The following is a 110,331-nucleotide window of genomic DNA, read 5'->3' as shown; positions in this document are numbered from 1 at the left end:
TGCGTTCTGGGCTTGGACTTCCAAGCCGAAGTTCTGCGTCAACCACATCCATGAAGAGGGACTCCAACCATGACTGGGACACACCTGACCAAGATCAGCATCGTTCTCGCCGCGCTTGTCGCGCTCAGCGCCTGCGGCAATACCATTCGCGGCATGGGCAAGGATACCGCCAATGCGGTGGATGCGACGCAGGATGCCGGCAGGAGCGTCGAAAAGGCCGCGAACTAAACGTCGTGAAGAAACGGCGCCGATTCAAGACCGGCGCCGTCGATTTCCCTATCAGCCGGCAAGCATGTTGTGCTTGCGCTTCATGAATTCCTTGGCGGTTTCCACCGCTACGGCCGCGTCGCGGCAGTAGGCGTCGGCACCGACGGCCTTGCCGAATTCCTCGTTGAGCGGCGCGCCGCCGACGAGAACGACGTAGTCGTCGCGCAGGCCCTTTTCCTTCATCGTGTCGATGACGACCTTCATGTAGGGCATGGTGGTCGTGAGCAGGGCGGACATGCCGAGAATGTCGGGCTGTTCGCGCTCGATGGCTTCCAGGTAGTTTTCGACCGGATTGTTGATGCCGAGGTCGATGACGTCGAAGCCCGCACCTTCCATCATCATGCCGACGAGGTTCTTGCCGATGTCGTGGATGTCGCCCTTGACGGTGCCGATGACCATCTTGCCCTGCTTTGGCGCGCCGGTGGCGGCGAGAAGCGGACGCAGGATCGACATGCCGGCCTTCATGGCGTTGGCCGAAAGCAGGACTTCCGGAACGAAGAGAATGCCGTCGCGGAAGTCGACGCCGACAATGCGCATGCCTTCGACGAGCGCCTGCGTCAGCACGTCATAGGGAGCCCAGCCGCGCTCGAGCAGGATATTGGTGCCCTCTTCGATCTCCTCCTTGAGGCCGTCGTAGAGGTCGTCGTGCATCTGCTGCACAAGCTCTTCGTCGGAGAGATCGGCGAGAATGATTTCGTCGTCAGACATGTTGGTTCCTCGTCTCCAGTGGCGCTGCGGCGGCAGGCTCTCACCACAAGGAATATCCTTCCTCTTGCGCGAACCTGATTTTGAAAGCGACGTCGCATATGGCGAAAAGCGACCCGCCTTCCGCTTCTTCCATGCATAGCCCGTAAAGCCGTGAATTGACAGTGCAAACACGTGAATGCTGTTATGATGTCCGTCGCAATCCCGCTATAGTCTTCGCCGGATCGGTGTCCAGCGTGCGCCATCGCTTGGCGCATTGAGACCCGCCCCGCCTTCGCGGCTTGCTAGCATAGAAAAAGAGGCGCGGTTCGGGCGCCGGAACAAAAGCGATAAGGTGCCTTCCGGCACCGGAATAACAAGGAAAGACGGATCATGAGCGACGATATTCAGCAGGTGGCAGGCGAGGGCGCCAGCGAAGGCGGTGGTCGCCGTTCGCGTGAGGGTCGGGGTGCCGCTGCACGGCGCGCATCGCGCACGGGCGGTGGTCCGGGTCCGTCGCTGCCCTACATCACCCGCAAGATCAAGGAATACGAAGTCCTCGATGAAGAGGGCCTGCAGCTCATCGAAAACAATGCCGACCGCGTGCTCGAGGAAATCGGCATCGAATTCCGCGACGACGCTGAAGCGCTCCAGCTCTGGCGCGAAGCCGGCGCCGATGTGCGCGGCGAGCGCGTGCATTTCCCCAAAGGGCTCTGCCGCGAGCTGCTGAAGACCGCGCCGTCGAACTTCACCTGGCATGCCCGCAATCCCGAGCGCAGCGTGCATATCGGCGGCAAGGCCACCGTGTTCGTGCCGGTCTACGGCCCGCCCTTTGTGCGTGACCTGGAAGGTAACCGCCGTTATGCAACAATCGAGGACTTCCGCAATTTCGTGAAGCTCGCCTATATGGCGCCGTCCATGCATTCGTCGGGCGGCACGGTCTGCGAGCCCGTGGACATTCCGGTGAACAAGCGTCACCTGGACATGGTCTATACGCACCTGAAATATTCCGACAAGCCTTTCATGGGCTCCGTCACCGCGCCGGAACGCGCGGAAGATTCGATCGCCATGGCCAAGCTCGTCTTCGGCGACGAGTTCGTCGAAAACAACACCGTCATGATGAACCTCATCAACGCCAACTCGCCGATGGTCTTCGACGAGACCATGGTGGGCGCGCTGAAGGTCTATGCTCGTCATAACCAGGCCTGCGTCGTCTCGCCGTTCATCCTGTCGGGTGCCATGAGCCCGGTCACGGTCGCCGGCACGCTGACGCAGATCCTCGCCGAAGTTCTCGCCGGCGCCTCCTTCACCCAGCTCATCCGCAAGGGTGCGCCGGTGCTGTTCGGCACGTTTGCCGCCTCGATCTCCATGCAGTCGGGCGCGCCGACCTTCGGTTCGCCGGAGCCGTCGCTCGTCTCCTACGGCGCGGCGCAGCTCGCCCGTCGCCTCGGCATTCCGTTCCGTACGGGCGGTTCGCTCTGCGGCTCGAAGATCCCGGACGCACAGGCTGCCCATGAATCGGCCAACACGCTGAACATGACGCTGCTTGCCGGCACCAACTTCGTGCTGCACGCCGCCGGCTGGCTCGAAGGCGGGCTCGTTGCGTCCTACGAAAAGTTCATGATCGACCAGGACCAGCTCGGCATGCAGCAGAAGTTCGCCGAGGGTATCGACCTCTCGGAGAACGCGCAGGCACTCGATGCCATCCGCGAAGTCGGTCCGGGCAGCCACTATCTCGGCTGCGCCCATACCCAGGCCAACTTCCAGACCGCCTTCTACCGCTCGCCGCTCGCTGACAACAATTCGTTCGAGCAGTGGGAAATCGAGGGGCAGAAGCGCATCGAAGACCGCGCCAACGCACTTTGCCGTGTCTGGCTGGAAAACTACGAGGCACCCTATCTCGATCCGGCCATCGACGACGCGCTGCTCGCCTATATCAAGGCGCGCAAGGACTCGATGCCGGACGCCTTCACCTGAAAGGGTCCCGATCGCGCCAGGGAGCAAGGCGGAGCAACACGGGTGGCGGACATGATCCAGAAGGAAGTCTGGCGTCCCCACTACGAACTCAAAGGGGACGTGACCAAGTGAGGCCGCGTCCTCCCGATCTCGAAACGATCCGTGCGGCTCTTCAGCCGCACGGTCTTTTTTTGCGCGGTTTTGTGAGTTTCGCGGAATGCGAGGCGGCTCCGCATCTGGCGGGCGGCGGCTCGGCGAGAAGCGTCGCCCTCATCGGCAACATCGGCAGTTCCCTGTGGCCCGCCTTTTCCCACTGGCGGGAAACCGAGGCGGATCGCGGCGGCAGCGATCCACTCGACACCTGGTCGAAAGCTGTCATCCGCCCCATCGCCGCCTTGGCAGATGCGACGGCGTGGTTTCCCTCCGATCCGCCCTGGCAGCCCTTCCAGCAATGGGCGATGCGCGCCGAGGGCCTAAAAGCCTCGCCGCTTGGCATCCTCATCCACCCCGTCTATGGTCTGTGGCATGGCTACCGCGGCGCTCTCGGCTTTGCGGAGCCGATCGTCGACGTACCGGCAGCGCATGCCGCGCATCCCTGTGACCACTGTCCGGACAAGCCCTGCCTCACGACCTGTCCCGCGGGTGCTGTGCATCTGGAAACATTCGATGTGCCCGCCTGCCGTTCGCATTTGCGCACGCCGGAGGGGCAAGGCGGCTGCATGGCCGGTGGATGTCTCGCCCGTGCAGCCTGTCCTGCCGGCCGCGACTTTCGCTACAACGAGGCGCAACTTCGTTTCCACATGGCGGCGCTGTCTCTTTGATCACGGTCCGTCGCTAAATTCGCCGCATTGCCCCCTGAGCCAAGAGAGATGCGCGCGCTCCTGTTCTTTTCCGTCCTGACCGTCACACTCGCCTTTCGGAGCCTTGCCATGGCCGAACCGCCCCATTGCGCCGAGATCGAGCATCTCTCCGGCCGCTACACGGTCTGCACCTTCGATCCCGCCAAGGATACGATCCGTCTCTTCGGTGCCGGGACGCTGGAGACGCGGGGCGCGACCTATGACCAGCTCAACACGCATCTGCTGCGCAACGGCCAGCACATGAGCTTCGCCATGAATGGCGGCATGTATCATCCGGATTATGGGCCGGTGGGACTGCTGATCGAGCAGGGGCGGGAGACGGGCGCTCTCAATCAGGCCGATGCCTTCGGCAATTTTTTCATGAAGCCGAACGGCGTGTTCTGGGTGGCGGACGGCAAGGCCGGCGTGATGGAGACCGAAGCCTTCGCAAAGGCCGGTATTTCTCCGCGCGAGGCGACGCAGTCGGGGCCGATGCTGGTGATTGACGGACAGATCCATCCGCGTTTCCTGCCGGATGCGACGAGCCTGCAGATCCGCAACGGCGTCGGCATCCTGCCCGACGGACACGTCGCCTTTGCGATTTCCAACGATCCGGTGCGCTTCCATGATTTCGCGACGCTGTTTCGAGATCGGCTTCAGAGCAAGAATGCGCTGTTCCTCGATGGCAGCATTTCCAGCCTCTATGCCCCGGAAATCCGGCGGCGTGACCGGGATGCGGTGATGGGCACGATCATCGCGGTCGTAAAAAATCTGCCCTGGTGAGATTTTTTTCGCGGAAGCACCCAAGGATCGCCCTGTGAGGCACGTCTGAAGGGATAGTGCACGCAATCGGGATGGACCCGTGGAAACAGAACTCGTCGAAAAGGCGGCTTTGGGAGACAGGCAGGCCTTCGCCGCCCTGATCGAAAGCCGCTATGATTTCATTCATGCCGTTGCCTGGCGATGGTGCGGCGACCGGCAGGATGCCGAGGACGTGGCGCAGGAGGTGTGCATACGCCTCGCCAATGCCATCCGCGGCTTCAAGGGCACGAGCCGCTTCGGTACCTGGCTCTATACGGTGACGCTGAATGCCGCGCGTGACCAGATGCGCAAGCGTCGCCGCGCCGAATGGCGCGATGCGGCCTATCTGCGCGAGCAGGCGGTGCTGGACGGTGGTCCGCCGGAAGAGGGCAGCGAGGACCTGTGGCAGGCCGTGCGGCAACTGCCGGACAAGCAGCGCGACGCCGTGTTGCTTATCTATGGCGAGGGCCTGAGCCACGCTGCGGCGGCCGATGTGCTCGGCTGCGCCGAAACGACGATTTCCTGGCATGTGCACGAAGCCCGCAAGCGCCTGAAGGTGCTTTTGCGCGATGCCGCCGCGTGACGGAAGGACCTGTTATGACCGATCTCGACCTCGAAAAACTCGCCCGCCGTACGCCCCCGGCCGCCGATGCCTCGGCGCGCACGGCCGCACTCGCCGCCGCCATGCAGGCTTTCGACGATGCGGAAAAAAATGCCGGTGCCCCCCAAGGATCGACTGCGGGCGGACGTCAAACCTCCATCTTCAACCGGATATGGAGCCCCATCATGAACCGCAAATTTCTGGCCGGCTCGGCCCTGGCCACCCTGCTCGTCGTGCCCGTCGCAGGCCTCGTCACCTATGAAATCGTGCGCAACGGCACAGTGCCGTTGACGACGGAGACGGAGATCGCCGCAAAGCCTGTGGAGGGCGATTTTCGTGCACGCGTAGATAAAAAGAAGGCGGAAGACTTTGACGCTAAGGAGATTCAGGATCTTTTACGCGCCGAGCAGGCTTCTAGTGGTGCCGCAAAGCGCTCGAAGTCCGATGCGAATGGAGAGGTGATTGCCTCGGAACCCGCGCCGCTTGCCGAAAGCCGTGACGAGGAAATGGCTGAGTCCATGCCTGAAGCGCTTGCCGTCGGTGGGGCGGCCGATATGCAGGCGCTCAGCCGCACGGTGACGCAGCCCTTGGCCGCCGCCGATTCCATCGCCATGCCGATGCCGGAAGAGAACCGAGAGCGCTTCGCGTCCGCTGATCCCAACCCGGTCAAGAGCGTCGCCACCGATCCGGTCTCGACCTTCTCGGCGGATGTCGATACGGCCTCCTATTCCTATATGCGCCGCGAACTGCTTGGAGGCAGCCTGCCGGAGCCGGATTCGGTGCGTGTCGAGGAACTGGTGAACTACTTCCCCTATGACTGGAAGGGGCCGGAGACGGCGGAGAAGCCGTTCAATGCCACCGTCACCGTCATGCCGACGCCGTGGAACAAGGACACCGAGCTCCTGCATATCGGCATCAAGGGTTTCGAGACCGTGGCGACGGAACAACCCTCGGCCAACCTCGTCTTCCTGATCGATGTCTCCGGCTCGATGGACGAGGACGACAAGCTGCCGCTCCTGAAAAGCGCCTTCCGCCTGCTGGTCGGCAAGCTGAAGGAGACGGATACGGTGTCGATCGTCACCTATGCCGGCGATGCCGGCGTGGTGCTGGAGCCGACGGCGGCCAAGGATCGTCAGAAGATTCTCGACGCCATCGACAATCTCCAGCCCGGTGGTTCGACGGCGGGTGCTCAGGGCATCGAGGCGGCCTACAAGCTGGCGGAAAAGGCGTTCAAGAAGGATGGTGTCAACCGCGTCATGCTGGCGACGGACGGCGACTTCAATGTCGGCCCGGCAAGCGACGAGGACCTGAAGCGTATCATCGAGGAGCGCCGCAAATCCGGCATCTTCCTTTCCGTGCTCGGCTTCGGCCGCGGCAACTACAATGACGGCATGATGCAGACGCTGGCCCAGAACGGCAACGGCACGGCCGCCTATATCGACACGCTGGCCGAGGCGCAGAAGACGCTGGTGGAGGAGGCGGGATCCTCGCTGTTCCCCATTGCCAAGGATGTAAAATTCCAGATCGAGTTCAATCCGGAGCGCGTCGCCGAATATCGCCTGATCGGCTACGAGACCCGCATTCTCAACCGCGAGGATTTCAACAATGACAAGGTCGATGCCGGCGATATCGGCTCCGGCCACCGGGTGACCGCGATCTACGAGGTGACGCCGAAGGGCAGCCCCGCCGTGCTGAACGATCCCCTGCGCTACGGCAAGGCGGATGCCGCGACGACAGCGGCCGCAGGTAGCAGCGAACTCGCCTTCCTGAAGATGCGGTGGAAGAAGCCGGATGGCGACAAGAGCGAGCTTGTGACGATGCCGGTAACGGATGCCAATGCTGTGGCCGACGTGAACGCCGCTTCGACCGATATCCGCTTCTCCGTCGCGGTCGCGGCTTTCGGTCAGAAGCTCAAGGGCGTTTCCGCCCTGCAGGACTATGCCTACGGCTCGATCCTCGGCCTCGCCGAAGCTGCCAAGGGCAACGATCCCTTCGGCTACAGGGCGGAGTTCGTGAAGCTGGTGCAGCTGGCACAGGGCCTTTCCGGCGGAAAGTGAGGCGGCTAAGCGGCAGGCCGGTTGCTTGAAGAAGTCGCGCCATCCGTCTCATTCCGCCTTCGGGCGGCAGGGACGGGCAGGCGGATGAGGGGCGCTGTCCAGCGCCTCTCTTTCGCTTGTGGCAACGGTTCGCAGCCCAGCCGGCTTCCTTCGACCAGATCGAGGCCCGCATCCCGCAACAGGCGCCGGTCGCCGCGCGCGATGAGCAAACGCAAGGCTTCCCGCTCCGTCCGCTTCCGGCGGTGATGCACCCAGATCAACCGTAATGTTTCGAAAATACCCATGCTCTGCGCCTTTCCTTCTGCGCAGAGCCAAGCAAACCCGTAGACATTTCACAAACGAATAGCGATGATGGCTGACATCAGAAAAAGCGATGGCGCCATGTATCCACCTCTCGAAAGCGACCTGCTCAGGATTTTTGTCGCCGTCGCCCAGGCGGGCAATGTCACCCATGCCGCCGACAAGCTCGCGCGCACGCAATCGGCGATCAGCATGCAGGTGCGCAAGCTGGAGGAATCCGTCGGGGCGAAACTGTTCGAGCGGGGGCCACGTGGTGTCGGCTTGACGATGGAGGGGCAGCGGCTGCTGCCTTACGCCAAGCGCATCGTCGGGCTGGTCGACGAGACGACGGCGGCAATGCGCACCCTGCCGCTGGATGGGCCAGTGCGGGTCGGCATCCCCGAGGAATACAATCAGACCGTCCTGCCCAATGCGCTGGCTGGTTTTGCGGAGGCCCATCCGGGTACTGAGGTGACGGTGTTCTGCGGCTATACGGCCCAGCAGATGGAGGCGCTGGAGGCGGACGAGCTCGATCTGGCCGTCATCTTCGAATGGGACGGCGGCATTTCCGGTGAGCTTCTGGCGATCGATCCGACGGTCTGGGTAGCGTCGGTCGCCCATAACCTGCATCTGGAGCGCCCCGTGCCGGTCGCCTTCTATCGGCGATCGGTCTGGTGCCGGGAGTTCGCGCAGCGCTCGCTAGAGCGCCATTCGGTGCCCTATCGCGTCTCCTTTACCAGCGACACGAGCGGCGGCCTGCGCTCTGCCGTGGAAAGCGGGCTCGCCATCGCTCCGCTGGCGCGCAGCAATATTCCGCCGGGTGCGCGGGAACTCACGTCCGCGGAGGGGTTTCCGGTGGTGGATTCCTCGCGTGTCGTGTTGAAGCGCAATCCGCGGCGCGGCGGGCCCGCCATCGACAGCATGGCGAACCTCATCCGCAAATCCTTCGCGCCGCTGGCGGCGAATAGCGATCAGGCTTTCGGATAGGCTTTTTCAAGGCCGCCGGAGCGGGTCAGGCCGGCGCGGAACGCGGCATAGGCGGCGTGCTGGCTTGAGCGTGCGGTTTCCGTCAGGCGCATCTGTAAGCGAACAGGCGCGGTTTCGCCCAGCCATTGTCCGAGCTTTTCCAGCTTCAGTGAGTTGAGGAAGGGGGCGGCCGCCGCGCGGTTGAGGCAGACGTTCAAGCCTTCCAGCAGGTTCTCGTCCTGCTGGGCGTTTTCCATGAGAAGGCGCAGATAGGCTTTCTCGCCGTCACCAAGGGCGGAAAGCTTGTCGGCCACGGTGTCGCGGTCGGGAAAAGCGGCAAGGTCGGCGCTCATGGTCATCCCCTCAGAATCGTCCTTCGCTTGGATAGGACGCGGCCAAAGCCCCCGCAAGCGGGTGAAATAAATTTGGACGTAAAATCCAATATTGACAATATTTCCATTTTTGGATCTTGTGTCGCCATGTTCGATTCCTCAAATGCCGATATGCTGCTTCGCCAGCACGCCGCGACGGCTGCGGCCATCTCGACGCTTCTCTATCCCCATGCCGAGGTCGTGCTGCACGACCTCGAAACGGGTCTGATCGCTGGCATTTGGAATGCCTTTTCCGGCCGCAAGCCGGGCATGGAATCGCTCGTCGGCGAGACGCTTTCGGAGGTAGGCGAGGACGGGATTTACGGCCCCTATGAAAAGACCGGCGAGGATGGCCGGCGTCTGAAGTCCGTGACGTCGGTGCTGAAGGACGAGTATGGGCAGGCCCTAGGCCTGCTCTGCATCAATATGGATGTCTCGTATTTCGAGGCGGCGGCGAAGCTGCTCGCCGCCTTTTCGGGTGCCGCCGCGCCGCGCCCGCCGTCGCTGTTCGCCGGTGACTGGCGAGAGGAAATTAATACGACACTGCACGACTGGCTGCGAGGCCATGGTCTCGCGCTCTCCGCCCTCAGGAAGGGCGACCGCGTGGCGCTGGTCGCCGCTCTCGATGCGCGCGGCCTTTTCCAGACCCGCAACGCCGTCGATCATCTCGCCGGCCTCATCGGCGCCTCGCGCGCCTCGATCTACAACTATCTCGCCGATGCGCGGCGCCAGAACCCGAAGGACATGACGTCATGACCACCTTGCCGGATTTCCGTCTCGAAACCCATTTTTCGCGCTGGGAGTTCAAGGCGCGCCACCATATGACGGCAAGCGATGCCGAGACCATGACGATGTCCGACCTCCTGGCGCTTGCAGGTCCTGAGGATCGCGAGGCCTGGGAGCGCGTCTCCCTCGGCTATACCGAGACCTGGGGCGCGCCGGCTCTGCGTGAAACGATCGCCTCGACCTATGAAACGCTCTCGGGCGCCGACATTCTTACCTTCGCCGGCGCGGAGGAGGGGCTTTATTGCGCCATGCTCGCCCTGCTCGGGCCCGATGACCACGCCATCGTCACCGTGCCGAACTATCAGTCGATGGAGACCATGCCGGTCACTATTGCCGGCAAGGTGACGGGCATCGCGCTACGGCCGGAAAATCGCTGGCAGCTCGATCTCGATGACGTGCGCGCGGCCCTTCGCCCGGAAACCAAGCTCATTGCCGTCAATTTCCCGAACAACCCGACCGGCACGATCGCCGATCAGGCGATTTTCCGGGATCTCGTCGCGCTCTGCGCCGAGCGCGGCATCCATCTCTTCTCTGACGAGGTCTATCGCGGCCTGGAACTCGATGCCGGCAAGCGCCTGCCGCAGGCGGCCGATCTCTTCGACAAGGGCATTTCGCTCAATGTCATGTCCAAGGCCTACGGCCTGCCGGGCCTACGCATCGGCTGGATCGCCTGCCGGGATCATGCGCCTCTCGAGCGCATGGAGAAGATGAAACACTATCTTTCGATCTGCAATGCACGCCCCTCCGAGGTGCTGGCCGGCATCGCGATCAAGGCTCGTGAGACCATTTTCGCCCGCAACCGGGCACTCTGCGCGGAGAATATCGCCAAGATCGGTGCCTTCTTCGCCGATTACCCGGATCTCTATGAATGGGTCGCACCTGACGGCGGCTGCGTCGCCTTCACGCGCTATCTCGGCAAGGACGGCGTGGAAGAGCATTGCCGCCGGCTGGTCGAGGAGAAGGGCGTCTTGCTGCTCCCCTCGAGTCTCTTCGTCTCCGATCTTCTGCCCGTACCAACGGATCGTTTCCGGGTGGGTGTCGGGCGCAGCAACATCGAGGCCGGCCTTGCAGCCTGGCGGGAATTCCTGTCGGAAGCCTGAGCGTCAGGCAGCCTCGCGGGCGAGCTTTTCCCGCACGTCTTCGAGGCTCTCGACTAACCAGATCGCGCGCCCCTTATTCGTCTCGCGCACGAAATCCCGCAAGGCCTTGCTGGCGTCGAGTTCGGCGGAAATATCGCCGACGATCGCGCAGCGCAGATGGTAGTTGACGAATTTCTGAAGGATGGTGCCGGCAAGGCGCGTTTCGAGCCGAAGGAAATCCGGCCCGAGACGCTCCACCGGGATGACGATGAACTGCGCATCCGCCGAAAAGGCCTCGCCGATCACGTCATTGCCGTCGGCTTCCACCGCAATCAGCGGGCCGTCTGCGGGCAGGAGCAGGGCCTTCGTGCCCGCGATATCCATGGTCTTCATCGGTTTCGTCCTTCGTTATGCCGCTATCCTTGCGCAGGATATCGGTGGCTTTGTGGCCGTCCTCGACGCCATCGATCAGCAAGACATCGCCATCGGAATTGCGGGTGCGCAGCGGCAGGATGGCCTGATAGGCCGGCGACGCGTACCATTCTTCCGCCGCCTTGCGGTCCGGAAAGGACAGCATGATGATATCGTCGGCAAAGGCGCCCTCCAGCACATGTCTGTTGCCGTCGCCATGCAGCACGAACGTCCCACCATAGGGCGTCATTGTAGCGTCGATGCCTTCGAGATAGGCGATGATCTCGGGGCCGAAGGCAACGTTGCGAAGGTGGGCGATTGCGTAGGTGGTCATCGGGCTCTCCTGTGAAACTGTTTCGGTGAGAGGACCCTAGGCGGTGCCATGCGGCGGATCGATTACCTTGCAGGTAATGGCCATGGCTACGTGCACGAAAAAGCCGCCTGCGGCGAAAGCCGAGGCGGCTGATCTTGGACCGAAAGGGAGCGGTCTTAGCCGCGGCGGCGACCGCCGCGTTCGCGGCCGGGAGCGGCAGCACTTTCGTCTGCGGTCTTGTTGCGCAACGGGCCGATCTTCTCGACGATCGTCTCAAGCGTCGGGCGTTCGCGCTTCTCGTGTGCATCGAGCGCCACGCGCATGGCGGCGAGGTGCTCGCAGGAGGTGCCGCAGCAGCCGCCGATGATGCGCGCGCCGGCATCACGGGCGAGGCGGGCATATTCGGCCATCAGCGGCGGCGTGCCGGAATAGTAGATTTCCGAGCCGCGGAATTCGGGGATGCCGCAATTGCCCTTGACGACGACGGTCGCCGAGGGATCGGCACCGGTCATGTCGAGCAGCGAGGACAGGATGTCGGAGGCGCCGACGCCGCAATTGGCGCCGACGGCGAGCGGGCCGGCACCGATATCGCCGGCAACGCCGTGGATATCGCGCGGATGCAGGCCCATCATCGTCTTGCCGGCGGTATCGAAGGAGCCGGTATAGACGAAGGGCATGCCGACCTTGGTGGCGGCTTCCGCGGCGGCGCGGATTTCTTCCGGCGAGGACATGGTCTCGATCCAGGCCACATCGGCGCCACCGGCCTTCAAGCCCTCGATCTGCTCGACGAAGGCCGACACGGCATCGTCATAGGTCATCGCGCCGAGCGGCACGAGCAGTTCGCCTGTCGGGCCGACGGAGCCGGCGACGATCACCTTGCGCGGCGCCTTGTCGGCGACGGCGCGGGCAATTTCGGCGGCTTTCCTGTTGAGTTCGTGGACGCGGTCCTGCGCGTGGTGCAGCTTAAGGCGATGGCGCGTGCCGCCGAAGGTGTTGGTAAGGATGATATCGGCGCCGGCATCGACGAAGTCCTGGTGCAGCTTCGTGATGTTCTCAGGCTTCGCCTCGTTCCACAGTTCCGGCGCTTCACCGGCTTCCAGGCCCATGGCGAACAGCGAGGTGCCCGTTGCACCATCGGCGAGCAGGAATGGCTTTTCGGCGAGCAGGGCGGCAAGCGGGTTCGTGGCGGTCATGGAGCGATCCTTCTGTTTGTCGCATCATATAAAGATTTCTTTATGTGATTGCAACGATGCATTGCCTGCAAAAGAAAGGGCGCCCCGAAGGACGCCCAGAAAGATGCAGATGAAGGATCGGCTCAGGCCGCTTTCGCCTCGTGGCTCGTCGGTGTCACCATTGAGGATATGATCGCGCTGAGGCTGATGGCGCCGACCGGGCGGTTGTTCTCGTCCACCACGTGGGCGAGTGTCTGGTTGGCTGATGTCATGGCGCGGGCGGCCATTTCCAACACCGTGCCCTTGGCAATGGGCATGCCCTCGGGGTTGCCCGAGAGCGGCGCCATGATGGTCTCGACATTGACCACGCGGCCGCGGTTCACTTCCTTGACGAAGGCCGTGATGTACTCGTCCGCCGGGTTGAGCACGATTTCCTGGCCGGTGCCCTGCTGCACGACCATGCCGTCGCGCAGGATGGCGATCTTGTCGCCGAGGCGTAGCGCCTCGTCGAGATCGTGCGTGATGAAGACCACGGTCTTCTTCAGTTCCTTTTGGAGATCGAGAAGCACGGTCTGCATGTCGACGCGGATGAGCGGGTCGAGCGCCGAATAGGCTTCGTCCATCAGAAGGATGTCGGCATCGTTGGTGAGTGCACGAGCGAGGCCCACGCGCTGCTGCATGCCGCCGGAAAGCTGGTTCGGATAGTGGTTCTCGAAGCCGGACAGGCCGACGCGGGCGATCCACTGCGTTGCCCGCTTCTCGCGTTCCGCCTGTCCCACACCTTGGATTTCCAGGCCATAAACGGTGTTTTCGAGAACCGTGCGATGCGGCAAGAGCGCGAACTTCTGGAACACCATCGCCGTTTTGTGGCGGCGGAATTCGCGAAGGTCGTTCTCGCTCATCTTGCAGACATCGACGCCGTCATACAGCACTTCGCCGGCTGTCGGGTCGATCAACCGGTTGATGTGGCGGATCAGCGTCGACTTGCCGGAGCCCGAAAGCCCCATCACCACCATGATACCGCCGGCGGGCATGGAGATGTTGATATCGCGCAGGCCGAGAACATGGCCGTATTTCTGGTTGAGTTCGGCTTTGCCGAGACCGTTTTTCACGGCATCGACATAGTCGCCGCCACGGGGCCCGAAGATCTTGTAGAGATTGCGGACCTCGATTGCATGACTAACCATGAATTACCTCCGAATGCTTCTGCAGCCGCTTGCCATAGGCCTGGCTTGTGCGGTCGAAAATGATGGCGATGGCCACGAGCGCGAATCCGTTGAGGAACCCGACCGTGAAGAACTGGTTGTTGATGGCCTGAAGCACGTTCTTGCCGAGACCGCCGACGCCGACCATGGAGGCGACGACGACCATGGCGAGTGACATCATGATGGTCTGATTGATGCCGGCCATGATGGTGGGCAGCGCCAGCGGCATCTGCACGTTCTTCAGCTTCTGCCAGCCGGAGGAGCCGAAGGCGTCGGCCGCTTCCAAAACTTCCTTGTCGACGAGCCGGATGCCGAGATTGGTGAGCCGGATCATCGGCGGGACGGCGTAGATGACGACGGCGATCAGGCCCGGCACCTTGCCGATGCCGAAGATCATGACGACAGGGATGAGATAGACGAAGCTCGGCATCGTCTGCATCACGTCGAGGATCGGGTTGACGATACCCTGCACCCGGTCGGACCGGGCCATGAGAATGCCGATCGGAATGCCCACCAGGATGGCGATCAACGTACAGACCGTCACCATGGCGAGCGTCACCATCGTGTCGTTCCAAAGACCCAGCAAGCCGATGGCAAGCATCGAGAGGGCGGTCCCAATGGTGATCTTGATGTTGCGGCTGCCGAAATAAACGATCGCCAGCATGATCAGAAGGATGATCGGCCAGGGCGAACTCACGAAGAGCCGCTCGAGATAGTTCAGAAACCATTGCAGCGGCTGCACCATCGCGTCGATGGCGTTGACATAGCTTCGAACGAGGGCCTTGAAGCCATCGTCGACACTTTTTCGGACTGCACGGATGCTGACGTCACTGAAGGCCGGAAATTTACAAAGAAAGTCTGGCAACGATTCGCATAGACCTGCCATTCCTGTCCCCTCTCTACCGGAAGTTATTGTCTCGTGTCGCAATGTAATTTTGTTGCAACTGCGAACGAGACGGTGCGCACAGGGATATTCTTGTTCTGGTTCCCGGCTTGCAGTTCGTCATGACACGAACCACTGCATGATACTGTGCTGTTTGCGACCTCTGCAGTTTCTTGATGCGCGGCGTTACGAATGCCGCTCGTTCAGGTCGCGGAAGTAGCCGGCAGCCCGGGAAGGGCTGCCGGCTATCGGCTTAGAGAGCGGCCTTGACCTTCTCGGCGACCTCGGGGGAAACCCACTTGGTCCACATGTCGGGATAGTTTTCGAGGAAGTACTTGGCGGCATCCTCGTTCGTGCCCTGGTTGGCGTCCATCCAGGCCAGAACCTTGCCGACCGTGCCGTTATCCCATTGGCGGGTCTTCATGTAGTCCATGGCAACGCCGGCCTTTTCGGAAAAGGCCTTGGTCACGACGGTAAAGACGTCGGAGGTCGGATAGGAGTTGACCTTGGGGTTCGGGCAATCCGGCACGGCAGTGCAGGCATCCCAGTCGGCCTTATCGTGGTCGACGCCGAAGGAGAGCTTGGTCATCTCGTACTTGCCCAGAATGGCCGTCGGCGCCCAATAATAACCGAGCCAGCCGGTCTTCTTTTCGAAGGCGTTGGCAATCGAGCCGTCGAGGCCGGCAGCCGAGCCCGTATCGACGAGCGTGAAGCCATCCTTGTCGGCATCGAGCGCGCGGTAAAGGTTGTCGGTCGAGACCTGGCAGTTCCAGCCCGACGGGCAATTGTGCACGGCGCCCTTGGACGGGTCTTCCGGTGCCGGGAACAGTTCCGGATGCTTCAGCGCATCCTGAACGGTCTTGATGTCGGGATGCTCGTCGGCGAGGAATTTCGGGATCCACCAGCCTTCCACGCCACCTTCCGAGAGAAGGGGCGCGAGCTGGATGAGGCGGCCTTCCTTAATGGCGGCGTCGAGCGGCGTGCGCACGGCGTTCACCCACATTTCGGGCGCGACGTCCGGCTCGCCCTTTTCGTTCATGGAGGTGAAGGTCGGCATGGTGTCACCGGTGACCAGCGTCACGGTGCAGCCATAGCCGCTTTCGAGAATGATCTTATCGACATGCGCGGCGACGCCGGCCGACGCCCAGTTCATTTCGGCCATGGAAACTTCGCCGCATTCTGCCGCCTGGGCAGAACCGGCAAAGCCATAAAGGCCGGCGGCAATGATAGTGGAAGCAAGGAGCTTCTTCATTAGGTTAAGACCTCCCAGTCTTGGATGCAGCAATCAACCCGGAAGGCAGCGCAGGCTACTGCGTTGTCCTGTCTGCCCGAAAGTCTAGCGACAGCCACGGAGGTTCGATGCCAGTGAGGCGAGCCAATCCCCCTGCTGAAAAGCGCCGATCCCTGTTTTTTGTTCACCGGCGGAACCCTGTCGCCGGAGACATCTTATCGTGCGCTACAGGGGTAGCCTACGGGTTCTTATTGAGAAATCAACCTCCTGCGCGCCGCCTGGTGGCGCGGACAGACCCGTCGGCCCGCCGCGATGCTGGAAATCCGGCAACCGCACGGTGGAAAATTTGGGCGTTTGCTCGCATTCGGGCAAATGTTCGAGGAGTGCTTTAACGGGTGGTGCGGGATGGTCGTTGAATGCGGACATATCCTGTCTTGTCTGCGCCGTTTTGCCGTCCAAAAAAATTTTCCGGAATTTTTCAAAAAAACTCGCGATTCATCTTTGCTTAAGCTCCCGATAACGGTCCGGTAAGAATGTGCCGCTATTGGTTTCCTCACGGCGGGGGACACCGCCGCTTGCTCCGGAAAGGTATTGCGTACCGGGGTGACTGGGCTTCGACGTGTGTTTGTCGAAAGCCGCCATGCGTATTTTGGCAAGCCGTGCATCACCGAAAGGGATGCACGGCTTTCGCCGTTTCAGGGCGCCGTTTTCCGATTGCAGACAAAGAAAAACGCCGCCTCCCGGAGAGAGGCGACGTCATATGCGAGCGGACCTGACGTCGCGCTCGAAGGATCAGCCGACGTTGCGCGTGCGGATGAAGCCGAGCGGGCCGAACGGCGCATCCATGACGACGTTGCGCACGCGGGACTGGCTCTTGGGGGCGACGCCGTTCCAGGCGATCTGTACGAAGTTCGGCTTGCTGAAGATGAACAGCATGGTCTTTGTCCTAAAAATCCGAAGCCACGCGCCTCGGCTGTCTGATGGTGGTGATATAGGTGCGATCAGCCCGAAAGTCACGATCGTTCACGGCGCAAAATGTCGCAAACGGATCAGCAGGTCAGCCATGCCTGTTTTGCATGGCGGTCTGTTGCGGAAATACATCGGAGCGCAGCCGCCAATTGCGGCAAGATTGCGGTAAATCAGGGCTTTTCGGCGGCGGAGCCGAATGCTAGGAGGGCGTCATGGTGAGAACGATCATGCTTCAGGGCACCGGCTCGGATGTCGGAAAAACGGTATTGGTGGCAGGGCTCTGCCGCATCGCCGCCAATCGCGGGCTGAAGGTGCGCCCCTTCAAGCCGCAGAACATGTCCAACAACGCCGCCGTTTCGGCCGATGGCGGCGAGATCGGCCGGGCGCAATGGTTGCAATCGCTCGCCGCCCGCGTGCCGTCCTCCGTGCACATGAACCCTGTGCTATTGAAGCCGCAGTCGGATGTCGGCAGCCAGATTATCCTGCAAGGCCATGTGTTCGGGCAGGCCAAGGGGCGCGACTATCAGGCGCTGAAGCCGAAGCTTATGGGCGCGGTGATGGAAAGTTTCGGGATCGTCAGCGACGGTGCCGATCTCGTCGTCGTGGAAGGGGCGGGATCGCCGGCGGAAATAAACCTGCGTGCCGGCGATATCGCCAATATGGGCTTTGCGACGCGGGCGAATGTGCCGGTCGTGCTGGTCGGCGATATCGATCGCGGCGGCGTCATCGCCTCGCTGGTCGGCATCCATGCCATCCTGCCGGAGGAAGACCGGCGCATGGTGACGGGATATCTCATCAACAAGTTCCGTGGTGACGTCACTCTGTTCGACAGCGGCATTTCCGAGATCGCCCGCTTTACCGGCTGGCCCTGTTTCGGCGTCGTGCCGTGGCTGAAGCAGGCGGCCCATCTGCCGGCGGAGGATTCCGTCGTGCTGGAGCGGCTCGCCAAGGGCGGGGCAGGGGCATTGAAGGTCGCCGTACCCGTTCTGCCGCGCATCGCCAATTTCGACGATCTGGACCCGCTCAAGGCCGAGCCGCAGGTCGATCTCGTCTTCGTGCGGCCGGGCGAGCGGCTTCCGGCCGATGCCGGGCTCGTCGTGCTGCCGGGCTCGAAATCCACCATTTCCGACCTGCGCGATTTCCGCGCTGCCGGCTGGGACAGGGACCTTCAGCTTCATATGCGCCGCGGCGGCCGTGTCATCGGCATTTGCGGCGGCTACCAGATGCTCGGGCAGCGCGTCACCGATCCGCTCGGCATCGAGGGAAGCGAGCGCGAAGTCGAGGGGCTGGGGCTGCTCGCCGTTGAAACCGAGATGGCGCCGGAAAAGACCGTCCGCAACAGCAGCGCCCGCTCGCTGCAATATGACGTGCCGCTGGAAGGCTACGAGATCCATCTCGGCCGCACCACCGGTCCGGATGTGCTTCGTCCCTCCGTCAGCATCGATGGGCGGCCGGATGGCGCGGTCTCCGCTGATGGGCGGGTCATGGGCACCTATCTGCACGGGCTCCTGTCCAGCGACGCGTATCGCGCCCGGCTTCTCGCCGATTTCGGCATCGAGGGCGGTGGCTTCGACTATCGCGCAAGCGTCGATGCCGCGCTCGATGGCGTGGCGGCGGAGCTGGAATCGGTTCTCGATCCCGCCTGGCTCGATGGTCTCCTGCAACCGGCCTGATTAAATCAGCACGCTCAAACGTACAGCCATCAGGTTCCCCACAGCCGCTCTGCCGCACCAAAGTTGCGCCAGAATTCGGTGCGAGGAGTGATGGAAATCCGCCCGGACGACCGGGCGCAGGCGCCCCGCGCGATCCAAAAGGGTGAGATATATGGGTTCTGGACCTCTCGCACGCTCCGTTCTGGCCGGCCTTCTCGGGCTCTCGCTGGCCGGCACGCCCGCCGTTGCCTTCGCGCAGGCCGCCACCGGCAAGGAAGCCGGCAGCGCTGGCAAGCGCTGGGAGGAGGAGTTTTCGCTCTGGCAGAAGGTTTCTTCCGGCAGCGATGTCGCCCAGTATGAGGGCTATCTGAAGCAATATCCCAACGGCACCTTCGCCTCCATGGCCCGTCTGCGCATCGCCGAATTGCAGGCAGCCGCCAAGGAGAAGCCCGCCAAGAGCGTGACCGCCGAGGCGGAAGCCAAGGCAAAGGCCGAGGAAGCCGCCGCTGCCGAGAAGGCGAAGGCGGACGAAGAGGCGAAGAAGGCGGCCGAGGCCAAGCAGGCGGAAGAGGCGCAGAAAGCCGCTGAGGCTGAAAAGACCAAGGCTGAAGAGGAGACCCGCAAAGCCGCCGAAGCGAAGAAGGCCGCAGACGAAGCCCAGAAGGCGGCCGAAGCCAAGAAAGCCGAAGAGGAGGCCCTGAAGGCGGCCGAGGCGAAGAAGGCTGCGGAAGAGGCGCAGAAGGCTGCCGAGGCGGAAAAGGCCAAGGCCGAGCAGGAGGCCGCGCGCCTGAAGGCGGAAGCCGAGGCCAAGCAGGCCGAGGAAGCCGCCGCCGCCCGCAAGCTCGCCGAAGAAAAGGCTGCGGCGGAAGAAAAGGCCAAGGTTGAAGCCGCTGCGGCGGAAAAGGCAAAGGCTGAAGAGGCTGCCCGCCTGAAGGCTGAAGCCGAGCAGAAGGAAGCGGAAGCCCGTGCGGTTGCCGAAAAGCAGGCGGCCGACGCCGAGCGCCTGAAGGCGGAAGCGGATGCCGCTGCCGAGAAGGCCAAGGCTGAAGAGGCCGCACGCTTGAAGGCCGAGGCGGATCGCCAGAAGGCCGAAGAGGCTGCTGCGGCTGAGAAGGCCCGTGCCGAAGAGGAAGCGGCTGCCCGTCAGGAGGCCGAGGCCAAGCGCATCGAGGCGGAAAAGGTTGCCGCCGCCGAGAAGGCCAAGATCGAGGAGGAGGCAGCCGCTGCCCGCAAGCTCGCCGAAGAGAAGACTGCGGAAGTCGAACGCCTGAAGGCCGAGGCTGCCAAGGCGGCGGCCGATGCCGAAGCCAAGGCCGCGGAAGCCGCGCGTCTTGCCGATGAGGCAGAGAAGCGCGCCGAAGAGGCCGCCGCTGCCCAGAAGCCCGCGGATAGCCAGGAACCGGCCGATAGCGCGGATGATGCGACGGCTGCGCGTGAAAACGCGCCGCAGGACGCCGACAACGACAATGGCGCGCGCGCCGTCGAAGAGGCGGAGGCCGCGAAACGTGCGGAAGACAAGACATTCCAGGGCGCTGTCGCCGATGGTTCGGAGAAGGCTTACAAGGACTATCTCTACCAGTATCCCCAGGGTCGCTATGTCGATGACGCCCGCAAGCGCATCGCCGCCCTGAGCGCCAAGCCTGAAACGCAGATGGACGAGGATACGGCAACCGCGGAAACCACGCGCAAGGCTGAGCCGGTCGTCGATCCGCGCGAGACCTATATGGATCGCTCCGTTCGTGCCCAGGCCCAGCGCTACCTGAGCCTGCTCGGCTACAACACTTATGGTGCCGACGGCGTCTTCGGCCCGCGCTCTCGCGCGGCGATCGCCGCCTGGCAGGGCGCGTCCGGCTATCGCGCGGACGGCTACCTGCCGCGCCAGCAGTTCCGCGCGTTGCGCGAAGCCGCACAATATGCCGAGACGCGGCAGGCCCGACAGAATCGCCAGCGTCGCTACCAGCAGCGCGACTACGACGTGCTTGAAGGCCCCGTCGATGGCTACTATGACGGCCCCTACTATCGCGACGACGGCTATTACAACGATGGCGGCGGCGTGGTGATCATCCCCGGCTATTGAGTTTGCGACGGCCGGACGGCGGTTTTGGCACAGGCCATGCCGCTGCCGGTCGATTGACTTCCCGGGGCGGGAAGCATAATCATCAGCGATATTGGATGGTTCCTTGGTCCGGAAACGGACCGGGGAGTAAATGGGAATGTGACGCGGTGGACCCAATCAGGGCGCTGCAATCACGGCCGACCCCGCGACTGTAGAGTAGCGAGGAACGCCCATCCGGACGGGAGAATTTTTGCGGCCAAGGGCAATGGTGCCTGAAATCGCGAAAGGATGACCAGCCGGAAAAGCCACTGGGTGGCATCACGATAGCCGGGGTTGGACGCCTCTTTTTCTACGAATCGTCCGCCTCTCGTGATTGCCGGAAAACCTGGGAAGGCGAGGGCGGACCGAAGGCGCTTATGCGCCGGACGCTGCGAGCCAGGAGACCTGCCAGACAATGAGGGCATATCGCCCGCCCAGGGGAATTTTCCCCGCTGCCTGCACGGAGGTTGTCATGGCTGTTTCTACCACGTCTTCTGTTGTCCTTTCCGCAAACGATCGTCTCGTTGCCGGCGTTTTCGCCCTGCTGCTCGGCGCCTTCCTCGTCTTGGGCGCGGGCCTTGCGAATTCGGCCGTGCTGCACGACACGGCGCACGACACGCGTCACTCCTACGGCTTTCCCTGCCACTAAGGAGTTTCCGACATGATCGTTCGTTATCTCCTGGCCGCTCTGGTGGCCGGGCTGTTCTCCGGCGTGCTCATGACGGCCGCCCAGGAGGCCAGAGTCGTGCCGTTGATTCTGCACGCCGAAGAGTTCGAGGGTGAAGCCGCCCCGGCCGGTGAGGGCACCACGCCCGCGACATCAGATGGCGCTGCCACGACGCAGGAACACTCCTCGCTCGGCGCTGTGATCTTCGACGTCGCCTCGGCGCTCTCGCCGATCTCGGTTGCCTATGCCCATGAGGGCGAGGACCACGAGGACGGCGGCATCATGTTCGGCATGAGCCGCTTCTCCGGCACACTTCTGGCAAACCTCGTCACGGGCACCGGCTTTGCCCTGCTGCTCGCCGGCTTCAGCCTCGTTTCGGGCAATCCCATCACCGTTGCCAATGGTGCGCTGTGGGGTGCTGCCGGCTGGCTTGCCGTGCATATGCTGCCGGCCATCGGCCTGCCGCCGGAGCTTCCGGGCTTCCCGGCTGCCGATCTGACCCAGCGCCAGATCTGGTGGGTTGCGACGGTCGCCCTTTCGGCGGCGGGTCTTTACCTGCTGTTCCTGAAGCCGGGCATCCTCGCCAAGATCGTCGGTGTCGTGCTTCTCGCCGCACCGCAGGTCTATGGTGCGCCGCAGCCCTCCGACATCTCCAGCAACGTTCCGGCCGTTCTCGGCGCGGAGTTCGCCGTCGCAGCACTTGCCACGACGCTGTTCTTCTGGATCGTGCTCGGCCTCTCGCTCGGCTTTGCCAACGAGAAGATCGCCAAGGCAGCCTGATATGAAACAGACATCGCCCGGAGCCGTCCTGGTTCTGGGCGGTGCGCGTTCCGGAAAATCCGCTTTTGCCGAAAGGCTGGTCGCCGAGACCGGCCTTTCGCGTCATTATATTGCCACCGGCCGCGCCTGGGACGACGAGATGCGTGAGCGCATCGCCAAACACCGGGAAGATCGCGGAAAAGGCTGGGAAACGCACGAGGAACCGCTTGCACTCGCGGCCTGCATCAAGGATGTGGCGCGCGAGGACCGAGCGGTCCTCATCGATTGCCTGACGCTCTGGCTGACCAATCTGATGCTGGACGAGCGGGATATCGCACAGGAATTCGCCGGCCTATTGTCGGCTATCGAGGACGCGCCGGGCCGCCTGGTCTTCGTATCGAACGAAGTCGGCCTGGGCATCGTGCCTGAAAACCGCATGGCGCGCGATTTTCGCGACCATGCCGGGCGGCTCCACCAGCAGGTGGCGGCGCTCGTACCGGAAGTGTATTTCGTTGCGGCCGGACTGCCGCTGAAAATGAAGGGTTGAGCCATGCTGCAACAGAAGATCCCCGCCACCGTCATCACCGGCTTTCTCGGCGCGGGCAAGACCACGATGATCCGCAACCTCCTGCAGAATGCCGGCGGCAAGCGCATCGCGCTGATCATCAACGAATTCGGCGATCTCGGCGTCGACGGCGACGTGCTGAAAGGCTGCGGCGCGGAAGCCTGCACGGAAGACGACATCATCGAGCTGACCAACGGCTGCATCTGCTGCACCGTCGCCGATGACTTCATCCCCACCATGTCGAAGCTGCTCGAGCGGGAAAACCGCCCCGACCATATCGTCATCGAAACCTCGGGTCTCGCTTTGCCGCAGCCGCTGATCGCCGCCTTCAACTGGCCGGAAATCAAGACGCAGGTTACGGTCGATGGCGTCATCACTGTTGTCGACAGCGCCGCCGTCGCCGCCGGTCGTTTTGCCGATGACCACGACAAGGTCGATGCTCTGCGCGTCGAGGACGACAACCTCGACCACGAAAGCCCGCTGGAGGAACTTTTCGAAGACCAGCTCACTGCCGCCGACCTGATCGTCCTCAACAAGACGGATCTTCTCGACGCTGCCGGTGTGCTTGCCGTGCGCGACGAAGTCGCCTCGCGCATCGCCCGCAAGCCCTCGATGATCGAGGCGAAGAACGGCGAGGTCGCCGCTGCCGTCCTGCTCGGCCTCGGCGTCGGTACGGAGGACGACATTGCGAACCGCAAGTCGCATCACGAACTGGAACACGAGAACGGCGAGGAGCACGATCACGACGAGTTCGACAGCTTTGTCGTCGAGCTTCCGGCGATCGCCGAACCCGCCGCCTTCATCGAGCGCCTCAAGGGCGTGATCGCCGAACATGACGTACTGCGCGTCAAGGGCTTTGCCGATGTGCCCGGCAAGCCGCTGCGCCTGCTCATCCAGGCCGTCGGCAGCCGCATCGACAACTACTTCGAGCGCGCTTGGGCAGCCGGCGAGACCCGCGGCACCCGTCTCGTCGTCATCGGCCTGCACGACATGGACGAGCAAGCCGTGCGCGCCGCCATCGCCGCGGCGGTGTGATTTTCGGCATGAGCGTGCAGCAGTCCCTCTCGTCCTCGTTTCCGGTGCGGCCCGGCCGATACCGGCCTGCCGCGCCGGTGGATCCTCGGGTCAAGCCCGAGGATGACGGTGGCGAGGAAGGGCTGCCGGCCCACAATGAACCGCTCCACATGCGACGTGGCAACCAACGGTGGTTCCTGGGGGCAAACGCGCGTACGGAACAAGAGAGGCCCTCCGTTCCGCCTTCGCGAGTGCGCTCAGGGCGATCGTTTGGGGTAGACCCGCTCCTCCCCACTTCGTCATCCTCGGGCTTGACCCGAGGATCCACCCGCATGGCACAGCCTAAGACGGGAGGCACGGCATGCATCTCCTGCTAGCCCAGAAGGGCACCATCGCCGACGGCAAGGAGGCCATCGACCTCGGCCAGACGCCGGGCGATATCCTCTTCCTCACTGCCGCCGATACCGAACTCGCCGCCATCGCTGCCGCGCACCGCGCGCGTGGCGGCGACACGCGCCTACGCCTTGCAAGCCTCGCGACGCTGTCACATCCGATGTCGGTCGATACCTATGTCGAGCGCACGGCCCGCCATGCGAAGCTGATCGTCATCCGCGCCCTCGGCGGCGCCAGCTATTTCCGCTATGTGCTGGAAGCCCTGCTGGCGACGGCTGTCGCCAACGGTATCAAGCTCGTGGCCTTGCCCGGCGATGACAGGGTCGACGAAGGCCTCATCCCCTTTAACCGCATCGACGATGCCGATCGCCAAAACCTCTGGGCCTATCTCAACGAGGGTGGTGCCGACAATGCGGACAGTTTCCTCGCTTACGCGGATGCCGTCGCCTTCGGAGGCGACAGGCCCGAGCCCGCGACGCCGCTGGAAAAGGCCGGCATCTGGTGGCCGGGGCGGGGCGTCGTGGACGTCGAGACGTGGCGAGAGACCACAAAGGTTGCAGGCCCGGCGGGTCATGAACCTCCGACTGCTGCCATCTCCTTCTACCGCGCCTATGTCCAGAGCGGCGAAACCCGCCCGGTAGAAATGCTGATCGAGGCGCTGGCGGCCGAGGGTATCCGCGCATTGCCGCTCTTCGTCTCCAGTCTCAAGGAACCGGTTTCCATCGAAACGGTTCGCGCCGCCTTTGCCGAAATCCAGCCGGAGGTCGTGCTGAACGCGACGAGCTTCGCCGTCTCCGCGCCGGGCGCCGGCCGCAAGCCGACCGTGCTGGACGAGACCGGCGCACCCGTGTTGCAGGTCGTCTTCTCCGGCTCCTCGCGTGAGGCGTGGGAGGCCTCGGGACAGGGGCTGACGGCGCGCGATCTCGGCATGAATGTCTCACTGCCGGAGGTCGATGGCCGCGTGCTCTCCCGCGCTGTTTCCTTCAAGGCCGCCGCGCGTTACGATGAGCGCGTCGAAACCAACATCGTCAGCCTCGATCCCGTCGAAGACCGCATTCGCTTCGTGGCGAAACTCGCCGCCGGCTGGGCAAAACTCCGTCGGGCGAAGCCGGCCGAGCGCCGCGTCGCTCTGGTCATGGCGAATTATCCCAACCGTGACGGCCGCCTCGGCAACGGTGTCGGTCTCGATACGCCCGCCGGCACCATGGAAGTGCTGCGCGCCATGGCGGCGGAAGGTTATGCCGTCGCTGGTCTGCCCGAAGATGGCGATGCGCTGATTGCCCATCTGATGGCCGGCCCGACCAATGCGGCGAGCGATGGCCGTGAAATTCGCGAAACGCTTTCGCTGAATCATTACAAGGCGTTCTTCGCGTCACTTCCGAAATCGATTCGGGACGAAATGACCGCTTGCTGGGGTGCGCCGGAAGACGATCCCTTCGTGATGGGCGACGTCTTCGCCCTGCCGCTCGCCCGTTTCGGCGAGACGCTGGTCGGCATCCAGCCGGCGCGCGGTTACAATATCGATCCGAAGGACACCTACCACTCGCCGGACCTCGTGCCGCCGCACGGCTATCTCGCGTTCTACGCCTTCCTGCGTCTGCACTACGGCGCGCATGCCATCGTGCATATGGGCAAACACGGCAATCTCGAATGGCTACCCGGCAAGGCGCTGGCGCTGTCGGAGGCGTGCTATCCCGAGGCCGTGCTCGGCCCGATACCGCACCTCTATCCCTTCATCGTCAACGATCCCGGCGAGGGTACCCAGGCCAAGCGCCGTTCCGCCGCCGTCATCATCGACCACCTGACGCCGCCCTTGACCCGCGCCGAGACTTACGGCCCGCTGAAGGACCTCGAGGCGCTGGTCGACGAATATTACGATGCCTCCGGCGGCGATCCGCGCCGCATCAAGCTCCTGACGAAGCAAATCCTCGATCTCGTGCGCGATATCGGCCTCGACAGCGATGCCGGCATCGCCAAGTCCGATGGCGAGGAGACGGCGCTGCAAAAGCTCGACGCCTATCTCTGCGACCTCAAGGAAATGCAGATCCGCGACGGCCTGCACGTCTTCGGCGTCTCGCCGCAGGGCCGGCTGCTCACCGACCTGACGCTGGCGCTCGCCCGCGTGCCGCGTGGTCTTGGTGAAGGTGGTGAAGCGAGCTTGCAGCGGGCGATCGCGGCGGATGCCCTGGGCGACATAGCCTTTGACCCGCTCGACTGCATCAGTTCCGATCCATGGAGTGGACCGCACCCCGCTGTGCTGGCCGAACAGATCGACGCGCCTTGGCGCAGCAATGGCGACACTGTCGAGCGCATCGAGCTTCTGGCGGCAAAGCTGGTGGAGGGCACGCTGGACTGCCCGGATACATGGCTCGCCACTCGCATCGTGCTCGACACGATCGAGACTTCCATCCGCCCGGCCATCGCCGCCTGCGGCCCCGCCGAAATCTCGGCACTCATGCGCGGTCTCGACGGACGTTTCATCGAACCCGGCCCCTCCGGCGCGCCGACGCGCGGCCGGCCGGATGTGCTGCCGACGGGGCGCAACTTCTACTCCGTCGACAGCCGCGCCGTGCCGACGCCGGCTGCCTGGGAACTCGGCAAGAAATCCGCCGAACTCATCGTCACCCGCTATGCGCAGGATCACGGCGAATGGCCGACCTCCTTCGGCATCACCGCCTGGGGCACCTCCAACATGCGCACCGGCGGCGATGATATCGCGCAGGCCATGGCGCTGATTGGCGTCAAGCCAACCTGGGATATGGCGTCCCGCCGCGTCACCGGCTTCGAGATCATCCCACCCGCCGTGCTGCGTCATCCGCGCGTCGACGTGACGCTGCGCATCTCTGGCTTCTTCCGTGATGCCTTCCCCGAGCAGATCGCGCTTTTCGACCGCGCCGTGCGCGCCGTGGGCGCCCTCGACGAGGACGATGCGGACAATCCGATTGCCGCCCGCATGCGGGCAGAAGCGGCCGTGCTTTCCGCCCAAGGGACATCCGATGCGGACGCCGCCAAGCAAGCCGGTTTCCGCATTTTCGGTGCGAAGACCGGCGGCTATGGCGCCGGCCTGCAAACCATGATGGACGAGGGGCTGTGGACGGATCGCGGCGACCTCGCCGAAGCCTGGCTCGAATGGGGCGCGCATGCCTATGACGGCGAGGGCGACAGCGTGCCGATGCGCGAGCGACTTGAAGCGCGCATGAAGAGCCTGCAAGCCGTCATCCAGAACCAGGACAGCCGTGAGCATGATCTGCTCGACAGCGACGAGTATTACCAGTTCGAAGGCGGCATGGCGGCGGCGGTGCAGCATCTCTCCGGCCACCAGCCCGTGATCTACCACAATGACCTGTCGCGCCCGGAAAAGCCCGTCGTGCGCACGCTGGAAGACGAGATCGGCCGCGTCGTGCGCGCCCGCGTCGTCAATCCGAAATGGATCGATGGCGTGATGCGCCATGGCTACAAGGGGGCCTTCGAGATCGCTGCGACGGTGGATTTCATGTTCGCCTTCGCCGCCACGACGGGGGCGGTGAAGGATCATCATTTCGAGGCCGCCTATCAGGCCTATGTGCTGGACGAGCGCGTGCGTGATTTCCTGATGCAGAAGAACCCGGCCGCTCTTGCCGAAATGGCGGCGCGCTTCGCAGAGGCGATCGACCGGGGGCTGTGGACGCCGCGCTCCAATTCCGCGCGTTTCGAACTGGATATGCTGGGCGCGCGCAAGGCGTCCTGAAAGGGAAAAAGATGACCGAGAACCACGACGAAACCGCCGGCATGACCGAGGCCGAACTCGCCCGCCACTCCGAGAAGATGGCGAAGAAGAAACAGGCCCGCGAAAAGATCATGGCGACGAAGACCGATGAGAAGGGCCTCATCGTCGTGCATACCGGCAAGGGCAAGGGTAAGTCGACGGCCGGCTTCGGCATGATCTTCCGCCACATCGCCCACAAGATGCCCTGCGCCGTCGTGCAGTTCATCAAGGGCGCCATGGTGACGGGCGAACGAGAGCTGATCGAGACGCATTTCTCCGACATCTGCCAGTTCTATACGCTGGGCGAAGGTTTTACCTGGGAAACGCAGGACCGCGCCCGCGACGTCGCAATGGCGGAAAAGGCCTGGGAGAAGGCCAAGGAACTGATCCGCGACGAGCGCAATTCCATGGTGCTGCTCGACGAGATCAACATCGCGCTGCGCTACGACTATCTCGACGTCAACGCGGTCATCGACTTCCTGAAGACCGAAAAGCCCTACATGACCCATGTCGTGCTGACGGGCCGCAATGCCAAGGAAGAGCTGATCGAGATCGCCGATCTCGCGACCGAGATGGAACTGCTCAAGCACCCGTTCCGCTCCGGCATCAAGGCCCAGCAGGGCGTCGAGTTCTGACGCCTCTTACCAGCCGAGCCAGACGCGTAGCGGATGGCTCGGATCAGCCATCAGGCGGATGGCGAGCGCAATCGAGGTCACGACAAGCAGCGGCTTGATGATCTTCGCGCCGCTTTTCATCGCGACGCGCGAACCGGCCTGTGCGCCCAGGAATTGTCCCGCGCCCATCACGAGCCCGACCTTCCACAGGATGACACCGTAAAACAGGAAGACGGCGAAGGCGCCGACATTCGAGCCGAAATTCAGGAGCTTGGTGTGCGCCGTCGCCTTCAGCACGCCGAAGCCGGCCAGCGTGACGAAGGCCAGCATGAAGAACGAGCCGGTGCCGGGTCCGAACACGCCGTCATAGAAACCGATGGCCGGCACGATGGTCACGGTGAAGAGGAAGACGCTCATGCGGCGGTGCTGGTCGACATCGCCGATATTCGGCTTCAGCCCGAAATAGACGGCGATCGCCACCAGCAGGAAGGGCAGGACTGCTTTCAGCACATCACCGGGCACGATGGTGGCGAGTATCGCACCGAAGACGGCGCCGAGTGCGGACAGCGCCGCCATCGGCAATTGCTCCGACAGCCGCACATGGCCCGCGCACGCATAAGCAAGGGTCGCCGAGCCCGAGCCGAACAGCGATTGCAGCTTGTTGGTACCCAGCGTTTCCAGCGGCGGGATGCCGGCGATCAGCATGGCGGGAATGGTGATCATGCCGCCGCCTCCGGCGATGGAATCGATGAAGCCCGCAAGGAAGGCCGCTAATAACAGGAAGACGAGGACGTGGAGGGCAATATCGGCCAAGGCGGGACTCGAAGGGATCTGCGGAAGATGTTTTCTGACTTCTGTCAGACTGCCGGGGTAAAAGCAAAGCCCGCCTGCCTCAATAGCCTTGTGTCGGACGCGCAACGCAGATCAAACGGAAGGCGAGCTGCATTGTAGGGTTGATCCTCCAACAAAGAGGTGAGGCGATGGTGGAAACGCAATGGACGACGGGTGCGGCGGAGGCGGCGGGCTTCGATGTCAGCCTTGAACGCAAACTGCTCGCCGGCATCGAATCGGGCCTGATCCGCGACGTGCATGCGGTGCTGATCAACCGTGGCGACACGCTGGTGCTGGAGCATTATCGCGCCGCGCCGGACGAGAGCTGGGGTCGTTCGCTCGGCACCGTCGCCTTTGATGCGCAGACGCTGCACGACCTCCGCTCGGTGACGAAGAGCGTCACCAGCCTGCTGTATGGCATTGCGCTCGACCGTGGCCTGGTCCCTCAGCCCGAGGCACCGCTTCTGGCGCAGTTTCCGGACTATGCCGATCTCGCCACGGATCCGGCCCGGGCCGGCCAGACGATCGGCCATGCGCTGTCCATGACGCTTGGCCTCGCCTGGGACGAGTACCGCTCCTATGCAGATCCGCTGAACAGCGAGATCGCGATGGAGAACGCGCCGGATCGCTACCGTTTCGCGCTCGAGCAGGCGGTGGTGCAGCCACCCGGCACGCACTGGACCTATTCGGGTGGAGCGACCGCACTTGTCGGCGCGATCATCGAGCGCGGCACGGGGCAGAGGATCGACGATTTCGCCCGCGAGGCGCTGTTTGCACCGCTCGGTATTGCGCATTTCGAGTGGCTGAGCGGGGCGGATGGTGTGGCGTCGCCGGCATCGGGCCTGCGCCTCACGGCCCGTGACCTGCTGCGCATCGGCCGCCTCGTGCTGGATGGCGGGCGCATCAGCGAGCGGCCGATCGTGTCGCGCGCGTGGATCGAGGCGTCGCTAGCGCCCGAAGCCGCGACGGATGACGGCCTCGGCTACGGTTATTTCTGGTTCCTCGGCGAGGCGCCGGTTCTTGGCGTACCAAAACCCTGGATGGCCGGTTTCGGCAATGGCGGCCAGCGGCTCTGGCTGATGCCGGAGGCGGATATCGCCTGCGTCATCTTCTCCGGCAATTACAATGCGCCGGATGCCTGGGTGTCGCCGACGCGTGTTTGGCGCGAGATCATCCTCGCCAATCTTACGAACCTCTAGCACATGCCGCTTCCGGCGCGCCGGATGCCGCAATCCGGTTTGACCGGCCTGCCGCCCTCCGTTACTAAGAACGGTGCGACGGTGCCCGCTGGGCGGGCCGAGCGGTGTCCGGTGCGGCCGACCCAGACGGGGCCAGAACCGGAACTGTCGGAAGACGGCGAAGCCGGGCTCTTTCGCGTGGAATTTTGCGAGAGACCGCCATGCGCGCTGAGGCCCCACACCCCGGAACCGGACGTTTTCTCGTCCTCGGCCTCGGCTGCGAACGCGGCACCCTGCCATCGGAACTTCTCGACCTTTCGCTTGTGGCGCTCGCGCGCCTTGGCGCCGCCCCGGAAACGGTCGCCTTCGTCGCCACGCTGGATGTGCGCGCGGAGGAGCCGGCCATGCACGCGGTCGCCCGGTATTTTTCCGTGCCGCTGGTGACGTTCCCTGCAGCGCGCCTTGAGGCCGAGACGCCGCGTCTCGCCAACCCGTCCGATATCGTCTTTGCCCATACCGGTTGCCACGGTGTTGCCGAGGCGGCCGCCCTTGCGCAGGCGGGACAGGGCGGGCGGCTCGTTGCGGAAAAGACCAAGTCGGCGCATGCGACCGTCGCAATCGCCGAATCGTTTCAACCGCTTGCCGCCGTTTCCTCGTTGAGGGATTCCGCTCCTTCGCATACTGATTCAAGCCGGGAGCGTGCGTGATGCAGACCCTCTTCTCCGCCCTCCCGTCGATGGAAAAAGGCAGCGTCTGGCTCGTCGGCGCCGGCCCCGGCGATCCAGGTCTCTTGACGCTGCATGCGGCCAATGCCCTGCAACAGGCGGATGTCATCGTGCATGATGCGCTGGTCAATGCCGACTGCCTGTCGCTCGCGCGCCCCGGCGTGCTCCTGGAATTTGCCGGAAAGCGCGGCGGCAAACCCTCGCACAAGCAGCGCGATATTTCGCTTCGGCTGGTCGAACTGGCCCGTGCCGGTCATCGCGTGCTGCGCCTAAAGGGCGGGGATCCCTTCGTTTTCGGGCGCGGCGGCGAGGAAGCCCTGACCTTGATCGAGCACGGCATTCCTTTCCGCATCGTGCCGGGCATCACCGCCGGTATTGGGGGCCTCGCCTATGCCGGCATCCCGGTGACCCATCGCGAGGTGAATCACGCCGTCACTTTCCTCACCGGCCACGATTCGTCCGGTGTGGTGCCTGACCGGATTAACTGGGAGGGCATCGCCAAGGGCTCTCCTGTTATCGTCATGTATATGGCCATGAAGCATATCGGCCAGATCGCCCAAAACCTCATCGCCGGCGGGCGCTCGGCGGATGAGCCTGTCGCCTTCGTCTGCAATGCCGCAACGCCCGAACAGCGGGTGCTGGAAACCACGCTCGGTCGCGCCGAGGCCGATGTGGAGGCCGCGGGCATCGAGCCGCCGGCCATTGTCGTCGTAGGCGAGGTGGTGCGGCTGCGCGCCTCGCTCGATTGGCTGGGCGCGCTCACCGAGGGCCGCAAGCTTGCGCCGGATCCCTTCGGTTCACGCGAATTCAAGGACCAGGCATGAGCGGTCTGCTCATCGCAGCGCCCGCGTCCGGCTCCGGCAAGACGACGGTAACGCTCGGGCTGGCGCGGGCGCTGGCCGATGCCGGCGTGCCGCTCGTCTCCGGCAAGGCCGGACCTGACTATATCGATCCCGCCTTCCATGCCGCCGCCAGCCGCCGCGCCTGTCTTAACTACGATCCCTGGGCCATGCGCCCCGAACTCATCCGCGCCAATGCCGCCATGCAGGCGGGGGCGGGCGATTTCCTGCTGGTCGAGGCGATGATGGGCCTGTTCGACGGTGCTGCCGACGGCACCGGCTCGCCGGCCGATCTTGCCGCCACGCTCGGCTTGCCGGTCGTTCTGGTCGTCGATTGCAGCCGCCTGTCGCAGTCGGTCGCCGCCATGGTAAAGGGCTATACCGATTTCCGCAGCGATATCCGCGTGGCGGGCGTCATCCTCAACAAGGTCGGCAGCCCGAAACACGAAATGATGCTGCGCGGCGCGCTGGATGCCAGTGGCATCGAGATTTTCGGCGTGCTGGAGCGCGATGCCGGGCTTGCTTTGCCGGAACGCCATCTCGGCCTCGTGCAGGCTGCCGAACATGGCGGTCTGGAGGCGTTTATCGCCCGCGCGGCGGAGGCTGTTGCGGCGCGCTGCAATATCGACCGCCTCCTCGCCGTTGCCGCGCGCCATGCCTTGCCGCCCATGCCGGCCATTTCCCTCCTGCCGCCGCTCGGTCAGCGCATCGCCATCGCGCGCGACACGGCCTTCACCTTCGCCTACGAGCATCTGCTGCTCGGCTGGCGCGCGGCGGGTGCGAGCCTTTCCTTCTTCTCGCCGCTGGCCGACGAGGCGCCGGCGGCAGAGGCCGATGCCATCTATTTGCCAGGCGGCTACCCCGAGCTTCATGCTGAGACCCTTGCCAATGCCGGCCGTTTCCGCCTAGGCATGCAGGAAGCGGCGCGCCGGAACGCGCGCATCTATGGCGAATGCGGGGGCTACATGACTTTGGGGGAAGGATTGGTAGCCGCCGACGGCTCGCGCCACGGCATGCTCGGCCTTCTGCCGCTGGTGACGAGTTTTGCCGAACGCCGCCGCCATCTCGGCTATCGCCGCGTCGCCCCGCTCGCCGGCTCCGGTTTTTCCCAGTCCATGACGGCGCATGAATTCCATTATTCGAAGGTGGCGCATGAGGGAGAGGCGGACCGCCTCTTCACCGTCACCGATGCGATGGGTGAAGACCTCGGCACCGCCGGCCTTCGCCGCGGCGCCGTCAGCGGCTCCTATATGCATCTTATAGACCTTGCGGCGGAGGCGGCATGACCGCGCCGCGCATCGTCCATGGCGGCGGCATTGCCGCAGCCGCCGCACGCTTCGGCGGCCGCCCCGAAGACTGGCTGGATCTCTCCACAGGCATCAATCCGAACCCCGTCGCGCTTCCCGAAATCGACAGAGCCGCCTGGCATCGCCTGCCGGATCGTCATCGGCAGGATGAGGCCCGCGCCGCCGCCGCCCGCTATTACGGCACGCCGAACGCCTTGCCGCTGCCCGTGCCCGGCACGCAATCGGTCATTCAACTCCTGCCGCGCCTCGTGCCCGCCGGTCGCCGCGCCGCCGTGCTCGTCCCCACCTATGGCGAATATGCCCGCGTGCTCGCCAATGCCGGTGTCGCCGTGGACCGCATCGACAATCTCGATGCCGTCACTGAAGCCCATGGTCTCGTCGTCGTCGTCAATCCGAACAATCCAACCGGCCGCCTGTTCGATCGGGAGACGCTGCTTGCGCTCCATGCGCGGGTCTCCGCCAGGGGTGGCTTGCTGATTGTGGACGAGGCCTTCGGCGACATGCGTCCCGAAACCTGCATCGCGCCGCTTGCCGGAGACGGAACGCCCGGCCTTCTCGTCTTCCGCTCCTTCGGCAAATTCTTCGGCCTTGCCGGTCTGCGCCTCGGTTTCGTTATCGGCGAAAGCGCTGTGCTTGAAAGCGTCGAGGACGGGCTTGGCCCCTGGGCGGTCTCGGGGCCGGCGCTGACCATCGCGACGAAGCTGATGGCATCTGACACCCGCGCTATCCACGAAGCGATCGCAGCGCGTAAGGCAGCGCTTGATGCCGCGCTGGCCGACGGCGGCCTTGAAGTCATCGGTGGCACCGGCCTGTTCTCGCTGGTCGCGCACCCGGATGCGGCGGCCATCCACCACCGTCTCTGCCGTCATCACATCCTCGTGCGCCCCTTCGATTACAATCCGCACTGGTTGCGCTTCGGCATCGCGCCCGACAGCGCCGGCGACGGGCGTCTTGCCGAGGCGCTTGTGGACAGGGCAGGGTAGGCGATGACCGCGACACTGCTCATCCTCTTTCTTGCGCTGATTCTCGACCGCCTCGTCGGCGATCCGGACAAACTGTGGCGGCGCGTGCCGCATCCGGTCGTGCTGTTCGGCCGGGCGATCGGCCTCGTCGACAAGCTGTTCAATGGCAAGCGTCTCTCGGCCGATACGAAACGCTTCAACGGCGCGGCCGGCATTGCTGGGCTGTTGGCGGCGAGCCTGTTTTTTGGGCTCATTCTGCATGCGCTGCTGGGGCGGCTCGGCCCGCTCGGTTTCGCGCTGGAGGTCATTATCGTCGCGATCTTCCTTGCCCAGAAGAGCCTTCACGATCACGTGCGCGCCGTCTCCCGGGGCCTCAAGCGCGGTGGCCTCGATGGCGGACGCCAGGCGGTGTCGATGATCGTCGGGCGTGATCCGGCGACGCTCGACGAACCGGCCATTTGCCGGGCCGGTATCGAAAGTCTTGCTGAAAATTTTTCCGACGGCGTCGTTGCGCCCGCGCTGTGGTATGCGCTGCTCGGCCTGCCCGGCCTCTTCGCCTACAAGATGCTGAACACCGCCGATTCCATGATCGGCCACAAGAATGCGAAATATCTCGATTTCGGCTGGGCCTCCGCCCGGCTCGACGATCTGGCTAACTGGCCGGCAGCGCGCCTGTCCATCGTCTTCATCGCGGCCGGCGCCTGGCTCCATAAAAGCAAGGCGGCGGCGCGGGCGGCTGTCGGCACGGCTTTGCGTGACGCGGGCCTGCACCGTTCACCGAACTCCGGCTGGCCCGAAGCGGCCATGGCGGGCGCCCTCGGCGTCGGCCTTGCCGGCCCACGCATCTATGGCGGCGTGCGCGTCGATGAGCCCATGATGAATGCCAGCGGCCGCACCGTCGCAACCGTCGCCGATATCGATCTCTCCTTGCGGATATTCTACGGCGCCTGCGCCGGACTTGCCGTTTTCGTATTGGCTCTAGCACTGCTGACGGCTTTTCTTTGAAAGCGCGGCGACGCGATCGATAAAATTTTACGCCTTAACTTCGTTTTCTTTTCCCCACCTCCGTCAATATTGCGGAAGGTTGAAACGTTTATATTCTGTCTCGTCGTGAGACATGGTTTCAAAGCCATGCAAAAACGTTTTGAGGGGAAGTCATGCGTACCTTGTTTGCGACCGCGGTCGCGTTCCTTCTTGTTTTATTCCAAACCGAAGTTGCCCTTTCCGCCAATCTCGTGGCGCAGGTCAGTCTTTCTTCACAAACCATGGTCGTTACTCAGAACGGCATGGTAAAATATCGCTGGCGCGTTTCCACCGGCCGCAAGGGCTATGGCACGCCGACCGGCACCTGGTCGGCGAAATGGGCCTCGCGCAACCACCGTTCGCGCAAATACAATATGGCGCCGATGCCGTTCGCGGTGTTCTTCAAGGGTGGCTATGCGGTGCACGCGACCTATGAGACGAAGCGCCTGGGTCGCCCGGCCTCGCATGGCTGCGTTCGCCTGCATCCGGACAATGCGGCGACCTTCTTCCAGATGGCCAACCGCAACGGGCTGTCCAACACGAAGATTGTTATTACGCGTTGAGACCCAATCAATCGTTGCCGGCGTAGCGCATCAGGCGGTCCATGTCGGGAACGGTGACATGCCGATTGTTCTCGATGCGGATGACGTTTTCCTTGCGCAGCTTGGTGAACTGGCGGCTGACCGTTTCGATGGTCAGCCCGAGGAAATCGGCGATATCGGCGCGCGAGAGCGGCAGGTCGAAGGCCGACATGTCGACGCTTTCGGGGTCGATATGGGTGGCGATCAGGTAGAGGAAGCTTGCGACCTTTTCCTGTGCCGTCTTGCGGCCGAGCGTCAGCATCCAATCGCGCGCCTCGTCCAGTTCCTTCAGCGCCTGCTGGTGCAGCATATGCTCCAGCTCCGGCGTCCGTTTGACGAGCCGGTCGAGCACGTTGCGCGGGAAGTTGCAGACTTCGCTGTCGGTGGCGGCTTCCGCCGTGATGGCGCTTTCGGTGAGGAAGGGGCGGCCTAGGAAATCGGGCGCGAATTGCAGGCCGACGATCTGCTGGCGGCCGTCCGCCATCACCTTGGTCAGCTTCACCACGCCGCGCATGATGTTGGAATAGTTCACGACCGTCTCGCCCTGGCCGATCACTTCGGCGCCGGTCTCCAGCCGATGGCGGGAGGAGTGCTTGTTGAGCTCGGTCAGCTGCTCGGCCGTCAGCGCGCCGCAGACGCCGCCGTGACGTGCCTCGCAGGCGCGGCAGACGACGGGAATGTCGGAATTGTGGATATCCCGGCGGCGAACTTCCATGGCGGTTTTCCTTCTCGCCCGGCGGCTAAGCGGCGCAACATTGCCGTGCTACCGCACGCAGCCGTGAACATAAAGCGTGCCGTCTCGCGGCAAAATAGCGCTTCCTGACTATTGTCAAATGCTAGCGCAACCAATCCGCTTTGCACTTGATCAAAATCAAATGGCGTGCGGGTTCTTCGGGTTATTTCCTGCGCAAGCAGGAGAGACCCATGCAGGATACCCTCGTCGAACGCCTTTCATCACCGGTTCCGCGCTATACAAGCTATCCGACCGCCCCGCACTTCAACGAAAGTATCGGGCCGGAGGTCTATGCCGACTGGCTGTCGACGCTGACGCCGGCGAATCGCCTCTCGCTCTATGTGCACATCCCCTATTGCGACCGGCTTTGCTGGTTCTGTGCCTGTCACACCAAGCAGACGCTGCGCTACGAACCGGTCGAGGCCTATCTCAAGGGGCTTCACGCCGAGATCGCGGCCATCGGCGGCCGTGTGGATCGTGCCGCGCCGGTCACGGCGCTGCATTTCGGCGGTGGTTCTCCCACGCTGCTGCGGCCTGATGACCTGCGGGCATTGAAAGCCTGTCTGAAGGAGAATTTCAGCTTTGCCGGCGGTGCCGAGATTTCCGTCGAGATGGATCCGAACGATCTTGATGAGGAACGGCACGATGCGCTCGCCGAAATCGGCATGACGCGCGCCAGCCTCGGCATCCAGGATTTCGATCCCCGGGTGCAGACGGCGATCAACCGCATCCAGACCTTCGAGCAGACGCGCGGCGTGGTGGAGGCGGCGCGGGCGCGAGGCGTGCGCTCGGTCAATTGCGACATTCTTTACGGGCTGCCGTTCCAGACCATGGAGACTCTTGCGGAGACCGTCCGCGCCGTCACGTCGCTTTCGCCCGATCGGGTTGCACTCTTCGGCTATGCACATGTGCCATGGATGAAGAAGCATCAGACGATGATCGACGAGACCGCTTTACCCAGCATTCGGGCGCGATTCGAGCAGATGCGGATGGCGGGGGAAATGCTGATCGCGGCAGGATACGAGGCCGTCGGCATCGACCATTTCGCTCTACCCAACGACCGTTTGGCGATGGCCGCTCGCAATGGTACGCTACGCCGCAATTTTCAGGGCTATACCGATGATCAGGCCGATGCCCTGATCGGGCTTGGTGCATCGGCCATCGGCCAACTGCCGCAGGGTTATATCCAGAACATGCCGGCGACGGGCGAATATCTTCGCCGGGCGGAGGAGGGCGGTCTTGCCGCCGTGCGTGGCTATTCGCTGACCGAAGAGGACCGCGCCCGCGCTTATGTCATTGAACGTGTCATGTGCGATTTCGGCTTTTCCTTCGCGGATGTCGCCGACCGGTTTACGGCATTTGCCGGCGTCCTCCGGGCAGAGGCGAAGGCCTTTGCCGCGTCCGACAGGGATGGTCTCTGCCGCATCGAAGAGGGAGGCTTCCGGCTGACACTGGCGGGGCAGCCCTTTGCCCGCATCGTTGCTGCGGTCTTCGACGCGCATCTGGCAAGCGGCCGTGGGCGGCATTCCGTCGCCGTTTGACGCTCCGGGCGGCCATGTTGTTTGCGCAACACAGCCGTGTGCACTACGCTGGTCCCTCATCAAACCCATTGGCAATCGCGTCTGTTTTCCCTATAGGATCGGCCAACTATAGATTCATGAGGTACGGGCGTGACTGCTACATTCGATAAGGTTGCCGATATCATTGCTGAGACGAGCGAGATCGATCGCGAGACAATCACGCCCGAGAGTCACACCATCGACGATCTCGGCATTGACAGCCTCGACTTCCTCGACATTGTTTTCGCAATCGACAAGGAATTCGGCATCAAGATTCCGCTGGAAAAGTGGACGCAGGATGTCAACGAAGGCAAGGTCGCGACGGAAGAGTATTTCGTGCTGAAGAACCTCTGCGCGAAGATCGACGAACTGCGGGCCGCCAAGGCCTGAGGCGAGACCGTCCGGCTGCGTTTCGCGGCTCTGTTCCGGACGATCCCGGTGCACAGGACCTATGGCCTGCCGTCTTCGGCAGGCCTTTCGATTTCCGGACCCCGCCAGGGACGATAATCCGATGCTGCTTGAATATTTCCAGATGATCGATCGCGTGGAGGCTGTTGACGGCGCGCGCCGCGTGCTCACCGCCCGCTCGGTCGTTCCGTCCAAAAGCCCTGTCTTCGAGGGGCATTTTCCCGGCATGCCGCTCGTTCCGGGTGTGCTGCTCATCGAGACGATGGCGCAGGCCTCCGGTTTCCTCGTGTTGGCCGCTACCGATTTCGCGGCCATGCCATTCCTGATGAGCGTCGACGGCGCCAAGATGCGTACCTTCGTCGAGCCGGATGCGGTGCTCGACATCGAGGCCGTGCTCGAGCATGACGGTTCGGGCTATGCCGTGACCAAGACGCGGATTACATCCGCCGGCAAGAAGGTTTGCGATGCGCAGCTGAAATTGCGCACCATGCCCTTTGCCGAAGTGCCGCTGGCGGACATCGTGCGCAAGCGTGCGGGCGAGGTGGGTTTGTTCGAGGCGCTCGCGGCGTCTGCTGAGGGGAACTGATATGGCCAACAACGATGTGGTGATCACCGGCGTCGGCATCGTCACCTGTCAGGGTGTCGGGGCCGAGGCGCATGTGGCGATCCTCGGTGGCGCGGCGGCGCCGGAGACCAAGATCGATACGGAGCGTTTCGCCCCCTATCCGGTGCATCCGATGCCGGAAATCGACTGGAACCAGCAGATCGCCAAGCGCGGCGACCAGCGCCAGATGGAAAATTGGCAGCGCCTCGGCGTCTTCACCGCGGGCCTTGCGCTCGACGATGCCGGCTTCAAGGACGATGCCGAAGCCTGCGGCACCATGGACATGATCGTGGCGGCAGGTGGTGGCGAGCGCGACATCGCGGTCGACTCGCTGATCGTAGACGAGGGCCTGAAGCGCAACGACCGCGAACGCCTGCTCAACGAGAAGCTGACGACGGAACTCAGGCCTACACTCTTCCTGGCCCAGCTCTCCAACCTGCTCGCCGGCAACATTTCCATCGTGCACAAGGTCACCGGCTCCTCGCGCACCTTCATGGGTGAGGAAGCCGCCGGTATCAGCGCCGTCGAGACCGCTTTCCACCGCATTCGCGCCGGCCAGTCGACGCATACGCTTGTCGGCAGCGCGCTGGTGGCCGAGCGGCAGGATGTCATTCTGCTTTATGAAGCCATCGGCGCCCATGCGACCGGTGGCTGGACGCCGCTCTGGTCGCGTGACGAAAAGGCCGGCGGTGGCATCATTACGGGGTCGGCCTCGGCCTTCCTCATCCTTGAATCCCGCGAACATGCGCAAGCCCGCGGCGCGCGCATCTATGCGACGATCGACGCCATCGGCGGCGACCGTGGCTCGCGCGACGAAGGCCGTCTGGAAGCCCGCCTAGATCGTCTCGCCGAGAGTGCGGATGCTGAGGGAACCGTCGTGTTCTCCGGCGCCTCGGGCGCGCATGAGACGACGGCGCGTGAAAAGGCATGGCTCGGTCAGCGTTTTGCCGGCAGTGCGGTGCGCGGCTATAGTGCCGTGACGGGGCAGGCGCTCGAAGCGCAGTTCCCGCTGGGCCTTGCGCTAGCCGCGCTGACGCTGGGTGCCGGCGTTAAAGTCGCCCCGTTCGATGCGACGGCCGAGACTGCCATGGCGGCAGCCGCCAGGAAGGCGGTCGTCACGACGGTCGGCCATTCGCGCGGCGAGGGCGTCGCAATTCTTAGCGCAGAGAAGTGAGGGTCCGGCCATGACGAACGCCGCTTACAGGGATCATCTGGGTCGCCCCATCGTCGCCGTCACCGGCATGGGCGTCGTCACCTCGCTCGGGCAGGGTCTCAAGGACAACTGGACCGCGCTGACGGGCGGCGTCTCCGGCATCCACGGCATCACCCGCTTCCCGGTCGATGGGCTGAACACGCGCATTTCCGGCACGGTCGATTTCATCACCGTTCCCACCGAAAATCCGGTCGAACGCTCCTACGCCTATGCGCGCGAGACGACGGACGAGGCGCTGGCGCAGGCCGGTCTCTCCGGCGACTTCGGCGGCCCGCTGTTTCTTGCCGCCCCGCCGATCGAGCCTGACTGGCGCGAGCGTTTCGAACTCGCTGATCGCGCGCCGCCGTCGCAGCGTCCGGGCGATGCCTATGACCGCTTCCTCGCCGTTCTGCGCGACAAGCCGGAACCAGCGCTGCACGAAGCCTGGGCCTTCGGCTCGATCTCCGAGCGCCTTTCCGACCGCTATGGCACGCGCGGCCTGCCGGTCACGCTGTCGACCGCCTGCGCCTCGGGCGCGACGGCCATCCAGCTCGGCGTTGAGGCGATCCGCCAGGGTCGGACCGATCGCGCGCTGACCGTCGGCACCGACGGTTCGGTGACGGCCGAAGCGCTCATCCGCTTTGCGCTGCTCTCCGCACTCTCCACCCAGAACGACCCGCCGACCAAGGCCTCCAAGCCGTTCAGCAAGGACCGCGACGGCTTCGTCATTGCCGAGGGTGCCGCGACGCTCGTGCTGGAATCGCTGGAATCGGCCATTGCCCGCGGCGCCAAGGTGCTCGGCATCCTCAAGGGCTGCGGCGAGAAGGCCGACCATTTCCACCGCACGCGCTCCTCGCCGGATGGCGGCCCGGCCATCGCGACGATCCGCGCGGCGCTGGAAGATGCCGGCATCGACGAGAGCAGCATCGGCTACATCAATGCCCACGGAACTTCGACGCCGGAGAACGACAAGATGGAGTATCTCTCCATGTCGACCGTCTTCGGCGACAAGCTCGCCAGCATTGCAGTCTCGTCCAACAAGTCGATGATCGGCCATACGCTGACGGCGGCCGGCGCGGTCGAGGCGGTATTCTCGATCCAGACCATGCTGACCGGGACGCTTCCGCCGACGATCAACTACACGAACCCCGACCCGACGATCCAGCTGGACGTCGTACCGAACGTGAAGCGCGACAAGCAGGTTTCGGCGGTTCTCTCCAACTCCTTCGGCTTCGGCGGCCAGAACGCCAGCCTCGTGATGACGGCCGAGCCGGCCTGATAGGAATAAGACAATGCGTGCCCTCCAGCTTCTCGACGACCGCAAGCTCGAACTGACCGATATCCCGGAACCCGAGGCCCCCGGCCCGGGTGAAGTGACATTGCGCGTCAAGGCCGTCGCCCTCAACCATATCGACGTCTGGGGCTGGCGCGGCATGGCGTTCGCCAAGCGCAAGATGCCGCTGGTCATCGGTGCGGAAGCCGCCGGCGTCGTCGAAACACTCGGTCCGGGCGTCTGCAGCGTGCTGCCCGGCCAACTCGTCTCGATCTACGGCGCGCGGACCTGCGGTCTCTGCAAGCCCTGCCGCGAGAAGCGCGACAATCTCTGCGAACATGTCGGCGGCGTGCATGGCTTCCATCTCGATGGCTTCGCGCAGGAGAAGGTGAACCTTCCTGCCCGCCTGCTCGTCCCGGCACCGCCCGGCGTCGATGCGGTCGGCGCGGCGCTTGCGCCCGTCACCTTCGGCACAGTCGAACATATGCTGTTCGACAACGCCAAGCTTCAGCCGGGCGAGACGATCCTTGTCCATGCCGGTGGTTCGGGCATCGGCACGGCAGCGATCCAGCTTGCCAAGAAGATCGGCTGCACTGTCATCACCACCGTCGGTTCGAATGACAAGATCGAGAAGGCCAAGGCGCTGGGTGCCGACCACGTCATCAACTACCGCGAAGACCGCTTTGAAGGCGTCGTGCGCAAGCTGACCAAGAAAAAGGGCGTGGACGTCGTCTTCGAACATGTCGGCAAGGACACCTGGGCGGGCTCCATGCTCTGCATGAAGCGCGGGGGCCGCCTCGTCACCTGCGGCTCCACCTCGGGCGTTTCCACCGACATGAACCTGATGATGCTGTTCCAGCAGCAGCTCAAGCTGCTTGGCTCCTTCGGCTGCCGTATGGAGAACATGGCGGATGCCATGCAGAAGATGGCGCAGGGCCTCGTGCATCCGGTCATCGATACGGAAGTGACTTTCGACGGCATCGCAACCGCACTCGAGCGCATGGAATCGCGCCAGATCTTCGGCAAGATCGTCCTCAGACTGGATTGATCCGATGAAGATGCTCGTCACACGCCTCGTCCTGGCGCTGCGCAACACCAAGGACTGGCTGGTGGCGCAGTTCGCCTTCGGCCTGCTCAATCTTCTCAAACTGTTTCCCGCGGACGGAGCGATTAACTTCGCCGACCGCCTCGTGCGCTGGATCGGCCCGAAGACGAGCCGGCACAAGCTGACGCTGACCAATCTGCGCAATGCCTTCCCGGAAAAATCCGAGGCCGAGATCGAGGCGATCGCGCTCGACGCCTGGGGCAATATGGGCCGGCTGGCCGCCGAATATGTCTTCCTCGACAAGTTGTTCGACTTCGATCCGGAAAGGACGACGCCGGGCCGCATCGAGGTGTCCGGCATCCCGCTTTTCGTGGATCTGCGCGACAATCCGCGCCCCTTCATCGTCTTCACCGCCCATAGCGGCAATTTCGAGCTGCTGCCGGTGGCCGGCGCGGCCTTCGGGCTGGATGTGACGGTGCTGTTCCGCCCACCGAACAATCCTTATGTCGCCGACAAGGTTTTCGAATTTCGCCGGGCCCGCATGGGGCATCTCGTGCCGTCGCATGCCGGATCCTCCTTCACGCTGGCGCGCAAGCTCGATGCCGGTGGGCCGGTGGGCGTGCTTGTCGACCAGAAATTCACCAAGGGCCTGCCGACGAAATTCTTCGGGCGCGACGTGCAGACCAATCCGCTGCTGGCCAAGCTGGTGCGTCAGTTCAATTGCGAGGTCTATCCGGCGCGCTGTATCCGCCTGCCGGGCAATCGCTATCGGCTGGAGCTGGAACCGGCAATGGACATCCCGCGCAAGGAAAACGGCGCCGTAGATGTCGAGGCGACCGCGCAGATGCTGAATGACAAGGTCGAGCAGTGGGTGCGTGAATATCCAGGCCAGTGGCTCTGGTATCATGACCGCTGGAACATCAAGCGCACCCTTATTACTTGAGTGCTTATGATTTTTTTCTTTGCACTCATTTTTGAACGTGTTCATTATTTGCGAAACACGTAATTTTATCAAATATGGGTTTGACATCCTCCCCCGCGCTGTTACCATTTCGCTAATGTAAGCGCTTTGGACAGCGGGATTCAGAGGGGTGACGATCAAAATCGTATCTTATTTCCGGACAGATTGAATAATGTAAGTGATCAAATTGCTGTAGATTTCAGCAATTCAGGGAGCATGAATTGAAAGCTCTTGTAGAGTTGTTCTGGTTTAAGTATTCGCAACTCCAGCATGCAATAAAGACTGGGAATGAGAGACTCATTTCCATGCTGGACAGGGAAATCGAACCGGCTCTGGCAGCCGTACTGCACAAGGAGGCGACAGACGCTTCCGAGCTCAAGATCCAGTTCCAGTTCGTGGTGGATCTTCTTCGCGAAGAGGCGGAGGACAAGGCCTGCGTGCTCCGGCAGGCACACAATTTCAAAATTCTGCTGGATCGCTATTTCGGCACTGAAGAGGCCGCGCGACCTTTTCGCGTGGAATTGCCCGACACCGGCCGCCCCGTCATGTCGCCGCGCGTGATGGAGGATGGCCTCATCAACGAGGCGATCCTCGACAGTCTGCCCGACCGCGTGGCGGTCATCACGACAGATTACCGTTACCTCTACTCTAACCCGCTGAATGCGAGCAGTTTCAGTGAGAAACCGATCGATCTCGTCGGCCGCCACGTCGTAGAATTTATCGGCATTCAGCGCTTCGAGGGGCGCGTGAAGCGACATCTAGACCGCTGCTTTGCCGGCGAGATTGTCGAATACGATTATCTGTCGCCGCGAAGGGGTTCGGCGATCACGCGCTGCCGCATGACGCCGTGCATGTCGGCCGCCGGAAACGTGCTGGGTGCCATCCTCGTCTTGCAGGACGTGCTTGAAACACGAGGGCCAATCGCGGCGTGAGCACTATGACGCCAGCCGGTCTGCGCGCAGCATGAACTGCTGTTCGAAGGCGATGTGACGCCGGATCGATTCGAAGAAGCCGCGGAGCATATAGCCCGCGGCTTCTGCGTTTACCGTGCCGTCGCCGCTGCCGAGCCGTGTCAGCGTGTCGGTCAGCTCTTCCGCAAAACATTCATCCTCGACATGCTCGAACTTCAGCCGGGCGATGGAGGAGGCGAGCTCATTGTTGTCGGATGCTTGCCGTTCCAGCAACGGAAAGACGGTTTCCTCTTCATAGCGATGCACGCCGTTTACCAGCGGAATCAGTGACTTGGCGGCATACATGCATTTCTGCCGGTTGATGTTGGCCGGCAGGCTGTCGGCGATCTCCTCGAGCGCCGCGCAGAGCGTCAATTGCGCGTCATGGGCTTTTTTCAGCCAGTCGAGCGAAGCGGCATCCGTCGGGCGATCCGAAAGCAGCCGGGCAATACCGTTGTAATCCGTCATCTTGTTTTCCCTCGTTGGGGGAGGGCCGCGGCCTTTCGACGACGCGCGGCTGCGTCAACCTGTCCTTTGATGCCGCCGGCTTCCTTCCTCCGCCTTGATCCACATCAAGGATGCTTCCGCGCGCATCTGCGAAGGCTCAACCGAGCGCAAAGGCCGATTCCGCTCGGGAGCCGGCCGACGCGGGACCTTGACGAGTTGGGGGATGCCAACGTGAAATACATGACAGAAACGATTGTCCTGGCGGTCGGCGCGTTCCTTGCGCTGCTCGGCGCGGCCTTTGCGCAGGACAAGCTCTTCGAGGCCCATATGTGGGTCCTCTTCTTCGTGCTGCTGGCCAGCACGCTCGTGATGGTGCGGCGCGTTTCCTTCGCGCCCGCCGTCGCCGTCGCATCATCCTCCGGGGACGAAGGCTATTTCGACGACGTCATCAAATACGGCGTCATCGCCACGGTGTTCTGGGGCGTCGTCGGCTTTCTGGTCGGCGTGGTCATCGCGCTCCAGCTGGCTTTTCCCGATCTCAACATCGAGCCCTGGCTGAATTTCGGCCGCACGCGGCCGCTGCACACCTCGGCGGTCATCTTCGCCTTCGGCGGCAATGCGCTGATTGCCACCTCGTTCTATGTCGTGCAGCGCACCTCGCGCGCCCGCCTGTTCGGCGGCAATCTCGGCTGGTTCGTGTTCTGGGGCTACCAGCTCTTCATCGTCATGGCCGCCACCGGCTATCTGCTCGGCATTACGCAGGGCAGGGAATATGCCGAGCCCGAATGGTATGTCGACCTGTGGCTTACCGTCGTGTGGGTCGCCTATCTCATCGCCTTCCTTGGCACGATCATGACCCGCAAGGAACCGCACATCTATGTGGCGAACTGGTTCTTCCTGTCGTTCATCGTGACGGTGGCCATGCTGCACATCGTCAACAACCTGGCCGTCCCGGTCTCGTTCCTCGGCGTCAAAAGCTACTCGGCCTTCTCGGGCGTCCAGGATGCGCTGACCCAATGGTGGTACGGCCACAATGCCGTGGGCTTCTTCCTGACGGCTGGCTTCCTGGGCATGATGTACTATTTCGTGCCCAAGCAGGTGAACCGCCCGGTCTATTCCTACCGCCTGTCGATCATCCACTTCTGGGCGCTGATCTTCATGTATATCTGGGCCGGCCCGCACCACCTGCACTACACGGCGCTGCCCGACTGGGCGCAGACGCTCGGCATGGTTTTCTCGATCATGCTCTGGATGCCCTCGTGGGGTGGAATGATCAACGGCCTGATGACGCTCTCGGGCGCCTGGGACAAGATCCGCACCGATCCGATCGTGCGCATGATGGTCATGGCCATCGCCTTCTACGGCATGGCGACCTTCGAAGGACCGATGATGTCGATCAAGTCGGTCAATTCGCTCAGCCACTATACGGACTGGACCATCGGCCACGTTCACTCGGGTGCCCTTGGCTGGAACGGCCTCATCACCTTCGGCGCGATCTACTTCCTCGTTCCGAAGCTCTGGAAACGCGAGCGGCTCTACTCGATCCGCATGGTCAACTGGCACTTCTGGCTCGCGACCCTCGGTATCGTCGTCTATGCGGCCGTCATGTGGGTCGCCGGCATCCAGCAGGGTCTGATGTGGCGTGAATACGACGAGCAGGGCTTCCTGGTCTATTCGTTCGCCGAAACCGTCGCTGCGATGTTCCCCTATTACGTACTGCGTGCCGTCGGCGGCGGGCTGTTCCTCTTGGGGGCGCTCATCATGGCCTACAACGTGACCATGACAATCCTCGGCTACCAGCGTGACGAAGCCCCGATCCCGGGTGCCGCACCCGCGCTCCAGCCGGCCGAATAGGAGGGGACACCATGTCCATTCTTGACAAACACGCGATCCTCGAACGCAACGCGACGCTTCTCCTCGTCGGCTCGCTTCTGGTCGTCACCATCGGCGGCATCGTCGAGATCGCCCCGCTGTTCTACCTCGAAAATACCATCGAGAAGGTGGAGGGTATGCGGCCTTATTCGCCACTCGAACTGGCGGGCCGCGACATCTATGTCCGCGAGGGCTGCTACGTCTGTCATAGCCAGATGATCCGGCCGTTCCGCGACGAGGTGGAGCGCTACGGGCATTATTCGCTGGCGGCGGAGTCGATGTACGACCATCCGTTCCAGTGGGGTTCGAAGCGCACGGGGCCGGATCTCGCCCGCGTCGGCGACCGCTACTCGAACGAGTGGCATGTCCAACACCTGGTCGAGCCGCGCTCGGTCGTGCCGGAATCGGTGATGCCGAGCTACGCCTTTCTCAAGGAGACGCCGCTCGAGGTGAAGAACGTCTCGATGCATCTGTCGGCCAACCGCGCCGTCGGTGTGCCCTATACCGACGAGATGCTCGAAAACGCCGAGGCCGACATGAAGGCGCAGGCCGATCCGAATGCCGATACGTCAGGTATCGAGGGCCGTTACCCGAAGGCCAAGCTCGGCGATTTCGACGGCGACCCGACGAAGCTCACCGAAATGGACGCGCTCGTCGCCTACCTGCAAATGCTCGGCACGCTTGTGGACTTCTCCACCTATGACGATGCCGCCGGTTATCGCTGAGGAGGCCGCTCATGGAAACCTATACCGCCATGCGCCACTTTGCCGACAGCTGGGGCCTTCTCGGCATGACGCTGTTTTTCCTCGCCGTCGTCGTCTTCACCCTTCGCCCCGGTGGCCGCAAGGCCGCCGAACGGGCCGCTGAAATCCCCCTCAAGGAGGACTGATCATGGCCGAGAAACACATTGACGAAATCTCGGGCGTCGAAACCACCGGCCACGAATGGGACGGCATCCGCGAACTGAACAACCCGATGCCGCGCTGGTGGGTCTGGACGTTCTACATGACGATCCTCTGGGCCATCGGCTACACCATCGCCTTTCCGGCCTGGCCGCTGATCTCGGACACCACGAAGGGCATGCTCGGCTGGTCGAGTCGTGCCGATATCGCGACGGAACTCGCCGAGGCCAAGCAGGCGCAGTCGGCCTTCACCGACCGCATCGCAAAATCCTCGTTGCAGGAGATCCTGGCCGATCCTCAGCTCTCGCAGTTCGCCGTCTCGGGCGGGGCCTCGGCCTTCAAGGTCAACTGTGCGCAGTGCCATGGCTCGGGCGCGGCGGGCGGTCCGGGTTTCCCGAACCTCAACGACGACGACTGGGTCTGGGGCGGCACGGTGGAGGATATCTACCAGACCATCGCCCACGGCATCCGCCATCCTGGCGATGATGAGACCCGCACCTCGGAAATGCCGGCCTTCGGCGAAATCCTCGAGCCTGACCAGATCAAGCGGGTCGCCGCCTATGTCGTCAGCCTGACCGGTAAGCCGTCGGATGTCGCCCTCGTCGAGCCCGGCAAACAGGTCTTCGCCGACAATTGCGCCGCCTGCCATGGCGAGGATGCCAAGGGCAACCGCGAGATGGGCGCGCCCGATCTTGCCGATGCCATCTGGCTGAAGGGCGAGGGCGAAGCGGCCATCGCCGCGCAGGTCCGTTCGCCCAAACACGGCGTCATGCCTGCCTGGCTTCCCCGCCTCGGTGACCCCGCCGTCAAACAGCTCGCGGTCTTTGTCCATTCGCTGGGTGGCGGCGAGTAATCTGCCGGAGGAGTGCAAACAGGAAGGCCGCGGTTTCCGCGGCCTTTTTCATGCGACCACCATATTCCTGCCCGCCGATTTCGCGCGGTAGAGATTGCGGTCGGAGGCGGCGAGGGCTTCTGCCGGATTGAAGCGGGGCGCGCAGTGGAAGGCGCCGATGCTTATGCCCAGCGGGATGCGCTGGCCGGAGGGCGAGAAGAGGTCGATGGCTTCGACCGCCTCCCGCACCGTCTGGGAATGGTCGAGCATGCGGTCAGGTGAGGCGGCATGCAGGAAGATCGCAAATTCCTCGCCGCCAAGCCGCCCGACGATATCGCCGTCCTGGGCAAGTCCCGAGAGCAGGGCGCCGACAAGAGCGAGCGCCTCGTCACCCGTCGCGTGGCCGAACCGGTCGTTGACCGACTTGAAATGATCGACGTCGAGGAACAGCAGGCCTCCATGCGTACCGGCCTGGCTCAGCGCTTCCAGTTCGCCCATGAAGGTCGCGCGGTTGAGCAGTCCGGTGAGCGCATCGCGCCGTGCCTGATGTTGCAGGCGGGCATAGGCTTCGGCCAGTTCGTCGCGGGCAGCCGCGAGCGCCGTATTGGCCGAACGCAGTTTGGCGCCGAGGTAAAAATGCGCGAAGGAGGCGGGGATGGAGATGACGATCGGGCAGACGATCGTCATGACGAGCCCGGCGCCAGCGACCTGGCCGCCCATGAGCGGCACGAAGGCGAAGCTGATGAGAAGCGACGCCAGTGTGGAGAGCACGGCGACCGCCAAGGTCTTGCCGATGATTGTGTACATGAAACAGGCCCGCGTGCGGTTGATCGCAGGCCTGCCATAGGAGCGTCCGATTGAAAAAGCCTGAATTCCTTCGTTAAAAGGCGTCAGGGCGATCACATTGACGTAAGGAAGGCGATTTACCGATCGGACCAGACCGCGAGTTCGTAGCCGTCGGGGTCGGCGAAGTGGAAACGCCGGCCGCCGGGGAAGGAGAAGATCGGCTTTTCGATCGTCCCGCCGGCCTGTTCGACGCGGCTGAGTGCGTCTTCCAGATCATCGGCAAACAGGATGACGAGCGGTCCGCCCTTGGCGGAGACGGGCGCGAGCGTGGTGAAGCCGCCGGTGAGGCGGCCGTCCTGGAATTCGCAATATTCGGGGCCGTAATCGGTGAAGGTCCAGCCGAAGGCGCCGCTGTAGAAGGCTTTGCTCTTCGCGATATCGGCGACGTTGAATTCGATATAGTCGATCTTGCGATCGGCACCCTTGCCACTCATCGCGGGCTCTCCTTGTCTTCCATCAGTCTTTTCAGCGTCTCGAGGTCGCGGGCGATATGCGCCGCATCCGACTCGAAGGCTGTATCGTCCATATCCGGCTGGCGCAGCAGCGTGAACATCACTTCCGCCCCGTCGCCGTTCGGCACGACGCGCAGCGCGTTGTCGACCACGAGGCCATCAGGCAGCGTCACCCGGTGATCGATGACGCCGAAATCGTTTTCCGGCGCAAACCGCACGCGCACATTGCCGATCGGGCCACCATCGGCGATCCAGTCCTCGCCGTCGCGCGTCAGGCCGGCAGCAAGGCCGGAGGCCCAGAGCGGCATGTTCTCCGGCCGGGCGGCGAAGGCATAGACCGCGCGCCAGTCGCGCTGGATAGTCCGGTGGATGATACGGGCGGTTGTGGTGGGCATCGATTGTCTCCTGTTGGCGCGATCCTACGCGATCGGGAGCCGATGTCTTGAACGAAACGGACAATCAACTACGCATCTGCCGCAGAATTTCGCTGGGCGTCAGGCTGGTCAGGGAGAGCACGTCTCGGTTCATATGGGCCTGATCGGCAAAGCCGGTTTCGGCCGCAAGATCGGCAAGCGCGATCTTGTGCTCGCCGATCCGGCCAAGCACTTTTTGAAGCCGCAGGATGCGCGCCAGCGTCTTGGGGCCATAGCCGAATTCGGCGGTGCTGATGCGCCGCAGGGTGCGCTCCGTCACGCCGAGGGCTGTGGCAAGGCCTTCCGCCGGCAGGCGCGTGCAGAGCGCTTCCAGCGCGGCGGCATCGTGGCGCATCGCCGGCAGATCGCCCATCTCCGCGGCGAAAATGTCTCGCAGCAGCCGAAGCCGCTTCATCGCACCGTCAGCGGCCAGCAGGCGGTCATGATGGGCGTTGAAGCCACCCCGCCGCAGATCGTCGAAGGCCACGACCTTGCCGGTGAGGGCATCGAGATCGCAGCGCAGCAGATGGCGCGCAATGCCCGGCTTGAAGCGCAGGCCGAGGATCGTCGCGCCGGGGTGCAGCGGTGGAAAAGCGGCCGTGCGGTCCGGCCCGGCGATCATGAAGCCATTTTCCGTCCACAGCAGATCGACGCAGCCATCCGGCACCACGGCGACGCGTGCAGCAACGCCATCGACCGGCGCGCTGTGCAGCCAGGCGCAGCGAACGGCGCCGGAAAGGGCACCGCCGACCGCGAATTCGCGGTAGTCGCCATAGCGTTTGGCCAGCATCGTGCCTGTCATTCCTGTCCTTCCGTGCGGCAACCCGCCACGCCGCTCCCTGCTCAAAACTTGACGTAGATCAACGATAGCGCGGGCCGTTGGCGTCATTGTGGTGGCACAACGACAGGTGCGGCCGAGTCCCATGCAGAAAAATACCACCACGATCTACAATTCCATCGAACGCCACGATGCGGAGCCCGTCAACTCGGCAAAGGTGCGCAAGCCGCTTTACGAGAAGCGCAAGAAGATTTTTCCCAAGCGCGCGGAGGGCCGTTTCCGGCAGTTCAAGTGGCTGGTGATGCTGATTACGCTCGGCATCTACTATCTCACGCCGTGGATCCGCTGGGATCGTGGCCCGCATGCGCCGGATCAGGCCGTTCTGGTCGATCTCGCCGGCCGGCGTTTCTATTTCTTCTTCATCGAGATCTGGCCGCAGGAATTCTTCTTCGTCGCGGGCCTGCTCGTCATGGCGGGTTTCGGGCTGTTTCTCGTCACCTCGGCGGTCGGCCGTGCCTGGTGCGGTTATGCCTGTCCGCAGACCGTCTGGGTCGATCTCTTTCTCGTCGTCGAGCGCGCCATCGAGGGGGATCGCAATGCCCGCATCAAGCTCGATACCGGCCCCTGGACCTTCGACAAGCTCTGGAAGCGGGTCAGCAAACACGCCACCTGGCTGGTCATCGCGGTCGCGACCGGCGGCGCGTGGATCTTCTATTTCGCCGATGCCCCAACGCTGCTCGTCGATTTCGTGACCCTCAAGGCGCCGCCCGTCGCCTATATCACCGTCGCCATCCTGACCGCTACGACCTATGTGCTCGGCGGCCTGATGCGCGAGCAGGTCTGCACCTATATGTGCCCCTGGCCGCGCATCCAGGCGGCGATGCTGGATGAAAGCTCGCTTGTCGTGACCTATAACGACTGGCGCGGCGAACCGCGCACCCGCCACGCCAAGAAGGCCGTGGCATCAGGCGAAAGCGTCGGCGATTGCGTGGATTGCAATGCCTGCGTCGTCGTCTGTCCCATGGGCATCGACATCAGGGACGGCCAGCAGATGGAATGTATCACCTGCGCGCTCTGCATCGATGCCTGCGACAATGTCATGGACAAGATCGGCAAGGAGCGCGGCCTGATCGCCTATGCGACCCTGTCGGATTATGCCGCCAATATGGCGCTGGCGACAGCAGGCGGCAGCGAGCCGATCGATCCCAAGCGCGTGCGTGATGCTGACGGTCAATTCGATGGCAAGATCAAGCACTTCGACTGGCGCATCATCTTCCGCCCCCGCACGCTCCTCTATTTCGGCATCTGGTCGCTGGCCGGTCTGGCGCTGCTCTTCGCGCTCCTGTCGCGGGATCGGCTGGATCTCAACGTCATCCACGACCGCAATCCGCAATTCGTCGTCGAATCGGATGGCTCGATCCGCAACGGCTATGCCGTGAAGCTGCTCAACATGATCCCCGAGCCGCGCGTCATCACCGTCTCGATCGAAGGCATGCCCGGCGCGACGATGAAGATTGCCGGTCATGACGGCGCTGACAATCGCAGCGTCGATGTGCCCGTCGATCCGGACAAGGTGACGGCGCTGCGCGTCTTCGTCACCCTGCCGAAGGAGAAGCTTGCCGAGGCCGCCGAAGGGTTCCAGATCATCGCCGAGGACCGGCAGGGCCACGAGCGCGACGTCTATTCCGCCAATTTCAACACGCCGGGAGCAAAGTGATGGCCACGCAGCAGAAACAACAGCAGGGCTTCGTCTTCACCGGCTGGCACATGCTCGGCGTCATGGTGCTGTTCTTCGGAACGATCATCACCGTGAACCTCATCATGGCCTGGAACGCCTCGCACAGCTGGAGCGGCCTTGTCGTGCAGAACACCTATGTCGCCAGCCAGCAGTTCAACGGCAAGGTCGCCGAGGCCAAGGCTTTTGCCGCAAGCGGCATTGAGGGCAATCTGGTGATCGAGGGCGGGCGCATCACCTACCACGTCGTCGATGCCAAAGGCGAACCCGTCATCGCCAACGACATCGCCGCGACCTTCAAGCGCCCGGTCGATGAGCGTGAGGACTTTACGCTGGCGCTCACGCCGAAGGGGCCGGGGCTGTTCGTCGCCGAGCGCGACATCATGGCCGGCCAGTGGATCGTCGATATCAGCACGAAGCGCGACGGCACGAAGGTCTTTCACCAGACGGTGCGCACCGTCGTTGCGGGAGGCGTGAAATGAGCTGCTGCGCGCCCGGCACGGAAGGCATTCTGGATGCGGAGCGCGCCAATCATGCGCTGCCGTCGTCCGAGGAACTGATGCTGGCCAGCCGCCCACTTGGCGAGGGGCTGCGCCAGAGCGATCTCAGTGTGCCCGGCGTGCATTGCGGCACCTGCATCACGACCGTCGAAGGCGCGGTGAGTGCGTTGCCGGAAGTGGTGCGCGCCCGCGTCAATCTCTCGACCCGCCGCGTCTCGGTAGTCTGGAAGGAAGAGGTTGCGGGGCGCCGCACCGATCCGCAGGCCATTGCCGCCGCCATCGCCGCGACGGGCTATGACGCACATCTCTTCGCGCTGGGCGCGGAAGGCGACGACCGCCTGCGGAACCAGCTGATCCGTGCCGTCGCCGTCGCCGGTTTCGCGGCGACCAATATCATGCTGCTCTCGGTCTCCGTCTGGTCGGGCGCCGAGGATGCGACGCGCGATCTCTTCCATTGGATTTCCGCCTTCATTGCCGGCCCGACGCTGATCTATTCCGGCCGCTTCTTCTACCAGTCCGCCTGGAATGCGCTGCGCCATGGCCGCACCAATATGGATGTGCCGATCGCGCTTGCCATCACGCTGTCCTATGCCGTGTCGCTCTGGGAAACGTTGCACAGCGCCGAGCATGCCTGGTTCGATGCCACCGTCAGCCTGCTGTTCTTCTTGCTCATCGGCCGCACGCTCGATCATGTGATGCGCGACCGCGCCCGCTCGGCCATAACGGGCCTTGCCCGTCTTTCGCCGCGGGGTGCCATGGTCGTGCGTCCGGATGGCAGCCGCGACTATCGCCCAGTCGACGAGATCGCCGTCGGCGAACATCTCTCCATCGCTGCGGGCGAGCGCATCCCCGTCGATTGCCGCGTGCTCTCAGGGCTAAGCGATGTCGATCGCTCCATCGTCAACGGGGAGAGTGATCCGCTTGCCGCGCAGCCCGGCACACAGCTCGAGGCCGGGGCGATGAACCTAACCGGCTCGCTGCTGGTGGAGGCGGTTGCGACCGCACGCAATTCCTTCCTGTCGGAAGTCATCGGCCTGATGGAGGCTGCCGAAGGGGGCAGGGCGCGCTACCGCCGCATTGCCGACCGCGCCGCGCAGATCTATTCGCCGGCCGTGCATCTCCTGGCGCTCGTCTCGTTCCTCGGCTGGGGCTTTTATGACGGTGACTGGAAACATGCCATGCTGGTCGCCATCGCGGTCCTGATCATCACCTGTCCTTGCGCGCTCGGCCTTGCCGTGCCCGTCGTGCAGGTCGTGGCGGCCGGTCGGCTGTTTGCCGGTGGCGTGATGGTCAAGGACGGCTCCGCCATGGAGCGCCTTGCCGAAATCGACACCGCCGTCTTCGACAAGACCGGCACGCTGACGCTCGGCAAGCCGCGCCTCGTCGATCGCGACAAGGTCAATCGCGCCAACCTCGCGCTGGCCGCCGCTCTTGCCGCCCATTCGCGCCACCCGCTCTCGCTTGCTTTGGCCGGTGCCGTCAGCGGCCCGATGCCGGTCGTCGACGCCGTCAGGGAAGTCGCCGGCGGCGGCCTTGAGGCGGAAACCCCGCAGGGCCTGCTGCGCCTCGGCAACCGTGCCTTCACCACCGGAAAGGCCGTGGACGGCGAGGCGGGGCATGGGCTTTCGGAAGTCGTGCTGTCGCGCAATGGCGAGGTACTGGAAACCTTCCGCTTCGAGGATGCCGTGCGCACCGGAGCCGACGAGACGATCCGTACCCTCAAGCAGGAAGGCATCGCCATGGCGATCCTGTCGGGCGACCGAGCGCCGGCCGTCGGACGCATTGCCGATGCGCTTGGCATCAGCCGCTGGCGCGCTGCGCTCTCGCCGCGTGAAAAAACCGAGGCTGTCGCTGAGCGCGCCGCTAGCGGCCATCGCGTGCTGATGGTCGGCGATGGCATCAATGATGCGCCGGCACTCGCCGCCGCCCATGTCTCGATGGCACCTGCGACCGCGGCGGATGTCGGCCGCCAGGCTGCCGATTTCGTTTTCCTGCATGAAAGCCTTGAGGCCGTGCCCTTCGCCTATGAGACCGCGCGCCGCGCCGGCCATCTCATCCGCCAGAATTTCGCGCTCGCCATCGGCTACAATGTCATCGCGGTGCCGATCGCCATTCTCGGCCATGCCACGCCGCTGATCGCCGCCATCGCCATGTCGACGTCGTCAATCATCGTGGTGGTCAATTCGCTTCGCCTGCGCGGCCGGCTTCCGGCCTTCGCGGCGCGCGGGGCGAACGAGGCCCGCCCGGCCCGACCCCTGGTGCAAGCCGCATGAACACGCTGATTTTCCTCATCCCAATCGCGCTCTTCCTCGGCGCACTCGGCCTCGGAGCCTTCCTCTGGTCGCTGAAGAGTGGCCAGTATGACGATGTCGAGGGGGCCGCCTGGCGCGTGCTCGACGATGGCGACGACCGGCCGGCGCGGTGATTTCAAACCATTCTAAAAACGCTGTTTCACCAAACATTTGCTTGTCGTAAATCGATTTGAATGCCAAAACACCAGCGCTGGAGCACAGCTCCTGAATGCTCTTTTCGCGCGGCGTTTTCGGCATCGAGCCGGAAGACTTCCCCCGCCGCGCCATCCTACGGAGGTATGAACGTGGCACAGGCGGAAATCGGGCTTATCGGTCTCGGTGTTATGGGATCGAACCTTGCGCTCAACATTGCCGAGAAAGGCAACAAGATCGCGGTCTTCAACCGCACGGTCGCGCGCACCAAGGAATTCTACGAGGAGGCCGGCGACCTCAAGGGCCAGATCGTGCCCTGCGAAACGATCGAAGAGTTCGTCGCCGCCATCCGTCCGCCGCGTCCGATCATCATCATGATCCAGGCCGGTGCGGCCGTGGACCAGCAGATGGAACTGCTGCGGCCCTATCTCGAAAACAACGACATCATGATCGATGCCGGCAATGCCAACTTCCGCGACACGATGCGCCGCTTCGATGCGCTGAAGGATTCCGGCCTGACCTTCATCGGCATGGGGGTTTCCGGCGGTGAAGAGGGCGCGCGCCACGGCCCGTCCATCATGGTCGGCGGCACGGAAGCCTCCTGGAAGCGCGTCGAAAAGGTGCTGACCTCGATCTCCGCCAAGTACAATGACGACCCGTGCGTCGCCTGGCTCGGCGAAAACGGTGCCGGCCATTTCGTCAAGACCATCCACAACGGCATCGAATATGCCGACATGCAGATGATCGCCGAAATCTACGGCATCCTGCGTGACGGCCTGAAGATGGGCGCGTCGGAGATTGCCGACGTCTTTGCCGAGTGGAACAAGGGCCGCCTCGAATCCTACCTCATCGAGATTTCTGCAAAGGTGCTGGCCGCCACGGACCCGATCGCCGGTGGTCCGATGGTCGATATGATCCTCGACAAGGCCGGCCAGAAGGGCACCGGAAAATGGTCCGCCATCGAGGCCCAGAACATGGGCGTGCCGGCAACCGGCATAGAGGCCGCCGTTGCTGCCCGCTCCATCTCCTCCTTCAAGAGCGAGCGTGAAGCGGCCGAGAAGATCCTCGGCCTGCCGGATGTGCCCGCCCTTCAGGTCGCCGATAAGGCTGCTTTCATCAAGGACCTCGAAAGCGCGCTTCTCGCTGGCAAGATCGGCGCCTATGCGCAGGGCTTCGCCGTGATGGCCGCCGCCTCGAAGGAATATAACTGGAACCTGCCGATGCCGACGATTGCCAAAATCTGGCGCGCCGGCTGCATCATCCGCTCGCAGTTCCTCGACGAGATCACCAGCGCCTTCACCAAAGCGCCGGATGCAGCAAATCTCATCGTTACCCCGGCCTTCGCCACGATGGTCAAGGACACGGACGCGGCGCTCCGTCGCGTCGTCTCCGCCGCCGCCCTGCATGGTCTGCCGGTTCCAGCGCTCGCCTCGGCCCTCGGCTATTTCGACAGCTATCGCCGCGGCCGCGGCACGGCCAACATCATCCAGGCCCAGCGCGACTTCTTCGGCGCCCACGGCTTCGACCGCCTCGACGGTGCCGACAGCCATCACGGCCCGTGGGGTTCGGGGCTTAACGCCTGATAATGAAAAGGCCCGGTCGCGAGACCGGGCCTTTTGCTTTTCAGATATGTTCCGTCGGGATTGGATAGCTCAATGTCTGAAGCTCTTCCGGCGGAATGCCCTCGATGCGGGCGATGACGGCCTTGGCGAGTTCCCGGCCGGCGAGGCGGATGTCCTCGCGCATGGTCGACACCTCCGGCCGCAGCCATTGCAGGAACATGTGCGGTTCCTTGGAGACCATGTCGATGTCATGGCCGAGCTTCCTGCCGGTTGCCTCCAGCGCCGCGATGAGCGCCACCGCGCCTCCGCCGCTGCCGGCGACGATGCCGTCAGGGGCATCCGGGCCGCTGAACAGGGTTTCTGCGGCCTTGCGGATATCGACGAGATTGTTGTCGAGATTGACGGTATTGAACGGAATCGCCGTCGCACCGAAATCGCGAACACCGCGTTCGAAACCGCCGTGCATGTGCAGATAGAAGGTCAGATAGGGCGGCGGCTGCAGCAGCACCAGGCGCTTGCGGCCCATTTCGGTGAGCTTGCGCACGGCCTCATAGGCAAAGCGCTCGTTGTCGAAGTCGTGATAGGGGTGCACGAGCCCCATTTCCGTGCGGCCATGCGTCACGAAGGGGAAGTTGCGTTCCATCATCAACGTGACGCGCGGGTCCTTCGGCTCAGTGCGGGAGATGATGACGCCGTCGGCGGCCCCGGTCTCCAGGACGTAGCGCACGGGATCGAGCGCGTTGCCCTGGGTCCGGTATGGCGTCACGACCAGATGATACTGCGTCGAGGCCAGGATCTCCGAGATGCCGATCACCATCGGGCTTGTCAGGCCCATGATCTCTTCCTCGAGGCTGAGGATCAGGCTGATGACATTGGTCTTGCCGGTGCGAAGGCGTACGCCGGCGCGGTTCGGCTGATAGCCGATCTGCCGCGCGACGAGGCGCACGCGCTCCTTCGTCTCGGCGCTGATGTCGGAAGCGTCTTTCAGGGCGCGGGAGACGGTGGTGATGCCGAGGCCGGTCATGAAGGCGATCGTCTTCAGCGTCGGCCGTTCATTGGGGGGCGGAAGCGCTGCCGCCTGGCCCTCGCTCTTCTTGTTGTCCATCCCCTGCCTGCACCTCTCCATATGAGCGGCCGGTTATACATCTTTTAACCCCGGCCGCTACTCCCTCCAGAAGATGGCTATAAATCTGTAACGATACAGGTTGTTTGTCGAGGTGAAATTTCCTGAAATTTGTAGATGCCGTTATTTGGGCAGTGTATTGCGCCGCAAATCGATAATTTATGCACTTGCGAAGGCCGCGTCATGCGTTTGATCGCAGAATTTTAGATTTATTGTTTATATTCAATTATTTATATATATTCCTATGTTCTTTCAGAGGTCGAGTTTTGTGCGATAAGTTGCCGCTAAAACAAGCGTTTGAAAGAAATCTCGCATTAATTCTCCATGCCCTGTTGCGCGATTAAATCGATTGGACTAGGTTTTTCCGGCAACGTTTCAGTGAGGGAGGAGAACTCATGAAAATTCGCTCTATGGCTGCTATATTGGCAGCGACCGTGGTCCTGCCGTTCGCCGCAGCCAATGCGACCGATCTGGAAGTGACCCATTGGTGGACGTCCGGCGGGGAGGCCGCGGCGGTCGCCGAACTGGCAAAGGCATTCGACGCGACGGGCAACAAGTGGGTGGACGGCGCGATCGCCGGCTCCGGCGGCACGGCGCGTCCGATCATGGTCAGCCGTATCACCGGCGGCGACCCTATGGGCGCAACGCAGTTCAATCACGGCCGCCAGGCTGAGGAGCTGGTCGAAGCCGGCCTGATGCGCGACCTGACCGATGTCGCGACCAAGGAGAAATGGAAAGAGATCATCAAGCCGGCGAGCCTGCTCGACAGCTGCACGATCGACGGCAAGATTTATTGCGCGCCGGTCAATATCCATTCCTGGCAGTGGCTCTGGCTGTCCAACGCCGCCTTTGAGAAGGCGGGCGTGGCGGTTCCGAAGAACTGGGATGAGTTCGTTGCGGCTGGTCCGGCGCTGGAAAAGGCCGGCATCGTTCCGCTCGCCGTCGGTGGTCAGCCCTGGCAGGCAGCCGGCGCGTTTGACGTGCTGATGGTCGCCATTGCTGGCAAGGACACCTACTACAAGGTGTTTAAGGACAAGGACGAGGACGTCGCTGCCGGTGCCGAGATCGCCAAGGTCTTCAAGGCCGCTGACGATGCCCGTCGAATGTCCAAGGGCACCAATGTGCAGGACTGGAATCAGGCGACCAACATGGTCATCACCGGTAAGGCCGGCGGCCAGATCATGGGCGACTGGGCGCAGGGCGAATTCGCGCTGGCCGGCCAGACCGCCGGCAAGGACTATACCTGCCTTCCGGGGCTGGGCGTGAACGAGGTCATCTCGACGGGCGGCGACGCCTTCTATTTCCCGCTGCTCAAGGATGAAGAGAAGTCCAAGGCGCAGGAAGTGCTGGCCTCGACACTCTTGGCGCCGGCCACCCAGGTCGCCTTCAATCTGAAGAAGGGCTCGCTGCCGGTGCGCGGCGACGTCGACCTCGCCGCCGCCAATGACTGCATGAAGAAGGGCCTCGACATCCTTGCCAAGGGCAATGTGATCGAAGGCACCGACCAGCTGCTTTCGGCCGACAGCCAGAAGCAGAAGGAAGACCTCTTCTCCGAATTCTTTGCCAACCCGTCCATGACGCCGGAGGACGCCCAGAAGCGTTTCGCCGACATCATCGCTTCGGCGGAGTGATCAGACCTTAGTGACATCGGCCGGCAGTTCTCTGCCGGCCGGTTCCGGCGCCCGATGAGGAGGGGCGCCGATCATCTCTGATCGAGACCAAGGAGGAGTGACCCATGACGGGCCAGGCACACACCGGTCGCCCCAGTAAATTGCTGCGCAATCTCAGTTCCAAGATTGCTTCCATTCCCATGATGCTTACCGCCGTCGTCATCTTTCTCGGCGGCACGGTCTGGACGGTCGTCTATTCGTTCACCAATTCCAAGCTGCTGCCTCGGGCGAAGTTCGTTGGGCTCGACCAGTACGAACGCTTGTGGGATGCGCCGCGCTGGATCGTATCGATCCAGAATCTGGCGATCTACGGCATCTTTACCCTGATTTTCAGCCTCGTCATCGGCTTCCTTTTGGCGGCGCTGATGGACCAGAAGATCCGCTTCGAAAACACCTTTCGCACGATCTTCCTCTATCCCTTCGCGCTGTCCTTCATCGTGACCGGCCTCGTCTGGCAATGGATCCTCAATCCAGAATTTGGCGTGCAGTCCGTCGTGCGCTCGCTTGGCTGGGAAAGCTTCACCTTCGATCCGCTCTACAATTCCGACATCGTCATCTACGGCGTGCTGATCGCCGGGCTCTGGCAGGGCACGGGGCTCGTCATGTGCCTGCTGCTCGCCGGCCTTCGCGGCATCGATGAGGACATCTGGAAGGCGGCGCGCGTCGACGGCATCCCGATGTGGAAGACCTATCTCTTCATCGTCATTCCCATGATGCGCCCGGTCTTCATAACGACGCTGGTGATCATCGCGAGCGGCATCGTCAAGGTCTACGACCTCGTGGTGGCGCAGACGAGCGGCGGTCCGGGCATCTCGTCGGAAGTGCCGGCGAAATATGTCTATGACTACATGTTCCAGGCCCAGAACCTCGGACAGGGCTTCGCTGCCTCCACCATGATGCTCGTGACCGTCGCCATCATCATCGTGCCCTGGGCCTATCTCGAATTTGGAGGACGCAAGCGTGGCTGATACCGTCTCCATCAAGCCCGGCCCGGCGCTTGCCGCCGCGACGAAAGCCGGCATCGAGCCCCGTGGCGCCAAACCGCGCCGCACACTCTCCGGCCGCAACATCATGCTGTACGGCACGCTCGCCGTTGCAGCACTCTACTACCTGCTGCCGCTCTACGTGATGGTCGTGACCTCCCTGAAGGGCATGCCCGAAATCCGGCTCGGCAACATCTTCTCGCCGCCGCTGGAAGTGACCTTCGAGCCTTGGGCCAAAGCGTGGGCCACCGCCTGCACCGGCCTCAACTGCGATGGGTTGTCGCGCGGCTTCTGGAATTCGGTGCGTATCACCGTGCCTTCGACGCTGATCTCGATCCTCGTCGCCTCGGTCAACGGCTATGCGCTCGCCAACTGGAAGTTCAAGGGGGCCGACCTGTTCTTCACGATCCTCATCGTCGGTGCCTTCATTCCCTATCAGGTGATGATCTACCCGATCGTCATCGTGCTCCGGGAAATGGGCATCTACGGCACACTGACCGGCCTCATCATCGTGCACACGATCTTCGGCATGCCGATCCTGACGCTGCTCTTCCGCAACTACTTCTCGTCTTTGCCGGAAGAATTGTTCAAGGCGGCGCGCATCGATGGCGCCGGTTTCTGGCAGATCTATTTCCGCATCATGCTGCCCATGTCGCTGCCGATCTTCGTCGTCGCCATGATCCTGCAGATCACCGGCATCTGGAACGACTTCCTGTTCGGCGTCGTGTTCACGCGGCCGGAATATTACCCGATGACCGTGCAGCTCAACAACATCGTCAACTCCGTCCAGGGGGTGAAGGAATACAACGTCAACATGGCCGCGACTCTGCTTACCGGCGCGGTTCCGCTCTTCGTTTATTTCGTGTCGGGACGCCTGTTCGTCCGCGGCATCGCCGCCGGCGCAGTCAAGGGTTAAGCCATGCAGAAATCCGTCTCCATCAAGGACCTTTCGTTGAGCTTCGGTGCGGTCAACGTGCTGGAAAACCTCAATCTCGATATCGGGGAGGGCGAGTTCCTCGTGCTTCTCGGCTCGTCCGGCTGCGGCAAGTCGACCCTTCTCAACTGCATCGCCGGCTTGCTCGAGCCGACCGGCGGGCAGATCTTCATCAAGAACAAGAACGTTACCTGGGAGGAGCCCAAGGACCGCGGCATCGGCATGGTGTTCCAGTCCTACGCGCTCTATCCGCAGATGACGGTGGAGAAGAACCTCTCCTTCGGCCTGCAGGTCGCCAAGATGCCAAAGCCGGAGATCGACAAGCGCGTCGCCCGTGCCGCTGAAATACTGCAGATCGGCCCGCTCCTGAAGCGCAAGCCCTCGGAACTGTCCGGCGGCCAGCGTCAGCGCGTGGCGATCGGCCGGGCGCTGGTGCGCGACGTCGATGTCTTCCTGTTCGACGAGCCGCTCTCCAACCTTGACGCCAAGCTGCGCTCGGAGCTGCGCGTGGAAATCAAGCGGCTGCACCAGTCGCTGAAGAACACGATGATCTATGTCACGCATGACCAGATCGAGGCCCTGACGCTGGCCGACCGCATTGCCATCATGAAGAGCGGCGTCATCCAGCAGCTCGCCGATCCCAACACCATCTACAACGCGCCGAAGAACATGTTCGTCGCCGGCTTCATCGGCTCGCCGTCCATGAACTTCTTGCGCGGCGAGATCGTCGAGAAGGGTGGCAAACCGGTCGTCGTCACCAACGGCGTGGATTTCGCGCTGGATGGCTATGCCGCCGGTGAGGCGCTCCAGGCCGGCCGCAAGGTCGTGCTCGGCGTGCGTCCGGAGCATGTGAAGGTCAATGAGGATATCCCCGGTGCCGACCATCACCAGGCAACCGTCGATATCGAGGAGCCGATGGGCGCCGACAACCTGCTATGGCTCAAACATGCCGGCCACACCATGTCCGTCCGCGTCGCCGGTGCCCGGCGCTTCAAGCCCGGGACGGCGGTGAAGCTCTCCTTCGATATGGGCCTGGCCTCGCTGTTCGATGCGGCTACGGAGGAGCGGATCTAACGCTGCCCTTTGCAAGCAACCCTCTGGCCGTGTGGCCGGAGGGACATACCTTCCTGCGGCAAGAGAAACCGCCGAGAGACTGCCATGACCCACACATCCGACATCACCTCCATCGACCTTTCCGGCCTCTGGACCGTCACCAGCACCGATGCGGAGAAGACCGCGCTGATGCGCGTGCCCGGCGACGTGCACAGCGCGCTTCTGGCCGCCGGCCTCATTCCCGATCCCTACGCCGGCCGCAATGAGCGCGATATCCAATGGGTGGCGGAGAAGAACTGGGCGATCGAGCGGACGTTCGAGATCGCGCCGGAAATGCTGGAGGGGGACTGGTATCTCGATATCGGCAGCGTCGACACGGTCGCCTCGGTCTATGTCAACGGCGTGCTGGTGCTCGACACGGACAATTGCTTCCGCCGGTACCGGCCTGACGTCACCGATGCGCTGAAGGTCGGCGAGAACACGCTGAAGGTGCTGATCCATTCGAGCGTGACGGCCGGTGCGCTGCGGCAGGCGGAGCAGCCGTTCTTCATTCCGTGGTCGACCGGCAATTCGCCGATCCCGAACGGCAATATGCTGCGCAAGCCGCAGTGCCATTTCGGCTGGGACTGGAACATCGCGATCGCGCCGCTCGGCATCTATGGCGAGATCGTCCTGCGCAAGCTGGAGGCCGCGCGCATCGAGCATGTCACGACGCGGCAGTTCCACCATGCGGATGGCGCCGTCGATCTCTATGTCACCGCCACCTTCCATGCCGAACAGCCGGGCATCCTGCCGGTGCATTTCGCGCTGGGCGAGGAGCGGGTGCGGCTCGATATCGGGGTTAATGCCGGCGAGACGCAGCTCACCCACATGTTCCGCATCGAGAAGCCGGCGCTCTGGTGGCCGAAGGGCCATGGCGAGCAGGCGATCTATGCCGTGCGCGTCGAGACGCCGACGGAGACGGTGGTGCGCCGCATCGGCCTGCGCCAGGTCGAGCTTCTGATCGACAAGGACGAGCCGGGCAGCCGCTTTGCGCTCAAGGTCAACGGCCGCGAAATCTTCTGCCGTGGCGCCAACTGGATCCCCGCCGACGCGCTGCCGTCGCGCATCAATCCCGTTGCGGTGCGCGACCTGCTGCAATCGGCTGTCGATGCCAACATGAACATGCTGCGCGTCTGGGGCGGCGGCTTCTACGAGCCGGACTGGTTCTACGACCTCTGCGACGAGCTTGGCCTGATGGTCTGGCAGGACTTCATGTTCGCCTGCAACCTCTATCCCTCGACGGTCGATTTCCTCGACAATGTCGCCGCCGAGGTTGAGTACCAGGTCAAGCGCCTTGCCTCGCATCCCTCGATCGTTCTGTGGTGCGGTGATAATGAACTGGTCGGCGCGCTCACCTGGTTCGATGTCAGCCGCGAGAACCGCGACCGTTATCTCGTCTCCTACGATCGCCTCAACCGCACCATCGAAGTGGCGATGAAGAAGGCAGCACCCGGTGCGATCTGGTGGCCGTCGAGCCCCGCTTCCGGTTATCTCGACTTCGGCGATGCCTGGCATGCGGACGGTTCCGGCGACATGCACTATTGGTCCGTCTGGCACGAGAACAAGTCCTTCGACAATTACCGCACCGTGCGCCCGCGCTTCTGCTCGGAATTCGGCTTCCAGTCCTACACGTCCATGCCGGTCATGAAGACCTTCGCCGATGCTAGGGACATGAACATCGCCTCGCCGGTGATGGAGAGCCACCAGAAGAACGCCGGCGGCAACGAGCGCATTGCCGGGACCATGTTCCGCTATTTCCGCTTCCCCAAGGATTTCCCGAGCTTCGTCTATCTCAGCCAGATCCAGCAGGGCCTCGCCATCCGCACCGCCGTCGAATACTGGCGCTCGCTGAAGCCGCATTGCATGGGCACGCTCTACTGGCAGCTCAACGACACCTGGCCGGTCGCCTCCTGGTCGAGCCTCGATTACGGCGGCAGCTGGAAGGCCATGCACTATATGGTGCGCCGTTTCTTCCAGCCCGTCGCCGTCGCCGCCATTCCGTCGAAGGACGGCGAGACCATCGGCTTCTCCGTCGTCAACGACACGGCCGAGGCCGTCACGGTGAAGCTCGACACCTGGCTCGTCTCGCTCAGCGGCGAGCGCCGTCCGCATCGCAGCGTCGAGGGGGCCTGCGGGCCTGACAAGGCGGAAATGCTGTTCTCCGTCTTCGCCGCCGATCTTCCCGAGGATACGCTGCTGTTCTGGTCCTTCGAAGCCTCGAACGGCATGACGGGCGAGGGGCACCATGTCTCCGGCACCTACAAGGCGCTCGATCTCGAAGCCTCCGGCCTGACGCTCGACGTCGCGCCACTTGAGGACGGCGCCTTTGCCGTCACCGCCTCGGCAACGGGCCTTGCGCTGCATGTCATGCTGGAGGCCGACATCCCCGGCCGCTGGTCCGACAACGCCTTCGACCTCACCGCCGGAGAGCGGAAAACCGTGATTTTCACGCCCGCCGAAAGGGGCGCGACCCCGCACTTCCACTGGCTCGATCTTCATTCCTGCCAGACTTCCCAAGAGTAATACGAGGAGACAACAATGCAGACCGTCAGTTTCCAGCTTTACAGCGCCCGCAATTTCCAGCCCTTCGCCGAAGTGTTCCGCATCCTCGCCGATGCCGGCTACAAGGAAGTCGAGGGCTACGGCGCGCTTTATGCATCGCTCGACGATGCTGCCATCCAGCAGGTGAAGGTCGATCTCGACAGGAACGGCCTCACCATGCCGACCGCCCATTTCGGCCTCGATATGATCGAGGGCGAGCCGGACCGCGTCATCGAGATTTGCCGCACGCTCGGCATTGAGGCGGTCTATTGCCCCTATCTGCTGCCCGAACACCGTCCGACGGACGCCGCCGGCTGGCACGCTTTTGGCGCACGCCTGCAGAAGGCCGGCGAGCCGCTGCGCAAGGCGGGTCTCGTCTTCGGCTGGCACAACCACGATTTCGAGTTCTTCGCGCTGCCGGATGGCTCCGTACCGCAGGACCATATCTTCGCCGGCGGTCCGGATCTCACCTGGGAAGCGGATATTGCCTGGGTCATCCGCGGCGGGGCCGATCCCTTCGCGTGGATCCAGAAATACGGCAGCCGCATCACTGCCGTGCACGTCAAGGACATCGCGCCGAAGGGCGAGGCCACGGATGAGGACGGCTGGGCGGATGTCGGTTACGGCACCGTTGCCTGGGGCGACCTCGCCAAGGCGCTCGCCGGCACGCCTGCAAAACACTTCATCGTCGAGCATGACAATCCCAAGGACATCACCCGTCTTGCCACCCGCTCGATCAAGACCATCAAGGCATTCTGAGGACTGACCACCATGAGCAAGGAATACGGAGTCGGCATTATCGGCTGCGGCAACATTTCGGGCGCTTATTTCAAGCTGATCCCGATGTTCAGGAACCTGAAGCTTGTCGCCTGCGCCGATATCAACCCCGCAGCCTCCAAGGCACGCTCGGAAGAGTTCGGCGTCGCGGCGCAGGAGATCGACGCGCTGCTCGCCAATCCGGCGGTCGACGTCGTCGTCAACCTGACGATCCCGGAGGCGCACTACCCCGTCTCGAAGGCGGCGCTGGAGGCGGGCAAACACGTCTATTCGGAAAAGCCCTTCGTTCTCTCCATCGAACAGGGCGAGGACCTGCGCCGCATCGCCGACGCCAAGGGTCTCAAGGTCGGTTCGGCGCCGGATACCTATCTCGGCGGCTCGCACCAGTTCGCCCGCCATCTCATCGACAGCGGCAAGGTCGGCAAGATCATGTCGGGCACGGCGCATGTGCTCTCGCCCGGTATGGAGAGCTGGCATCCGAACCCGGACTTCTTCTTCGCGCCGGGCGGCGGACCGATCCTCGATCTCGGTCCCTACTACGTCAACAACCTCGTCAACCTTGTCGGCCCGGTGAAGCGCGTCGTGGCGCTGGCCAACAAGGCGCGCGAGGAGCGCATCATCGGCAACGGTCCACGGCTTGGCCAGGCCGTGCCGGTCATCGTCGCCACCAACATCCACGCCATCCTCGAATTCGAGAACGGCGCGCAGATCGCGCTGATGGCGAGCTGGGACGTCTGGGCCCATCGCCACCAGAACATGGAGCTTTACGGCACCGATGGCGCCGTCTTCGTGCCGGATCCGAACTTCTTCGGCGGGAAGGTGGAGGTGGCCGGCAACGACCGCGAGCCGAAGGAGGTGGAGGTCTGGGATCACCCGCTGACGGCGCAGAACTACCAGTTCGACTGGGGCACGCAGGCCAACTACCGCGGTATCGGCCTTGCCGACATGATGGAGGCGGTGACGACCGGCCGCGACTATCGCTGCTCGCTCGACCGCTCGCTGCACACGATCGACGTCCTGACGTCGATCCTGCGTTCGGCGGAAGAGGGCAAGGCCGTCGATATCGTGACGACCTGCACCCAGCCGGAAGCGCTCGGCATCGAGGAAGCGCGCGCACTCCTGCGCTAGCCTGCGAACAATCGGCCGGCGAGGGCGGATGTCCCTTGCCGGCTGGCATATCCGGGCTGTACGAAACACGTCCCGATTCAAATGAAGGAATTTTACAATGGCCTGGCAGCCGGCGGACAACCGTTACGACAAGATGATCTACAACCGCGTTGGGCGCTCCGGCCTGAAGCTGCCGGCGGTGTCGCTCGGCCTGTGGCACAATTTCGGCGGCGACACGCCGCATGACCGCAAGGTCGACATGTGCCGCACGGCCTTTGACCTCGGCATCACCCATTTCGATCTCGCCAACAATTACGGCCCGCCGCCCGGTTCGGCCGAAACCGCCTTCGGCGAAATCCTGCGCACCGATTTCAAGCACCTGCGCGACGAACTGATCGTCTCCTCCAAGGCCGGCTATGACATGTGGCCGGGCCCGTATGGCGAGTGGGGCAGCCGCAAGTACCTGATCGCTTCCTGCGACCAGAGCCTGAAGCGCATGGGCCTCGACTATGTCGATATCTTCTATTCGCACCGCTTCGATCCGGATACGCCGCTGGAAGAGACCTGCGGCGCGCTCGACCACATCGTGCGCTCCGGCCGTGCGCTCTATGTCGGCATCTCCTCCTACAATTCGCAGCGTACCCGCGAGGCCGCCGCTATCCTGAAGGACCTCGGCACGCCCTGCATCATCCACCAGCCGAGCTATTCCATGCTCAACCGCTGGATCGAGGAGGACGGTCTCGTCGATACGCTTGACGAACTCGGCATGGGCTCCATCGTCTTCACACCGCTGGCGCAAGGCCTGCTGACGGCAAAGTATCTCGGCGGCATTCCGAGCGACAGCCGCGCGGCGCTGAACCACTTCCTGAAGGCGGATTCCATCCGCCCTGAGATCCTCGACAACATCCGCAAGCTCAACACCATTGCCGAGAAGCGCGGCCAGACGCTGGCGCAGATGGCGATCGCCTGGGTGCTGCGCGGCGGGCGCATCACCTCGGCGCTGATCGGCGCGAGCCGCTCGTCGCAGATCGTCGATTGCGTCAAGGCTCTGGACAATCTCGACTTCTCGGCCGCCGAATTGGCCGAGATCGAGACCCTTTCCAACGGCGCGGACGTCAATCTCTGGAAGAGCTCCGCCGAGATCGACTGATTTTTCGGGCCGCCCGGGAAAACCGAGCGGCCTTTTTCGCGCATGATCTGACGTACGTGCATCATTTTGGAGGAAACGATGATCCGCAACCCGATCTTGCCGGGCTTCAACCCGGACCCCTCGATCTGCCGGGTGGGGCAGGACTATTATATCGCAACCTCCACCTTCGAATGGTATCCGGGCGTGCAGATTCATCATTCGCGCGATCTGGTGAACTGGACGCTGGTCAAGCGGCCGCTGGAGCGCAGGAGCCAGCTCGACATGCGCGGCAATCCCGACAGCTGCGGTGTTTGGGCGCCGTGCCTCTCCCATGCCGACGGGTTGTTCTGGTTGGTCTATACGGACGTCAAACGTTTCGACGGCAGCTTCAAGGATGCGCACAACTACATCGTTACGGCCGCGTCGGTCGAGGGGGAGTGGTCCGATCCGGTTTACGTCAATTCCTCCGGCTTCGACCCCTCGCTGTTCCATGACGAGGACGGGCGGAAATGGTTCGTCAACATGCAGTGGAACCACCGGCCGGAAAACCATACGGGGGCTGCGCACAATGCCTTCGACGGCATCCTGCTTCAGGAATGGGATGCCGGGACGAAGCGTCTGGTCGGGCCGGTGAAGAACATCTTTCCCGGCACAAAGCAGGGCCTGGTGGAGGCGCCGCATCTCTTCCGCCGCAACGGCTGGTACTATCTCACGACGGCGGAAGGCGGCACGGGTTACAACCACACCGTCACCATGGCGCGGTCCCGGACGATCGACGGCCCCTATGAAGCGCATCCGGATCTCTACCTGATCACGGCCAAGGATCATCCTGATGCGCCGCTTCAGCGGGCAGGGCATGGCCAATATGTCGAGACGCCCGATGGGGAGGCCTATCACACGCATCTCTGCGGCCGGCCGCTGGAACCCTTGCGCCGCTGCACGCTGGGCCGGGAGACGGCGCTGCAGAAGTGCGTGTGGCGCGACGACGATTGGCTCTATCTGGAGCGTGGTTCGCCGGTGCCGGCCGTCGAGGTCGAGGCACCGCCTGGCGCCGTGCCCATCGAGAAGCCGGTGAGTATGGCCTATGATTTTTCCGAAGGCACGCTGCCCGCGGATTTCCAGTGGCTGCGCACGCCGGAGCCCGAGCGGATTTTCTCGCTCTCGGTGCGACCGGGGCATCTGCGGCTGTTCGGGCGCGAAAGCATCGGCAGCTGGTTCGAGCAGGCGCTGGTGGCGCGCCGGCAGGAACATCACGATTTTCGCGTCGAGACGGTGATCGAGGCGGAGCCGGAGGTCTATCAGCAGGTCGCGGGCCTCACGCACTACTATAACCGCTACAAGTTCCATGCGCTGGGGCTGACCCGGCACGAGGTGCTGGGCCGCGCGCTGACGATCCTGTCCTGCCCGGGGGATTATCCGGATGGAAACCTGACATTTCCGGCCGGTAGCGGCGTCGCAGTGGGCGAGGGGCCACTGGATCTGGCGGCGGAAGTGCACGGCAACGATCTCCAGTTCTTCTGGCGGCCTGCCGGCGCCGATGCCTGGCGGGCGATCGGCCCGGTGCTGGATGCCGGCGTCGTGTCCGACGAGGGCGGGCGGGGCGAGCATGGCTCGTTCACCGGCGCCTTCATTGGTCTGTTCGCCTTCGATATTACCGGAAGCGGGCGTGGCGGGGATTTTGCGAACTTCCGCTACACCGCGCTCTCCTGATCAGCCGGCCTGCCGGACCCAGAGCGGGAACGGATCCGGGAAGTTCGCCCAGCGGGCGGGGTCGAAGCTTTCCGCCTCGACGAGGCAGGCGTCCAGTCGGCGGCGGAGGTCGGCTTCATCCATCGGATCCGCGCCGATGAAGACGAGTTCCTGCCGCCGGTCACCCCAGACGGGATCGGTGTATGTCGCGATCGCCTCGAGCGCCGCCTTGTCCTCAGGCCAATGCTGGCGCGGTACGGCGGCCCACCAAAGGCCGAGCCGGCCACTTCTGACCAGCGCGCCCGCCTGGCTCATCTCGCCGACATGGTGCGGCCGCGTCGCCAGCCAGAAAAAGCCCTTGGCACGGATGACGCCGGGCCAGCTCTCATCGAGAAACGCCTTGAATCGCGCCGGGTGGAACGGCCTTTTGGCTCGGTAGACGAAGGAGCGGATGCCGTATTCCTCGGTTTCCGGCACATGGTCGTTGAAGCCGTGCAACTCCTTGAACCACAGCGGATGTTCGCTCGCCTTGGCAAAATCGAAAAGGCCGGTACCGAGGATATCGGTGAGCGCCACCCGGCCGAAATCCGTCTCGATGATGCGGGCGGCAGCATTGAGACCGCCGACGATCTGGCGGGCGGCGATAAGGTCAGTGGGGCTCGCTGCACCCGTCTTGTTGAGCACGACGACGTCGGCGAATTCGATCTGTTCGACGAGCAGTTCCACCAGAGTGCGCGTATCGCCTTCGCCGGCCGTCTCGCCGCGCTGCGCCAGGAAATCCTGGGAGCCGTAGTCTTTCAGGAGGTTTGCGGCATCGACCACCGTCACCATCGTATCGAGCCGGGCGATATCCGACAGGCTCCAGCCGTGTTCATCGCGGAAATCGAAGGTGGTGGCGACGGGCAGGGGTTCAGAAATGCCGCTCGATTCGATCAAAAGGTAGTCGAAGCGGTTCATCTCCGCGAGCCGCCGGACCTCCGCCAGCAGGTCGTCGCGCAGCGTGCAACAGATGCAGCCATTGGTCATCTCCACCAACTGTTCGTCCGTGCGGGAAAAATCGGCCCCGCCTTCACGGATAAGGGCGGCGTCGATATTCACCTCGCTCATGTCGTTGACGATGACCGCAACGCGCAGGCCGCTGCGGTTGTTCAGGACATGGTTGAGCAGCGTCGTCTTGCCGGCGCCCAAGAAGCCGGAGAGCACGGTAACGGGGAGGCGTTTGTCCATCGTTCTTGCCTTTAATGTTATATAATTACATCATTTGGGCTGAAAAAGGCGGGATGACCCCGCCGTTTGTCCGTTCAGGCCCGCCGCACCTTCCGTCGTCCCGCTCACAGGACCGGGAGACGGAGGGGAGCGCAAGGCGCTTTCCAGAACCTAGCGCGGCTACCCCAGGCAATCGCGCAGCGACGTGGCGATGCTCCGCATCAGCGTGAAGTACAGTTCTGGCCCCGGCTCCAGCGTGGCGGCTTCCGGGTCGAGCACGCCTGACTTGGCAGACGTTCCCTCGATCACCACGTTGACCAGCTTCGGCTCGAATTGCGGTTCGGCGAAGACGCAGGTGGCGCCGAGGGTTTTGACCTTGTCGCGGATCTGCGTCAGGCGCTCGGCGCCCGGCAGGGTTTCCGGACTGACGGTGATGGAGCCGGCGGCGTGCACGCCGTAGTGATGCTCGAAATACTGATAGGCATCGTGGAAGACGATGAAGGGCTTTTCCTTCACGGGGGCGATGGTCTCGGTGATTTCGGTGTTAAGTGCGGCGAGCTTGTCGTTCAGGGCCGCGAGGTTCTTGTTGTAGGTTTCGGCATTGGCCGGGTCCTTTTCCGAGAGCACGCGGGCGGCTTCTGTGGCGATGGCGCGGGCATTGTCGGGGCTCAGCCACAGATGCATGTCGAATTCGCCATGCTCCTCATGCTGATGACCGGCTTCCCCTTCGTGGTCGTGGCCAGCGTCTGCCGCCTTGGCTTGGTCGTGACCCTCTTCCTCATGCGCATGATCGTGCCCTTCCTCGCCCTCATGCGTATGCGCCTCGAAAGGGCCGCCTTCGCGGAATTGCAGCTTCTCCATGCCGGGCGCGTCGTCGAGCTCGACGATGGTCGCCTTGCCGCCGAGCGATTCCAGCGGCTTTTCCAAGAATGCTTCCAGCCCGTGGCCGACCCAGAAGACGAGGTCCGCATCCTGGAGGGCGGCGGCATTGGATGGCTTCAGCGAATAGGTATGTGGGGAGGCCGCGCCTTCGACGATCAGCTTCGGCTCGCCCACCCCCTGCATGACGGCGGCGACGAGCGAGTGGATCGGCTTGATCGACACCACCACATCCGGCGCCTCGGCGCGTGCGGCAAGCGTGCCGGCGGCAAGGACGACAGTGGAGAGAAGGAGGGTGCGCACGGTCTTTTGCATGGGATACTCCGCTTGAATTGAAATGTAATGTTATTACATCAATTGCGTTATGCTATAACGTGTGCCATATCCTCATGCAACAGGCATTTTGGAAAAATCATGCTGCAGACCCCAACCAAGACCGTCCAGCCGCTCGTCTCGCTTTCCGGCGTCGGCGTGCGCCGCCAGGGCCGCTGGCTCGTGCGCGGCGTGGAGTTTTCCATCGCACCCGGCGAGATCGTCACGCTGATCGGCCCCAATGGTTCCGGCAAATCGACGACCGCCAAGACGGCGATCGGTGTCTTGAAGGCCGATGAGGGCAGGGTGGAGCGCAAGGCCGGCCTCAAGGTCGGCTATGTGCCGCAGAAGCTGGCGGTCGACTGGACGATGCCGCTCACCGTCGACCGGCTGATGACGCTGACCTCCTCGCTCAAGGGCGCGGAAATCGATGCCGCACTGGAAGCGACCGGCATCCGCCATCTTGCCCGCGCCGAGGTGCAGCATCTCTCGGGCGGCGAGTTCCAGCGTGCGCTGCTCGCCCGCGCCATTGCCCGCAAGCCGGACCTGCTGGTGCTCGACGAGCCGGTGCAGGGCGTCGATTTCTCCGGCGAGATCGCGCTCTATGATCTCATCAAGACCATCCGCAACACGACCGGCTGCGGCATCCTGTTGATTTCGCACGACCTGCATGTCGTGATGGCCGAGACGGACACCGTCATCTGCCTCAACGGCCATGTCTGCTGCCGCGGCACGCCCGATATCGTCAGCCAGAGCCCGGAATACCAGCGCCTGTTCGGCGCGCGCGGCGGCCAGACGCTGGCCTTCTACAACCATAACCACGACCATACGCATCTGCCCGACGGCCGCGTGCTGCATGCCGATGGCTCGATCACCGACGACTGCCGGCCGAACGACGGGCATCACGGCGATATCCTGCCGACCGGCGGCCGCGCCGGGCCGATGCGCCTCGGGCTGGGCAGCGGACACGTTCACGGGCCGAATTGCGGCTGTGGCCACGACGCCGCACCCCGCTCGGAAGACAGCAAGGGGGCGCGCCGCGATGCTTGATGACTTTTTCATGCGCGCGCTCGTCGCCGGTGTGGGGCTCGCGCTCACCGCCGGGCCGCTCGGCTGTTTCGTCGTCTGGCGGCGCATGGCGTATTTCGGCGATACGATGGCCCATTCGGCTTTGCTCGGCGTTGCGCTGTCGCTTCTGATGGGTTTCAACCTGCTCCTCAGCGTCTTCATCGTCGCCGCGACCGTCTCGATCCTGCTGCTTCTCCTCCAGAAGCGCGGCACGCTCTCCACTGATGCGCTGCTCGGTATCCTCTCGCATGCCACGCTGGCGATCGGCCTCGTCATGGTCTCCTTCATGACCTGGGTACGCATCGATCTCGTCGGGTTCCTGTTCGGCGATATCCTTGCCGTCTCGCGCGCCGATGTGGATCTGGTCTGGGGCGGCGGCATTCTGGTCACCTTCGCCATCATCTGGATGTGGCGTCCGCTGATCGCTTCGACCGTCAATCCGGAACTGGCGGAGGCCGAGGGCATGGAGCCGGAAAAGACCCGGCTTATCTTCATGCTCCTGATGGCGCTCGTTATCGCCATCGCCATGAAGATCGTCGGCATCCTGCTGATCACCTCGCTGCTGATCATTCCGGCCGCCACGGCGCGGCGCTTTTCCACCAGCCCGGAGATCATGGCGGTGCTCGCCTCCGTCATCGGGGCACTTGCCGTCATCGGCGGGCTGTTCGGCTCCTTGAAGTTTGACACACCCTCCGGCCCCTCGATTGTCGTTGCAGCGCTTGGCCTGTTCATTCTAAGCCTGCTGACCAAGCCGAGGACGAGCGGCGTGGATTCTTCAACCGCCAGCCAGGGAGGCCAGGCATGACGACCCAGACTTTGACGCGCAACCAGGGCCTCGTGCTTGATGTGCTCTCGCATTCCGAGGGGCCACTTAGCGCCTATACGATCCTCGACAAGCTGCGCGACAGCGGGTTTCGTGCGCCGTTGCAGGTCTATCGTGCGCTCGACAAGCTCCTGGAATTCGGCCTCGTGCACCGTCTCGAAAGCATCAATGCCTTCGTCGCCTGCGCCCATCCCGACGAGGGGTGCCATGCCCACGGCATTACCGCCTTCACGATCTGCGAGACCTGCGGCAAGGTGACGGAGTTCCACGATCACGTGATCGAGGACCGGCTGAAAAGCTTTGCGAAGGACCGCAATTTCAAGACCGGCAAAACGACGATCGAGATCCGCGGCACCTGCGCGGGCTGCGCCTAACCGATCGGCTTGAGACCCTTCTTGAAGCGCTGCCAGTTGCGCACATAGCTTTCGGCCGAGCGCTTCAGGCCCTCGATAGCCTCCGCGTCCAGCGTGCGGATGGCCTTTGCCGGCGAACCGACGATCAGCGAATTGTCCGGAAAGACCTTGCCTTCCGTCACCAGCGCATTGGCGCCGACGAGGCAGTTGTTGCCGATGACCGCGCCGTTCAGCACCGTCGCGCCCATGCCGATGAGCGAATTGTTGCCGATCGTGCAGCCGTGGATGATGGCGCTGTGGCCGATCGTGCAGCCTTCGCCGATGACGACGGGTTTTCCAGGGTCCGTATGCACCACCACGCCCTCCTGGATATTGGAGCGCGCGCCGAGGATGATCGGCTCGTTGTCGCCGCGCAGCGTGGCGCCGAACCAGATGCCGACATCTTCGCCGATGATGACCTTGCCGATGACATTGGCATCCGGCGCCACCCAGTAGCGGTCGTCGGCGGGCAGTGTCGGGGCGCGGTCGTCGAGGGCGTAAAGCGGCATGGTTTCCTCCGGCGGTTTGATTCCTCGACCCCACTCTAGCACCCGCCCGCCGCGGCGGGGAAAGGGTGAAGGGTGGTTTTTGCCGATGGGATGGAGTATGAGCCCGGCCATGACGAACGCAGCGACATTCTACAGCCAGGCCGTGACCGCGGAGACGAAGATTTTCGCCACCGCGCCGATGATCGACTGGAGTGACCGGCACTATCGCGTGTTTGCGCGGCAGCTCACCCAGCATGCGCTGCTCTTCACCGAGATGATCGTCGCCGATGCCATCCTGCGCGGCAATCGCGAGCGGCTGCTGGGCTTCGATGCCGTGGAGCAGCCCGTCGCCTTGCAGCTCGGCGGCAATGATCCGCGGAAGCTTGCCGAGGCGGCGCGGATCGGCGAGGCGTTCGGCTATGCCGAGATCAACCTCAATGTCGGCTGCCCCTCGGACCGCGTGCAATCCGGCACCTTTGGTGCCTGCCTGATGCGTGAGCCGGACCTCGTGGCCGATTGCGTGGCGGCGATGAAGGCGGCGGTGGCCATTCCCGTCACGGTGAAATGCCGCATCGGCGTCGATGACCAGGACCCCGAGGTGGCGCTGCGCGATCTTGTCTCCCGCGTGAAAGCTGCGGGTACGGATGCCGTCTGGGTCCATGCGCGCAAGGCGTGGCTGCAAGGCCTGTCGCCGAAGGAGAACCGCGATATCCCGCCGCTGGACTACGGTCTGGTGCGCCGGCTTAAAAGCGAAAATCCCGGTCTTTTCATCGGCCTGAACGGCGGGCTTCATACTTTGAGTCAGGCTGTCGAAGAGATGGACGGGCTTGACGGTGTCATGCTTGGCCGAGCCGCCTATCAGGATAGCGGTGTTCTCACCGGCGTGGATGATCTTTTTCCGCATCCCCTGACGGGAGGCCAGCCATCCGGCGCTATCTCCAATCCGCAGGCGCTTCCCGTCGAGCGGTGGGAGGCGGTGCGGGATGCGATGGTGGCCTATGCGGCCGAGGTGATCGCCCGGGGCGGGCGGGTGGCGCATGTCACGCGGCATATGGTCGGGCTGTTCCAGGGCTTTCCGGGCGTGCGGCGCTACCGGCAGATCCTCTCCACCGATGCCACCAAGCCAGGGGCGGGGCCGGAGGTGATTGCCAATGCCTTTGCCGCAGTGCTCTCGGCGCGGGGCGAGGCGCGCGACGCGGCGGAGTAGCTAGCGCTTTCTGTGCATCGTCGCGGCGTGACCACAATTTCGTCCCCTCGGGGTCGGAAAACGGCGTAAACAACGAACGACGCATTCGAAGAACAACAGGTGCCTGCGTGATCGATCCCTACACCATGCTCGGACTGGAGCGCGATGCAGACGACAACGCGGTCAAGGCTGCCTATCGCAAGGCCGCGAAGGGCATGCATCCCGATTCGGGCGGCGATGCCGACCAGTTCGCCCGCCTGCAGGCCTGCTACGACCTGCTGCGCGACCCGGTGCGCCGCAAGGTCTTCGACGACACCGGCTTCGACCCGCAGCTCGCCGACCCGCGCGACCTGAAGGGCCTGATGCTGCTGGAACCGCTGGTCAACGACGTCATCCTCGACGAGCGCGAGCCGGGCAGCTTCGATCCGCTGGCGGCGATGCGCCGAAAACTCTCAGACGATATCGTCAAGAGCCGCTTCCACATCCTGGAGCTGGAGCGCCACCGCAACCGCGTGCGCCAGCATATCGACCGCCTCGGCCGCAAGGCCGGCACGGACTTTTTGGGCTCCATGCTGCGCGCCCGCTCGCAATCGATCGCCGAGGCGATCCGCAATGCCGAGACCCAGATCCAGTCCATCGAGCAGGCCTATGCCATGCTGGAAGGCTATTCCTACGAACTGGCCGCCGCGCTCGATCCCGCGCCTGTGCTCGTCAAGGGCGAGGCGGCCGAATAGGCCCGTTCACCAGTGCTTCGGCAGCGGCGGCTCCTCTCCGTCGTATTTTGGTGCGGGCTGCGCGGCGCGCATTTTCTCGAAGGCGCGAAAGGCCTTTCGCTTGCGGCCGGAAACGAGCGCATGGGCGGTCTCGACGGCGGCGTCCTGAAGGGCGCGCGTCTCGCGATAGGGCGAGCTCATCGTGATCTTGCTCGCGAGATAGCCGAAATGCTCGGCATCCGCCACGGTCTGCGCCAGTTCATCAAAGAGGCGGCGCTGGTCGGCGTCGAGATTGGCAAGGCAGCAGGGCTGCTGCGTCGCACGGAAGAACCAGTTGCAGCGATGCCGGCGCCGGCAGTCGCGACGGCGGCAGATGCGCTCCGGGATAGCCAGCATTTCGGCGGTGCGGGCAAGCAGCGGGCGGCTCAGTGGGAGGGGTTCGCAGGGCATGGGGACTCCTGTTTTCGGGAAGGGAAGGCGGACGGTGCGCCCGGCGCGTGGCATCCGGGCTGGTTTTCGCGGGGCCGGATCGGCCGTCGCCGGGCACCGCCTTTGGGCCTGCCGCTCGACGGGACGCGCGAAAACCGTCCCGCGCGTGAAACGCCGGGGTCTGGATCAGGCTTCGGACGGGGCGCTCAAAGCTGTCTCGTCAAAAGTTATAGATGTGACACCTTTCAGCGCCCCGTTCAGCGGTTTTTGCCTGCGACTCCGGTCTCTCTGCAAAGGCTGGATTGGCGGCGGTTTGCCGTCGGTTTCCGGGGCGGGCCTTTGGCCGGTTTTGACATCCGCGCAGAACTCTCCATCGAGCCCGGCCCGGACGGAAAGAGTTTCGCCTTTCCCGGGAAGACACCGCTCCGGCGGACGATGCCGACGCATCCGCCAGTCCCAGCCCCCTTGCGTGCCGCACAGGCACATCCGGCGCGCCGTCAGGGGATGAAACGAAGGGCCCGGTCCGACGCCCCGCCGCTTCCCCCATGTCGCCGGAGGGAGACCACTTTCCGCAGACCCTTCTGGAGACGGCTTACGTCCGTCCCTCCCCAAAAGCGCCGACCCGGCCTCGCCGCAACGCCTTGCGGTGTATCCGCGGCGGGATGAGGGGAGTATGGCATGGGGGATTGGGGTGGGGAAAATGATGTCCGCAAATCGTCGTGTAGGTGATCGCAGAAGCTAGGCTTAGCGTTGCAAATACAACTAAATCGTGCATCATCCGTCTTGCAGGAGGCGCGCATGCAGATAGCGAAAGTATCACTAGAAAATTTTCGTTCAATTGAACGTTTGGAAATCGATTTCGAAAAATTAACTTCTTTGGTGGGCGCCAATAACTGCGGAAAATCTACCGTTCTAAAGGCGATTGATCTATTTTTTGATGCCGCTGCGAAGGTAGCAGCGGCCGATTATTATATGCATGATCAAGCGCGCACAATCTCGATCTCAATAGAATTCGAGAAGTTAACGCCAGAAGAAGTCAAAGAATTTGGAAATTCCGTAAAAGGCGGTCGACTTCATATAGTTAGAGAATTTGGAGGGGTGGCACAAGAGACGGGAGAATACGCCGTATATGCTGATGTGAACCCGGCCTTTGAAGAGTTTAGAAATGAAAACAACGGAACTAAAAAGAGATCAATATATGCCGATCTTCGAAAGAGGTTTAGTGACTTAGGTGCTGCAACCGGTGAAGAAATGGAGGAGAATCTTCGCGCTTGGGAGCGTGAACACCCTTCAGAGCTTGATTTTAAGAAAATCAAAGGGTTCTTTGGCGCAAAAAATGTTGCGAACGGTAAGCTAAAAAAGAAGACCTCGGTAAGGCTTGTTCCTGCTGTTAAAGACGCCTCTGAAGAGACAAGTGATGCGAAGCGTAGTCCTGTTGTTGGTCTTCTTAGTGAAATCGTCAAGCAAACATTTGAAAACAAGAGTGAATTCACTGAGTTCATCGCTCTTGCGAACAGGAGGATAGCTGAACTCTCAGATCCGACAAGTGTCCCGCAGCTGGCCGGGATCAGTGACCGGCTTACGAGCGCTGTATCGAGGTATTACTCTGATACGAACTTAATTGCTGATTTAAATAAAGCGAACGAAATAAATGTAACATTTCCGAGTCCATTAATAAATGTTGTCCACAGGGGGCTGAAGGTTGATGTGGCGGATGTCGGGCATGGGTTGCAGCGCGCTATTTTTTTCTCCTTAGTTCAATTTCTAGCGGAGGAGCACGCTGGGAAATCCAACGGCGCGGAGGCACTAGAATTTTCTGAGGCTCAAAGTGATATTATTCTTTTGATTGAAGAGCCGGAAATATACCAGCATCCTATAAAGCAAGCTCTGTTTTATGATGCTTTTAAGGAAATCTCGGCGGATTTTAATCGCCAAAGCGGGATTCGAATTCAGGTAATTTTTGCCACGCATTCTGAAAAATTCGTTTCAATAAAGGAAATATCGAACATCAGAATTATCTCGAAGAGGGTCGGTTTAGAAGACGTTGCTACGCACGTAAAATCTCTTTCAATATCTGATTTTAGTAGTGGAATGGCCGCAGTGATAGGCGCAGCTAGGCCTCTTAGTGATGAGGCGTTCTCGGCAGGACTGCACATCTTTAATCGTGAAGTATCTGAAGGGTTTCTTGCTGAGAAGATTATACTTGTAGAAGGAGTTTCTGATAAAGCAATATTAGAAGCTGCATTGCTACTTGATAATAGCTCTGCGCATCGGGAGGGGATTTCGATAATTGAGGTGGGCGGAAAGACCAAAATTGACAAGCCCCTTTTCGCATTTAGAGCTCTTGGTATTCCTGTTCACGTTGTATTCGACAATGACAGCGCAGCTGCCGATCAAAAAGCATCGGCGAAAAGAAATAGAAATATACAAATTATATGTGGTGTGAATGATCCAGAAGATTTTCCTGTAGGTGTTTCCGATCTATATTCGTGTTTTGACGGAAATTTGGAAAGCTATCTGGAGGCAACAACTGGAGACCGATATCACGAATTCATGATTCGTGTATGTGATGATTTCGGCTTGAGCCGGACCGATGCACTAAAGACGCCTGCGGTTGTCAGTGCATTCTTGCTAAGGGCAAGAGCGTCTGACATCAATTTTCGGGTCTTGGATCAGATAATAGATACCGCTAGGCGAATGTAGGAATGAATACGGCTACCGCCCTGGCCGCCCTGTTTTCCCCTTCGTCCGCGCCTTGCGCTTCGCCTCCGCCGGGTCCTCATAGCTCCCCGCGCCAATCTTCCCCCGCCGCACCGGCTTTGCGTCGTCGGCGCCATCGGCACGTTCGGGTTGGCCTTCGAGGAGGGGGGCGTGGCGTTTTTTGGTGGAGAGGGTTTCGTCCGGGCGGGCGGGCAGGGCGCCGGTGACGGGCTTTTCGGTGCGGCCGACGGTCATTTCGTCGAGCGTGTTGCGGCGGAACAGCGATTTGCCCGCGGGCGTGGCGACGTCGCGGCCCATCTCGTCCAGCGAAGGCTTGCGGAAGAGCGGGCGTTCGGTGTCGGTGCCCGGGCCCATGTCGTCGAGCGAGGGTTTTTGGAAGAGGGATTTCGGGGCGTCGGCGTCTGCGGTTGTGGATCCTCGGGTCGAGCCCGAGGATGACGTCAGAGAGGTGGTGCCGGACATCGCACCTGCGCCGCCACCGGCCTTTGCCGAGGCGGATTTCGACGGAGCGCCGGACGCGCCGGCCTTTCCGCTCTTGCCGCCTTCCTGGCTTCTCGCCGAGCCTTTTGCATTCCCATTCGCGCCTTCGGCGCTCCTCGCCGGGTTTTTCATGCTCCCCGTCGCGCCTTCGGCGCTCCTCGCCGGGTTTTTCATGCTCCCCGTCGCGCCTTCGGCGCTCTTCGCCTCTTGCCGCGCCATCGGGTCGTCCATGACGGCGAGTTCGGCGGCCTTGAGGCGTTTGATCTCGTCGCGCAGGCGGGCGGCCTTTTCGAAATCGAGATCGGCGGCGGCGTCGCGCATGGCTTTTTCCAGCGCGTTGAGATGGGCTTGCAGGTTGTTGCCGACGAGGTTGCCGCCATCGGCAAAGCCCTTGCCGGAGACGCCGGAAATGTCGGCGCGGACGTGGTCGCGCTCGTAGACCGAGTCGAGGATGTCGGAAATCTTGGCCTTCACCGATTCCGGGGTGATGCCGTGCGCCTCGTTATAGGCGACCTGCTTTTCGCGGCGGCGGGTCGTCTCGTCCATGGCGCGCTGCATGGAGCCGGTGATCTGGTCGGCATAGAGGATGACCTTGCCATCGACATTTCGCGCCGCGCGGCCGATGGTCTGCACGAGGGACGTCTCCGAGCGCAAAAAGCCTTCCTTGTCGGCATCGAGGATGGCGACGAAGCCGCATTCGGGAATGTCGAGGCCTTCGCGCAGCAGGTTGATGCCGACCAGCACGTCGAAGGCGCCGAGGCGCAGGTCGCGAATGATCTCGATGCGCTCCAGCGTGTCGATGTCCGAGTGCATGTAGCGCACGCGAATGCCCTGTTCGTGCAGGTATTCGGTGAGGTCTTCGGCCATGCGCTTGGTGAGCACGGTGACGAGCGTGCGGTAGCCGGCCTCGCTGGTGGCGCGGATTTCGCCCAGCACGTCGTCCACCTGGCTTTTCGCCGGGCGCACCTCGACGGGCGGGTCGATCAGGCCTGTCGGGCGGATGACCTGCTCGGCGAAGACGCCGCCGGCCTGCTCCATTTCCCAGTTGCCCGGCGTGGCCGAGACGGCGATCGTGTCGGGGCGCATGGCGTCCCATTCCTCGAAGCGCAGCGGGCGGTTGTCCATGCAGGAGGGCAGGCGGAAGCCGTATTCGGCCAGCGTCGCCTTGCGGCGGAAGTCGCCGCGATACATGCCGCCGATCTGCGGGATCGTGACGTGGCTCTCGTCGATGAAGATCAGCGCGTTGTCGGGGATGTATTCGAACAGCGTCGGCGGCGGCTCGCCGGGCTTGCGGCCGGTGAGATAGCGCGAATAGTTCTCGATGCCGGCGCAGGAGCCGGTGGCCTCCAGCATCTCGATATCGTAGCGCGTGCGCTGCTCCAGGCGCTGCGCCTCCAGCAGGCGGCCGGCCTTTTCCAGCTCGGCGAGGCGCAGCTTCAGCTCCTCGCGGATCGCCTTGATGGCGCCGTTCAGCGTGGGGCGCGGGGTTACATAGTGGCTGTTGGCGTAGATTTTCACCGATTTCAGGTCGCCGGTCTTCTGGCCGGTCAGCGGGTCGAATTCGGTGATCGCGTCGATCTCGTCGCCGAACATCGAGATGCGCCAGGCGGCATCCTCAAGGTGGGCCGGGAAGATTTCGATCGTGTCGCCGCGCACGCGGAAACTGCCGCGCTGGAAATCCATTTCGCGGCGCTTGTATTGCTGGGCGACGAGGTCGGCGAGCAGCTGGCGCTGGTCGAGCCGTTCGCCCACCTCCATCTGGAAGGTCATGGCGGTGTAGGTCTCGACCGAGCCGATACCGTAGATGCAGGAGACCGAGGCGACGATGATGCAGTCGTCGCGCTCCAGAAGCGAACGGGTCGCGGAGTGGCGCATGCGGTCGATCTGCTCGTTGATCGACGATTCCTTCTCGATGAAGGTATCGGAGCGCGGCACATAGGCTTCCGGCTGGTAATAATCGTAGTAGGAAACGAAATATTCGACCGCGTTTTCCGGGAAGAAGTTCTTGAACTCGCTGTAGAGCTGGGCGGCCAGCGTCTTGTTCGGCGCCAGGATGACGGCGGGGCGCTGCGTCTCCTCGATCACCTTGGCCATGGTGAAGGTCTTGCCCGAGCCGGTGACGCCGAGCAGCACCTGGCTGCGCTCGCCGGAAGACAGGCCCTCCACGAGGTCGCGGATGGCGGTCGGCTGGTCGCCGGCGGGCTGGTATTCGCTGATCATGCGGATCGGGATGCCGCCTTCCGACTTGGCCGGCCGGGCCGGGCGGTGCGGCGTCCACAGCTTGCCGTCCTTGAACAGCGGGTTTCCGCTCTCGATGAGCGCCGACAAGGCTTCCACCGTGGCGGTGACGGCCGTGCCGGCATTGAGCGACGCGGCGTCCTCCAGGGAGACGTCCATGCCGGAGACCGGGTTGAGGCCGGCGGCGGCGCGGGTCTTCGGATCGGACGAGCCGCCGATCGACACGCCGCGGGAGGTTTTTGAGGCCGTGACGTTTTCCGTGTGGCGGCGGGCGGCGTTCTCCACCGTCTTGCGGTGCTTGCCGGCCTTGGAGGCGACCTCGCGGCGGCTTTCGACGCTGCCCGCCTCGGCTTCCGCCTCAAGCTGCTTCACCCAATCCGACACGCTGCCGGACAAAGGCGCACCCTCGAAAGACGACTGCGGGGCTTCCTCGAAACCGGAGTTCGGGGCGGTGGGTTTTTTCGGAGCTTTGGCCATGTGCGGAATATGGAGAGAGTCATGCCGAAAGAAAAGGGGTTTTGAGTACAAAAGGGAAACGAATTTGCGGCCGCCTCCGGCCGTTATCTGGCAAGGCAGGGCGAGGGGCGATCATGGATACGGTGATTGACGAGACGGCACTGATGCCGAAGCAGCGCGCGCTGGAAGAGCTGCACACGGCGGTTGCGGCCTACAATGCCGAGCGCGGCCGGGTGACGAACAGGCTCTACGTGAACATGGTGCTGCTATTCGGCGGCTATGTCGTTCTGGCCGGCATCTTCGCCTATATCGCCTTCACCGAGATCGACAAGGATATTGTCGGCATCGTGCTGGGCCTGCTGTTCTTCGGCGGCACGGTGGTCTGGCGGGTCGCGCGGGCGCCGTCGAAACGCTTCCAGCAGGATTTGCGCGACCGCATGCTGCCGCTGGTCTTCGGCTTCATCGACGAGGTGCAGTATTTGCACGGCGTCCAGCCGCGCTTCATGGGCCGGATGCCGGGCAAGGAACTCGTGCGGCGCGACCGCAGCGAACATGGCGACATGATCGTCGGTCGTCATGAGGGGCTGACCTTCACGCTGTCCGAGACGGAACTGATCGCCGGCAGCGGCAAGAGTCGCGAGACCACTTTCAAAGGCTTGATTTTCTATTTCACGCGGGACGAAGAGTTTCCCGGTGTGCTGCTGGTGGCACGCAAACCGAATACCGTACAATTGTTCATTCGCGATCTTTTCGGCGGCAGCACGATGCCGCTGGTGACCAGCGGCAATCCTGAAATCGATGCAGCGCATGAATTCCGTACCGACCGACCGGATGCCGCCACGCCCATCGTGCAGGGCGCCCTTGCCAAGGCGCTCGATTATCTCTCGATGGAATGGCGCGACGACGTGGTGCGGTTGGCGCTGAAGGGCCGCGATTGTTACCTGCTGCTGCCTTCCAAAAAGGACTTTTTCGAGTTGCCGCCGGTGGATACACCCATCGATTTCGACCGGCACCTGAAGCCGATGATCCGCGACCTCGTCGCATTGCTGGCGATGGCGAAGCTGGTCAGCAAGATCGGTTAGGTCGTCAACGCACCGAAAAGCGTGCGCACTTCATCCGCCACATGCCGCACCGCGCGGTCCTTGTCGCGGCGGCGGTGCCAGGCGAGGTGGAGGGGGAAGCCGGTGACGGGGATGGGCGGAAGGGCGACGTGGAAGCGCGTTGCGACCTCCGGCGGCAGGCAGTGGCTGGGCATCATGGCGATGAGATTGCTGTCTTCCAGAAGCGACGGCACCATCAGGAAGCTCGGCACGACGATGCCGACGCGGCGGGTCTTACCGAGGGCGGCAAGCTGGTCGTCGAAGGGTGTGCGCGTGTCGCCACGGCCGGAGACGAGGATGTGCGGAAACGCGAGCCAGTTTTCCAGCGTGACGTGTTGCGCGGCGGGATGGTCCTTGCGCATGGCGATGACATAATGCTCCTCGACCAGCGTCTCGCGGTGGAAGGCGGCCCCGTCCAAGGTCGGGAAAACCGAGAGGGCGATGTCGCTGACGCCGCGAGCCAGCGATTCGAGCGCCTCTGGCGCGCCGTGCCAGGGTTGGATGACCAGGTCGATGCCGGGGGCCGAACGGGCCAGCGCGCGGTGCAGGGCGCCGGCGATCAGGATGCCGGGAAAATCGGCGGTGAGAATACGCACGGTCTGGCGGATTTCGGCGAGCGGCTCTTCCGGTGCATCGACCACGGCGGCGATGCCGACGAGGAGGGCTTTCAGCGGGTCGCGCAGGCTTTCCGCCTTCGGCGTCAGGCGCATGCCGCCCTTGCCGCGCTCCAGCAACGGATCACCGAAGAGATGGCGGCAGCGGTCGAGCGCGCTCGACGTGGCGGGCTGCGACAGGTTCAGCTTGGCGGCGGCGCGCGAGACATGGGCCTCGTCTAGCAATGCATCGAGGATGACGAGAAGGTTCAGGTCGACGGATCTTAAATTCATGAAATCGATAATAGCATATACAAATCATCCATTGGAATGATTTCGGCATGCGCGGCATCCTAATGGCGTCAACACAGGAGACGACGCCATGAGCAAGACCTTGATCCTTCTCTTCCACCCCGATCTCAAACGCTCGCGCGCCAATGCGGCGCTGGCCGCTGCGGCCGCCCGCCTGCCGGGTACCGAGGTCGCCGACATGTATGCACTCTATCCCGATGGCAAGATCGATGCAGATCGCGAGGTGGCGCGGCTGCTCTCGGCCGACCGGATCGTGCTGCAGTTCCCCATCCAGTGGTATGCCACCCCGCCGCTGTTGCAGGCGTGGAAGGATGCGGTGCTGACCCGCATGTTCTACATTGCCTATCCGACCGAGGGTCGCCTGCTGGAGGGCAAGCCACTGCTCGTCGTCGCGACCGCCGGCAATGTGCCGGAGGCCTATCAGCGCGGCGGCGCCAACAAATTCACCATGGAAGAGTTGCTGCGCCCGCTGGAGGCGACGGCCCATCGGTGTGGCCTGCCGTGGCAGGCGCCGTTCCTCGTCTATCGCGCGGACAAGCTCGATGATCTCTCGCTGCACGGCGCGGCGAAGGACTATGCGGCGATCTTAGAAACCTGGCGGCGGCAGGATGCGCGGCGCTTCCTCGTCGAAGCGTGGGGGTGAGCCATGACAATCATTGATGCCCCGGCAGCCTCTAAAATGCGGGCGGTGACGCCATTCTGGTATGGGCAGGCGGCGCGCGGGGTGTCGGCGGGTATTCTCCTGCAATACCTTCTGGCGGGGCTCGGTCTTTTCCATGACGGCCGGTTCTGGAGTTGGCACGGTGGGCTTGGCCTGTTCCTTCTGCTGCCCATTGCCGCGATGGCGTTCGCGGCATGGCTGGGGCGGGCCGCTCGTCCCTTGCGCTGGTGGGCCGGATTGCTGGCGGTGCTCTATCTTGGGCAGGTAGCGTCGATTGCGATCGGAAAGAGCAGTGGTTCAGGCGTTTTACAGGCGCTGCACCCGTTCAACGGCGGACTGATGCTGGCGGTTTCGCTGGTTCTGTTGGCCAAGGTAGAGCGGAACCGGTCACGAGCCGTGCGAGCTGGGAGCGCCTGACAAGCCACTATATCGATGGAACGCGAGCCGGGCGTATTGCCCGGCCGTGTCTTTGCAAAAGTACAAATCTGCTACGGCGCGCAGGCAAATTACCCCGATCTGATGCGAAAGATTTTATTCCCGACATTGAAAGTCTTGTTCGCTTTCGAACGCGGACTTCTGTGCCACAGACGTCGCTGTGCACGATAGCAAGCTGTTTTTGTTAACAATTTCGTGATGGCGGCCTCTTTCTCCCTCAAGCTGCTGATGGCGCAGGCTATTTTTGCTCGATTGACACCCTTGAAACGTGGGATCAGATAGCTCGCACAGGGGTCAAACGTCAGGAGGGATTAGGATGACGATACCACCCGGTGCATCACCGCAACTGTATAACGAGGACCTTGCGCCCGCGAAGGAGCGCAACTGGGGGGCCTTTTCTATCTTCAATGTCTGGACATCGGACGTGCACAGCCTGTGGGGCTATTATCTCGCCGCCAGCCTCTTCCTTTTCTGCGGAAGCTTCGTGAACTTCCTGCTCGCCATCGGCGTCGGTTCGCTGATCATCTTCGTCCTGATGCACATGGTTGGCCTTGCCGGCGTGCGCACCGGCGTGCCGTTCCCGGTTCTCGCCCGCGCCTCTTTCGGCATCTGGGGCGCGAACTTCCCGGCCATCGTGCGGGCCATCGTCGCCTGCTTCTGGTATGGCGCGCAGACGGCCGCCGCTTCCGGTGCCATCGTCGCGCTGCTCATCCGCAACGAGAGCTTGCTGCAGTTCCACCAGTCTAGCCATATGCTCGGCCATTCGACGCTGGAACTGATCTGCTATGTCGTCGTCTGGGGTCTTCAGCTGCTGATCATCCAGAACGGCATGGAAACGGTACGCAAGTTCCAGGACTGGGCCGGTCCCGCCGTATGGGTCATGATGCTGCTGCTTGCCGTCTATCTCGTCGTCAAGGCCGGCGGTTTCTCGCTGAGCCACACGATCCCGATGGACGTGCTGCTGGAGAAGACCAAGGATGCCGGCGTACCGGGTGTACCGGGCTCGCTTGCCGCTCTCGGTGCGGTCGCGGCGATCTGGGTCACCTATTTCTCGGCGCTCTATCTCAACTTCTGCGATTTCTCGCGCTACTGCCCGAGCGAGCGTTCGCTGACGGTCGGCAATCTCTGGGGCCTGCCGGTCAACCTCATCCTGTTCTCGCTGGTCGCTGGCGTCACCACGATCGCGGCGTATAACGTTTATGGCGAGGTGCTGCTGCATCCCGACCAGATCTCGGCCAAGTTCGACAGCGTGTTCCTGGCGCTGCTCGCCGCGCTCACCTTCGCGGTGGCCACGCTCGGCATTAACGTCGTGGCCAACTTCGTTTCACCGGCCTTCGACTTTGCCAATGTCTTCCCCAAGCATATCGACTTCAAGAAGGGCGGTTATATCGCGGCGTTCATCGCGCTCGTGCTCTATCCCTTCGCGCCCTGGGAAAGCGGCGCGGCGCACTTCGTCAACATGATCGGCAACACGATGGGCCCGATCTTCGGCGTGATGATGGTCGACTACTATCTCATCCGCAAAGGCCGGGTGAATGTCGAGGCGCTCTACCGTGAAGACGGCGAGTTCCGCTTCGAGAACGGCTGGCATGTCAACGCGATGATCGCTGCGGGTGTCGGCATCGTCTTCTCTTCGATCCTGCCGGGTTTCACCAGCATCATGCCGTCCTGGTGGGGCGTCTATGGCTGGTTCTTCGGCGTCGCCATCTCCGGCGTCATCTACTATGGCCTGCGCGCCTCCAGCCCGCGCAAGGCCCTGCCGGCCTGATTGCAGACGCGGCGAGGTTTTTAGGCATTGCTTCAAAGGCCCCGAGTGGAGACGCTCGGGGCCAATTTTTTGCCTACGCCTTGTAAATCTAGTGTTCGCCGATGGTCTTCCGGGCCATTTGCGCGGCGTGCTGATCGAGCCAACGCGGGATGTCGGCGGCCGGCATTGGGCGCGCGAAATGGTAGCCCTGGGCGTGGCGGCAGCCGAGTATGCGCAGGACCTCCGCCTCTTCCTCGTTCTCGACGCCTTCCACCACGATATCGATGGACAGCGCATGGCCGATGCCGATGAGGGCGGCGATGAGGGCCTGGTTCTCCCGGCTGGTGGCGATGTCCTTGACGAAGCTGCGGTCGATCTTCAGCCGGTCGATATGCAGGCTGACGAGATAGGCGAGCGAGGAATGGCCCATGCCGAAATCATCGACCGCGAGACGGAAACCGGCGGCCTCCAACCGGGCGAGCTCGGCGCCGGCCGCCTGCGTGTCGAGCGTCGCCTCCTCGGTGATCTCAATTTCCATCAGCGCCGGGGAAACGGCGTGAGCATCAACGATGTCGGCAAGCAGGCGCGACAGCGTATCGCCGGAGAATTCGCGCGGCGAGACGTTTACGGCGACCGCAGCCTCCTGCAGTCCAAGCCGGGGCAGGGTTTGCAGTAGCTCGGCGGCGCGGGTCGCGACATAGCCGGTCAATGACGGCGATATATGCAGGGCATGGGCAGCCCGCACGATATCCGGCGGGCTGACGGCGCCGAGTTCGGGATGCATCCAGCGCAGCAGCGCTTCGAAGCCGGTGACGCGGCCGGTGGCAAGCTCCACCTGCGGCTGGAAGACGACGGTCAGGTCGCGGTTCTCGATGGCCTCCGTCAGGCCGGCCTCGATGAGACGCTGGCGCTCGATGCGGGCCTTGAGGATCGGGTTGAACAGGCCGAGCCGGCGGCGGCCGCCTTCCTTCGCGGCATAGAGTGCGATATCCGCGCTGGCGAAGAGATCGTCGGCCGTCTCGCCGTGGTGGGGGTGTAGTGCAAGGCCGGCGCTGGCCCCGACGGTGACGGGACGTCCATCGATGACGATGGGATCGGCGGCGAGGCGAACGATACGATCGCCGATGTCCCGGCCGCGGGCCTCGGCATTGTCGCCCTCGATGATCACGGCGAATTCGTCGCCGCCGAGGCGCACGACCGTATCGTAAGGGCCGGTGAGACCGGCGAGCCGTACGGCGATCTCCGTAAGCACGGCATCGCCGGCGCCGTGGCCCATCGTGTCGTTGATCGCCTTGAAACGGTCGAGGTCGATCACCAACAGGGCGAGCGTGCCGGCCGGCACGGTGACATCGAGCAGATCGCGCAGGCGCTGGTTGAACAGCGCGCGGTTGCCGAGCCCGGTCAGCGGGTCACGGTTGGCAAGCGATGCAAGCTGCTCGTAGGACTGGCGGATTTCCGCATTGGCGTCGGACAGCGAGGCGGCGAGTGCCACGGCATTCAAGCGGTCGATCTGGCTGCGGATGAAGCCGGCCTCGCTGACTTGGCTGACGCGCAGCATCATGACAGCGAGCAAAAGCACGTCGGCAGCGATGACAAGGGTGGCCGTCGTTCCGGTGAGCAGCAGGGAGAGGGTGATCGTGGCGAGCGGCGGCCCGGCAAAGACGAGGGCGGTCCTGGCATAGGCCGTGCTCTGCATGAGGGAGCCTGCGCAGATGCCGGCGATGATGAATATCAGATAGGGATTGAGGCCGGTTGCCCCATAGGCGGCGCCGATGAACGGCGGCAGGCTCCAGGCGAGGCCGCCGCCAAGCGCACCGAGCGACAGCACGCCGAGCGCGCGCTTTGGCCGCTCCACGGCGCAGTTGAGCCGGTGGACAATCCGCACGCCGATATAGCGGGCGAGATTGATGGCGAAGACGGTGGCGAGCCAGGCCAAGATGCCGATACCGGGCTCGTCGAGCCAGAGCACGGCTGCGGTCGTCGCAGCGAGGAAGCAGTTCGCGCCGAGCGATAGCGTGATGCCGTCCAGCACGGACAGGGCCTGTGCGGAGAGTATCTGCCGTCGTGTCGCTTCGTCCTCCGGCATCAGCCGGGCCGCATCCGTCATGATCTTCCCGGTTCTGCAGAATCGCCGCCGCGGCGATGTGGGCGGATGGTGTGGCGGCGGGCATAAGATTGTCTTAACGGGGGATCGCGAGAATCCATGACGTTCCGGCCTTGACGACGGCTGCCGCTCGGATATTTCCGTGTAGACTTTTTCTCCCGTCGTCAGGAATCGCCCATGCCCTTCAGCCTCAACCCCGCGGCCGTCTGGCCAATCGTTATGCTCTGCCTCTCCAACGTCTTCATGACCTTCGCGTGGTACGGCCATCTGAAATTCAAATCGGCCCCGCTCTTCATTGCGATCCTCGCCAGCTGGGGCATCGCCTTCTTCGAATATTGCCTGGCCGTGCCGGCCAACCGCATCGGCCACGAGGTCTATTCGGCCGCCCAGTTGAAGACGATGCAAGAGGTCATCACCCTCCTCGTCTTCGCCGGTTTTTCCGTGTTCTGGTTGAAGGAAAGCCTGACCTGGAACCACGCCGTGGGCTTCATGCTGATCGCAGCCGGCGCTGCCTTCGTGTTCAAGGGGTGAGCCTTACTCCAGCATATCGAACGCCCGAAAAATCCAGCTCAGCTGGTAGAGGATGCCGAGCGTCACGAAGGTGGTGTGGTAGCGGCGGCTCGCTGTCCAGGCGGCGGTGAGGCAGAGCAGGATGAACACGGCGTTGCGCAGCGGGTATTCGTAGCCGAACGAGCCGAAATAGGCTTCGCCCTTGAGGGCCGTGTCGAGCAGATCGACGGCGAAGACGAGGGCGAAGACGCCGAAGAACCATTTGCGGCGGGAATAGAAATAGTCCTCGTAGCCGGCATAGTCGTCGAGCACGGTGGGGAAGAGCAGCACGGCGAGCAGGAAGAACAGGCAGCAATAGCTGATCAGGAACAGATAGACGCCGAAGCCGATCGTCGTCAGCGCCTGCAGGCGGAACTCCCACCACCAGAAATGCAGGAGGAACAGCAGGAGGAAGCCGGCCCAGGCGAGATGTACTGGATAGGGTTTCACCTTGCCGGGATGCTGGACCAGAAGGGCGATGCCCGTCAGGATGCGCGCGATGCTGAGACTGACCACCATGCCGATGACGACACGAACATGTCCGAATAGGGCGGGATCCGGGGCGGTGTGCTCCATCGGGCTGGCGTCCTCTATTCGACCGGTACCGGGGTGGGATGGCCGGACTGGTCGAGCGCGACCATGATGAAGGTAGCGCCCGTGACTTTTTCCAGTGTCGTCGTCAGGTAGCGCTGCGCCCAGGCCTCGACGCTGAGCGTGATCGAGGTGCGGCCAACGCGGGCGATGTCGGTGTAGATACTGAGCGTATCGCCGATCTTTACCGGCAGTTCGAAGGCCATTTCCTTGACGGCGGCCGTCACGACGCGGCCACGGGCGCGTTCGGCTGCACGGATACCGGAGGCCAAGTCCATCTGCGCCATGACCCAGCCGCCGAAAATATCGCCGGCGGCATTGGCATCGCCCGGCATGGCGAGTGTGCGAAGGGTGAGCTGGCCGTTCGGCGTGCGGGTCTCTGTCATGCGGGTCCTCTCCATTTTCCAAAGGTCTAGCCGAATGCGGACGAGGGAGAAAGAGGCTGCTGCCCGGGGGATACCAGGCTTGTTGCGTATATGCGCGATCCCAAAATTGATGATTGCAATTTTAGACGATTTTAAAAGGTTTCCCGGACCCTCGGGCACAAGGCGCAGTGCGCCACAAGGTGGAGGAGAGCCCGGTGAAGAATTTCAGAATATCGACACGTCTATCGCTTCTGGTCGCACTTGCCTTGACCATCTTCGCCGCAGCTCTCGTCTACAGTCTTTATCACTATCAGGATGCGATGGTGGCCGAGCGCAAGTCGAAGCTTGCGGCGATGGATCAGAGCATGCTGACATTGTTCAAGCATTACCACGATCTGGAAACAGACGGCACGCTGACGCGCGAGGAAGCGCAGAGCCGCGCCAAGGACGCGGTGCGTGCGCTGCGCTACGAGGGCAGCGGCTATTTCTGGATCAATGACATGAACGCGGTGATCGTGATGCATCCGATCAAACCGGCGCTCGACGGCACGGATCAGTCCGCCATGGCCGACCCGACCGGCAAGAAGATTTTCACGGAGTTCGTCAAGGCCGTGAAGGGAAGCCCGGATGGTCAGGCCTTCGTCGACTATCTCTGGCCGAAGCCGGGTTTCGACGAGCCCGTCCTGAAATATTCGCATGTCGCCGGTTTCGCGCCCTGGGGCTGGATCGTCGGCACGGGCGTCTATGCGGATGACCTTGCGGCGATGTTCCGGAGCAATGCGATCGAGATGGCGATGATCCTCGCCGTCGGCGGTCTTGCCATCATTCTCGCCGCCTATGGCATCGTGAAGAGCGTTACCGGCCCGATCCTGCGCCTCAAGGCCTCCATGCAATCGATCGCCGAGGAGGATGTCTCCCGCGACGTGCCGGAGACGGAGCGCAAGGACGAGATCGGCGCGATGGCGAAGGTCGTCTCGGTGCTGCGCCAGTCGGTGGCCGAGCGTGCGGAGCTTCGCATCCGCGAAGGCGAGCAGCAGGCGCGGCTAGATAGCGAGCGCTCTGAAGGCGAGCGCCGCCAGCGGGCGGTGAGCCAGAGCCAGTCGGATGCCATGCAGACGGTCGGCGAGGCGCTGGAGCGTCTTGCGGCCGGCGACCTCACCGTGTCGATCGATGCGATCGCGCCGGAATACGCCAAGCTGCGCGACGACTTCAACCGCGCCGTCGATGCGCTCTCGGGTACCGTCAACGCGATTTCCCGGTCCACGGATGTCGTCTATGGCAGCGCCAGCGGCATCGCCGAGGCGGCCAACAACCTGTCGCACCGCACCGAACAGCAGGCGGCCTCGCTGGAGGAAACCGCCGCCGCCCTCGATGAGATCACCGCGACGGTGCGCAGCGCTTCCGAGCGGGCGGCCGAGGCAAGCCGCATGGTGGCTGAGACGAAGCAGTCGACCGGCCGCTCCGGCACGATCGTGCGTGACGCCGTCGCTGCGATGAGCCGCATCGAGGACGCTTCGAGCCGCATCAGCCAGATCATCGGCGTGATCGACGAGATCGCCTTCCAGACCAATCTTCTGGCGCTGAATGCCGGTGTCGAGGCCGCTCGTGCGGGTGAGGCGGGGCGCGGTTTCGCGGTCGTCGCACAGGAAGTGCGCGAACTGGCGCAGCGCTCGGCCAATGCCGCCAAGGAGATCAAGGGTCTGATCAGCAATTCGGCGGCCGAAGTCGGCACCGGCGTGGCGCTGGTGCGCTCGACTGGCGATGCGCTGACGGAGATCGAAGCGCTCGTCAACAAGGTGAACGAGCAGGTCAATTCGATTGCGACCTCGGCCCGCGAGCAGGCGACCGGCCTTGCCGAAGTGAACACGGCCGTCAACCAGATGGACCAGATGACCCAGCAGAATGCCGCGATGGTGGAGGAAACGAACGCCGCCGGCCAGACGCTGACCCAGGAAAGCGAGCAGCTGAAGCGGTTGCTCGGGAACTTCCGGCTCTCGCCAGCCGGAGCGGCGGACTACCGGCGCCGCGCCGCATAAAAGCAAAAGACTTTTCTCCGGAAAACCTCGCCCCGGCGCCCCCGCGCCGGGGTTTTTCGTTTTCGGAGACAACGGTTCCTTTACCCTGTTGCGAGAAAATCCAGTGGAATTGCGGGGGTGTGCTTCCCCGCGTCCGGTTTCGTGCCTGTGCCGTCCGAATGCGGACAAAAGCGGCCTGCACCATCGCCGGACAGACACGGGACATCACGGACCTCGCATCGGGCGGGGCGGGTGCCAGGCGGAAGTGACAATGGGTATTGCGTTCGTTTCTCGTCTCCGCAGGCCGCTCGGGCTGCTTCTCATCCCGGCGATGCTGGCCGCCTGTTCGGGCGGTCTGGCGCCGCCCGAGGATATCGACGGCGGCGGCGTCAGCGCGATCCGGCCGATGGCAGAGGTTTCGCAGAACCAGACAAGGGACATGGGCGATACGGGCGAGGACGTGAGCGTCTATCCCGTCAGCGAACCCACAGGCGCCAGCGACAGTGTCGACACGGCGATGGTGGCGCCGGTCACCGAGAAGAAACGCCTGCCGATGATCGACAGCGACGAGGCGATGGGGATTTCCGATCCCGTTCAGGCCTCTTCCGGCGTGCTGACCGTGCCCGACGGCGGCGTCAACATGGATGAGGGGCTGGGTGTCGGCCGCGTCGAGGGGCTGGCGGAAGCGCAGGCGAACGAAATTGCCGAGGGCAATGCCACGCAGGTCGTCGTCGATGGCATCGGCTCGGATACGCCGCAGCAGGTCGGCCAGCCGGAGGGCATTCCCATGTCGGATGCCGGCATGGAAATGAACCTGCCGGCGGAGAATGATGGATACCTGCGCGTACCGGACAAGGCGACGACGCGTAAGCGTCAGGCCGTCGAGGGCGAGCAGGTCGCCTTCCTGCCGCGGCTTTCCAATCCCATGCAGATGCCGGAGACGATGGGCGGCATGCCGGCTTCCGAAAAGGCCTGCCGGCAGCGGCTGCAACGGCTCGGGGTGAAATTCCGCGACGTGCCGCGGATTTCGCGCGGACGCTCTTGCGGTATCGAATGGCCGGTGGAACTGTCGGGGCTCTCCGGCGGTATCCAGATCAAGCCGGCGGCGCAGGTGAACTGCCAGATCACAGAAGCCTTCGCGCGCTGGGTTAAGGACGAGCTCGTGCCCTCCAGCCGCATGCGCTATCTCTCCGGCGTTTCGGCCATCCACCAGATGTCCTCCTATTCCTGCCGCACGATGAATTCGCAGAAGGGCGCCGCCATGTCGGAGCATGCCAAGGGCAATGCGATCGATGTCGGCAAGATCGTGCTGAAGAACGGCAAGGCCATCGTCATCGAGAAGAAGGGCTTCTTCGCCTTCCGCGAGAAGGGTCTCCTAAAGGCGGTGCGCGGCGACAGCTGCAAGTATTTCTCGACCGTGCTCGGGCCGGGCAGCGACCGCTTCCACAAGGACCATTTCCACTTCGACCTGCGCGCCCGTAAATCCGGCTACCGGCATTGCAGCCTGTAAGGGCACTTGCAAAAGTTCGGGCTGATGTCGGAATTCTCCTGGGCCGATCGTCCTTGAGACGAGCAGCCAGGGAGAGAGACGATGACCGCCACGATCACCGCATTCGAAAGTTCGCCCGACCGTGGGCAGGGGTTGGCGCGCGATATGCGCGTGCGCTGGGCGCTGGAGGAGGTCGGCAAGCGCTATGACGTGCGCCTTCTCACCTTCAAGGCGATGAAGCAGCCGGATCATCTCGCGCTCAATCCCTTCGGGCAGATCCCGACCTATGAGGAGGGCGATTTTGCGCTCTTCGAATCCGGCGCCATCGTGCTGCATATCGCCGAGCAGCACTCCGGCCTGCTGCCGAAGGATGCGAACGGCAGGGCGCGGGCAATCATGTGGATGTTCGCGGCCGTCGCGACGGTCGAGCCGCCGATCGTCGAGCGCTCGATGGCCGTGATCGTGGAGCGCGACAAGCCGTGGCATGCCGAGCGGCTGCCGATGCTCGACGACCGAATTCGTGCGCGCCTCGCGGAACTCTCCCACCATCTCGGGGAGGGCGAATGGCTCGATGGGGCCTTCAGCGCCGGGGATCTGATGATGGTCCACGCGGTCCGTCGCCTGGAATCCTCCGGCCTCCTGTCGGAATATCCTGTCATTGCCGCCTATATCGCCCGCGGCCAGGCGCGGCCCGCCTATCAGCGCGCCTTCGCCGCGCAGCGGTCGGTTTTCGATGCGGCGGTGGCCGGCAAATGACGGGTTTCGCGCGGGCAAAAAAAGACCGGCGGGGGCGCCGGTCAAGAGGGGATGGCAATCCGCCTCGGGGAGACGGGTGCCTGGAACGTCACATTCCAACATCCCGGCTGGAGCGACCGGCCAAGATGCATGCGGTGCTTCCGCGGGGGAAGCGCGGCGGATGGGGCCGCCGGAAACTCCCTCAGGGTTCGGGAGCAAGGCCGCTGCGGGAGCAGGGAACGGTGGGTGCGCGGGGTGCAGAACCGTTCCTTTGGCCTCGTCGCGACCATGCTGGACGTCGGTCACGGTTTGATGACAGGCGGCTATCGAACGCTGAGAATTTTTTGCCGCCTGCGGGTGAAAACCGAGAAAGGACACGCCATATAGGGTGTCCTTCCGCATGACATCTCCTCTTTCCGGAGCCCCCGATGGCGCCCATCGTTTCCATACGCAATCTCACCAAGAGCTATGCCTCCGGGTTCCAGGCGCTGAAAGGCGTCGATCTCGATATCGAGCAGGGCGAAATCCTCGCACTGCTCGGGCCGAACGGTGCCGGCAAGACGACGATGATCTCCATCATCTGCGGCATCGTCACGCCGAGCGGCGGCACAGTCACCGTCGGTGGCCATGACATCCTCAGCGACTACCGCAAGACACGCTCCATCATCGGCCTCGTGCCGCAGGAGTTGACGCTGGATTCCTTCGAGACCGTCTACAACACCGTTGCCTTTTCGCGCGGCCTGCATGGCTGCAAGCCGGATCCCGCTCTCATCGAGCGCATACTCAGGGACCTCTCGCTCTACGACAAGAAGGACACGATGCTGCGCCATCTCTCCGGCGGCATGCGTCGGCGGGTGCTGATTGCCAAGGCGCTGTCCTATGAGCCGAAGGTGCTCTTTCTCGACGAGCCGACGGCGGGCGTCGATGTTTCCTTACGCAAGGACATGTGGCAGCTCGTCGAGCGGCTGCGCGCCAATGGCGTGACGATCATTCTCACGACGCATTATATCGAGGAGGCTGAAGAGATCGCCGACCGCATCGGCGTGATCAATCATGGCCAGATCCTGCTGGTGGAGGAGAAGAAGGCGCTGATGGCCAAACTCGGCCGCAAGCAGATGACCGTCGAGCTTGCCGAGCCCATCGCCGCCATTCCCGATGCCCTGTCGCCCTATGGGCTGGCGCTTTCGGGCGAGGGCACGCGGCTGACCTATGAATTCGATTCGACCGGCGAGCGGACGGGTATCTCGTCGCTCTTGTCGGCACTCTCGCAGTGCGGATTGCGGGTCAAGGACATCTCCACCGAGCAGAGTTCGCTGGAAGACATCTTCGTGGAACTGGTGGGAGAGGGCAAATGAACTTCGAGGCGATCAAGTCCATCTACGCGTTCGAGATGGCGCGCACGCGCCGCACTCTGCTCCAGAGCATCGTTTCGCCCGTCATCACCACCTCGCTCTATTTCATCGTCTTCGGCGCGGCCATCGGCTCGCGCATGCAGGAGGTGAACGGCGTGTCCTACGGCGCCTTCATCGCGCCCGGCCTCATCATGCTGACGCTGCTCAACCAGTGTATCGGCAACGGCTCCTTCGGCATCTATTTCCCGAAATTCACCGGCACGATCTACGAAATCCTGTCGTCGCCGATCTCGATGATCGAGATCGTCATCGGCTATGTCGGGGCGGCGGCCACCAAGGGCCTGATCGTCGGCACGATCATCCTGATCACCGCCTCGCTTTTCGTCGATATCTCGATCAAGCACCCCTTCATGATGGTGCTGTTTTTCGTGCTGACGGCCGTCAGCTTCTCGCTGTTCGGCTTCATGATCGGCATCTGGGCGAAGGATTTCGAACAACTCAACCTGTTCCCGATGCTGATCATTCCGCCGCTCGTCTTCCTCGGCGGCTCGTTCTACTCGATCGAAATGCTGCCGCCCTTCTGGCAGACGGTCAGCCATTTCAACCCGGTGCTCTACCTCGTCTCGGGCTTCCGCTGGAGTTTTTACGAGATCGCCGACGTCAATCCGATCGTCAGTCTCGTGACGGTGCTAGGCTTCCTCGTCGTCTGCCTGTCGATCACGGCGTGGATATTCAAGACCGGGTACAAGCTGAAGAACTGATCCTTGCCGCGCGGGACGTTGACCGTCCCGCGGCGCCCCCTTATCGCTTGCGCCATTCTTCTTAAGGCTCGAGCGAAACCATGACATCCAGACCGATAAACTCCATCCCAGCAACGGTCTGGGTGCTCGGCGTCGTCAGCCTGCTGATGGATATTTCCTCGGAGATGGTGCAGACGCTCTTGCCCTTCTATCTCGTCAGCGGACTGGGCGCGTCGGCGGTCTTCGTCGGTTTCGTCGAAGGGCTTGCCGTTGCGATCGCGACCGTCACCAAACTCTTCTCCGGCATCCTTGCCGACCGCATGGCGCAGCGCAAGCCGCTCGCCGTGCTCGGCTACGGCCTCGGTGCCGTCTCCAAGCTGATCTTTCCGCTCGCCACCTCCGTGGGCTGGATCGTCGCGGCCAAGGCGGTCGATCGCGTCGGCAAGGGCATTCGCGGCACGCCGCGCGATGCGCTGATCGCCGACGTGACGCCGCCGGAACTGCGCGGCGCGAGCTTCGGGCTGCGCAAGTCGCTGGATACGGTCGGCGGTTTCGTCGGCCCGCTCATCGCCATCGGGCTGATGATCCTGCTGGGCGGCGATGTGCTCGCGATCTACTGGATCGCGGTCATTCCCGCTTTCCTGGCCGTTCTGCTGCTGATCGTCGGGGTGCGCGAGCCGAAGGCGCCCTTTGAGGCGAAGGCGGGCGGGCTGCCGCGGCTTGCCGATATCGTCAGGTTGAACGGGGCGGTGTGGATGGTGATCGGCGCGGCCTCGCTCCTGACGCTGGCGCGGTTCAGCGAGGCTTTCCTGCTGCTGAAATCGCAGGAGGCGGGGTTTGCGCCGGCCTGGATCCCCATCACCATGGTGATCATGCATTCGGTCTATGGCCTGACGGCCTATCCGGTCGGGGCGCTGTCGGACCGCATCGGACGGTCAGGGCTTCTGATCGCGAGCCTGTTCGTGCTCGTCGCCGCCTATGGGACGCTCGCCTATGCGGCCTCCGTTCCGCTTTTCATCGCCGGCATCGTGCTCTGGGGGCTGCATATGGGGCTGTCGCAGGGGCTGCTTGCCACGCTGATCGCCGACACCGCGCCAAAACACCTCAAGGGCACCGCCTTCGGCGTCTTCAATCTCATCACCGGCTTGGTCGTGCTCATCGGCAATATCGCCGCCGGCTGGATCTGGGACACGCACGGCTCCGGCGCGACCTTTCTTACCGGGGCCGCGCTCTCGGGCATAACGGTTCTGGTCGCCGCGCCGATGCTGCTGCGGGTCAAGCGACCGGCGTGAAAAAACTCTCTCATTTGGCACGGGCCGCGGCCCGGCCCCTAAGGCTTCAAATAGAAATCACGCTCGGCCGTTTCGATCATCGAGCCAGTTTTCCAGCACGCGCCGTATCGCCCGGTCGGCCGGCTCCTCGCGGGTGAACGCCCACCAGGTATGCGCGCCCTGCCAGATGCTGGCCATCTGCCAGGCGAGGCGTGTTCCTTTTGCGGCATCGTCCGACAGGCGCCGGGCAAGGGCTTCGACAAGGCGATAGGCCCAGGCGGCGCCGCGGGCGCGCAGGGCCGGGTCCCGGATGTCCTCGCGCAGAAGGAGGAGGCCGTCGGTCGCATTGCGTTCGGCGGTTTGCGCCGGCATCAGCCGCATCAGAAGGTCGACGGCGCCAGCGGGGGTGGCGGCAGTGTTCGCATCGGCCGCATCGGTCTCCGCGTCCAGCCGGTCCCAGGCCCGCAGCAGCACCGCCTGCACCATCTTCTCGCGGTCGCCATAGCGCTGCACCAGCGTCGCTGCCGAAAGGCCAGACGCCTTGGCGGCGCGGGCGAAGGTGAGGCCGGCGGGGCCTGTCTGCATCATGGTTTCCAGAAGCGTGTCGAGCACACGCTCGTCAGGGATTGTCTTGTGTCGCGCCATGGCTATATATAAATGAATGTTCGTTTATTAATCAAGGGGTTTTGTATGGCCAGGATATTGGGTTACATCGCCGCCAGCCTCGATGGGCTGATCTCTGCCGAAAACGACAATCTGGATTGGCTCTTCGAATATGACGGGATGGATCTCGGCGAGCATGACTACCGTAGCTTTCTCAACGGCATCCGCACCGTCGTGATGGGGCGGGGCACCTATGATTTCATCGCGCGCGACCCGTCGCCCTGGGCCTATGACGGCAAGCGGACCCTCGTCGTCACATCGCGGCCGATCGAAGCGCCGAAGGGGCCGCTCGAAATCCGCAGCGATATCGATGCGCTGATTGCGGAACTGCGCGCGCTCGATGACGGCGATGTCTGGATGCTGGGCGGCGGCAAGCTGCAGATGGCGTTTCTCGAACGCGGCGCGCTGGACGAGATCGAGATTTATATCATCCCGGAAATGCTCGGGGGCGGGGATCCGCTGTTTCCGCTGACGGGGTTCCGTGCCAGCCCAACACTCATCAGCGCCAAGGCGATCGACCGGGGATGCGTGCGGCTGCACTACCGTTTCGAGACCGCGGTCTGATCAATCCTTCAGCCGCAACTCGTCGCGGGTGATCTCGATGGAGCCGAGGGTTTCCAGGAAGCTCATGCCGAGCAGGCTCTGGTCGAGCTGGCCGGGCTGGGTGACCATGCCGCGGATCGTGCCGCGCATGATGGGGCCGATGGCGACCTGCCGCAGCGTCACGGGGGCAGCCATGGCGCGGCCGTTGGCGGTGGAGACTTCGATCGAGAACACGAGATTGTCCGGGTTGATGCCGAGCCGCATCGCGTCGTCATAGGTCAGCACGATCGAGCTTGCGCCGGTATCGACCATCATGCGCAGCGGCGCGCCGTCGATGCTGACATCGGCCTCGAAATGGCCGGAGACGCCCTTGTTGATGACGAGGATCTGTTCGCCATTTGCGCCCGTCGTCACGACCGCGCGACCAGGGATGAGGCCGGCCGTCAGCCGGTTGCCGACCTGCTGGAGGTCGAAGCGGTAGAGATAGCCGGTCGCGAGGGCGAGGATGATCAGCAGCCAGATCGCGGCCTGGCGTAGGCTTTCACCCCATTGCCGGCGGCTGGCGAGAATGCCGGCGCCCATCATCGTGCCAATCGCCGACAGCGTCACGAGGCGGCCGAAATCATTGTTGTCGATGCCGAGGGTGCGGCCGCCGTCGTGATTGAGGATCAGCAGCACGAGGCCGGCACCGAGAATGCCGAAGAGGATGTAGAGCCTCATGCCTCGCCGCGCTCCCGCGCCATGCGCGTACGGCGGGTTTCGCGCCGGGGCTTGCGCTCAACGGTTTCGAGACGAGCCGGCAGTTCCGCCATGATCGCGCGGCGCTGATCGGACGTGTAGAACGACCAGGCGCCGATTTCATCGCGCGTGCGGCCGCAGCCGAAACAGTAGCCGGTCACCATGTCGATCGAACAGACGAGGATGCAGGGTGATTCCATTGCGTCTCCGGATATCCCACTTATGCTTTCGCAGTCCTATATCGTCAGCTCACAGCGCCAAGGCAAGAGCTGTAAGGACCGACATTTCCGTGAGCTGCTGCGTGGCGCCGATCGTATCGCCGGTATGACCGCCGATCTTGCGCACTGTGATGCGGTTGAATACCAGCACGGCGGCGATGGCGCCGGAGAGCGAGAGCGCAATCGAAAAGATCGTCGCATGCGGCGCGAGAAGGGCGGCGGCGATGAGAATGCCGGTGACGAGTGCGACGACGGTTGCAGTGCGGTCCGGCTCGCCGACGGAGGCGGCCACGCCGTCGCGCCGGGCGGGCGGCAAAAGCGACCAGTGCCAGACCATGGCGGTGCGGCTTGCGGCGGCGGTGGCGAGCAGCGCCATGGCAAGGCCGGCGGGCGTAAGGACCGGGCCAAGCGCTGATATGGCGGCGCTGCGAATGCCGAAGGAGAGCACCAGTGCCACGACACCGTAGGAGCCGGCGCGGCTGTCCTTCATGATGGCGAGCGCGCTGTCGCGGTCGCGCCCGCCGCCGATGCCATCGGCGCTGTCGGACAGGCCGTCCTCATGCAGGGCCCCCGTGATCAGCACCTGCAGGCCGAGCACGGCAAAGGCGAGCAGCGGCGGCGGGGCATGGAGGGCGAGCAGCACGGCGGCAAGTGCGGCCGGCGGCAGCACGATCAGCACGCCGGCGACCGGGAAGGCCGCGACGGCGCGCGACAGCCTGCCGTCATGACCGATGAAATGACGTTGCGGCACATGCACGCGGGAGAGAAAGGCGACGGAGCGGGCGATGTCGTCGATATAGTCCTGGATGGTCACGCTTTTGGTCCCTGCTGGCGGGCGGCCAGACTGGCTGCCGACGCCTGAAAGATAGTCCCCGGAGCATGCTCGAGGATGGAGGAGGGCGAGAGCTGCCGCGCAGTCTTCGCCCCCGTTTTGGGCATCGTAGAGCCCGTATCGCCGGGCCACTTTCCGATGCGCGACACCTGTCGCCGCCTGCCGCCGCAAAAGGCGCCGGCCTCTGCCGCAAATGCGGTTGTCGGCGCCGCGCCCTGCCTCTATTAGGAGACACCTGCCTTTGAAAGCCCCAACCAAGGAATTCCCAAGATGAGTGCCAGCGGCCTGCCGTTCGATGATTTCCGTGAATTGCTGCGCAATCTGCCCGGTCCGGATGCGGCCGCGCTGGTGGCCGCGCGCGAACGGGACGCGCAGCTGACGAAGCCGCCGGGCGCGCTCGGCCGCCTGGAAGAGATCGCCTTCTGGCTCGCCGCCTGGACGGGCCGCGCCCCGGCCGTCACGCGCCCGCTGGTTGCCATCTTCGCCGGCAACCACGGTGTCACCAAGCAGGGCATCACGCCCTATCCGTCCTCCGTCACAGCGCAGATGGTGGAAAATTTCGCGGCTGGCGGCGCGGCGATCAACCAGATCTGCGTGACGCACGATCTGGGCCTGAAAGTTTTCGACCTCGCGCTCGATTATCCGACGGCCGACATCACCGAGGAACCGGCGCTCTCGGAACGCGACTGTGCCGCCACGATGGCTTTCGGCATGGAGGCCGTTGCCGGCGGCACGGACCTGTTGTGCATCGGCGAAATGGGCATCGGCAACACGACGATCGCCGCCGCCATCAACCTGGCGCTTTACGGCGGCACGGCGGAGGAATGGGTCGGTCCGGGCACCGGCTCGGAAGGTGAAGTGCTCGAGCGCAAGATCGCCGCTGTCGAGAAGGCGGTCGCGCTGAACCGCGATCACCTCTCTGATCCGCTGGAGGTGCTGCGCCGTCTCGGCGGCCGCGAGATCGCGGCGATGGCCGGCGCGATCCTTGCCGCACGCATGCAGAAAATCCCCGTCATCATCGACGGCTATGTCGCGACAGCGGCCGGCGCCATTCTGCGCGCCGCCAATGCCTCGGCGCTCGATCACTGCCTGATCGGCCACGTCTCGGCGGAGCCGGCGCATATGAAGGCGATCGAGAAGCTCGGCAAGACGCCACTTCTGGCGCTTGGCATGCGTCTGGGCGAGGGCACGGGCGCGGCGCTTGCAGCCGGTATCGTCAAGTCGGCGGCTGCCTGCCATTCTGGCATGGCGACCTTCGTTCAGGCGGGCGTCAGCAACCGTTCGTAGCGAGCGGTCGGCAAAAAAGCCAAAATGACATTGAGACCCGTGGGGCATTGGCTCCATGGGGGCGGCAAGAACGGGATTGAAGAATGGGTCAGGGACCAATCGAGAAAAAGACGGGCTTCAGCCACCTGATCGCAGCAGCGACCTATTCGGCCGCCGGCGCACGCCGCCTGCTCGGCGAATCCGCCTTCCGCCATGAACTGATCGCCTTCGGCGTCGCCATGGTCATCTTCGTCGTCGTCGGCGCCAACTTTTTCCAATATGTGGCGATGGCGATCCTCTTCCTGCTGATGATCGCCTTCGAGGCACTCAACACGGCAATCGAGGAGATCGTCGACCGGGTGTCTCCGGAGATTTCGGAGATGGGCAAGCACTCGAAGGACCTCGGGTCCTTCGCGGTGTTCTGCCTGATCGTCGCCAATGCCGGTTACGCCGGCTATGTGGTGATTTCGCAGTTCATCTGAGGTGGTGCGGATGTGTTGATCCTCGGGTCAAGCCCGAGGATGACGCAAGAAGTAAGGTCTCCTGCCACGACAACGGTACCGCCTGCTGCACCGATCAATGAGGAGGGGAAGTCCTTCCTCCTCTCTGTCATCCTCGGGCTTGACCCGAGGATCCACGCCTCCGCTGAAACGCCTCAGGCGAAGCTCTTGCGGCGTGGCGAGACGGCTTGCGTTTCGGTGACGGCGGGCAGGCTTTGCAGCACGCGTTTGGCCGGCAGGATCGCGATGGCTTCGGTGCCCTCGCGCAGCTTCGATTTCAGGATGAATTCGCCATTGTGCTTGGCAAGGATGGCCTGAACGATCGGCAGGCCGAGGCCGGTGCCCTGTTCAGCGCTCTTGATGGCGATGGAGCCCTGTCCAAAGGCCGAGAGAACCACAGGGATTTCGTCCTCGGGAATGCCGGGGCCGTTGTCCTTGATGGAGAGATATTGGCCGCCGCCGGCCGTCCAGCCGGCCTTGACGACGATCTCGCCACCTTGGGGCGTGAATTTCACGGCATTGGACAGGAGGTTCAGGACGACCTGGCGCAAGGCCTTTTCATCCGCCCAGAGCGCCGGCATGCCGCCTTCGACCTGCTCTGATATCGTGATGTTCTTCGCCCTCGCGCGCAGCTGCACCATGCCGATGCAATCCTCGGCGATATCGACGAGATGCACGCTGTCCTCCGACAGGTCGTATTTGCCGGCCTCGATGCGCGAGAGATCGAGGATTTCGTTGATGAGGTTGAGCAAGTGCTGGCCAGAGCGGTGGATATCCGAGGTGTATTCCTTATAGACCGGGTTGTTGAGCGGCCCGAGCACTTCCGTCGACATGACCTCGGAGAAGCCGAGAATGGCGTTCAGCGGCGTGCGCAGCTCATGCGACATGGAGGCGAGGAAGCGGGATTTTGCGAGGTTGGCTTCTTCCGCGCGGCGGCGGGCTTCGTCCGACATGGACTTTGCCACTTCCAGCTCGGCGATCAGGTCGTCTTTCTCCGATTGTGAGGAGAGGAGCTGGGCGCTCGTCTGGCGCAGGCGATGCGTGATGAAGATGAGGAAGACGAGGGCAGCAGCGATGATCGCCGCCATAGCCATGGTGGTGGGCGCGGGGCGCAGCAGGGCCGAGAGGACAAGGGCTGCCACCGTCGGCGCGAAGGCGAAAAGCACCGCATGGCGCAGCATCAGCGTTGTGATCGTGGTGACGGCAAGCGCAACGAGGAGGGCGGTGCCTTGATAGAGTTCAAAGGTGACGCCGGTGCAGCTGCCGCAGGTCTGGAGCGCAAGGGCCGCCCAGGCGATGCCCATCAGCAGCTGCGCCGCTAGAAAGCGGCGCTGCCAGCGCTGTACGGTCTCGGTGGTAATATCTTTGCCGCGTGCACGGCGCGCGATGATCATGCCGACCGCATGCACGCTGAGCGCCAGCACCGCCCAGGCCGTGAGGCCGATTTCCTGCGTGAGATAGATGCCGATGGCGGCGATCATCACGATGATGGCGGGGATGAGGAGCGCGCTTTGTACCACGGAGGCAATGTGGAGCTGCAGCATTTCCCGCTCGAGGCCGGCGGAAATGCCCGTCGCCGTCTGCAACCGTTCGCGAGTCGTGCGCACAGCCCGCGAAACAGCCTTGTTTCTATGGCTGCGCGACTTGTCGACGATGATCTTGTCGGTCGAGGTACTGACGCCGGTACTCATACGAATTGCAACGGTTGCTGATGGCGTTGAATTCTAGGGGGCAATCCTTAAGAAGATGCTGCCGTGCATAAACCATTTACGAACCATTTCGACATTTTCCGTAGCGTGACCGCGGCGGCGTTTCGGGTATGACGGTGCGTCAGTACTCAATGGCAGGAAGCGGAATTTCATGGGGCTTTCCAAAGGGGCGCGCGATGTCGGCGTGGCGATGGCGATCCTGGCGCTGACGGCGCTGATCGTATTGCGCATCGGCGGCGAAAGCGGCGAGACGATCAGCGGGGCAGCGCGCGCCGCCGACGGCGATACGCTGACGCTCGACGGGCATCGTATCCGTCTCGTCGGCATGGATACGCCGGAGATGATGCAGATATGCAAGCGCGACGGCGAGGACTGGCGCTGCGGCGTGGCCGCCCGCTCACGGCTCGCCGAGCTCTTGCGCGCGGGGCCGGTCACCTGCCGGATGCAGGGCAGGGACAAATACGACCGTCTTCTGGCGCGCTGCGAGACGGAGGCTGGCGATCTCGGCCAGCGCATGGTGCGCGAAGGGCTGGCGGTCGCCTATGGCGGCTACGAGGATGAGGAGCAGTTCGCCAAGGCCGAGCGCAAGGGGCTCTGGGCCACGGAATTCGATCTGCCGCAGCAATGGCGCCGCATGAACGGTCGTCCGCAGGAGGATACGCATACGGGGGAGCGCGGCGTGCTCGACGCCATTCTGTCGACGCTGGGCTTTGGCTGACGGATGGCGGGGATGAGCGAGCGCAAGCCTGCCGACGATATCGCCGCGCTCAGCGTGGCCATCGCCGCCTGTCGGTTCTGTCGGGACGCACCGGCCAAAGGGCCGGAGGATCGCTTGCGGCACGAGCCACGGCCCGTCGCCGTCCTCTCCGCACGGGCGCGCATCCTGATTGCCGGACAGGCACCGGGGCTTCGGGTGCATGAGAGCGGACTGCCCTTCAACGATGCCTCCGGTGATCGGCTGCGCGACTGGCTGGGCGTGACGCGGGAAGAATTCTACAACCGAGAAAAATTCGCCATCGTGCCGATGGGCTTCTGTTTTCCCGGTTATGACACGCATGGCAGCGACCTGCCGCCGCGACGGGAATGCGCACCGCTGTGGCGCGCGCGGGTCATCGCGGCCATGCCGCAGGTCGAGCTGGTGCTGGCGATCGGCCAATATGCGCAAGCCTGGCATCTCGGCGCGACGAAGGGAAAGAGCATGACCGACACGGCGCGCGACTGGCGCCGTCATCTCGGCCGCAACGCGGCGCCCGCGGTTCTGCCGCTGCCGCATCCGAGCTGGCGCAACACGGGCTGGCTGAAACGCAACCCGTGGTTTTCGGACGAGGTTCTGCCCGAATTGCGAAAGCGGGTGAAAACTCTTACCACGTGAAATGACATTCTTCCCATTTGCCACAATCTCGGTATATGAGGGAATTAAATTTCTTAGGGGATGTAAATGGATCGTCTGGACCGCAAAATCCTGCGCCTTCTGCAGGAAGATTCCACGCTGGCTGTGGCCGACCTCGCCAAGAAGGTCGGGCTGTCGACCACGCCTTGCTGGCGGCGTATCCAGAAGATGGAGGAGGACGGCGTGATCCGCAAGCGCGTCGCGCTGCTCGATCCGGTCAAGATCAACACGAAGGTTACTGTCTTCGTTTCGATCCGCACCAATTCTCACTCCACCGAATGGCTGAAGCGGTTTTCGGAAGTGATCGTCGAGTTCCCCGAGGTCGTCGAATTCTACCGTATGAGCGGCGAGGTGGATTACCTGCTGCGCGTCGTCGTGCCCGACATTGGCGCCTATGATGCCTTCTACAAGCGCATGATCGCCCGAATCGAGATCCGCGACGTCTCCTCGGCTTTCGCCATGGAGCAGATCAAGTACACGACCGAGCTGCCGCTCGATTACATGACCGTGGACAACCAAAAGAACAGCGACGAGTAGTCAGCGCTTGAGGCGGGCGAGGACCTTCTCGTCCGTCAGTTCCCGCACCGCATCCTTGCCGATCCAGCGCGCCGTCTTGTCGCTGCTGCCCGCAAGGGTTCGTGCCAGGTTAAGCGCGGGCGCATGGCAGGCATGGCTGCGCTTACCGATGTTTCGCAGCGCCCAATTGACCGCCTTCTTTACGAAATTGCGCGCATCGCCGGCATGGTCTTCAACGAGATCGAGCCAGCCGATCAGCGTTTCGTCAGGCTCCTTCTTCATATGCACGGCAGCGCCGGCAATCATGGCGAAGGCGGTGCGGCGCACGAATTCCCGCTCGTCGGCTGCGAATGTCGGGATCAGCGAGACAAGCTTTGCCTCGATAAAGATATCCGCGGCATTGTCGACCACCTCCCAGGAGTTGAAGTCTTCGGCAAGGCGGAGGGCCTCGTCCGGCGTAAGCTTCGTTGGTTCCAGCGTATAAAGCGCCAGCATGCGGGCCTCGCGGAGACCGCTGGCCCACAGGGTGAAAGCGCGGGCGTGATCCTTGCCCGTCAGGCGCCCGATTTTCTGCAGGTCGGGATTGGAAATACCGATCGCCGTCTCCGTGACGATGCCGAAGCGCTTCATGCCAGCGATGTTGTCCTCCGATCGTAGCGAGCAGAGGTGTTCGATGATCTCTTCGGCGGTGGAGGTCTTACCGATCATTTCCGTTCGAGGCGGGCGAGCAGCGAGGACGTGTCCCAGCGGTTGCCGCCCATATCCTGCACGTCGCCGTAGAACTGGTCGATGAGGGCGGTGGTGGGAAGCTTTGCGCCATTGCGGCGGGCTTCGGACAGGACGATGTCGAGGTCCTTGCGCATCCAGTCGATAGCGAAGCCGAAATCGTATTTGCCCGCGATCATCGTCTTGTGGCGGTTGTCCATCTGCCAGGAGCCGGCCGCCCCCTTGGAGATGACCTCGATGACCGCCTCCATGTCGAGGCCGGATTTCTTGCCGAAATGAATGGCCTCGGCGAGGCCCTGCACGACGCCGGCCACGCAGATCTGGTTGACCATCTTGGCAAGCTGCCCGGCGCCTGCGTCGCCCATGCGGCCGACCATGCGGGCATAGGCGTCGATAATAGGCTTGGCTTTCTCGAAAACCGCTTCCTCGCCGCCGCACATGACGGTCAGGACGCCGTTTTCGGCACCGGCCTGGCCGCCGGATACGGGGGCGTCGATGAAATGCAGGCCCTTGGCTTTGCAGGCCGCGTCCAATTCGCGGGCGACTTCTGCGGAGGCCGTGGTGTTGTCGATGAGCGTGGCGCCCGGCTTCATGCCTTCGATCGCGCCATCCTTGGCAGTGGTGACGGAGCGCAGGTCGTCGTCATTGCCGACGCAGGTGAAGACGAAATCGGCGTCTTTTGTGGCCTCGGCCGGGGTACGAAACGCCGTGCCGCCGAATTCTGCCGCCCATTTCTCCGCCTTGGCGAAGGTGCGATTATAGACCGCGACCTCATGGCCGCCCTTGACCTTCAGGTGCCCGGCCATGGGGTAGCCCATGACGCCGAGACCGATGAACGCAACCTTTGCCATGCCGTAACCTCCTGCAATTGCTGGCAGGAGGTTTAGCGGATCATCGTTTCCGGCGAAAGTGTTTCTCTTGTGTCAGGGGCAATGCGTCCCACCGGTCAGCCGCGATACTTCGCCAGCACGAGATGGCCGGCGATCGTCTCGCCTTCTTCCATGCGCACGGTGATATCGATGATCTCGACGAGGTCGAAACCGGTCTCGTCGAGGCGCTGGCGGACATAGTCAGGCGCATGGGCGAAGCGCTGATGCGGGCCGACCATGAAGGGGCGGCCGGCGAAGGTATCGGCCGGCAGCGTTTCCGACGAGAAGATGAAGTGTCCGCCGGCCACTAGGTTTTCGGCGGCGCCGAAGAACAGCGGCTCCAGCGCGCCGAGATAGGGCAGCACGTCCGTCGCGGTGATCAGGTCGAAGGGCTCGTCGTCATTGTCGTCCAGGAAATCGACGGCCTCGGCGACGTAAAGCGTCTCGTAGAGGTCCTTCTCATGGGCGACTTCGACCATGTTTTCCGACAGATCGACGCCGGTGATGTCGTCTGCCATGTCACGCAGCGCGCCGC

The 110,331-nt window shown here is 63.3% G+C and carries 109 protein-coding genes and 1 riboswitch (2 of these 110 cut by a window edge); of the genes, 73 read left to right on the top strand and 36 right to left on the bottom strand.

The window, feature by feature from the left end:
- Nucleotides 1-52 carry the start of a DUF1638 domain-containing protein gene (locus D0Y60_RS01620; RefSeq protein ID WP_117366386.1) on the bottom strand. Its footprint begins 590 nt before the window's first position, so 52 of the gene's 642 nt are visible here — the first part of the coding sequence; the start codon lies at nucleotides 50-52; its stop codon lies beyond the left edge, outside the window.
- A gap of 17 nt (nucleotides 53-69) precedes the next feature.
- Between D0Y60_RS01620 and D0Y60_RS01615 the strand changes: the two genes are divergently transcribed.
- A complete protein-coding gene (locus D0Y60_RS01615; RefSeq protein ID WP_117366385.1) occupies nucleotides 70-228 on the top strand; it encodes an entericidin A/B family lipoprotein in 159 nt (52 codons plus the stop codon).
- A 51-nt stretch (nucleotides 229-279) separates the two neighbouring features.
- On the opposite strand, the gene D0Y60_RS01610 is transcribed toward D0Y60_RS01615, so the two are convergent.
- The gene (locus tag D0Y60_RS01610; RefSeq protein WP_023514481.1) at nucleotides 280-975 is read right to left on the bottom strand and encodes a B12-binding domain-containing protein; all 696 of its coding nucleotides are present in this window, start codon (nucleotides 973-975) and stop codon (nucleotides 280-282) included.
- Nucleotides 976-1,344: 369 nt separating this feature from the next.
- Here D0Y60_RS01610 and D0Y60_RS01605 point away from each other — a divergent pair, with 369 nt between their 5' ends.
- The 5 genes from D0Y60_RS01605 (at nucleotide 1,345) to D0Y60_RS01585 (ending at nucleotide 7,205) form a co-directional block, all read left to right on the top strand.
- Nucleotides 1,345-2,928, top strand: a complete 1,584-nt coding sequence (locus tag D0Y60_RS01605) for a trimethylamine methyltransferase family protein (RefSeq protein ID WP_117366384.1) — start codon at nucleotides 1,345-1,347, stop codon at nucleotides 2,926-2,928.
- 107 nt (nucleotides 2,929-3,035) lie between these two features.
- Nucleotides 3,036-3,728 (top strand): 4Fe-4S dicluster domain-containing protein, encoded by a 693-nt coding sequence (locus tag D0Y60_RS01600; RefSeq protein WP_117366383.1) that lies wholly within the window; start codon nucleotides 3,036-3,038, stop codon nucleotides 3,726-3,728.
- A 108-nt stretch (nucleotides 3,729-3,836) separates the two neighbouring features.
- Nucleotides 3,837-4,529, top strand: a complete 693-nt coding sequence (locus D0Y60_RS01595) for a phosphodiester glycosidase family protein (RefSeq protein ID WP_245409052.1) — start codon at nucleotides 3,837-3,839, stop codon at nucleotides 4,527-4,529.
- 79 nt (nucleotides 4,530-4,608) lie between these two features.
- On the top strand, nucleotides 4,609-5,130 hold the full coding sequence (locus D0Y60_RS01590; protein ID WP_117366381.1) for an RNA polymerase sigma factor: 522 nt from the start codon (nucleotides 4,609-4,611) through the stop codon (nucleotides 5,128-5,130).
- Between the two features lie 14 nt (nucleotides 5,131-5,144).
- Complete coding sequence (locus D0Y60_RS01585; protein ID WP_117366380.1) at nucleotides 5,145-7,205, top strand: VWA domain-containing protein; 2,061 nt, start codon at nucleotides 5,145-5,147, stop codon at nucleotides 7,203-7,205.
- Nucleotides 7,206-7,210: 5 nt separating this feature from the next.
- On the opposite strand, the gene D0Y60_RS01580 is transcribed toward D0Y60_RS01585, so the two are convergent.
- Nucleotides 7,211-7,489: a hypothetical protein gene (locus D0Y60_RS01580; RefSeq protein ID WP_117366379.1), complete on the bottom strand. Its 279-nt coding sequence runs from the start codon at nucleotides 7,487-7,489 to the stop codon at nucleotides 7,211-7,213.
- 97 nt (nucleotides 7,490-7,586) lie between these two features.
- On the opposite strand from D0Y60_RS01580, the gene D0Y60_RS01575 reads away from it, so the two are divergent.
- On the top strand, nucleotides 7,587-8,471 hold the full coding sequence (locus D0Y60_RS01575; RefSeq protein ID WP_117367019.1) for a LysR family transcriptional regulator: 885 nt from the start codon (nucleotides 7,587-7,589) through the stop codon (nucleotides 8,469-8,471).
- On the opposite strand, the gene D0Y60_RS01570 is transcribed toward D0Y60_RS01575, so the two are convergent.
- Nucleotides 8,456-8,803: a hypothetical protein gene (locus tag D0Y60_RS01570; protein WP_117367017.1), complete on the bottom strand. Its 348-nt coding sequence runs from the start codon at nucleotides 8,801-8,803 to the stop codon at nucleotides 8,456-8,458. The genes D0Y60_RS01575 and D0Y60_RS01570 overlap by 16 nt on opposite strands.
- A 126-nt stretch (nucleotides 8,804-8,929) precedes the next feature.
- Between D0Y60_RS01570 and D0Y60_RS01565 the strand changes: the two genes are divergently transcribed.
- Together D0Y60_RS01565 and D0Y60_RS01560 are read left to right on the top strand one after the other, a co-directional pair.
- Nucleotides 8,930-9,577, top strand: a complete 648-nt coding sequence (locus tag D0Y60_RS01565; RefSeq protein ID WP_117366378.1) for a PAS domain-containing protein — start codon at nucleotides 8,930-8,932, stop codon at nucleotides 9,575-9,577.
- Nucleotides 9,574-10,707: an aminotransferase class I/II-fold pyridoxal phosphate-dependent enzyme gene (locus D0Y60_RS01560; protein ID WP_117366377.1), complete on the top strand. Its 1,134-nt coding sequence runs from the start codon at nucleotides 9,574-9,576 to the stop codon at nucleotides 10,705-10,707. The genes D0Y60_RS01565 and D0Y60_RS01560 overlap by 4 nt, the downstream gene beginning before the upstream one ends.
- A gap of 3 nt (nucleotides 10,708-10,710) precedes the next feature.
- On the opposite strand, the gene D0Y60_RS01555 is transcribed toward D0Y60_RS01560, so the two are convergent.
- The 7 genes from D0Y60_RS01555 to D0Y60_RS01525 form a co-directional block, all read right to left on the bottom strand.
- Nucleotides 10,711-11,079: a DUF4180 domain-containing protein gene (locus tag D0Y60_RS01555; protein WP_117366376.1), complete on the bottom strand. Its 369-nt coding sequence runs from the start codon at nucleotides 11,077-11,079 to the stop codon at nucleotides 10,711-10,713.
- Nucleotides 10,994-11,431 carry a DUF1330 domain-containing protein gene (locus D0Y60_RS01550; protein WP_117366375.1) on the bottom strand — a complete coding sequence of 146 codons (438 nt, stop codon included), beginning with the start codon at nucleotides 11,429-11,431 and terminating at the stop codon, nucleotides 10,994-10,996. The genes D0Y60_RS01555 and D0Y60_RS01550 overlap by 86 nt, the downstream gene beginning before the upstream one ends.
- Nucleotides 11,432-11,586: 155 nt before the next feature.
- A complete protein-coding gene (bmt, locus tag D0Y60_RS01545; RefSeq protein ID WP_117366374.1) occupies nucleotides 11,587-12,603 on the bottom strand; it encodes a betaine--homocysteine S-methyltransferase in 1,017 nt (338 codons plus the stop codon).
- A gap of 122 nt (nucleotides 12,604-12,725) precedes the next feature.
- Complete coding sequence (locus D0Y60_RS01540) at nucleotides 12,726-13,769, bottom strand: glycine betaine/L-proline ABC transporter ATP-binding protein (RefSeq protein WP_117366373.1); 1,044 nt, start codon at nucleotides 13,767-13,769, stop codon at nucleotides 12,726-12,728.
- Nucleotides 13,762-14,673, bottom strand: coding sequence for a proline/glycine betaine ABC transporter permease (locus D0Y60_RS01535; protein WP_117366372.1), 912 nt, complete (start codon nucleotides 14,671-14,673; stop codon nucleotides 13,762-13,764). The genes D0Y60_RS01540 and D0Y60_RS01535 overlap by 8 nt, the downstream gene beginning before the upstream one ends.
- Before the next feature lie 250 nt (nucleotides 14,674-14,923).
- Nucleotides 14,924-15,922: an ABC transporter substrate-binding protein gene (locus D0Y60_RS01530; protein ID WP_117366371.1), complete on the bottom strand. Its 999-nt coding sequence runs from the start codon at nucleotides 15,920-15,922 to the stop codon at nucleotides 14,924-14,926.
- Between the two features lie 771 nt (nucleotides 15,923-16,693).
- Complete coding sequence (locus D0Y60_RS01525) at nucleotides 16,694-16,837, bottom strand: hypothetical protein (protein WP_117366370.1); 144 nt, start codon at nucleotides 16,835-16,837, stop codon at nucleotides 16,694-16,696.
- 245 nt (nucleotides 16,838-17,082) lie between these two features.
- Between D0Y60_RS01525 and D0Y60_RS01520 the strand changes: the two genes are divergently transcribed.
- From D0Y60_RS01520 to cobO, 8 genes are all read left to right on the top strand, one after another.
- Nucleotides 17,083-18,543, top strand: coding sequence for a cobyric acid synthase (locus D0Y60_RS01520; RefSeq protein ID WP_117366369.1), 1,461 nt, complete (start codon nucleotides 17,083-17,085; stop codon nucleotides 18,541-18,543).
- A 151-nt stretch (nucleotides 18,544-18,694) separates the two neighbouring features.
- Nucleotides 18,695-20,599, top strand: a complete 1,905-nt coding sequence (locus tag D0Y60_RS01515; RefSeq protein ID WP_117366368.1) for a peptidoglycan-binding domain-containing protein — start codon at nucleotides 18,695-18,697, stop codon at nucleotides 20,597-20,599.
- Between the two features lie 87 nt (nucleotides 20,600-20,686).
- Nucleotides 20,687-21,045: riboswitch (cobalamin riboswitch) on the top strand.
- 44 nt (nucleotides 21,046-21,089) lie between these two features.
- Complete coding sequence (locus D0Y60_RS01510; RefSeq protein ID WP_117366367.1) at nucleotides 21,090-21,266, top strand: CbtB-domain containing protein; 177 nt, start codon at nucleotides 21,090-21,092, stop codon at nucleotides 21,264-21,266.
- Nucleotides 21,267-21,278: 12 nt separating this feature from the next.
- Nucleotides 21,279-22,064: a CbtA family protein gene (locus D0Y60_RS01505; RefSeq protein WP_117366366.1), complete on the top strand. Its 786-nt coding sequence runs from the start codon at nucleotides 21,279-21,281 to the stop codon at nucleotides 22,062-22,064.
- Nucleotide 22,065: 1 nt separating this feature from the next.
- A complete protein-coding gene (gene cobU / locus D0Y60_RS01500) occupies nucleotides 22,066-22,590 on the top strand; it encodes a bifunctional adenosylcobinamide kinase/adenosylcobinamide-phosphate guanylyltransferase (protein WP_117366365.1) in 525 nt (174 codons plus the stop codon).
- A 3-nt stretch (nucleotides 22,591-22,593) separates the two neighbouring features.
- Complete coding sequence (cobW, locus tag D0Y60_RS01495; RefSeq protein WP_117366364.1) at nucleotides 22,594-23,643, top strand: cobalamin biosynthesis protein CobW; 1,050 nt, start codon at nucleotides 22,594-22,596, stop codon at nucleotides 23,641-23,643.
- A 340-nt stretch (nucleotides 23,644-23,983) separates the two neighbouring features.
- The gene (gene cobN / locus D0Y60_RS01490; RefSeq protein WP_117366363.1) at nucleotides 23,984-27,742 is read left to right on the top strand and encodes a cobaltochelatase subunit CobN; all 3,759 of its coding nucleotides are present in this window, start codon (nucleotides 23,984-23,986) and stop codon (nucleotides 27,740-27,742) included.
- A gap of 11 nt (nucleotides 27,743-27,753) precedes the next feature.
- Nucleotides 27,754-28,395 (top strand): cob(I)yrinic acid a,c-diamide adenosyltransferase, encoded by a 642-nt coding sequence (cobO, locus tag D0Y60_RS01485; RefSeq protein ID WP_117366362.1) that lies wholly within the window; start codon nucleotides 27,754-27,756, stop codon nucleotides 28,393-28,395.
- Between the two features lie 6 nt (nucleotides 28,396-28,401).
- On the opposite strand, the gene D0Y60_RS01480 is transcribed toward cobO, so the two are convergent.
- Nucleotides 28,402-29,187, bottom strand: coding sequence for a TSUP family transporter (locus D0Y60_RS01480; RefSeq protein WP_117366361.1), 786 nt, complete (start codon nucleotides 29,185-29,187; stop codon nucleotides 28,402-28,404).
- A 167-nt stretch (nucleotides 29,188-29,354) separates the two neighbouring features.
- Here D0Y60_RS01480 and D0Y60_RS01475 point away from each other — a divergent pair, with 167 nt between their 5' ends.
- From D0Y60_RS01475 to D0Y60_RS01445, 7 genes are all read left to right on the top strand, one after another.
- On the top strand, nucleotides 29,355-30,404 hold the full coding sequence (locus D0Y60_RS01475; protein ID WP_117366360.1) for a serine hydrolase: 1,050 nt from the start codon (nucleotides 29,355-29,357) through the stop codon (nucleotides 30,402-30,404).
- Nucleotides 30,405-30,604: 200 nt separating this feature from the next.
- A complete protein-coding gene (locus D0Y60_RS01470) occupies nucleotides 30,605-31,090 on the top strand; it encodes a cobalamin biosynthesis protein (RefSeq protein WP_117366359.1) in 486 nt (161 codons plus the stop codon).
- On the top strand, nucleotides 31,090-31,932 hold the full coding sequence (cobA, locus tag D0Y60_RS01465; RefSeq protein ID WP_117366358.1) for a uroporphyrinogen-III C-methyltransferase: 843 nt from the start codon (nucleotides 31,090-31,092) through the stop codon (nucleotides 31,930-31,932). Before D0Y60_RS01470 ends, cobA begins: the two co-directional genes overlap by 1 nt.
- Nucleotides 31,929-33,233, top strand: coding sequence for a cobyrinate a,c-diamide synthase (locus D0Y60_RS01460; protein ID WP_117366357.1), 1,305 nt, complete (start codon nucleotides 31,929-31,931; stop codon nucleotides 33,231-33,233). Before cobA ends, D0Y60_RS01460 begins: the two co-directional genes overlap by 4 nt.
- Nucleotides 33,230-34,237 (top strand): threonine-phosphate decarboxylase CobD, encoded by a 1,008-nt coding sequence (gene cobD, locus D0Y60_RS01455; RefSeq protein ID WP_117366356.1) that lies wholly within the window; start codon nucleotides 33,230-33,232, stop codon nucleotides 34,235-34,237. The genes D0Y60_RS01460 and cobD overlap by 4 nt, the downstream gene beginning before the upstream one ends.
- A gap of 3 nt (nucleotides 34,238-34,240) precedes the next feature.
- Nucleotides 34,241-35,221, top strand: coding sequence for an adenosylcobinamide-phosphate synthase CbiB (gene cbiB, locus D0Y60_RS01450; protein WP_117366355.1), 981 nt, complete (start codon nucleotides 34,241-34,243; stop codon nucleotides 35,219-35,221).
- 152 nt (nucleotides 35,222-35,373) lie between these two features.
- Nucleotides 35,374-35,802 carry a L,D-transpeptidase gene (locus tag D0Y60_RS01445; protein ID WP_117366354.1) on the top strand — a complete coding sequence of 143 codons (429 nt, stop codon included), beginning with the start codon at nucleotides 35,374-35,376 and terminating at the stop codon, nucleotides 35,800-35,802.
- A gap of 7 nt (nucleotides 35,803-35,809) precedes the next feature.
- On the opposite strand, the gene D0Y60_RS01440 is transcribed toward D0Y60_RS01445, so the two are convergent.
- The gene (locus D0Y60_RS01440; RefSeq protein WP_117366353.1) at nucleotides 35,810-36,535 is read right to left on the bottom strand and encodes a Crp/Fnr family transcriptional regulator; all 726 of its coding nucleotides are present in this window, start codon (nucleotides 36,533-36,535) and stop codon (nucleotides 35,810-35,812) included.
- A 209-nt stretch (nucleotides 36,536-36,744) separates the two neighbouring features.
- Here D0Y60_RS01440 and hemN point away from each other — a divergent pair, with 209 nt between their 5' ends.
- The 8 genes from hemN (at nucleotide 36,745) to D0Y60_RS01400 (ending at nucleotide 44,527) form a co-directional block, all read left to right on the top strand.
- Complete coding sequence (gene hemN, locus D0Y60_RS01435; RefSeq protein ID WP_117366352.1) at nucleotides 36,745-38,094, top strand: oxygen-independent coproporphyrinogen III oxidase; 1,350 nt, start codon at nucleotides 36,745-36,747, stop codon at nucleotides 38,092-38,094.
- Between the two features lie 129 nt (nucleotides 38,095-38,223).
- Nucleotides 38,224-38,502: an acyl carrier protein gene (locus tag D0Y60_RS01430; RefSeq protein WP_117366351.1), complete on the top strand. Its 279-nt coding sequence runs from the start codon at nucleotides 38,224-38,226 to the stop codon at nucleotides 38,500-38,502.
- Nucleotides 38,503-38,623: 121 nt separating this feature from the next.
- On the top strand, nucleotides 38,624-39,106 hold the full coding sequence (locus D0Y60_RS01425; protein WP_117366350.1) for a 3-hydroxyacyl-ACP dehydratase FabZ family protein: 483 nt from the start codon (nucleotides 38,624-38,626) through the stop codon (nucleotides 39,104-39,106).
- A 1-nt stretch (nucleotide 39,107) separates the two neighbouring features.
- Nucleotides 39,108-40,298 carry a beta-ketoacyl-ACP synthase gene (locus D0Y60_RS01420; RefSeq protein WP_117366349.1) on the top strand — a complete coding sequence of 397 codons (1,191 nt, stop codon included), beginning with the start codon at nucleotides 39,108-39,110 and terminating at the stop codon, nucleotides 40,296-40,298.
- Nucleotides 40,299-40,308: 10 nt separating this feature from the next.
- Nucleotides 40,309-41,595: a beta-ketoacyl-ACP synthase gene (locus D0Y60_RS01415; RefSeq protein ID WP_117366348.1), complete on the top strand. Its 1,287-nt coding sequence runs from the start codon at nucleotides 40,309-40,311 to the stop codon at nucleotides 41,593-41,595.
- 13 nt (nucleotides 41,596-41,608) lie between these two features.
- Entirely contained in the window at nucleotides 41,609-42,637 is a 1,029-nt protein-coding gene (locus D0Y60_RS01410) for a zinc-binding dehydrogenase (protein ID WP_117366347.1), read from the top strand.
- A 10-nt stretch (nucleotides 42,638-42,647) separates the two neighbouring features.
- Nucleotides 42,648-43,577, top strand: a complete 930-nt coding sequence (locus tag D0Y60_RS01405; protein ID WP_117367015.1) for a lipid A biosynthesis lauroyl acyltransferase — start codon at nucleotides 42,648-42,650, stop codon at nucleotides 43,575-43,577.
- Nucleotides 43,578-43,816: 239 nt separating this feature from the next.
- The gene (locus D0Y60_RS01400; protein ID WP_117366346.1) at nucleotides 43,817-44,527 is read left to right on the top strand and encodes a PAS domain-containing protein; all 711 of its coding nucleotides are present in this window, start codon (nucleotides 43,817-43,819) and stop codon (nucleotides 44,525-44,527) included.
- A gap of 3 nt (nucleotides 44,528-44,530) precedes the next feature.
- Here D0Y60_RS01400 and D0Y60_RS01395 read toward each other — a convergent pair whose 3' ends face one another.
- Nucleotides 44,531-45,013, bottom strand: a complete 483-nt coding sequence (locus D0Y60_RS01395) for a hemerythrin domain-containing protein (protein ID WP_117366345.1) — start codon at nucleotides 45,011-45,013, stop codon at nucleotides 44,531-44,533.
- Between the two features lie 210 nt (nucleotides 45,014-45,223).
- Between D0Y60_RS01395 and ccoN the strand changes: the two genes are divergently transcribed.
- The 4 genes from ccoN to ccoP are packed head-to-tail and all read left to right on the top strand — an operon-like array spanning nucleotide 45,224 to nucleotide 48,619.
- The gene (ccoN, locus tag D0Y60_RS01390; protein WP_117367013.1) at nucleotides 45,224-46,846 is read left to right on the top strand and encodes a cytochrome-c oxidase, cbb3-type subunit I; all 1,623 of its coding nucleotides are present in this window, start codon (nucleotides 45,224-45,226) and stop codon (nucleotides 46,844-46,846) included.
- Between the two features lie 11 nt (nucleotides 46,847-46,857).
- Complete coding sequence (gene ccoO, locus D0Y60_RS01385) at nucleotides 46,858-47,589, top strand: cytochrome-c oxidase, cbb3-type subunit II (RefSeq protein WP_117366344.1); 732 nt, start codon at nucleotides 46,858-46,860, stop codon at nucleotides 47,587-47,589.
- A gap of 11 nt (nucleotides 47,590-47,600) precedes the next feature.
- A complete protein-coding gene (locus D0Y60_RS01380; protein ID WP_117366343.1) occupies nucleotides 47,601-47,753 on the top strand; it encodes a cbb3-type cytochrome c oxidase subunit 3 in 153 nt (50 codons plus the stop codon).
- Between the two features lie 2 nt (nucleotides 47,754-47,755).
- Nucleotides 47,756-48,619, top strand: a complete 864-nt coding sequence (gene ccoP, locus D0Y60_RS01375) for a cytochrome-c oxidase, cbb3-type subunit III (RefSeq protein WP_117366342.1) — start codon at nucleotides 47,756-47,758, stop codon at nucleotides 48,617-48,619.
- A gap of 48 nt (nucleotides 48,620-48,667) precedes the next feature.
- Here the strand turns inward: ccoP and D0Y60_RS01370 are convergent, their stop codons facing one another.
- The 4 genes from D0Y60_RS01370 to D0Y60_RS01355 all read right to left on the bottom strand — a co-directional run bounded on the left by D0Y60_RS01370 (nucleotide 48,668) and on the right by D0Y60_RS01355 (nucleotide 51,111).
- Nucleotides 48,668-49,405 carry a GGDEF domain-containing protein gene (locus D0Y60_RS01370; protein WP_117366341.1) on the bottom strand — a complete coding sequence of 246 codons (738 nt, stop codon included), beginning with the start codon at nucleotides 49,403-49,405 and terminating at the stop codon, nucleotides 48,668-48,670.
- Nucleotides 49,406-49,521: 116 nt separating this feature from the next.
- The gene (locus D0Y60_RS01365; RefSeq protein WP_117366340.1) at nucleotides 49,522-49,878 is read right to left on the bottom strand and encodes a VOC family protein; all 357 of its coding nucleotides are present in this window, start codon (nucleotides 49,876-49,878) and stop codon (nucleotides 49,522-49,524) included.
- Nucleotides 49,875-50,291: an SRPBCC family protein gene (locus D0Y60_RS01360; protein WP_117366339.1), complete on the bottom strand. Its 417-nt coding sequence runs from the start codon at nucleotides 50,289-50,291 to the stop codon at nucleotides 49,875-49,877. The genes D0Y60_RS01365 and D0Y60_RS01360 overlap by 4 nt, the downstream gene beginning before the upstream one ends.
- Nucleotides 50,292-50,355: 64 nt before the next feature.
- Nucleotides 50,356-51,111: a helix-turn-helix domain-containing protein gene (locus D0Y60_RS01355; RefSeq protein WP_158565368.1), complete on the bottom strand. Its 756-nt coding sequence runs from the start codon at nucleotides 51,109-51,111 to the stop codon at nucleotides 50,356-50,358.
- A 121-nt stretch (nucleotides 51,112-51,232) separates the two neighbouring features.
- On the opposite strand from D0Y60_RS01355, the gene ccoG reads away from it, so the two are divergent.
- From ccoG to gndA, 5 genes are all read left to right on the top strand, one after another.
- Nucleotides 51,233-52,804: a cytochrome c oxidase accessory protein CcoG gene (gene ccoG, locus D0Y60_RS01350; protein WP_117366337.1), complete on the top strand. Its 1,572-nt coding sequence runs from the start codon at nucleotides 51,233-51,235 to the stop codon at nucleotides 52,802-52,804.
- On the top strand, nucleotides 52,804-53,304 hold the full coding sequence (locus D0Y60_RS01345; RefSeq protein WP_117366336.1) for a FixH family protein: 501 nt from the start codon (nucleotides 52,804-52,806) through the stop codon (nucleotides 53,302-53,304). The genes ccoG and D0Y60_RS01345 overlap by 1 nt, the downstream gene beginning before the upstream one ends.
- The gene (locus D0Y60_RS01340) at nucleotides 53,301-55,595 is read left to right on the top strand and encodes a cation-translocating P-type ATPase (RefSeq protein ID WP_117366335.1); all 2,295 of its coding nucleotides are present in this window, start codon (nucleotides 53,301-53,303) and stop codon (nucleotides 55,593-55,595) included. The genes D0Y60_RS01345 and D0Y60_RS01340 overlap by 4 nt, the downstream gene beginning before the upstream one ends.
- The gene (gene ccoS / locus D0Y60_RS01335) at nucleotides 55,592-55,747 is read left to right on the top strand and encodes a cbb3-type cytochrome oxidase assembly protein CcoS (RefSeq protein WP_117366334.1); all 156 of its coding nucleotides are present in this window, start codon (nucleotides 55,592-55,594) and stop codon (nucleotides 55,745-55,747) included. Before D0Y60_RS01340 ends, ccoS begins: the two co-directional genes overlap by 4 nt.
- Before the next feature lie 171 nt (nucleotides 55,748-55,918).
- Complete coding sequence (gndA, locus tag D0Y60_RS01330; RefSeq protein ID WP_117367012.1) at nucleotides 55,919-57,349, top strand: NADP-dependent phosphogluconate dehydrogenase; 1,431 nt, start codon at nucleotides 55,919-55,921, stop codon at nucleotides 57,347-57,349.
- Nucleotides 57,350-57,389: 40 nt separating this feature from the next.
- Here gndA and D0Y60_RS01325 read toward each other — a convergent pair whose 3' ends face one another.
- Nucleotides 57,390-58,433 (bottom strand): LacI family transcriptional regulator, encoded by a 1,044-nt coding sequence (locus D0Y60_RS01325; protein WP_117366333.1) that lies wholly within the window; start codon nucleotides 58,431-58,433, stop codon nucleotides 57,390-57,392.
- 413 nt (nucleotides 58,434-58,846) lie between these two features.
- On the opposite strand from D0Y60_RS01325, the gene D0Y60_RS01320 reads away from it, so the two are divergent.
- From D0Y60_RS01320 to D0Y60_RS01280, 9 genes are all read left to right on the top strand, one after another.
- On the top strand, nucleotides 58,847-60,082 hold the full coding sequence (locus D0Y60_RS01320; protein ID WP_117366332.1) for an ABC transporter substrate-binding protein: 1,236 nt from the start codon (nucleotides 58,847-58,849) through the stop codon (nucleotides 60,080-60,082).
- Nucleotides 60,083-60,186: 104 nt separating this feature from the next.
- The gene (locus D0Y60_RS01315; protein ID WP_117366331.1) at nucleotides 60,187-61,089 is read left to right on the top strand and encodes a sugar ABC transporter permease; all 903 of its coding nucleotides are present in this window, start codon (nucleotides 60,187-60,189) and stop codon (nucleotides 61,087-61,089) included.
- A gap of 103 nt (nucleotides 61,090-61,192) precedes the next feature.
- Entirely contained in the window at nucleotides 61,193-62,020 is an 828-nt protein-coding gene (locus tag D0Y60_RS01310) for a carbohydrate ABC transporter permease (RefSeq protein ID WP_245409084.1), read from the top strand.
- Between the two features lie 3 nt (nucleotides 62,021-62,023).
- Nucleotides 62,024-63,112, top strand: a complete 1,089-nt coding sequence (locus tag D0Y60_RS01305) for an ABC transporter ATP-binding protein (RefSeq protein ID WP_117366330.1) — start codon at nucleotides 62,024-62,026, stop codon at nucleotides 63,110-63,112.
- 84 nt (nucleotides 63,113-63,196) lie between these two features.
- Nucleotides 63,197-65,656 carry a glycoside hydrolase family 2 protein gene (locus D0Y60_RS01300; RefSeq protein ID WP_117366329.1) on the top strand — a complete coding sequence of 820 codons (2,460 nt, stop codon included), beginning with the start codon at nucleotides 63,197-63,199 and terminating at the stop codon, nucleotides 65,654-65,656.
- A gap of 15 nt (nucleotides 65,657-65,671) precedes the next feature.
- On the top strand, nucleotides 65,672-66,433 hold the full coding sequence (locus D0Y60_RS01295) for a sugar phosphate isomerase/epimerase (protein ID WP_117366328.1): 762 nt from the start codon (nucleotides 65,672-65,674) through the stop codon (nucleotides 66,431-66,433).
- Nucleotides 66,434-66,445: 12 nt separating this feature from the next.
- Nucleotides 66,446-67,579 (top strand): Gfo/Idh/MocA family oxidoreductase, encoded by a 1,134-nt coding sequence (locus D0Y60_RS01290; protein ID WP_117366327.1) that lies wholly within the window; start codon nucleotides 66,446-66,448, stop codon nucleotides 67,577-67,579.
- A 97-nt stretch (nucleotides 67,580-67,676) separates the two neighbouring features.
- Nucleotides 67,677-68,708: an L-glyceraldehyde 3-phosphate reductase gene (gene mgrA, locus D0Y60_RS01285; protein ID WP_117366326.1), complete on the top strand. Its 1,032-nt coding sequence runs from the start codon at nucleotides 67,677-67,679 to the stop codon at nucleotides 68,706-68,708.
- A 78-nt stretch (nucleotides 68,709-68,786) separates the two neighbouring features.
- Nucleotides 68,787-70,397 carry a glycoside hydrolase family 43 protein gene (locus D0Y60_RS01280; RefSeq protein ID WP_117366325.1) on the top strand — a complete coding sequence of 537 codons (1,611 nt, stop codon included), beginning with the start codon at nucleotides 68,787-68,789 and terminating at the stop codon, nucleotides 70,395-70,397.
- Here the strand turns inward: D0Y60_RS01280 and zigA are convergent, their stop codons facing one another.
- Both zigA and znuA read right to left on the bottom strand, forming a co-directional pair.
- Nucleotides 70,398-71,603, bottom strand: a complete 1,206-nt coding sequence (gene zigA, locus D0Y60_RS01275; RefSeq protein WP_117366324.1) for a zinc metallochaperone GTPase ZigA — start codon at nucleotides 71,601-71,603, stop codon at nucleotides 70,398-70,400.
- Nucleotides 71,604-71,762: 159 nt separating this feature from the next.
- A complete protein-coding gene (gene znuA, locus D0Y60_RS01270; RefSeq protein WP_117366323.1) occupies nucleotides 71,763-72,776 on the bottom strand; it encodes a zinc ABC transporter substrate-binding protein ZnuA in 1,014 nt (337 codons plus the stop codon).
- Between the two features lie 99 nt (nucleotides 72,777-72,875).
- On the opposite strand from znuA, the gene D0Y60_RS01265 reads away from it, so the two are divergent.
- From D0Y60_RS01265 to D0Y60_RS01255, 3 genes are read left to right on the top strand one after another with little or no spacing between them, the layout of a single operon-like run.
- Nucleotides 72,876-73,823: a metal ABC transporter ATP-binding protein gene (locus D0Y60_RS01265; RefSeq protein ID WP_199564088.1), complete on the top strand. Its 948-nt coding sequence runs from the start codon at nucleotides 72,876-72,878 to the stop codon at nucleotides 73,821-73,823.
- Nucleotides 73,816-74,646, top strand: coding sequence for a metal ABC transporter permease (locus D0Y60_RS01260; protein ID WP_117366321.1), 831 nt, complete (start codon nucleotides 73,816-73,818; stop codon nucleotides 74,644-74,646). Before D0Y60_RS01265 ends, D0Y60_RS01260 begins: the two co-directional genes overlap by 8 nt.
- The gene (locus D0Y60_RS01255; RefSeq protein WP_117366320.1) at nucleotides 74,643-75,038 is read left to right on the top strand and encodes a Fur family transcriptional regulator; all 396 of its coding nucleotides are present in this window, start codon (nucleotides 74,643-74,645) and stop codon (nucleotides 75,036-75,038) included. The genes D0Y60_RS01260 and D0Y60_RS01255 overlap by 4 nt, the downstream gene beginning before the upstream one ends.
- Here D0Y60_RS01255 and D0Y60_RS01250 read toward each other — a convergent pair.
- On the bottom strand, nucleotides 75,035-75,565 hold the full coding sequence (locus D0Y60_RS01250) for a gamma carbonic anhydrase family protein (protein WP_117366319.1): 531 nt from the start codon (nucleotides 75,563-75,565) through the stop codon (nucleotides 75,035-75,037). The two genes, D0Y60_RS01255 and D0Y60_RS01250, sit on opposite strands and share 4 nt — an antisense overlap.
- A gap of 109 nt (nucleotides 75,566-75,674) precedes the next feature.
- On the opposite strand from D0Y60_RS01250, the gene dusA reads away from it, so the two are divergent.
- On the top strand, nucleotides 75,675-76,751 hold the full coding sequence (gene dusA / locus D0Y60_RS01245; RefSeq protein ID WP_117367008.1) for a tRNA dihydrouridine(20/20a) synthase DusA: 1,077 nt from the start codon (nucleotides 75,675-75,677) through the stop codon (nucleotides 76,749-76,751).
- A gap of 125 nt (nucleotides 76,752-76,876) precedes the next feature.
- Nucleotides 76,877-77,464 carry a J domain-containing protein gene (locus D0Y60_RS01240; RefSeq protein WP_117367006.1) on the top strand — a complete coding sequence of 196 codons (588 nt, stop codon included), beginning with the start codon at nucleotides 76,877-76,879 and terminating at the stop codon, nucleotides 77,462-77,464.
- Between the two features lie 6 nt (nucleotides 77,465-77,470).
- Here the strand turns inward: D0Y60_RS01240 and D0Y60_RS01235 are convergent, their stop codons facing one another.
- Complete coding sequence (locus D0Y60_RS01235; RefSeq protein ID WP_117366318.1) at nucleotides 77,471-77,893, bottom strand: hypothetical protein; 423 nt, start codon at nucleotides 77,891-77,893, stop codon at nucleotides 77,471-77,473.
- Between the two features lie 777 nt (nucleotides 77,894-78,670).
- Here D0Y60_RS01235 and D0Y60_RS01230 point away from each other — a divergent pair.
- A complete protein-coding gene (locus tag D0Y60_RS01230) occupies nucleotides 78,671-80,575 on the top strand; it encodes an ATP-dependent endonuclease (RefSeq protein ID WP_117366317.1) in 1,905 nt (634 codons plus the stop codon).
- 12 nt (nucleotides 80,576-80,587) lie between these two features.
- On the opposite strand, the gene uvrB is transcribed toward D0Y60_RS01230, so the two are convergent.
- Nucleotides 80,588-83,788, bottom strand: a complete 3,201-nt coding sequence (gene uvrB, locus D0Y60_RS01225) for an excinuclease ABC subunit UvrB (RefSeq protein WP_117366316.1) — start codon at nucleotides 83,786-83,788, stop codon at nucleotides 80,588-80,590.
- A gap of 113 nt (nucleotides 83,789-83,901) precedes the next feature.
- Between uvrB and D0Y60_RS01220 the strand changes: the two genes are divergently transcribed.
- A complete protein-coding gene (locus tag D0Y60_RS01220) occupies nucleotides 83,902-84,849 on the top strand; it encodes a DUF3137 domain-containing protein (RefSeq protein ID WP_117366315.1) in 948 nt (315 codons plus the stop codon).
- Here D0Y60_RS01220 and D0Y60_RS01215 read toward each other — a convergent pair.
- Nucleotides 84,846-85,754 carry a LysR family transcriptional regulator gene (locus D0Y60_RS01215; RefSeq protein WP_117366314.1) on the bottom strand — a complete coding sequence of 303 codons (909 nt, stop codon included), beginning with the start codon at nucleotides 85,752-85,754 and terminating at the stop codon, nucleotides 84,846-84,848. The genes D0Y60_RS01220 and D0Y60_RS01215 overlap by 4 nt on opposite strands.
- Before the next feature lie 88 nt (nucleotides 85,755-85,842).
- Here D0Y60_RS01215 and D0Y60_RS01210 point away from each other — a divergent pair, with 88 nt between their 5' ends.
- The 3 genes from D0Y60_RS01210 (at nucleotide 85,843) to D0Y60_RS01200 (ending at nucleotide 88,636) form a co-directional block, all read left to right on the top strand.
- Entirely contained in the window at nucleotides 85,843-86,415 is a 573-nt protein-coding gene (locus tag D0Y60_RS01210) for an NAD(P)H-dependent oxidoreductase (RefSeq protein WP_117366313.1), read from the top strand.
- A 3-nt stretch (nucleotides 86,416-86,418) separates the two neighbouring features.
- Nucleotides 86,419-86,850: a DUF6220 domain-containing protein gene (locus D0Y60_RS01205; protein WP_117366312.1), complete on the top strand. Its 432-nt coding sequence runs from the start codon at nucleotides 86,419-86,421 to the stop codon at nucleotides 86,848-86,850.
- A gap of 334 nt (nucleotides 86,851-87,184) precedes the next feature.
- Nucleotides 87,185-88,636 carry an NCS1 family nucleobase:cation symporter-1 gene (locus D0Y60_RS01200; protein ID WP_117366311.1) on the top strand — a complete coding sequence of 484 codons (1,452 nt, stop codon included), beginning with the start codon at nucleotides 87,185-87,187 and terminating at the stop codon, nucleotides 88,634-88,636.
- A gap of 88 nt (nucleotides 88,637-88,724) precedes the next feature.
- Here D0Y60_RS01200 and D0Y60_RS01195 read toward each other — a convergent pair whose 3' ends face one another.
- Entirely contained in the window at nucleotides 88,725-90,722 is a 1,998-nt protein-coding gene (locus D0Y60_RS01195; RefSeq protein ID WP_158565366.1) for an EAL domain-containing protein, read from the bottom strand.
- Between the two features lie 174 nt (nucleotides 90,723-90,896).
- Between D0Y60_RS01195 and D0Y60_RS01190 the strand changes: the two genes are divergently transcribed.
- Nucleotides 90,897-91,250, top strand: coding sequence for a DMT family protein (locus D0Y60_RS01190; protein WP_117367004.1), 354 nt, complete (start codon nucleotides 90,897-90,899; stop codon nucleotides 91,248-91,250).
- 3 nt (nucleotides 91,251-91,253) lie between these two features.
- Here the strand turns inward: D0Y60_RS01190 and D0Y60_RS01185 are convergent, their stop codons facing one another.
- Together D0Y60_RS01185 and D0Y60_RS01180 are read right to left on the bottom strand one after the other, a co-directional pair.
- On the bottom strand, nucleotides 91,254-91,844 hold the full coding sequence (locus D0Y60_RS01185) for a hypothetical protein (RefSeq protein WP_117366309.1): 591 nt from the start codon (nucleotides 91,842-91,844) through the stop codon (nucleotides 91,254-91,256).
- A 14-nt stretch (nucleotides 91,845-91,858) separates the two neighbouring features.
- The gene (locus D0Y60_RS01180; RefSeq protein ID WP_117366308.1) at nucleotides 91,859-92,245 is read right to left on the bottom strand and encodes an acyl-CoA thioesterase; all 387 of its coding nucleotides are present in this window, start codon (nucleotides 92,243-92,245) and stop codon (nucleotides 91,859-91,861) included.
- Between the two features lie 194 nt (nucleotides 92,246-92,439).
- Here D0Y60_RS01180 and D0Y60_RS01175 point away from each other — a divergent pair, with 194 nt between their 5' ends.
- From D0Y60_RS01175 to D0Y60_RS01145, 6 genes are all read left to right on the top strand, one after another.
- Nucleotides 92,440-94,260 carry a methyl-accepting chemotaxis protein gene (locus D0Y60_RS01175; RefSeq protein WP_117366307.1) on the top strand — a complete coding sequence of 607 codons (1,821 nt, stop codon included), beginning with the start codon at nucleotides 92,440-92,442 and terminating at the stop codon, nucleotides 94,258-94,260.
- Between the two features lie 256 nt (nucleotides 94,261-94,516).
- Nucleotides 94,517-95,749: an extensin family protein gene (locus tag D0Y60_RS01170; RefSeq protein ID WP_117367002.1), complete on the top strand. Its 1,233-nt coding sequence runs from the start codon at nucleotides 94,517-94,519 to the stop codon at nucleotides 95,747-95,749.
- 81 nt (nucleotides 95,750-95,830) lie between these two features.
- Nucleotides 95,831-96,484: a glutathione S-transferase family protein gene (locus D0Y60_RS01165; protein ID WP_117366306.1), complete on the top strand. Its 654-nt coding sequence runs from the start codon at nucleotides 95,831-95,833 to the stop codon at nucleotides 96,482-96,484.
- A gap of 407 nt (nucleotides 96,485-96,891) precedes the next feature.
- On the top strand, nucleotides 96,892-97,818 hold the full coding sequence (locus tag D0Y60_RS01155; RefSeq protein ID WP_117366304.1) for an ABC transporter ATP-binding protein: 927 nt from the start codon (nucleotides 96,892-96,894) through the stop codon (nucleotides 97,816-97,818).
- Nucleotides 97,815-98,576: an ABC transporter permease gene (locus D0Y60_RS01150; protein WP_117366303.1), complete on the top strand. Its 762-nt coding sequence runs from the start codon at nucleotides 97,815-97,817 to the stop codon at nucleotides 98,574-98,576. Before D0Y60_RS01155 ends, D0Y60_RS01150 begins: the two co-directional genes overlap by 4 nt.
- An 80-nt stretch (nucleotides 98,577-98,656) precedes the next feature.
- On the top strand, nucleotides 98,657-99,847 hold the full coding sequence (locus D0Y60_RS01145; protein ID WP_117366302.1) for an MFS transporter: 1,191 nt from the start codon (nucleotides 98,657-98,659) through the stop codon (nucleotides 99,845-99,847).
- Between the two features lie 57 nt (nucleotides 99,848-99,904).
- On the opposite strand, the gene D0Y60_RS01140 is transcribed toward D0Y60_RS01145, so the two are convergent.
- On the bottom strand, nucleotides 99,905-100,471 hold the full coding sequence (locus D0Y60_RS01140) for a TetR/AcrR family transcriptional regulator (RefSeq protein ID WP_117366301.1): 567 nt from the start codon (nucleotides 100,469-100,471) through the stop codon (nucleotides 99,905-99,907).
- Nucleotides 100,472-100,516: 45 nt separating this feature from the next.
- Here D0Y60_RS01140 and D0Y60_RS01135 point away from each other — a divergent pair, with 45 nt between their 5' ends.
- Complete coding sequence (locus tag D0Y60_RS01135; RefSeq protein WP_117366300.1) at nucleotides 100,517-101,053, top strand: dihydrofolate reductase family protein; 537 nt, start codon at nucleotides 100,517-100,519, stop codon at nucleotides 101,051-101,053.
- On the opposite strand, the gene D0Y60_RS01130 is transcribed toward D0Y60_RS01135, so the two are convergent.
- From D0Y60_RS01130 to D0Y60_RS01120, 3 genes are read right to left on the bottom strand one after another with little or no spacing between them, the layout of a single operon-like run.
- On the bottom strand, nucleotides 101,054-101,752 hold the full coding sequence (locus D0Y60_RS01130; protein WP_117366299.1) for a TIGR02281 family clan AA aspartic protease: 699 nt from the start codon (nucleotides 101,750-101,752) through the stop codon (nucleotides 101,054-101,056).
- Nucleotides 101,749-101,970 carry a DUF1289 domain-containing protein gene (locus tag D0Y60_RS01125; protein ID WP_117366298.1) on the bottom strand — a complete coding sequence of 74 codons (222 nt, stop codon included), beginning with the start codon at nucleotides 101,968-101,970 and terminating at the stop codon, nucleotides 101,749-101,751. The genes D0Y60_RS01130 and D0Y60_RS01125 overlap by 4 nt, the downstream gene beginning before the upstream one ends.
- Before the next feature lie 49 nt (nucleotides 101,971-102,019).
- Nucleotides 102,020-102,802 (bottom strand): adenosylcobinamide-GDP ribazoletransferase, encoded by a 783-nt coding sequence (locus D0Y60_RS01120; RefSeq protein ID WP_117366297.1) that lies wholly within the window; start codon nucleotides 102,800-102,802, stop codon nucleotides 102,020-102,022.
- A 288-nt stretch (nucleotides 102,803-103,090) separates the two neighbouring features.
- Between D0Y60_RS01120 and cobT the strand changes: the two genes are divergently transcribed.
- Together cobT and D0Y60_RS01110 are read left to right on the top strand one after the other, a co-directional pair.
- Nucleotides 103,091-104,107: a nicotinate-nucleotide--dimethylbenzimidazole phosphoribosyltransferase gene (cobT, locus tag D0Y60_RS01115; RefSeq protein WP_117366296.1), complete on the top strand. Its 1,017-nt coding sequence runs from the start codon at nucleotides 103,091-103,093 to the stop codon at nucleotides 104,105-104,107.
- A gap of 83 nt (nucleotides 104,108-104,190) precedes the next feature.
- Entirely contained in the window at nucleotides 104,191-104,568 is a 378-nt protein-coding gene (locus D0Y60_RS01110) for a diacylglycerol kinase (protein ID WP_117366295.1), read from the top strand.
- 173 nt (nucleotides 104,569-104,741) lie between these two features.
- Here D0Y60_RS01110 and D0Y60_RS01105 read toward each other — a convergent pair whose 3' ends face one another.
- Nucleotides 104,742-106,277, bottom strand: coding sequence for a HAMP domain-containing sensor histidine kinase (locus D0Y60_RS01105; protein ID WP_117366294.1), 1,536 nt, complete (start codon nucleotides 106,275-106,277; stop codon nucleotides 104,742-104,744).
- A gap of 169 nt (nucleotides 106,278-106,446) precedes the next feature.
- Between D0Y60_RS01105 and D0Y60_RS01100 the strand changes: the two genes are divergently transcribed.
- The 3 genes from D0Y60_RS01100 (at nucleotide 106,447) to D0Y60_RS01090 (ending at nucleotide 108,222) form a co-directional block, all read left to right on the top strand.
- Entirely contained in the window at nucleotides 106,447-107,013 is a 567-nt protein-coding gene (locus tag D0Y60_RS01100; RefSeq protein ID WP_117366293.1) for a thermonuclease family protein, read from the top strand.
- 12 nt (nucleotides 107,014-107,025) lie between these two features.
- Nucleotides 107,026-107,667, top strand: coding sequence for a uracil-DNA glycosylase family protein (locus D0Y60_RS01095; protein ID WP_199564087.1), 642 nt, complete (start codon nucleotides 107,026-107,028; stop codon nucleotides 107,665-107,667).
- A gap of 66 nt (nucleotides 107,668-107,733) precedes the next feature.
- Nucleotides 107,734-108,222: an Lrp/AsnC family transcriptional regulator gene (locus D0Y60_RS01090; RefSeq protein WP_117366291.1), complete on the top strand. Its 489-nt coding sequence runs from the start codon at nucleotides 107,734-107,736 to the stop codon at nucleotides 108,220-108,222.
- Here D0Y60_RS01090 and D0Y60_RS01085 read toward each other — a convergent pair whose 3' ends face one another.
- From D0Y60_RS01085 to D0Y60_RS01075, 3 genes are all read right to left on the bottom strand, one after another.
- Nucleotides 108,223-108,909: a DNA alkylation repair protein gene (locus D0Y60_RS01085; RefSeq protein ID WP_117366290.1), complete on the bottom strand. Its 687-nt coding sequence runs from the start codon at nucleotides 108,907-108,909 to the stop codon at nucleotides 108,223-108,225. It abuts the gene before it with no gap.
- On the bottom strand, nucleotides 108,906-109,778 hold the full coding sequence (locus D0Y60_RS01080) for an NAD(P)-dependent oxidoreductase (protein WP_117366289.1): 873 nt from the start codon (nucleotides 109,776-109,778) through the stop codon (nucleotides 108,906-108,908). The genes D0Y60_RS01085 and D0Y60_RS01080 overlap by 4 nt, the downstream gene beginning before the upstream one ends.
- A 95-nt stretch (nucleotides 109,779-109,873) precedes the next feature.
- A protein-coding gene (locus D0Y60_RS01075) for a methyltransferase (RefSeq protein ID WP_117366288.1) crosses the window boundary here: on the bottom strand, nucleotides 109,874-110,331 show its 3' portion. The gene runs 370 nt beyond the window's last position; only the last 458 of its 828 coding nucleotides appear in the window; the start codon falls outside the window, past its right edge; its stop codon occupies nucleotides 109,874-109,876.

Source organism: Shinella sp. WSJ-2 (assembly GCF_003432075.1).
Taxonomy (GTDB): Bacteria; Pseudomonadota; Alphaproteobacteria; order Rhizobiales; family Rhizobiaceae; genus Shinella.
The sequence above is the reverse complement of the archived record's forward strand: the minus strand, read 5'-3'. Positions and strand labels throughout refer to the sequence as shown.

Bases quoted from the DNA above. Each gene is read 5' to 3' on its own strand.
- D0Y60_RS01615 (WP_117366385.1), top strand. From the start codon at position 70: ATGACTGGGACACACCTGACCAAGATCAGCATCGTTCTCGCCGCGCTT.
- D0Y60_RS01610 (WP_023514481.1), bottom strand. From the start codon at position 975: ATGTCTGACGACGAAATCATTCTCGCCGATCTCTCCGACGAAGAGCTT.
- D0Y60_RS01605 (WP_117366384.1), top strand. From the start codon at position 1,345: ATGAGCGACGATATTCAGCAGGTGGCAGGCGAGGGCGCCAGCGAAGGC.
- D0Y60_RS01595 (WP_245409052.1), top strand. From the start codon at position 3,837: ATGGCCGAACCGCCCCATTGCGCCGAGATCGAGCATCTCTCCGGCCGC.
- D0Y60_RS01585 (WP_117366380.1), top strand. From the start codon at position 5,145: ATGACCGATCTCGACCTCGAAAAACTCGCCCGCCGTACGCCCCCGGCC.
- D0Y60_RS01580 (WP_117366379.1), bottom strand. From the start codon at position 7,489: ATGGGTATTTTCGAAACATTACGGTTGATCTGGGTGCATCACCGCCGG.
- D0Y60_RS01575 (WP_117367019.1), top strand. From the start codon at position 7,587: ATGTATCCACCTCTCGAAAGCGACCTGCTCAGGATTTTTGTCGCCGTC.
- D0Y60_RS01570 (WP_117367017.1), bottom strand. From the start codon at position 8,803: ATGAGCGCCGACCTTGCCGCTTTTCCCGACCGCGACACCGTGGCCGAC.
- D0Y60_RS01565 (WP_117366378.1), top strand. From the start codon at position 8,930: ATGTTCGATTCCTCAAATGCCGATATGCTGCTTCGCCAGCACGCCGCG.
- D0Y60_RS01560 (WP_117366377.1), top strand. From the start codon at position 9,574: ATGACCACCTTGCCGGATTTCCGTCTCGAAACCCATTTTTCGCGCTGG.
- D0Y60_RS01555 (WP_117366376.1), bottom strand. From the start codon at position 11,079: ATGAAGACCATGGATATCGCGGGCACGAAGGCCCTGCTCCTGCCCGCA.
- D0Y60_RS01550 (WP_117366375.1), bottom strand. From the start codon at position 11,431: ATGACCACCTACGCAATCGCCCACCTTCGCAACGTTGCCTTCGGCCCC.
- bmt (WP_117366374.1), bottom strand. From the start codon at position 12,603: ATGACCGCCACGAACCCGCTTGCCGCCCTGCTCGCCGAAAAGCCATTC.
- D0Y60_RS01540 (WP_117366373.1), bottom strand. From the start codon at position 13,769: ATGGTTAGTCATGCAATCGAGGTCCGCAATCTCTACAAGATCTTCGGG.
- D0Y60_RS01535 (WP_117366372.1), bottom strand. From the start codon at position 14,673: ATGGCAGGTCTATGCGAATCGTTGCCAGACTTTCTTTGTAAATTTCCG.
- D0Y60_RS01530 (WP_117366371.1), bottom strand. From the start codon at position 15,922: ATGAAGAAGCTCCTTGCTTCCACTATCATTGCCGCCGGCCTTTATGGC.
- D0Y60_RS01525 (WP_117366370.1), bottom strand. From the start codon at position 16,837: ATGCTGTTCATCTTCAGCAAGCCGAACTTCGTACAGATCGCCTGGAAC.
- D0Y60_RS01520 (WP_117366369.1), top strand. From the start codon at position 17,083: ATGGTGAGAACGATCATGCTTCAGGGCACCGGCTCGGATGTCGGAAAA.
- D0Y60_RS01515 (WP_117366368.1), top strand. From the start codon at position 18,695: ATGGGTTCTGGACCTCTCGCACGCTCCGTTCTGGCCGGCCTTCTCGGG.
- D0Y60_RS01510 (WP_117366367.1), top strand. From the start codon at position 21,090: ATGGCTGTTTCTACCACGTCTTCTGTTGTCCTTTCCGCAAACGATCGT.
- D0Y60_RS01505 (WP_117366366.1), top strand. From the start codon at position 21,279: ATGATCGTTCGTTATCTCCTGGCCGCTCTGGTGGCCGGGCTGTTCTCC.
- cobU (WP_117366365.1), top strand. From the start codon at position 22,066: ATGAAACAGACATCGCCCGGAGCCGTCCTGGTTCTGGGCGGTGCGCGT.
- cobW (WP_117366364.1), top strand. From the start codon at position 22,594: ATGCTGCAACAGAAGATCCCCGCCACCGTCATCACCGGCTTTCTCGGC.
- cobN (WP_117366363.1), top strand. From the start codon at position 23,984: ATGCATCTCCTGCTAGCCCAGAAGGGCACCATCGCCGACGGCAAGGAG.
- cobO (WP_117366362.1), top strand. From the start codon at position 27,754: ATGACCGAGAACCACGACGAAACCGCCGGCATGACCGAGGCCGAACTC.
- D0Y60_RS01475 (WP_117366360.1), top strand. From the start codon at position 29,355: ATGGTGGAAACGCAATGGACGACGGGTGCGGCGGAGGCGGCGGGCTTC.
- D0Y60_RS01470 (WP_117366359.1), top strand. From the start codon at position 30,605: ATGCGCGCTGAGGCCCCACACCCCGGAACCGGACGTTTTCTCGTCCTC.
- cobA (WP_117366358.1), top strand. From the start codon at position 31,090: ATGCAGACCCTCTTCTCCGCCCTCCCGTCGATGGAAAAAGGCAGCGTC.
- D0Y60_RS01460 (WP_117366357.1), top strand. From the start codon at position 31,929: ATGAGCGGTCTGCTCATCGCAGCGCCCGCGTCCGGCTCCGGCAAGACG.
- cobD (WP_117366356.1), top strand. From the start codon at position 33,230: ATGACCGCGCCGCGCATCGTCCATGGCGGCGGCATTGCCGCAGCCGCC.
- cbiB (WP_117366355.1), top strand. From the start codon at position 34,241: ATGACCGCGACACTGCTCATCCTCTTTCTTGCGCTGATTCTCGACCGC.
- D0Y60_RS01445 (WP_117366354.1), top strand. From the start codon at position 35,374: ATGCGTACCTTGTTTGCGACCGCGGTCGCGTTCCTTCTTGTTTTATTC.
- D0Y60_RS01440 (WP_117366353.1), bottom strand. From the start codon at position 36,535: ATGGAAGTTCGCCGCCGGGATATCCACAATTCCGACATTCCCGTCGTC.
- hemN (WP_117366352.1), top strand. From the start codon at position 36,745: ATGCAGGATACCCTCGTCGAACGCCTTTCATCACCGGTTCCGCGCTAT.
- D0Y60_RS01425 (WP_117366350.1), top strand. From the start codon at position 38,624: ATGCTGCTTGAATATTTCCAGATGATCGATCGCGTGGAGGCTGTTGAC.
- D0Y60_RS01420 (WP_117366349.1), top strand. From the start codon at position 39,108: ATGGCCAACAACGATGTGGTGATCACCGGCGTCGGCATCGTCACCTGT.
- D0Y60_RS01415 (WP_117366348.1), top strand. From the start codon at position 40,309: ATGACGAACGCCGCTTACAGGGATCATCTGGGTCGCCCCATCGTCGCC.
- D0Y60_RS01410 (WP_117366347.1), top strand. From the start codon at position 41,609: ATGCGTGCCCTCCAGCTTCTCGACGACCGCAAGCTCGAACTGACCGAT.
- D0Y60_RS01405 (WP_117367015.1), top strand. From the start codon at position 42,648: ATGCTCGTCACACGCCTCGTCCTGGCGCTGCGCAACACCAAGGACTGG.
- D0Y60_RS01395 (WP_117366345.1), bottom strand. From the start codon at position 45,013: ATGACGGATTACAACGGTATTGCCCGGCTGCTTTCGGATCGCCCGACG.
- ccoO (WP_117366344.1), top strand. From the start codon at position 46,858: ATGTCCATTCTTGACAAACACGCGATCCTCGAACGCAACGCGACGCTT.
- D0Y60_RS01380 (WP_117366343.1), top strand. From the start codon at position 47,601: ATGGAAACCTATACCGCCATGCGCCACTTTGCCGACAGCTGGGGCCTT.
- ccoP (WP_117366342.1), top strand. From the start codon at position 47,756: ATGGCCGAGAAACACATTGACGAAATCTCGGGCGTCGAAACCACCGGC.
- D0Y60_RS01370 (WP_117366341.1), bottom strand. From the start codon at position 49,405: ATGTACACAATCATCGGCAAGACCTTGGCGGTCGCCGTGCTCTCCACA.
- D0Y60_RS01365 (WP_117366340.1), bottom strand. From the start codon at position 49,878: ATGAGTGGCAAGGGTGCCGATCGCAAGATCGACTATATCGAATTCAAC.
- D0Y60_RS01360 (WP_117366339.1), bottom strand. From the start codon at position 50,291: ATGCCCACCACAACCGCCCGTATCATCCACCGGACTATCCAGCGCGAC.
- D0Y60_RS01355 (WP_158565368.1), bottom strand. From the start codon at position 51,111: ATGACAGGCACGATGCTGGCCAAACGCTATGGCGACTACCGCGAATTC.
- ccoG (WP_117366337.1), top strand. From the start codon at position 51,233: ATGCAGAAAAATACCACCACGATCTACAATTCCATCGAACGCCACGAT.
- D0Y60_RS01345 (WP_117366336.1), top strand. From the start codon at position 52,804: ATGGCCACGCAGCAGAAACAACAGCAGGGCTTCGTCTTCACCGGCTGG.
- D0Y60_RS01340 (WP_117366335.1), top strand. From the start codon at position 53,301: ATGAGCTGCTGCGCGCCCGGCACGGAAGGCATTCTGGATGCGGAGCGC.
- ccoS (WP_117366334.1), top strand. From the start codon at position 55,592: ATGAACACGCTGATTTTCCTCATCCCAATCGCGCTCTTCCTCGGCGCA.
- D0Y60_RS01325 (WP_117366333.1), bottom strand. From the start codon at position 58,433: ATGGACAACAAGAAGAGCGAGGGCCAGGCGGCAGCGCTTCCGCCCCCC.
- D0Y60_RS01320 (WP_117366332.1), top strand. From the start codon at position 58,847: ATGAAAATTCGCTCTATGGCTGCTATATTGGCAGCGACCGTGGTCCTG.
- D0Y60_RS01315 (WP_117366331.1), top strand. From the start codon at position 60,187: ATGACGGGCCAGGCACACACCGGTCGCCCCAGTAAATTGCTGCGCAAT.
- D0Y60_RS01310 (WP_245409084.1), top strand. From the start codon at position 61,193: ATGCTGTACGGCACGCTCGCCGTTGCAGCACTCTACTACCTGCTGCCG.
- D0Y60_RS01305 (WP_117366330.1), top strand. From the start codon at position 62,024: ATGCAGAAATCCGTCTCCATCAAGGACCTTTCGTTGAGCTTCGGTGCG.
- D0Y60_RS01300 (WP_117366329.1), top strand. From the start codon at position 63,197: ATGACCCACACATCCGACATCACCTCCATCGACCTTTCCGGCCTCTGG.
- D0Y60_RS01295 (WP_117366328.1), top strand. From the start codon at position 65,672: ATGCAGACCGTCAGTTTCCAGCTTTACAGCGCCCGCAATTTCCAGCCC.
- D0Y60_RS01290 (WP_117366327.1), top strand. From the start codon at position 66,446: ATGAGCAAGGAATACGGAGTCGGCATTATCGGCTGCGGCAACATTTCG.
- mgrA (WP_117366326.1), top strand. From the start codon at position 67,677: ATGGCCTGGCAGCCGGCGGACAACCGTTACGACAAGATGATCTACAAC.
- D0Y60_RS01280 (WP_117366325.1), top strand. From the start codon at position 68,787: ATGATCCGCAACCCGATCTTGCCGGGCTTCAACCCGGACCCCTCGATC.
- zigA (WP_117366324.1), bottom strand. From the start codon at position 71,603: ATGGACAAACGCCTCCCCGTTACCGTGCTCTCCGGCTTCTTGGGCGCC.
- znuA (WP_117366323.1), bottom strand. From the start codon at position 72,776: ATGCAAAAGACCGTGCGCACCCTCCTTCTCTCCACTGTCGTCCTTGCC.
- D0Y60_RS01265 (WP_199564088.1), top strand. From the start codon at position 72,876: ATGCTGCAGACCCCAACCAAGACCGTCCAGCCGCTCGTCTCGCTTTCC.
- D0Y60_RS01260 (WP_117366321.1), top strand. From the start codon at position 73,816: ATGCTTGATGACTTTTTCATGCGCGCGCTCGTCGCCGGTGTGGGGCTC.
- D0Y60_RS01255 (WP_117366320.1), top strand. From the start codon at position 74,643: ATGACGACCCAGACTTTGACGCGCAACCAGGGCCTCGTGCTTGATGTG.
- D0Y60_RS01250 (WP_117366319.1), bottom strand. From the start codon at position 75,565: ATGCCGCTTTACGCCCTCGACGACCGCGCCCCGACACTGCCCGCCGAC.
- dusA (WP_117367008.1), top strand. From the start codon at position 75,675: ATGACGAACGCAGCGACATTCTACAGCCAGGCCGTGACCGCGGAGACG.
- D0Y60_RS01240 (WP_117367006.1), top strand. From the start codon at position 76,877: ATGCTCGGACTGGAGCGCGATGCAGACGACAACGCGGTCAAGGCTGCC.
- D0Y60_RS01235 (WP_117366318.1), bottom strand. From the start codon at position 77,893: ATGCCCTGCGAACCCCTCCCACTGAGCCGCCCGCTGCTTGCCCGCACC.
- D0Y60_RS01230 (WP_117366317.1), top strand. From the start codon at position 78,671: ATGCAGATAGCGAAAGTATCACTAGAAAATTTTCGTTCAATTGAACGT.
- uvrB (WP_117366316.1), bottom strand. From the start codon at position 83,788: ATGGCCAAAGCTCCGAAAAAACCCACCGCCCCGAACTCCGGTTTCGAG.
- D0Y60_RS01220 (WP_117366315.1), top strand. From the start codon at position 83,902: ATGGATACGGTGATTGACGAGACGGCACTGATGCCGAAGCAGCGCGCG.
- D0Y60_RS01215 (WP_117366314.1), bottom strand. From the start codon at position 85,754: ATGAATTTAAGATCCGTCGACCTGAACCTTCTCGTCATCCTCGATGCA.
- D0Y60_RS01210 (WP_117366313.1), top strand. From the start codon at position 85,843: ATGAGCAAGACCTTGATCCTTCTCTTCCACCCCGATCTCAAACGCTCG.
- D0Y60_RS01205 (WP_117366312.1), top strand. From the start codon at position 86,419: ATGACAATCATTGATGCCCCGGCAGCCTCTAAAATGCGGGCGGTGACG.
- D0Y60_RS01200 (WP_117366311.1), top strand. From the start codon at position 87,185: ATGACGATACCACCCGGTGCATCACCGCAACTGTATAACGAGGACCTT.
- D0Y60_RS01195 (WP_158565366.1), bottom strand. From the start codon at position 90,722: ATGACGGATGCGGCCCGGCTGATGCCGGAGGACGAAGCGACACGACGG.
- D0Y60_RS01190 (WP_117367004.1), top strand. From the start codon at position 90,897: ATGCCCTTCAGCCTCAACCCCGCGGCCGTCTGGCCAATCGTTATGCTC.
- D0Y60_RS01185 (WP_117366309.1), bottom strand. From the start codon at position 91,844: ATGGAGCACACCGCCCCGGATCCCGCCCTATTCGGACATGTTCGTGTC.
- D0Y60_RS01180 (WP_117366308.1), bottom strand. From the start codon at position 92,245: ATGACAGAGACCCGCACGCCGAACGGCCAGCTCACCCTTCGCACACTC.
- D0Y60_RS01165 (WP_117366306.1), top strand. From the start codon at position 95,831: ATGACCGCCACGATCACCGCATTCGAAAGTTCGCCCGACCGTGGGCAG.
- D0Y60_RS01155 (WP_117366304.1), top strand. From the start codon at position 96,892: ATGGCGCCCATCGTTTCCATACGCAATCTCACCAAGAGCTATGCCTCC.
- D0Y60_RS01150 (WP_117366303.1), top strand. From the start codon at position 97,815: ATGAACTTCGAGGCGATCAAGTCCATCTACGCGTTCGAGATGGCGCGC.
- D0Y60_RS01145 (WP_117366302.1), top strand. From the start codon at position 98,657: ATGACATCCAGACCGATAAACTCCATCCCAGCAACGGTCTGGGTGCTC.
- D0Y60_RS01140 (WP_117366301.1), bottom strand. From the start codon at position 100,471: ATGGCGCGACACAAGACAATCCCTGACGAGCGTGTGCTCGACACGCTT.
- D0Y60_RS01135 (WP_117366300.1), top strand. From the start codon at position 100,517: ATGGCCAGGATATTGGGTTACATCGCCGCCAGCCTCGATGGGCTGATC.
- D0Y60_RS01130 (WP_117366299.1), bottom strand. From the start codon at position 101,752: ATGAGGCTCTACATCCTCTTCGGCATTCTCGGTGCCGGCCTCGTGCTG.
- D0Y60_RS01125 (WP_117366298.1), bottom strand. From the start codon at position 101,970: ATGGAATCACCCTGCATCCTCGTCTGTTCGATCGACATGGTGACCGGC.
- cobT (WP_117366296.1), top strand. From the start codon at position 103,091: ATGAGTGCCAGCGGCCTGCCGTTCGATGATTTCCGTGAATTGCTGCGC.
- D0Y60_RS01110 (WP_117366295.1), top strand. From the start codon at position 104,191: ATGGGTCAGGGACCAATCGAGAAAAAGACGGGCTTCAGCCACCTGATC.
- D0Y60_RS01105 (WP_117366294.1), bottom strand. From the start codon at position 106,277: ATGAGTACCGGCGTCAGTACCTCGACCGACAAGATCATCGTCGACAAG.
- D0Y60_RS01100 (WP_117366293.1), top strand. From the start codon at position 106,447: ATGGGGCTTTCCAAAGGGGCGCGCGATGTCGGCGTGGCGATGGCGATC.
- D0Y60_RS01095 (WP_199564087.1), top strand. From the start codon at position 107,026: ATGAGCGAGCGCAAGCCTGCCGACGATATCGCCGCGCTCAGCGTGGCC.
- D0Y60_RS01090 (WP_117366291.1), top strand. From the start codon at position 107,734: ATGGATCGTCTGGACCGCAAAATCCTGCGCCTTCTGCAGGAAGATTCC.
- D0Y60_RS01085 (WP_117366290.1), bottom strand. From the start codon at position 108,909: ATGATCGGTAAGACCTCCACCGCCGAAGAGATCATCGAACACCTCTGC.
- D0Y60_RS01080 (WP_117366289.1), bottom strand. From the start codon at position 109,778: ATGGCAAAGGTTGCGTTCATCGGTCTCGGCGTCATGGGCTACCCCATG.